At 64.2% G+C, this 88,361-nt stretch carries 77 protein-coding genes and 1 rRNA gene (1 of these 78 cut by a window edge); 25 read left to right on the top strand and 53 right to left on the bottom strand.

The window, feature by feature from the left end:
• Window positions 1-269, bottom strand: a 16S ribosomal RNA gene (locus DUGA2_RS15660); the annotation flags it as partial.
• A gap of 475 nt (window positions 270-744) precedes the next feature.
• Between DUGA2_RS15660 and DUGA2_RS15655 the strand changes: the two genes are divergently transcribed.
• The 4 genes from DUGA2_RS15655 (at window position 745) to DUGA2_RS15640 (ending at window position 4,991) form a co-directional block, all read left to right on the top strand.
• Window positions 745-1,290 carry a PEP-CTERM sorting domain-containing protein gene (locus DUGA2_RS15655; RefSeq protein WP_083296339.1) on the top strand — a complete coding sequence of 182 codons (546 nt, stop codon included), beginning with the start codon at window positions 745-747 and terminating at the stop codon, window positions 1,288-1,290.
• Window positions 1,291-1,544: 254 nt separating this feature from the next.
• Window positions 1,545-2,888 (top strand): histidine kinase, encoded by a 1,344-nt coding sequence (locus tag DUGA2_RS15650; RefSeq protein WP_070270239.1) that lies wholly within the window; start codon window positions 1,545-1,547, stop codon window positions 2,886-2,888.
• A gap of 73 nt (window positions 2,889-2,961) precedes the next feature.
• Complete coding sequence (locus DUGA2_RS15645) at window positions 2,962-3,723, top strand: LytTR family DNA-binding domain-containing protein (protein ID WP_070270238.1); 762 nt, start codon at window positions 2,962-2,964, stop codon at window positions 3,721-3,723.
• Between the two features lie 98 nt (window positions 3,724-3,821).
• Entirely contained in the window at window positions 3,822-4,991 is a 1,170-nt protein-coding gene (locus DUGA2_RS15640; RefSeq protein ID WP_070270278.1) for a PAS domain-containing sensor histidine kinase, read from the top strand.
• Here the strand turns inward: DUGA2_RS15640 and DUGA2_RS15635 are convergent.
• The 3 genes from DUGA2_RS15635 to DUGA2_RS15625 all read right to left on the bottom strand — a co-directional run bounded on the left by DUGA2_RS15635 (window position 4,988) and on the right by DUGA2_RS15625 (window position 7,853).
• On the bottom strand, window positions 4,988-6,055 hold the full coding sequence (locus DUGA2_RS15635) for a porin (protein WP_070270237.1): 1,068 nt from the start codon (window positions 6,053-6,055) through the stop codon (window positions 4,988-4,990). The genes DUGA2_RS15640 and DUGA2_RS15635 overlap by 4 nt on opposite strands.
• A gap of 187 nt (window positions 6,056-6,242) precedes the next feature.
• A complete protein-coding gene (locus tag DUGA2_RS15630; protein ID WP_070270236.1) occupies window positions 6,243-6,896 on the bottom strand; it encodes a class I SAM-dependent methyltransferase in 654 nt (217 codons plus the stop codon).
• Window positions 6,897-6,911: 15 nt separating this feature from the next.
• Window positions 6,912-7,853, bottom strand: coding sequence for a CysB family HTH-type transcriptional regulator (locus DUGA2_RS15625; RefSeq protein ID WP_008446531.1), 942 nt, complete (start codon window positions 7,851-7,853; stop codon window positions 6,912-6,914).
• Window positions 7,854-8,004: 151 nt separating this feature from the next.
• Here DUGA2_RS15625 and DUGA2_RS15620 point away from each other — a divergent pair, with 151 nt between their 5' ends.
• The 8 genes from DUGA2_RS15620 to DUGA2_RS15585 are packed head-to-tail and all read left to right on the top strand — an operon-like array spanning window position 8,005 to window position 15,635.
• Window positions 8,005-9,696, top strand: a complete 1,692-nt coding sequence (locus tag DUGA2_RS15620; RefSeq protein ID WP_070270235.1) for a nitrite/sulfite reductase — start codon at window positions 8,005-8,007, stop codon at window positions 9,694-9,696.
• Window positions 9,689-10,282, top strand: a complete 594-nt coding sequence (locus DUGA2_RS15615) for a DUF934 domain-containing protein (protein WP_070270234.1) — start codon at window positions 9,689-9,691, stop codon at window positions 10,280-10,282. The genes DUGA2_RS15620 and DUGA2_RS15615 overlap by 8 nt, the downstream gene beginning before the upstream one ends.
• A gap of 11 nt (window positions 10,283-10,293) precedes the next feature.
• Window positions 10,294-11,013: a phosphoadenylyl-sulfate reductase gene (locus DUGA2_RS15610; protein ID WP_070270233.1), complete on the top strand. Its 720-nt coding sequence runs from the start codon at window positions 10,294-10,296 to the stop codon at window positions 11,011-11,013.
• A 43-nt stretch (window positions 11,014-11,056) separates the two neighbouring features.
• Entirely contained in the window at window positions 11,057-11,989 is a 933-nt protein-coding gene (cysD, locus tag DUGA2_RS15605) for a sulfate adenylyltransferase subunit CysD (protein ID WP_008446524.1), read from the top strand.
• Window positions 11,989-13,305, top strand: a complete 1,317-nt coding sequence (locus DUGA2_RS15600; protein WP_070270232.1) for a sulfate adenylyltransferase subunit 1 — start codon at window positions 11,989-11,991, stop codon at window positions 13,303-13,305. The genes cysD and DUGA2_RS15600 overlap by 1 nt, the downstream gene beginning before the upstream one ends.
• Before the next feature lie 12 nt (window positions 13,306-13,317).
• Window positions 13,318-14,079, top strand: a complete 762-nt coding sequence (cobA, locus tag DUGA2_RS15595) for a uroporphyrinogen-III C-methyltransferase (RefSeq protein ID WP_070270230.1) — start codon at window positions 13,318-13,320, stop codon at window positions 14,077-14,079.
• 39 nt (window positions 14,080-14,118) lie between these two features.
• Complete coding sequence (locus DUGA2_RS15590; RefSeq protein ID WP_070270229.1) at window positions 14,119-14,862, top strand: hypothetical protein; 744 nt, start codon at window positions 14,119-14,121, stop codon at window positions 14,860-14,862.
• Window positions 14,862-15,635, top strand: a complete 774-nt coding sequence (locus DUGA2_RS15585; RefSeq protein ID WP_070270227.1) for a glutaminyl-peptide cyclotransferase — start codon at window positions 14,862-14,864, stop codon at window positions 15,633-15,635. The genes DUGA2_RS15590 and DUGA2_RS15585 overlap by 1 nt, the downstream gene beginning before the upstream one ends.
• On the opposite strand, the gene DUGA2_RS15580 is transcribed toward DUGA2_RS15585, so the two are convergent.
• Complete coding sequence (locus tag DUGA2_RS15580; RefSeq protein ID WP_070270225.1) at window positions 15,613-16,479, bottom strand: LysR family transcriptional regulator; 867 nt, start codon at window positions 16,477-16,479, stop codon at window positions 15,613-15,615. The two genes, DUGA2_RS15585 and DUGA2_RS15580, sit on opposite strands and share 23 nt — an antisense overlap.
• A 94-nt stretch (window positions 16,480-16,573) precedes the next feature.
• Between DUGA2_RS15580 and DUGA2_RS15575 the strand changes: the two genes are divergently transcribed.
• Window positions 16,574-17,071: a lipocalin-like domain-containing protein gene (locus DUGA2_RS15575; RefSeq protein WP_070270224.1), complete on the top strand. Its 498-nt coding sequence runs from the start codon at window positions 16,574-16,576 to the stop codon at window positions 17,069-17,071.
• Here DUGA2_RS15575 and DUGA2_RS15570 read toward each other — a convergent pair.
• The 3 genes from DUGA2_RS15570 to lptF are packed head-to-tail and all read right to left on the bottom strand — an operon-like array spanning window position 17,048 to window position 19,712.
• Entirely contained in the window at window positions 17,048-17,437 is a 390-nt protein-coding gene (locus DUGA2_RS15570; RefSeq protein WP_070270222.1) for a sirohydrochlorin chelatase, read from the bottom strand. The genes DUGA2_RS15575 and DUGA2_RS15570 overlap by 24 nt on opposite strands.
• Before the next feature lie 2 nt (window positions 17,438-17,439).
• Entirely contained in the window at window positions 17,440-18,609 is a 1,170-nt protein-coding gene (gene lptG / locus DUGA2_RS15565) for an LPS export ABC transporter permease LptG (protein WP_070270221.1), read from the bottom strand.
• On the bottom strand, window positions 18,606-19,712 hold the full coding sequence (gene lptF / locus DUGA2_RS15560; protein ID WP_229214695.1) for an LPS export ABC transporter permease LptF: 1,107 nt from the start codon (window positions 19,710-19,712) through the stop codon (window positions 18,606-18,608). The genes lptG and lptF overlap by 4 nt, the downstream gene beginning before the upstream one ends.
• Window positions 19,713-19,843: 131 nt before the next feature.
• Between lptF and DUGA2_RS15555 the strand changes: the two genes are divergently transcribed.
• Complete coding sequence (locus tag DUGA2_RS15555) at window positions 19,844-21,337, top strand: leucyl aminopeptidase (RefSeq protein ID WP_070270219.1); 1,494 nt, start codon at window positions 19,844-19,846, stop codon at window positions 21,335-21,337.
• Here the strand turns inward: DUGA2_RS15555 and DUGA2_RS15550 are convergent, their stop codons facing one another.
• From DUGA2_RS15550 to DUGA2_RS15540, 3 genes are all read right to left on the bottom strand, one after another.
• On the bottom strand, window positions 21,338-21,748 hold the full coding sequence (locus tag DUGA2_RS15550) for a hypothetical protein (RefSeq protein WP_229212238.1): 411 nt from the start codon (window positions 21,746-21,748) through the stop codon (window positions 21,338-21,340).
• 114 nt (window positions 21,749-21,862) lie between these two features.
• A complete protein-coding gene (locus DUGA2_RS15545; protein WP_070270217.1) occupies window positions 21,863-22,051 on the bottom strand; it encodes a DUF1653 domain-containing protein in 189 nt (62 codons plus the stop codon).
• 6 nt (window positions 22,052-22,057) lie between these two features.
• Window positions 22,058-22,465 (bottom strand): hypothetical protein, encoded by a 408-nt coding sequence (locus tag DUGA2_RS15540; protein WP_008446505.1) that lies wholly within the window; start codon window positions 22,463-22,465, stop codon window positions 22,058-22,060.
• 417 nt (window positions 22,466-22,882) lie between these two features.
• On the opposite strand from DUGA2_RS15540, the gene xth reads away from it, so the two are divergent.
• Window positions 22,883-23,647, top strand: coding sequence for an exodeoxyribonuclease III (xth, locus tag DUGA2_RS15535; protein WP_070270215.1), 765 nt, complete (start codon window positions 22,883-22,885; stop codon window positions 23,645-23,647).
• Here the strand turns inward: xth and DUGA2_RS15530 are convergent, their stop codons facing one another.
• The 8 genes from DUGA2_RS15530 to prpB all read right to left on the bottom strand — a co-directional run bounded on the left by DUGA2_RS15530 (window position 23,648) and on the right by prpB (window position 37,267).
• A complete protein-coding gene (locus DUGA2_RS15530) occupies window positions 23,648-27,283 on the bottom strand; it encodes a bifunctional diguanylate cyclase/phosphodiesterase (protein WP_070270275.1) in 3,636 nt (1,211 codons plus the stop codon).
• 178 nt (window positions 27,284-27,461) lie between these two features.
• Window positions 27,462-29,129 (bottom strand): cation acetate symporter, encoded by a 1,668-nt coding sequence (locus tag DUGA2_RS15525; RefSeq protein ID WP_070270212.1) that lies wholly within the window; start codon window positions 29,127-29,129, stop codon window positions 27,462-27,464.
• The gene (locus DUGA2_RS15520; protein ID WP_070270210.1) at window positions 29,126-29,434 is read right to left on the bottom strand and encodes a DUF485 domain-containing protein; all 309 of its coding nucleotides are present in this window, start codon (window positions 29,432-29,434) and stop codon (window positions 29,126-29,128) included. Before DUGA2_RS15520 ends, DUGA2_RS15525 begins: the two co-directional genes overlap by 4 nt.
• A 66-nt stretch (window positions 29,435-29,500) precedes the next feature.
• The gene (locus DUGA2_RS15515; protein WP_070270208.1) at window positions 29,501-31,402 is read right to left on the bottom strand and encodes a propionate--CoA ligase; all 1,902 of its coding nucleotides are present in this window, start codon (window positions 31,400-31,402) and stop codon (window positions 29,501-29,503) included.
• A 25-nt stretch (window positions 31,403-31,427) separates the two neighbouring features.
• Entirely contained in the window at window positions 31,428-32,618 is a 1,191-nt protein-coding gene (gene prpF, locus DUGA2_RS15510; protein ID WP_070270206.1) for a 2-methylaconitate cis-trans isomerase PrpF, read from the bottom strand.
• Between the two features lie 2 nt (window positions 32,619-32,620).
• Entirely contained in the window at window positions 32,621-35,218 is a 2,598-nt protein-coding gene (gene acnD, locus DUGA2_RS15505) for a Fe/S-dependent 2-methylisocitrate dehydratase AcnD (protein WP_070270203.1), read from the bottom strand.
• Window positions 35,218-36,363 carry a 2-methylcitrate synthase gene (gene prpC, locus DUGA2_RS15500; RefSeq protein WP_070270201.1) on the bottom strand — a complete coding sequence of 382 codons (1,146 nt, stop codon included), beginning with the start codon at window positions 36,361-36,363 and terminating at the stop codon, window positions 35,218-35,220. The genes acnD and prpC overlap by 1 nt, the downstream gene beginning before the upstream one ends.
• Window positions 36,364-36,379: 16 nt before the next feature.
• On the bottom strand, window positions 36,380-37,267 hold the full coding sequence (gene prpB, locus DUGA2_RS15495; protein WP_008446489.1) for a methylisocitrate lyase: 888 nt from the start codon (window positions 37,265-37,267) through the stop codon (window positions 36,380-36,382).
• A 153-nt stretch (window positions 37,268-37,420) separates the two neighbouring features.
• Between prpB and prpR the strand changes: the two genes are divergently transcribed.
• The 4 genes from prpR (at window position 37,421) to DUGA2_RS15475 (ending at window position 41,885) form a co-directional block, all read left to right on the top strand.
• Window positions 37,421-39,079: a propionate catabolism operon regulatory protein PrpR gene (prpR, locus tag DUGA2_RS15490; RefSeq protein WP_070270198.1), complete on the top strand. Its 1,659-nt coding sequence runs from the start codon at window positions 37,421-37,423 to the stop codon at window positions 39,077-39,079.
• A 134-nt stretch (window positions 39,080-39,213) separates the two neighbouring features.
• Window positions 39,214-40,110: an alpha/beta fold hydrolase gene (locus DUGA2_RS15485; protein ID WP_070270195.1), complete on the top strand. Its 897-nt coding sequence runs from the start codon at window positions 39,214-39,216 to the stop codon at window positions 40,108-40,110.
• 6 nt (window positions 40,111-40,116) lie between these two features.
• Window positions 40,117-41,157 (top strand): sensor histidine kinase, encoded by a 1,041-nt coding sequence (locus DUGA2_RS15480; RefSeq protein ID WP_070270193.1) that lies wholly within the window; start codon window positions 40,117-40,119, stop codon window positions 41,155-41,157.
• Window positions 41,157-41,885 (top strand): LytTR family DNA-binding domain-containing protein, encoded by a 729-nt coding sequence (locus DUGA2_RS15475; RefSeq protein ID WP_070270191.1) that lies wholly within the window; start codon window positions 41,157-41,159, stop codon window positions 41,883-41,885. Before DUGA2_RS15480 ends, DUGA2_RS15475 begins: the two co-directional genes overlap by 1 nt.
• Before the next feature lie 96 nt (window positions 41,886-41,981).
• On the opposite strand, the gene DUGA2_RS15470 is transcribed toward DUGA2_RS15475, so the two are convergent.
• From DUGA2_RS15470 to clpS, 5 genes are all read right to left on the bottom strand, one after another.
• Complete coding sequence (locus DUGA2_RS15470; protein WP_070270190.1) at window positions 41,982-44,423, bottom strand: FtsX-like permease family protein; 2,442 nt, start codon at window positions 44,421-44,423, stop codon at window positions 41,982-41,984.
• A 130-nt stretch (window positions 44,424-44,553) separates the two neighbouring features.
• Entirely contained in the window at window positions 44,554-47,862 is a 3,309-nt protein-coding gene (locus tag DUGA2_RS15465; RefSeq protein ID WP_070270189.1) for a S41 family peptidase, read from the bottom strand.
• A 9-nt stretch (window positions 47,863-47,871) separates the two neighbouring features.
• Window positions 47,872-51,216: a S41 family peptidase gene (locus tag DUGA2_RS15460; RefSeq protein WP_083296338.1), complete on the bottom strand. Its 3,345-nt coding sequence runs from the start codon at window positions 51,214-51,216 to the stop codon at window positions 47,872-47,874.
• A 115-nt stretch (window positions 51,217-51,331) separates the two neighbouring features.
• The gene (gene clpA, locus DUGA2_RS15455; protein ID WP_008446472.1) at window positions 51,332-53,638 is read right to left on the bottom strand and encodes an ATP-dependent Clp protease ATP-binding subunit ClpA; all 2,307 of its coding nucleotides are present in this window, start codon (window positions 53,636-53,638) and stop codon (window positions 51,332-51,334) included.
• Window positions 53,635-53,937 (bottom strand): ATP-dependent Clp protease adapter ClpS, encoded by a 303-nt coding sequence (gene clpS / locus DUGA2_RS15450; protein ID WP_008446470.1) that lies wholly within the window; start codon window positions 53,935-53,937, stop codon window positions 53,635-53,637. Before clpS ends, clpA begins: the two co-directional genes overlap by 4 nt.
• Before the next feature lie 324 nt (window positions 53,938-54,261).
• On the opposite strand from clpS, the gene DUGA2_RS32695 reads away from it, so the two are divergent.
• The 3 genes from DUGA2_RS32695 (at window position 54,262) to DUGA2_RS15440 (ending at window position 55,363) form a co-directional block, all read left to right on the top strand.
• Window positions 54,262-54,465 carry a cold-shock protein gene (locus DUGA2_RS32695; RefSeq protein WP_008446468.1) on the top strand — a complete coding sequence of 68 codons (204 nt, stop codon included), beginning with the start codon at window positions 54,262-54,264 and terminating at the stop codon, window positions 54,463-54,465.
• Window positions 54,466-54,677: 212 nt separating this feature from the next.
• Window positions 54,678-55,085: a glutaredoxin family protein gene (locus tag DUGA2_RS15445; protein ID WP_083296337.1), complete on the top strand. Its 408-nt coding sequence runs from the start codon at window positions 54,678-54,680 to the stop codon at window positions 55,083-55,085.
• Between the two features lie 83 nt (window positions 55,086-55,168).
• Entirely contained in the window at window positions 55,169-55,363 is a 195-nt protein-coding gene (locus DUGA2_RS15440; protein WP_070270187.1) for a hypothetical protein, read from the top strand.
• A 13-nt stretch (window positions 55,364-55,376) separates the two neighbouring features.
• On the opposite strand, the gene chrA is transcribed toward DUGA2_RS15440, so the two are convergent.
• Both chrA and icd read right to left on the bottom strand, forming a co-directional pair.
• Window positions 55,377-56,720: a chromate efflux transporter gene (gene chrA / locus DUGA2_RS15435; protein WP_070270270.1), complete on the bottom strand. Its 1,344-nt coding sequence runs from the start codon at window positions 56,718-56,720 to the stop codon at window positions 55,377-55,379.
• Between the two features lie 79 nt (window positions 56,721-56,799).
• Window positions 56,800-58,053: an NADP-dependent isocitrate dehydrogenase gene (gene icd, locus DUGA2_RS15430; RefSeq protein ID WP_070270186.1), complete on the bottom strand. Its 1,254-nt coding sequence runs from the start codon at window positions 58,051-58,053 to the stop codon at window positions 56,800-56,802.
• A 198-nt stretch (window positions 58,054-58,251) separates the two neighbouring features.
• Here icd and DUGA2_RS15425 point away from each other — a divergent pair, with 198 nt between their 5' ends.
• Complete coding sequence (locus tag DUGA2_RS15425) at window positions 58,252-58,815, top strand: pseudouridine synthase (RefSeq protein WP_070270184.1); 564 nt, start codon at window positions 58,252-58,254, stop codon at window positions 58,813-58,815.
• Between the two features lie 102 nt (window positions 58,816-58,917).
• Here the strand turns inward: DUGA2_RS15425 and DUGA2_RS34215 are convergent, their stop codons facing one another.
• Entirely contained in the window at window positions 58,918-59,172 is a 255-nt protein-coding gene (locus DUGA2_RS34215) for a hypothetical protein (protein WP_070270182.1), read from the bottom strand.
• Window positions 59,173-59,316: 144 nt separating this feature from the next.
• Window positions 59,317-59,583, bottom strand: a complete 267-nt coding sequence (gene rpsT, locus DUGA2_RS32685; RefSeq protein ID WP_008446456.1) for a 30S ribosomal protein S20 — start codon at window positions 59,581-59,583, stop codon at window positions 59,317-59,319.
• A gap of 191 nt (window positions 59,584-59,774) precedes the next feature.
• Between rpsT and murJ the strand changes: the two genes are divergently transcribed.
• Window positions 59,775-61,325, top strand: a complete 1,551-nt coding sequence (murJ, locus tag DUGA2_RS15415; protein ID WP_070270180.1) for a murein biosynthesis integral membrane protein MurJ — start codon at window positions 59,775-59,777, stop codon at window positions 61,323-61,325.
• Window positions 61,326-61,416: 91 nt separating this feature from the next.
• On the opposite strand, the gene DUGA2_RS15410 is transcribed toward murJ, so the two are convergent.
• The 16 genes from DUGA2_RS15410 to DUGA2_RS15335 all read right to left on the bottom strand — a co-directional run bounded on the left by DUGA2_RS15410 (window position 61,417) and on the right by DUGA2_RS15335 (window position 77,090).
• Window positions 61,417-61,926 (bottom strand): FxDxF family PEP-CTERM protein, encoded by a 510-nt coding sequence (locus tag DUGA2_RS15410; RefSeq protein ID WP_070270177.1) that lies wholly within the window; start codon window positions 61,924-61,926, stop codon window positions 61,417-61,419.
• A 228-nt stretch (window positions 61,927-62,154) separates the two neighbouring features.
• Window positions 62,155-62,829: a type II secretion system pseudopilin PulG gene (locus DUGA2_RS15405; RefSeq protein WP_070270174.1), complete on the bottom strand. Its 675-nt coding sequence runs from the start codon at window positions 62,827-62,829 to the stop codon at window positions 62,155-62,157.
• A complete protein-coding gene (locus DUGA2_RS15400) occupies window positions 62,829-63,209 on the bottom strand; it encodes a type II secretion system protein (protein WP_070270171.1) in 381 nt (126 codons plus the stop codon). The genes DUGA2_RS15405 and DUGA2_RS15400 overlap by 1 nt, the downstream gene beginning before the upstream one ends.
• Window positions 63,203-63,679, bottom strand: coding sequence for a type II secretion system protein (locus tag DUGA2_RS15395; RefSeq protein WP_070270169.1), 477 nt, complete (start codon window positions 63,677-63,679; stop codon window positions 63,203-63,205). The genes DUGA2_RS15400 and DUGA2_RS15395 overlap by 7 nt, the downstream gene beginning before the upstream one ends.
• Window positions 63,680-63,683: 4 nt before the next feature.
• Window positions 63,684-65,669, bottom strand: a complete 1,986-nt coding sequence (locus DUGA2_RS15390; protein ID WP_070270166.1) for a secretin N-terminal domain-containing protein — start codon at window positions 65,667-65,669, stop codon at window positions 63,684-63,686.
• On the bottom strand, window positions 65,669-66,235 hold the full coding sequence (locus DUGA2_RS15385) for a hypothetical protein (RefSeq protein WP_070270164.1): 567 nt from the start codon (window positions 66,233-66,235) through the stop codon (window positions 65,669-65,671). Before DUGA2_RS15385 ends, DUGA2_RS15390 begins: the two co-directional genes overlap by 1 nt.
• Window positions 66,232-66,807 carry a hypothetical protein gene (locus DUGA2_RS15380; RefSeq protein WP_070270162.1) on the bottom strand — a complete coding sequence of 192 codons (576 nt, stop codon included), beginning with the start codon at window positions 66,805-66,807 and terminating at the stop codon, window positions 66,232-66,234. The genes DUGA2_RS15385 and DUGA2_RS15380 overlap by 4 nt, the downstream gene beginning before the upstream one ends.
• Window positions 66,792-67,337 (bottom strand): PilN domain-containing protein, encoded by a 546-nt coding sequence (locus DUGA2_RS15375; RefSeq protein WP_070270160.1) that lies wholly within the window; start codon window positions 67,335-67,337, stop codon window positions 66,792-66,794. The genes DUGA2_RS15380 and DUGA2_RS15375 overlap by 16 nt, the downstream gene beginning before the upstream one ends.
• Entirely contained in the window at window positions 67,334-68,188 is an 855-nt protein-coding gene (locus DUGA2_RS15370; RefSeq protein WP_070270159.1) for a hypothetical protein, read from the bottom strand. The genes DUGA2_RS15375 and DUGA2_RS15370 overlap by 4 nt, the downstream gene beginning before the upstream one ends.
• The gene (locus tag DUGA2_RS15365; protein ID WP_008446435.1) at window positions 68,181-69,902 is read right to left on the bottom strand and encodes a GspE/PulE family protein; all 1,722 of its coding nucleotides are present in this window, start codon (window positions 69,900-69,902) and stop codon (window positions 68,181-68,183) included. Before DUGA2_RS15365 ends, DUGA2_RS15370 begins: the two co-directional genes overlap by 8 nt.
• Window positions 69,899-71,095, bottom strand: coding sequence for a type II secretion system F family protein (locus tag DUGA2_RS15360; RefSeq protein ID WP_070270158.1), 1,197 nt, complete (start codon window positions 71,093-71,095; stop codon window positions 69,899-69,901). The genes DUGA2_RS15365 and DUGA2_RS15360 overlap by 4 nt, the downstream gene beginning before the upstream one ends.
• 25 nt (window positions 71,096-71,120) lie before the next feature.
• Window positions 71,121-71,564 carry a type II secretion system major pseudopilin GspG gene (gene gspG / locus DUGA2_RS15355; RefSeq protein ID WP_070270156.1) on the bottom strand — a complete coding sequence of 148 codons (444 nt, stop codon included), beginning with the start codon at window positions 71,562-71,564 and terminating at the stop codon, window positions 71,121-71,123.
• 117 nt (window positions 71,565-71,681) lie between these two features.
• Window positions 71,682-72,482: an XrtB/PEP-CTERM-associated transcriptional regulator EpsA gene (gene epsA / locus DUGA2_RS15350; protein WP_070270154.1), complete on the bottom strand. Its 801-nt coding sequence runs from the start codon at window positions 72,480-72,482 to the stop codon at window positions 71,682-71,684.
• A gap of 2 nt (window positions 72,483-72,484) precedes the next feature.
• The gene (locus DUGA2_RS15345) at window positions 72,485-73,222 is read right to left on the bottom strand and encodes a winged helix-turn-helix domain-containing protein (protein ID WP_070270152.1); all 738 of its coding nucleotides are present in this window, start codon (window positions 73,220-73,222) and stop codon (window positions 72,485-72,487) included.
• Window positions 73,223-73,426: 204 nt separating this feature from the next.
• A complete protein-coding gene (locus DUGA2_RS15340) occupies window positions 73,427-74,053 on the bottom strand; it encodes an NF038129 family PEP-CTERM protein (protein ID WP_070270268.1) in 627 nt (208 codons plus the stop codon).
• A gap of 10 nt (window positions 74,054-74,063) precedes the next feature.
• Complete coding sequence (locus tag DUGA2_RS15335; RefSeq protein ID WP_070270150.1) at window positions 74,064-77,090, bottom strand: ExeM/NucH family extracellular endonuclease; 3,027 nt, start codon at window positions 77,088-77,090, stop codon at window positions 74,064-74,066.
• Window positions 77,091-77,412: 322 nt separating this feature from the next.
• On the opposite strand from DUGA2_RS15335, the gene DUGA2_RS15330 reads away from it, so the two are divergent.
• Window positions 77,413-78,027: a PEP-CTERM sorting domain-containing protein gene (locus DUGA2_RS15330; protein WP_141753287.1), complete on the top strand. Its 615-nt coding sequence runs from the start codon at window positions 77,413-77,415 to the stop codon at window positions 78,025-78,027.
• On the opposite strand, the gene DUGA2_RS15325 is transcribed toward DUGA2_RS15330, so the two are convergent.
• From DUGA2_RS15325 to DUGA2_RS15285, 9 genes are all read right to left on the bottom strand, one after another.
• Window positions 77,990-79,021: a TIGR03790 family protein gene (locus DUGA2_RS15325; protein WP_229214694.1), complete on the bottom strand. Its 1,032-nt coding sequence runs from the start codon at window positions 79,019-79,021 to the stop codon at window positions 77,990-77,992. The two genes, DUGA2_RS15330 and DUGA2_RS15325, sit on opposite strands and share 38 nt — an antisense overlap.
• A 52-nt stretch (window positions 79,022-79,073) precedes the next feature.
• The gene (locus DUGA2_RS15320; protein ID WP_070270143.1) at window positions 79,074-79,613 is read right to left on the bottom strand and encodes an FxDxF family PEP-CTERM protein; all 540 of its coding nucleotides are present in this window, start codon (window positions 79,611-79,613) and stop codon (window positions 79,074-79,076) included.
• A gap of 274 nt (window positions 79,614-79,887) precedes the next feature.
• Window positions 79,888-81,303: a mannose-1-phosphate guanylyltransferase/mannose-6-phosphate isomerase gene (locus tag DUGA2_RS15315; RefSeq protein ID WP_070270141.1), complete on the bottom strand. Its 1,416-nt coding sequence runs from the start codon at window positions 81,301-81,303 to the stop codon at window positions 79,888-79,890.
• Complete coding sequence (locus DUGA2_RS15310; protein ID WP_070270139.1) at window positions 81,300-82,460, bottom strand: sugar phosphate nucleotidyltransferase; 1,161 nt, start codon at window positions 82,458-82,460, stop codon at window positions 81,300-81,302. The genes DUGA2_RS15315 and DUGA2_RS15310 overlap by 4 nt, the downstream gene beginning before the upstream one ends.
• A 9-nt stretch (window positions 82,461-82,469) precedes the next feature.
• Window positions 82,470-83,471, bottom strand: a complete 1,002-nt coding sequence (gene galE / locus DUGA2_RS15305) for a UDP-glucose 4-epimerase GalE (RefSeq protein ID WP_070270137.1) — start codon at window positions 83,469-83,471, stop codon at window positions 82,470-82,472.
• On the bottom strand, window positions 83,468-84,715 hold the full coding sequence (locus DUGA2_RS15300) for a glycosyltransferase family 4 protein (RefSeq protein WP_070270135.1): 1,248 nt from the start codon (window positions 84,713-84,715) through the stop codon (window positions 83,468-83,470). Before DUGA2_RS15300 ends, galE begins: the two co-directional genes overlap by 4 nt.
• On the bottom strand, window positions 84,699-86,009 hold the full coding sequence (locus tag DUGA2_RS15295; protein WP_008446413.1) for a nucleotide sugar dehydrogenase: 1,311 nt from the start codon (window positions 86,007-86,009) through the stop codon (window positions 84,699-84,701). Before DUGA2_RS15295 ends, DUGA2_RS15300 begins: the two co-directional genes overlap by 17 nt.
• Window positions 86,010-86,042: 33 nt before the next feature.
• Window positions 86,043-88,055 carry an alginate lyase family protein gene (locus tag DUGA2_RS15290; RefSeq protein WP_070270133.1) on the bottom strand — a complete coding sequence of 671 codons (2,013 nt, stop codon included), beginning with the start codon at window positions 88,053-88,055 and terminating at the stop codon, window positions 86,043-86,045.
• On the bottom strand, window positions 88,052-88,361 hold the final stretch of the coding sequence (locus DUGA2_RS15285) for a glycosyltransferase family 4 protein (RefSeq protein ID WP_070270131.1). 752 nt of this gene lie beyond the right edge of the window; only the last 310 of its 1,062 coding nucleotides appear in the window; its start codon lies off the right edge, out of view; its stop codon occupies window positions 88,052-88,054. Before DUGA2_RS15285 ends, DUGA2_RS15290 begins: the two co-directional genes overlap by 4 nt.

Raw genomic sequence — 88,361 nt, 5'->3', positions numbered from 1 at the left:
GCCTTGGTAGGCTTTTACCCTACCAACTAGCTAATCAGATATCGGCCGCTCCAGGAGCATGAGGTCTTGCGATCCCCCACTTTCATCCTTAGATCGTATGCGGTATTAGCGTAACTTTCGCTACGTTATCCCCCACTCCAGGGTACGTTCCGATATATTACTCACCCGTTCGCCACTCGCCGCCAGGTTGCCCCGCGCTGCCGTTCGACTTGCATGTGTAAGGCATGCCGCCAGCGTTCAATCTGAGCCAGGATCAAACTCTTCAGTTTAATCTCTGTTTATTTGGCATTTCTGCCACCGTCATTGCTGACGGGTCGCTCACTCAAAATACTGACAGGCCACTATTTTCATAGCGCCTATTTCATTACTTCTTGTGAACATTTGATATTTTAAGTATCAGCAGGACTAGCCTGCTGTGCACTTTCATCAAACGTCCACACTTATCGACTGTTAATTTTTAAAGAACTTTATTCGGTACTGCTTGCTGCGGAGCGTTGTGTCCGTCAGCGAAGAAGAAAGAGTATGAAGCGTTTAGATCGTTTCGTCAACCCCTTCTTTTTTCTCGCTTCACTCAGCATTTACATGCGCCGTTCTGCGAGGGGGCGAATCATAACAAACAGGGTTGAAATTCGCAAGTGCTGCGAGGGGCAATAAATTTTGAATGGTGACGATTCGATAGGATTGACAAAAAAATACTGCTTATAATGCAACCATACGTCTCACAACCCACCACGGAACTGAACCATGTTAAAAAAATTACTCGTCATCGCCTGTGTAGCAGCAACTTGCGCATCAGCAACGGCAGCTCCCGTCGCCTATAACTTCAGCTACACCGGCGCATTGCGTAACTACGCCTTTCCCGGAGCCGACACATGGATTAGCGACTATCGTATCGCCGGAAGTTTTACTGGGGAAGACAAAGACCACAACGGTGTCATCAGCGAAACCGAAGTGAGTTCGCTCAAGATAGAAGGCACCGATATAGACAATACCGAATACATTCAACAGGGCAATTGCAATTGCCGCATGGATCAATTCTCCTTTAAGCTGAAAGAACAAAGCTTGTATTTTGCTGCGAGCTATACCGACTGGCGGGATACTTACTCATGGATTACCAATACCGGGGTTTTCATTCCACTTGAGCACGGCCAGTATTACTTAAGCTACTACTTTACGCCGGACACGGTATATACGTTGACCGCCGTCCCGGAGCCATCGACCTACGCCATGATGGGCGCGGGCCTGCTGGGCCTCGCAGCAATTCAGCGCCGCCGTAAGAAATCCACGTAATGCATTTTTAACACAACGTTCCCCTGCCGTTCGACGCGCTGACCTGGTCAGTCGGCGCGCCCTCCCTCCCCTCTCTTTGCCTCCCATCCCCGCTTTTCTGCAGCCTGTCGCACGCCCTTGGCATCCGCGCCGCCCATCCCTTACAGTTGCATCGTCCCAATAGCATTGTCATTCCGGGCAATATGGAAGCTCTCAACAGTTGATCGTTAAGCTACACTTGCCGCTTGCATGACAATACAGAACGAAAGCCTCACATGTTTCCGATGCCTAAAACGCAAGACACCCTGAAAACCGCCGGCGCCTGGCTGCATCGCGGTTTCGATGCGACCGCCACGTGGGTAACGCAGCTGTCGTGGTGGAAGTTCCTGGTGTTTGCAGTGCTGACGCTGATTGCCGGCTCCATCCTGCAAGACGAGCTGTTCTCCTCCAGCCCGGACGAAGAAGTCGTGATCAAGAACGACAAGCATTCGAAACGCAAAAACGGCGACACCAATATCCTGATCGACGACAGCGGCATCCACTTCAACCCGCGCGGCAAGATACGCAACAAGGATGCCGACAAGACCGACAAGAGCGACTCCTCCGACGCCAGCAGCGACGACAACAAGGGCGTCCCCGTCGCGCCGCCTGCCACGCCGGCCGAGCCGGCTCAGCCGGCACAGCCCGCCGAACCGGCCGCCCCCGCAGGCAAACCCTCCAAGCCGTCCGCCGCATCCGTTCCCGCCCTGCCCACCCTGCCCGGCGAAGAAGTCCATATCGACCTGCCGCCGCAGATCGGCGAAGAGTTGTCGAACGCGATTGAAGAAGCCGTCGACGACGCCGCCGAGCAAAAAGTCACCCGCTACCACCGTCAGGCCTCGACCTGGTTCAAGAGCTTCGTCTCGCTGCTGGTGCTCGCCCTGTTCGGCACCAAGGCACTGATGGGCGGCAAAAAACGCGCCGAAGCCGAAACCCTGACCGCCAACGCCGCCGTCGAACGCGAATCCATGCAGCGCCAGCTCAGCGAAGCCAAGATGCAGATGATGCAGGCCCAAGTCGAGCCGCACTTCCTGTTCAACACCCTGGCCTCGGTCGAGCACCTGATCGAAACCGACCCGCCGCGCGCCTCCGCCATGCAGCGCAGCCTGATCAAATACCTGCGCGCCGTGCTGCCGCAAATGCGCGACAACGCGCTGATCACCAACCTCGGCCGCGAAGCCGACATGGTGGTGGCCTATCTGAACCTGCTGAAAATGCGCATGGAAGAGCGCCTGACCGTCGACTTCGACATCCCCGACGGCCTGCGCACCGCCGCCTTCCCGCCGATGATGCTGCAATCGATGGTGGAAAACGCCATCAAACACGGCCTGGAAGCCAAACCCGAGGGCGGCACGCTGAAAGTGCGCGCCGACGTCGCCCACAACAAGCTGCGCGTGATCGTCACCGACGACGGTCTCGGCTTCGGCGCCGTGCCCAGCGACGGCACCGGCCTGGGCCTGATGACCATCCGCGAGCGCCTGAAACTGCTGCACGGCGACCAGGGCCAGCTGCTGATCGCCGCCAACAGCCCGAGCGGCGTCATCGCCACGATCGAAGTGCCGTACCAGCTCTCAAAATAAGATCGATTGATTATTACGGCGATTCGTTGAATAATTAATTGTTTAAATAATTAACATTGCAGAACACACCCACATGCCTACAGCAATCATTGCCGACGACGAACGTTTGATGCGCGACCAACTGCGCATGCGCCTGGGCCAGGTCTGGCCCGAGCTGGAGATCATTGGCGAAGCCAAGAATGGCGACGAAGCGATCGAACTGGTCGACCAGCTCAAGCCGGACTTCACCTTCCTCGACATCCGCATGCCCGGCAAGACCGGCATGGAAGCGGCCACGGTCATCGGCAACAAGAGCAACATCGTGTTCGTGACCGCCTACGACGCCTACGCGGTCGAAGCCTTCGAGCGCGGCGCGGTCGACTACGTGCTGAAACCGCCTGAACAGGAACGCCTGCAGATCACCGTCGACCGCCTCAAGACCCGCATGAACAAGCCGGCCGCCGATGTCAACGCCAGCGTGACGGCGATGCTGTCGCAACTGGCGGAAAAGATCGCGACGCCGAAACCGGCCTACCTGCAATGGATACAGGCCAGCATCGGCCAGGACCTGCGCATGATACCGGTCGAGGAAATCCTGTTCTTCCGCTCCGACGAAAAATACACCTGCGTGCAGACCGAGCGCTACGAAGCGCTGATCCGCAAGCCGGTGCGCGACCTGGCGGAAGAGCTCGACCCCGCGCTGTTCTGGCAAATCCACCGCGCCACGCTGGTCAACGTCAACGCCATCGAAGGCGTGACGCGCGACATCCGTGGCCGCCATCTGGTCATGATCAAGGGCAAGCCGGACAAGCTGGAAGTCAGCCGCAGCTTCCTGCACCTGTTCAAGCAGATGTAATTCCCGCAGACGCCGAGCGCGTCTGCGTCAAATCAATCCCCTGCCCCGCACTTGCTTTAGTGTGGACCCACGCGGCCGCCGGCCGCATGGAGACGCGCATGGGTCGCACCCGATCATTGCTACTGCTTGCGGGCGCGGTCGCGCTGGCCAGCCGACTGTCCTGGCGCATGGGCTGGCAATGCGCGCGCACGGCCGCCGCCCACAAGCGCAGCCGCGGCATCATCCAGCACGCCAGCGACGCCATCATCTCCACCGACGAGCGCCAGCACATCCTGCAGGCCAATCCCTCCGCCGCCGCCATGTTCGGCACCACGGTGCAGGCGATGGAAGGCTCGCCGCTGCACCGCTTCATCCCGCGCGACCAGCGCCAGAACAACGAACCCACGACCACCCGCTATTTCGGCGACACCGGCATCCGCCTGCGCATGAAGGGCCGCCGCGCCAGCGACTACGCGGTGACGGGGCTCAAGGCCGGCGGCCAGCACTTCCCGCTGGAGGGCTCGATCTCGTCGCTGGCGGAAAACGGCCACCGCATCTACACCATCATTTTGCGCGACATCACCGAGCGCAAGCAGGTGCAGGAGCAGCTGGAACAGTCGTACTCGCAGTTGCGCGAGCTGTCGGCCGCGCTGCAAACGATACGGGAGGAAGAACGCAAGCACATCGCCCGCGAGCTGCACGACGACCTCGGCCAGCTGCTGGCGACGTTGCGGGTGGACCTGGCGCTGTTGCAACAGCAGCACAGCAACGACGCGGTGGCCCGCAAGCTGCAGGCCGGCATGGACGAGCTGCTGATGTCCGCAATCACCTCGCTGCGGCGCATCGCCAGCAATCTGCGGCCGCGCGCGCTCGACGAGGGCGGTTTGTATTTTGCGCTGGAGAGCTTGCGCCAGGAATTCGTTGCCCGCTACGGCATCGCCTGCACGCTGGATGCGAATGAAGAGGATTTGATACTCGATGACGCCTACAGCACAGCCATCTTCCGCATTGCGCAGGAAGCGCTGACCAACATCACCCGCCACGCCGAGGCGCGCAAGGTCATGCTGTCGCTGTACCGCACCGATTCAATGCTGCAAATCACGATACACGACGACGGCCGCGGCATCGCCGAAAAGGACATGGACAAAGCGTCGTCCTTCGGCCTGATCGGGATGCGCGAACGCGTCTGGGCACTGCATGGCGACATTTCCATCGTCAGCGACGGCGGCACCCGGATCATGATCCGGCTGCCGCTGCCCCCTCAGGAAAACCCCGCCGATCCTGCTTAGAAGGCGTGACGGATGCCGACGTTGAAGGCCTTGTCGCCGCTACCAGCTTCGTTGTTGTTACCAACGGTGTAGCCGGCGCCGTTCTTGTTCTTGATCTTGGCGTAGGCGACATACATGCCGGTACGCTTCGACAGCGAGTGCAGGTAGCCCAGGGCCCACTGGTCGGCGTCCTGGTTGTTGACGGTCTTGTCGTTCTTGCGGATGTACGAAGCCATGATGGTGCCGCTAGGAGCGACTGGCACTTGCACGCCGATCAACAGGTCGTTGCTGTCTACGCTGGCTTTTGGCGCCACGGCGTAACCGTAGGCGTTGGCCACTGGCAGGGCTGCGCTGTTCACGCCTTTGTCTGCGCCGTAGGCGAAGTAGGCTTTGACAACCTGGAAGTCGTAGTTGATCGCGAACAGGGTGTTGCGGCCGCTGTCTTGCAGCTTGGCTGGGGTGGCGCCGGAAGCGGCGGTGTCGTTGTTGCGGTTGTTGTACACCAGACGCGCGTTCAGCGGGCCGTTGGCGTAGTTCAGGCCGAAGCCGAACTGACGGCCGGCGGTCGAGCTGCCAGCCTGCTCGCCCAGCGAGTACAGGCCTTCGGCGCTGAAGCCTTCAACGCTAGGCGATGCGTAGACCAGCGCGTTGCTGGTGCGGGTGTTGGCGCCAGCAGCTGGGAACAAGTTCTTGATGCTGCCTGCGTAGCCGGCGCCGAATGGGTCGGCGACCTGGCTCATGGCGTTGTACAGCATGGTGTACTGACGACCGATGGTCAGGGTGCCGGCTTCCTTGCTTTTCAGGCCGACGAACGATTGACGGTTGAACAGGGCGCTGTTGGCGTTGTCCAGCGCGCCATCATCCACTTTCACGCCGGTTTCCAGGGTGAAGATGGCCGACAGGCCGCCGCCCAGATCTTCCGTACCGCGGAAGCCCAGACGCGACTGGCCGCCGATACCGCTGGTGACTTTGGTCACGCTGCCAGCAGCGCCGCCGCGCTCGCCGACCAGGCCGGCATCGACCAAGCCATAGATCGTGACATTCGATTGCGCTTGTGCTTGGGCTGCGAAACCGCCGATGATCATTGCTACCAGAGTAAGTTTTTTCACTTGATGTTCTCTACTGAAGGTTGAAAGAAGTAACTGCATGTAATGAATCTACGGGGCGAATCATGCCTATCAATTACTTCAACAATGTGACAACGACCATTTGTTGTAATTCGACATCAATAAAAAAAAGCCGCTAAAAGCGGCTTTTCGGGGCGAAACAGTCTTATTTCAGGCGGCAGCTGAGCAGGTAGTAATACTCCATGCGCTCGATGCGGAGCTGGCGCGCCGACGTCGCGAAACGTTTGCGCAGCGTGCTGTCGGTCAGGTAATTCTTCATCACTTCGTAACGCTGGCCGTCGTCGGCCGTCAGGATCTGGAAGGTATTGCCTTCCAGGTCGGTGCGGGCGAAGACCATGCTGTTGCCATCGACATAAGTTTCATCGAGCAAGACCAGCAGCACATCCTTGCCCAGCTTGCTGCGCAGCGTCTTCAGGTATTTTTCCTGGTCTTCACGCTTGACGTGCGCCCACAGGCCGGCAGCGAACACCGCCGTGTACTTGCCTTCCAGGCCGTCCGGCAGGTTGAAGGCGTCCATCACGCCGAAGGTCACGACGTCCTGGTCCAGGCCGCGGGTTTCGGCCAGCGCGATCATTTCCGGCAGCAGGTCGGTGGCGTGCACCGATTCCGCCACTTCGGCGATCAGGTCGGTCCAGTATGCGGTGCCGCAGGCCAGTTCCAGCACCTTGTGGCCCTGGAACAGCTCGGCAACCATTTCCTGCAGGTCATCCAGATCGTCGAAGCGCTCTTCCTGCGCATAGACCTGGTCATAGTTATCGGCGTTGACGGCATAAAATTGTGCCAACTGGTTGGTAATCATGTCTTACTTTCTAATTTACAGTTCGTAGTGCTCTTTTTCACCGCTCATGGCTTGCTCGATCAACTTGCGGTTGAGCGTAGGCGCCAGCAGTTCAATAAAGGTGTAGATATAGCTGCGCAGATAAGCCCCCTGCTTGACCGCCACCCGCGACACATTCATGCCGAACAGGTGACCCACGGGGATGGCGCGCAGGTTCTTGTCGCGCTCGGCGTCGAAGGCCATGCCCGCTATGATACCAATCCCCATGCCCAATTCCACATAAGTCTTGATCACGTCGGCGTCGATGGCTTCCAGCAGCACGTCCAGCTTCAGCCCGCGCAGGGAGAAGGCATGGTCGATCTTGCTGCGGCCGGCAAAGGCGCCATCGTAAGTGATAATCGGGAAAGCGGCAATTTCTTCCAGCGTTACCTGCTTGGATTTCAGCAAAGGATGGTCCGGCGCCACCACCACCACGTGTTCCCATTGATAGCATGGCAATGTTATCAATCCAGTCACGCCGGCGATGGACTCGGTGGCGATCGCCAGGTCGGCCTGGTCGCGCTGGACCATTTCGGCGATCTGTTGCGGATTCCCTTGCAACAAAGACAATCGCACCTTGGGAAACTTCAGCATAAAGGCCTGCACCACTTTCGGCAGCGTGTAGCGCGCCTGCGTGTGTGTGGTGGCAATGGTAAAACTGCCGCTGTCCTGGGCCGCATATTCCTTGCCGATGCGCTTCAGGCTGTCGATCTCCTGCATAATTAACTCCACCGATTCCAGCACCAGCCGCCCCGGTTCGGTCAGGCCGCGGATACGCTTGCCGTGCCGGGTGAAGATATCGACGCCCAACTCCTCCTCCAGCTCGATAATCGCCTTGGACACGCCCGGCTGCGACGTAAACAGCGCCTTGGCGGCGTCGGTCAGGTTGTAGTTCTGGCGTACAGCTTCGCGCACGAAGCGCAGTTGGTGAAGGTTCATTGCAGATCCAGGCCCATCATAAATTGAACGTCCATGCTTATACCCATTACGTATATAAGCAAATAAAGACTAAGTCGTATGGAATAAAGACGAAGTTTATTACTATTAGCGCTAGTTTGGGGGTTCTAGCAAGCGACTATCTAGGAAGAATATGTATCAATACGACCAATATGACCATCTCATCGTGCGTGAACGCATCGCCCAGTACCGCGATCAGGTGCGCCGCCGCCTGTCCGATGAGCTGACCGAAGCCGAATTCCTGCCGCTGCGCCTGCAAAACGGCCTGTACATGCAGCGTCACGCCTACATGCTGCGCATCGCCGTGCCATACGGCCTGCTGGCATCCAAGCAAATGCGCATGTTTGCGCACATCGCCCGCAAGTACGACCGCGGCTATGGCCACTTCACCACCCGCCAGAACATCCAGTTCAACTGGATCGAGCTGGAACAGACCCCGGACATCCTGAGCGACCTGGCCTCGGTGGAAATGCACGCCATCCAGACCTCGGGCAACTGCATCCGCAACACCACCTCCGATCCGTACGCCGGCGTAGCCGCCGACGAGATCATCGATCCGCGTCCGTACGCCGAGGTGCTGCGCCAGTGGTCCACCTTCCACCCTGAATTCATCGCCCTGCCGCGCAAATTCAAGGTCGCCATCAACGGCGCCGTCGAAGACCGCGCCGCCATCGCCGTGCACGACATCGGCCTGACCGTGGTGCGCAATGACGCCGGCGAGATCGGCTTCAAGTTCATGGCCGGCGGCGGCATGGGCCGCACCCCTATCCTGGGCAGCGTGATCCGCGACTTCCTGCCATGGCAGCACTTGCTGACCTACACCGAAGCCGTGATGCGCGTGTATAACCAGTACGGCCGCCGCGACAACAAGTACAAGGCCCGCATCAAGATCCTGCTGAAAGCCATCGGCGTCGAGGAATTCACCCGCCAGGTCGAAGCCGAATGGACCGACCTCAAAGACGGCCCGGAAACGCTGACCGTCGAAGAGATGCAGCGCGTGATCGACTACTTCGAGCCGCCAGCCTACAAGCAGCTGGACGACAGCGACGTCGTCGCGGCACAAGCCGGCAACAAGGCCTTCGCCAACTGGGTCAACCGCAACGTCAAGCCGCACAAGCAGCCTGGCTACGCCGCCGTGGTGCTGTCACTGAAGAAGACCGGCGTGCCGCCGGGCGACGCCACCGCCGAACAGATGGACTTCATGGCCGACTTGGCCGATCGCTACAGCTTCGGCGAACTGCGCGTCACGCACGAACAGAACGTCGTGCTGGCCGACGTCGAGCAGTCGCAGTTGTTCACCTTGTGGGAACAGGTCAGGGCCAAGGGCCTGGCCACGCCGAACATCGGCCTGCTGACCGACATGATCTGCTGCCCCGGCGGCGACTTCTGCTCGCTGGCCAACGCCAAATCGCTGCCGATCGCCGCCGCCATCGCGGAACGCTTCGACAACATCGACTTCCAGCACGACATCGGCGAGATCGAACTGAATATCTCCGGCTGCATCAACGCCTGCGGCCACCACCACGTCGGCAGCATCGGCGTGCTGGGCGTCGACAAGGACGGCAGCGAATGGTACCAGGTGTCGATCGGCGGCTCGCAGGGCAACAACGCCGCCATCGGCAAGATCATCGGACCATCGTTCTCCGCGCTGCAAATGCCGGAAGTGATCGGCCGCCTGCTGCAGGTCTATGTGCGCGATCGCTACGAAGACGAATCGTTCGCCGACTGTGCGCAGCGCCTCGGCATCGCACCGTTCAAGGAATTTGTGTACGCCACGCCGATCGTCGAAGCCGGTCGCCGGGTTGGAGAGGATGAATATGTCTGAAGTTAAAAACCTGATCATCAAAGGCCGCGAAGTGGTCGAAGACAGCTGGCACGTGCTGCGCGCGCCGGAAGCGGCCGACGGCGGCGTCGCCCCCGAAGCCGACGCCATCGCCGCCCTGCCCGTCCCGGCGGGCAAGGTGATCGTGCCGGTCGCCGTCTGGAACGCCCAGCGCGAATCGCTGCTGGCGCGCGCCGCCGCCGGCGAGATCGGTGTCTGGATCGCCAGCGACGAACGCCCGGAAGCGTTGAAGGACGACCTGTCCAAGTTCGCCGTGATCGCCGTCGACTTCCCTAAATTCACCGATGGCCGCGGCTACTCGATCGCCTATAACCTGCGCACACGCCTGGGCTGGACCGGCGAACTGCGCGCCATCGGCGACGTGCTGCGCGACCAGCTGTTCTCGATGCAGCGCGTCGGCTTCGACGCCTACGCCACGCGTCCCGACCGCAGCATCCATGACGCGCTCAAAGGCCTGTCCGATTTCTCGGAGACCTACCAGGCGTCGGTGGACCAGAAAGTGCCGCTGTTCCGCCGCCATGCGCGCAACGTCGGCGTCAAAGACGGCGATGCCGGCTACGGTATCTGAACGGAGCGAACATGAGTGACCTGAGCAAGCTGATTGCGGACACCAGCGCCACGCTGAACCGCATCGCCAGCGAACATAGCCCGGCGGTCTTCGCCTCCAGCCTGGCGGCCGAAGACATGGTGCTGACCGATTTGATCCTGAAGGCCAAGCTGAATATCGGCATCTTCTCGCTGGAGACCGGACGCCTGCATCCCGAAACGCTGGCCATGCTGGACCGCGTGAAAGAGCACTACGACGGCTACGAGATCGCGCTGTACAAGCCTGAGACGGAAGCCATCGACGCCTACGTCGCGCAGAATGGCCTGAACGCCTTCTACGACAGCGTCGAGATGCGCCGCGAATGCTGCCGCATCCGCAAGGTGGAGCCGCTGGGCCGCGCACTGGCCGGCAACAAGGCCTGGGTCACGGGCCAGCGCCGCGCGCAGTCGGCCACCCGCACCTCGCTGATGGTGGAAGAAGACGATCCGGCGCACTTCATGACCAAGTTCAATCCGCTGGCCGACTGGTCGGAGGAAGACGTCTGGAACTACATCCGCGACAACAACGTGCCGTACAACGCGCTGCACGACCAGGGTTATCCATCGATAGGCTGCGCACCGTGCACGCGCGCCATCGAACCGGGCGAAGACGTCCGCGCCGGCCGCTGGTGGTGGGAGAATCCGGAATCGAAGGAGTGCGGCCTGCACATGGTCGACGGCAAACTGATACGCATTAAGTCCGTGGCGGCGTAAGCCCGCCACACCAAAAGCACACCAAAACAATAGGCATAGTCCCATGAACGCTATAGTTGAAAACCACGCCGCGCATGTCAATGCACGCCACCTCGACGCCCTGGAATCCGAAGCGATCCACATCATGCGCGAAGTGGCGGCCGAGTGCAGCAACCCTGCCCTGCTGTTCTCGGGCGGGAAAGACTCGGTGGTCCTGCTGCGCATCGCGGAGAAGGCTTTCCGCCCCGGCAAATTCCCGTTCCCGCTGGTGCACGTCGACACCGGCCATAACTTCGCCGAAGTGATCACCTTCCGCGACAAGCGCGTGGCCGAACTGGGCGAGCGCCTGATCGTCGGCTCGGTCGAGGAATCGATCAAAAAAGGCACGGTGCGCCTGCGTAATCCGCTGACCGATTCGCGCAACGCCGCGCAGGCGGTCACGCTGCTGGAGACCATCGCCGAACACGGCTTCGACGCCTGCATCGGCGGCGCCCGCCGCGACGAAGAGAAGGCCCGCGCCAAGGAGCGCATCTTCTCCTTCCGCGACGAATTCGGCCAATGGGATCCGAAGTCGCAGCGCCCGGAACTGTGGGACTTGTATAACACCCGCGTTCATCCAGGCGAAAACATGCGCGTGTTCCCGATCTCGAATTGGACCGAACTCGATGTGTGGCAGTACATCGCCCGCGAAAAGCTGGAACTGCCGCCGATCTACTTCGCCCACGAACGCCAGGTCATTCCGCGCAACGGCCTGCTGGTGCCGCTGACCGACCTGACGCCTGCCCGCGAAGGCGAGACCGTCGAAACGCAGGTGGTGCGCTTCCGCACCGTCGGCGACATCTCCTGCACCTGCCCGGTGTCGTCGGATGCGGCCACGGTGGAGCAGATCATCGCCGAAACCGCAGTCACGCAGATCACCGAACGCGGCGCCACCCGGATGGACGACCAGACCTCCGAAGCGTCGATGGAAAAACGTAAGAAAGCAGGATACTTCTGATGAACGCTCGCACCGACAACCACGAACAAAAAACCGAACGCGGACTGCTGCGCTTCATCACCGCCGGCTCCGTCGACGACGGCAAGTCCACCCTGATCGGCCGCCTGCTGTTCGACAGCAAAGGCATCTTCGCCGACCAGCTGGACGCCATGTCGCGCTCCAAGCACAAGCGCACCGTCGGCGACGCCGTCGACCTGTCGCTGCTGACCGACGGCCTGGAAGCCGAACGCGAACAGGGCATCACCATCGACGTGGCCTACCGCTACTTCGCCACGCCGAAGCGCAAGTTCATCATCGCCGACACGCCGGGCCACGAGCAGTACACCCGCAACATGGTGACGGGCGCCTCGACCGCCGATGCAGTCATCATCCTGATCGACGTCTCGAAGGTGAAGCTGCATGACGACGGCAGTGTCGACCTGCTGATCCAGACCAAGCGCCACTCGACCATCGCCCACCTGCTGCAAATCGAGCACGTGGTGGTCGCGGTCAACAAGATGGACCTGGTGAACTACGACCAGGCGATCTACGACCGCATCGTCAAGGCCTACCGCGAGTTCGCCGAGACGCTGGGCCTGAAGGACATCACGCCGATTCCGCTGTCCGCCCTGACCGGCGACAACGTCGTCGACGCCAGCGAAAAACTGAGCTGGTACAAGGGCCCGACGCTGATCGAGCTGCTGGAATCGCTGTCGGTGTACGACGAATCGCACCACGCACCGTTCCGCTTCCCGGTACAGCTGGTGGCGCGCCACAACGGCCACGAAGCCAACGACTTCCGCGGCTACATGGGCCGCATCGAAGCGGGCAAGGTATCGGTCGGCGACAAGCTGGTGGTGCAGCCGTCCGGCCAGACCGCCACGGTCAAGGACATCCTGACGCTGGAAGGTTCGCATCAATCGGCGGTGGTGGGCCAATCGATCACGCTGCTGCTGAACGAATACCTGGATATCTCGCGCGGCGACCTGCTGGCCGGCGCCGAACAGCCTGCGACCCTGCTCAAACAGCTGAAGGCGGACGTGTGCTGGATGTCCGACGAGCCGCTGGACCAGCGCCGCAAGTACTGGATCAAGCACGGCACCAAGCAGACCTCGGCCAAGATCACCGGCATCGAGTCGCTGTTGGACATCAACACCCAGCAGCGCCACGGCGCCGAAGGCCTGAAGCTGAACGACATCGCCCGCATCGGCCTGACCGTGCAGCAGCCGCTGGCGGCCGACGCCTATGCCGACATCCGCGCGACCGGCGCCTTCATCCTGATCGACGAAGTCACGCACCAGACCGTCGCAGCGGGCATGATCCGTCTCGGCGAGTAAGAGCTGACAGCCATGGCAGCTCTCGGAAAAGTCTACCTGATCGGCGCCGGCCCCGGCGCCCAGGACTTGATCACCCTGCGCGGCGCGCGCCTGCTGGCGCAAGCCGACGTCGTGCTGCACGACGCGCTGGTGACGGCCGAGATGCTGGAGCTGTGCCCTCAAGCGGAGAAAATCCTGGTCGGCAAACGCTACGGCCAGCTGTCGACCGCGCAGCAGTTCATCAACAAGCAGATGGTCGACAACGCCAGGAAGTTCCCGCTGGTGGTGCGCCTCAAAGGCGGCGATCCGATGATGTTCGGCCGCGCCGACGAGGAATTGCGCGCGCTGGAGGAAGCCGGCGTCGACGTCGAAGTCGTCCCCGGCATCACCACCGCGCTGGCCGCAGCCGCCGCCAGCAAGCAGCCGCTGACCAAGCGCGGCGTGGCGCGCAGCGTCGCCTTCTTCACCTCCTCCACCGCGCCCGAACACGCGGCCCACGACGCCATGCCCGACACCGACACGCTGGTGCAGTACATGGGCGGGCGCGAAGCCATCGCTACGGCCGAACGCCTGCTGGCGCAGGGCCGCCATCCCGACACCCCGGTGGTCGTCATCGAAAACTGCAGCCGGCCGGACCAGCATATCCGCCGCATGACCATCGCCTCGCTGGCGCAAGGCCTGGGTGCGGCCCACGGCCCGGTGCTGGTGATGCTGGGCGACGCGATGCAAAGCCGCCCCCACCAGGCCAGCGACGAGACGCCACTCCCTTCAGCAGTACAGCAACTGCGCGCCTGATCCGTAATAGAATGTCCATTCATACCAAACGAGGTGGCAATGGACACTGTACAAGAAGTACTGGAACGCGCATGGACCTCCCACTCGGCCGGCGGTTTCGATAACGCGCTCAAGGACTACATCTGGCTGTTCGACGCCAGCGCAGCCGATGCGGAAACCGCGCCGCTACGACTGTCCTATGTGCTGAGCGCCTGGGCCAAGCTTGCGGAAGAATACCTGCCGGCCCGCCACGCGCTGGTCGAGCTGCGCGACCGCGACAGCAAACGCCTGCTGGCCGGCGCAGACGCCGACAGCGAAGCCGCCACCGCCCTGTTCAACGACATCCGCGCCATCAACGACAAGCTGGGCGACTTGCAGAACACCTACCACCTGTTCCAGCAGCTGCCCGAAGCGCTGGCGCAGCGGTGCGCCCGCTCGGCGCTGCCCTCGCTGATGGCCTGCGGCGACTACGCGCTGGCCCGCCAGCACCTGCCGCAACCCTTGCAGCATCTGGCGCAGGCGGCGGCAGTGCTCAACCAACGCCGCGCCGGCATGAACGTGCTGACCACCGCCGGCGTGGCCGACCTGCTGGCCGAGGTGTACAACTACATCGTCGAACTGGCGCTGGTACTGGACTTGCTGGACGGCTGCGGCGATACTGCTGCGGCGGAAGCGGCGCGCGAGCAGGCGGTAACGCTGGTGCAGTCGCCGGAAGCGCGCGCCTGCGTGCAGGCGGAACTCGACGCCCCCGGCACAACGCTGGACGCCATGATCGAACTGCAAAACTCTTCAGCGACCGAATAGTGAAAACGAACTACGCCCAAGCCCTTCTCCTCCTCGCACTGCTGCCGGTGGCCGCCCATGCTCCCGCCGCCATCCCGACCTACGATTTCAAGGTCGTCCGCGCCTATCCGCACGACCCGCAGGCCTTCACCGAAGGGCTGCTGTACCGCGACGGCTTCCTCTACGAGAGCACCGGCCTGAATGGCAAATCGTCGATCCGCAAGGTGGAGCTGGAGACCGGCAAGGTCGTCAAGAGCAAGGACATCCCGCCGCAGTACTTCGGCGAAGGCCTGACGGCATGGCAGGACACGCTGGTCGGCCTGACCTGGCAGACCCACACCGGCTTCGTGTTCGACCTCGCCACCTTCGAGATGCGCAGCCAGTTCGCCTACCCAGGCGAAGGCTGGGGCCTGGCGCAGAACGGCAAGGAGCTGATCATGAGCGACGGCACGGCCACGCTGCGCTTCCTCGATCCCAAGACCTTCCTCGAAGTGCGCCGCGTGAAGGTGACTGCGGACGGCATTCCGGTCGACCAGGTCAACGAGCTGGAAGTGGTGGGCGACGAGATCTTCGCCAACCTGTGGCACACCAACACCATCGCGCGCATCGATCCGGCCAACGGCAAGATCATCGGCTGGATCGACCTGGGCAAACTGTATCCCGACGCCGGCAAGGGGCCGAACGGCGAGAACGTCATGAACGGCATCGCCTGGGACGCGGAGAAGAAGCGCCTGTTCGTGACCGGCAAGCTGTGGCCCAAGCTCTACGAGATCAAGATCGTCCCTCGGAAGTAAACAGCGCGATCAGCTCATCGGCCACCGCGCGCACCTGCGCGGCACGCCGCACATCCTCGTGCATGACGATCCACAGCTTGCGCCTGACCGGGCAGGCCGGCGTGTCGATGGCGGCCAGGCCGCCGCGCCGCTGGTCGAACAGATATTCCGGCAACACCGCAACGCCGCAGCCGCCCAGAGCCGCCTGGTACAAGGTGCCCAGGTCATTGGAGCGCAGGCAGTAGCGGCGCCCGCCGCGTACTTTCTCCAGCCATTGCTGCTGCGGCGTCTCCTGCATCAGCTCATCGTAGCCGACAAACTCCCACTGCTCCGGCGCGCGCGCCGCCAGATAGTCCGGGCTGGCATACAGGCCGTAGGCTATCGTCGTCAGCGCCCGCACCGCCAGCCCCGGCGCGCCGGGACGATTGAAGCGCAGCGCGATATCCGACTCGCGCCGCATCAGGTCCGTCTCGCGCGCCTCGCCGCGCAAATCCAGTTCGATGCCGGGCAGCCGGAACAGCGCGGCCTTCAGGTGCGGCGCCAGCAAATAGGCCGACAGCGCGGGCGGCGCCGACACCCTCACCTTGCCGCTCAGCGCAGCGCTGCCGCTGGCCGCCCGCATCAGGCCGTGCAGGTTCTCTTCCATCTTGCGCGCGTGCGGCACCAGCGCCTTGCCGGCCGCCGTCAGCGACCAGCCTTTCGGAAAGCGGTCGAACAGCTTGACCGCCAGTGCAGCCTCCAGCGCATCGATGCGCCGCGCCACGGTGGTGTGTTCGACCCCGGCCGCCCGCGCGGCGCCGCTCAGCGTGCCGGCATCGTGCAGGGCCAGGAAGTATCGCAGGTGGTCCCAGTCTGGTTGGTTCATTGTGCAATTATGCACATATATCGGGCGAATTTCGCTAATTTCGTTCAGATCGGTTTAGCGCTATCGTGGCCCCACCACCATCACGGAGATCGCCATGAAACTGTTGAACCGATTATTCTGCCTCGTCATGTGGGTGCCCGCCACGCAAGCGGCCGGCGCCACCGCCGCACCGGACTTTCCGCTGGCCGGTACCTGGACGCTGGTCGCCGCCGACCAGTTGCTCCCGGACGGCACGCGCATCCACGACTATGGCGAAGCGCCCGCCGGCCTGATGATGATCGACAAACAAGGCCGCTACAGCGTGCAGATCTACCGTACCGGGCGTCCGCGTTTTGCCGGCGGCGACAAGAAGAACGGCACGCCGGCGGAGTTCGAGGCTGCCGTCCTGGGTGCGAGCACGCACTTCGGCACCGTCGCCGTCGACAGCGAAGCGCGCACGCTGACCTTCAGCATCGCCAGCGCGGCGTTTTCAAACTGGGAGGGCACGCAGCAGAAGCGCGCCTATGAATTGAACGGGGATGAGCTGAGCTACCGCGTGCCGGCCAGGCCGGACGGGCATATTCCGCTATCAGTCTGGCGTCGCGTGCGCTGACAAGGAGGCGACGCAGTAGTCGGACAGCGCATTGAGCACGGCCGCGTTCTCTCCGGCCGCTTCGACCACCGCGATCGACGTTTGCGGATGGTCGATGCGCAGCTGCTCGACCATCAGCGGCAGGTCGCGCAGCACGTGGCCGCCCTGCCCCAGGAACACCGGCACCACGGTGATGTGCGCTACGCCGTCGGCCACCAGTTCGGCCGCCAGCTCGGGCAGGCCCGGCGTCATCAACTCCAGGAAGGCCAGCGATACGCGCACGTCCGGCGTGCGCGCCTGCGTCAGCTCGCGCAGCCGTTCGAACGGCGCCGCCCACGATGCGGCGCGCGCGCCGTGCGCAAATAAAACCAATGCTTGTTTACTCATGACTAATGCCTCTCCACCCACCACAAGGCACCCAATGCGAGCGCCAGGAACAGCATGCTGGGCGCGAGCGCCGTGACGAATGCCGGGAAGGCGCTCAACATGCCCAGATGCGAGAACAGCGAGTTCACCAACTGGAAGCTCACACCGATCATAATACCAACAAAGATCTTCAGGCTCACGCCGCCGCTGCGGGTGTGCAGGTAGCCGAACGGCAGCGCCAGCGCCATCAGCACGAAGATCGCCAGCGGGTCGAACAGCTTCTTCCAGAACGCGATCTTGAAGCGCTCGGTCTCCTGCTTGTTTTCCTGCAGGTGGCGGGTGTAGACGGCCAGCTCGTTGGCCGACATGCGTTCGGGGTCGGAGCCTGCCACCGACAGGATCTTCGGCGTCACCTCGGACAGCAGGTTCTTGCTGGCGCTGTGGCGGGTTTCGATCAGGCTGGAATCCTGGGCGAAGTTGTTGGCCAGGTTGGCCTCGCTGCCCGGCTTCAGCAGCGCCGGATTGGTGAAGATATTCTCCGTCACATCCGACAGCTGCCAGTTGTTGTCGCCCTTGAAGGTGCCGGTCTTGGCCAGCGTGATCGAGCGCAGGCGGAAGCTGGTGTCGAATTCGTACAGCTTGACGTCGAACAGCGTGCCGTCCGGGCCGACCTGGCGCGCATTGAAGAAGCGCGTGCCGGTGACGGTGCCGCGCATGCCGTCGGACTTGACGATATCCTTGGTCCACAGGCCGGAGCGGAACTCCGACGAGATCGCGGCGCCACGGGCGCTCAGCTTGATCTTCTCGGCCAGCGGCGCGGTGCGCGGCGCCACCAGTTCGCCGAAGATGAAGGTGATCACCACCAGCACCAGGCCTACCTTGGCCAGCATCCCCGCCACCATGCCGGTCGACATGCTGGCCGCGCGCATGATGGTGAACTCGGACGTGGCCGCGAACTGCGCCATCGTGTAGATGGTGCCGATCAGCGCCGCCAGCGGCATCACCTCGTACACGTGGGCCGGCAGGCGCACCAGCACATACAGGAAGGCATATTGAATGGTGTAGCCGTTCTGGCCAACCGACGGCAGTTCGCCCGTCAAGTCCATGAAGGCCTGCAGCGCCAGCAAGGCGACCAGCAGGAAAGCCACCGCCTGCAAAATGGTGACGGCGAAATAGCGTTGCAGGATCTTCATGGCGATACGGCTTTCTTGTCAGCGGCGCGCGAGCGCTTCAGCGCCGCCAGCAATGCCAGCGGATGGTAACGATGGTTCAGGTTCAAGCGCCAGGCGAACAGCCCGAACACCAGCAGCGCCACGACCAGGTGCAGCGGCCACCACGACAACGCGAACATCGATTTGCCCTGCTTGACGTTGGCCTCCACCAGCTTGACCAGATTGCTGTAGCTGAAGAAGATCAGCAGCGAGATGATCAGATTGGCCGAACTGCCGGCGCGCGGATTGACGAAGCCCAGCGGAATCGCCAGCAATATCAGCAGCAGGCAGGTGACGGGCGACGAAATCCGCCACAACAGCTCCGCGCGGCCGACCGGCGTGGTGTCGTACAGCAGATCCATGATGGGCACGGCGGCGATATTGCGTTCCGCCTCCAGGTCCTGGTTATGGTTGGTCACGCGCATGCTGTAGCTTTCGAACTCCATGGTCTGGAAGTCCGACTGGCCCGGCATGCCCTGGTAGCGGCGGCCGTTCTTCAGCACCAGATAGCGCTCGCCTTTGGGGCCGGTACTGACCACGCCTTCGCGCGCGACGATGACGGCGGTGCCGTGTTCATCGACCGTGTTGACGAACACGTTCTGCACCACCGAGGTCTTGCCCTCCACGCCTTCGACGAAGAAGATGCGGTTGGCCGACGTCGATTCCTTGAACTGGCCCGGCGAGACCTTCTGCAAATCCTCGCGCTTCTGGAAGCGCTCCACGTATTCCAGGCTTTTCAGCTTGGCCCATGGCGTGGCGACGAAGCTCAGGCCCGCCGTCACCAGTATCAGGGGCAGGCCGAACACCAGCACCGGCGCGATCCAGCGGGTCAGACTCAGGCCGGAAGCGAACCACACCACCATCTCGGAATCGCGATAGGTGCGGGTGACGACCATCAGCACTGAAATAAAGCTGGTGAGGATCACAATAGTTGGCAGATAATTCAAGGCTGCGAAGGCGATCAGCGCGACGACATCGCCGGAGGCCACCTTGCCGCCGGCGGCCATGCCGAGTACCGTAATCAGGGTCCAGGTAACGCAGATGCTGAACAGCACAGTGAAGGTGGCCCCGGCGGTACTTGCCATTTCACGTCGTAGGGCGCGTTGAAAGATCATTCGAAAGTTATAATTCGGTAGTTAAGGGCCTCACAGGGCCACAAGTTTAAATAACAGCCTGATAAACAGGCTGGCAATTCGTACACGACACGGAGAATCAAATGGACTTTAGCATAAAAGCATTCGACACAAAAAACACCATCGCATCGGCCAAGGCCGGCGTTGTCGCCGTCGCGGTCTTTGAGAACAAGAAGCTGTCGCAAGCCGCCAAGGCGTTGGACGGCTCCGGTGAAATCACGGCTGCGCTGAAGTCCGGCGACATCTCCGGCAAGGCCGGCACCACCCTGCTGCTGCGCGGCGTGAAGGGCGCGAGCGCCGACCGCGTACTGCTGGTCGGCCTGGGCAGCGACGATGCCGTCAGCGAGAAGAGCTTCGCCAGCGGCGTGTCCGCAGCGCTGAAGGCATTCTCCTCGCTGGGTACGAGCGACGCTATTATCGCACTGCCGATGGCTGAAGTGAAAGAGCGCGACCTCAATTGGGCGATCCGCTGCGTGGTGCAAAGCGCGCACGAAAGCGTGTTCCGCACCGACGGCCAGAAGAGCAAGAAGGATCCGGCGCCGACCGGCGTGAAGAAAATCGCGCTGGCCGTGCCGAACACCGCCGCCACCAAGCTGGCGCTGGCCCAGGCCGTGGCGATCGCCAACGGCATGGACCTGACCAAGGAACTGGGCAACCTGTCGGCCAACGTCTGCACCCCGACCTACCTGGCCAACACCGCCAAGAAGCTGGGCAAGGACTACAAGTTCGACATCGAAGTCCTGGACCGCAAACAGCTGGAAGCGCTGAAGATGAACAGCTTCCTGTCCGTGACCAACGGCAGCGAACAGCCGCCGAAGTTCATCATCCTCAAACACATGGGCGGCAAGCCTAAGGATGCGCCGGTGGTGCTGGTCGGTAAAGGCATCACCTTCGACACCGGCGGTATTTCGCTGAAGGCCGGTCCTGGCATGGACGAGATGAAGTACGATATGGGTGGGGCGGCGTCTGTCCTGGGTACCTTCCGCGCCATCGGCGAGATGAACCTGAAGCTGAACGTGATCGGCGTGATCGCCGCCTGCGAGAACATGCCTTCCGGCCGCGCCACCAAGCCGGGCGACATCGTCACCTCGATGAACGGCCTGACCATCGAGATCCTGAACACCGACGCCGAAGGCCGCCTGGTGCTGTGCGATGCGCTGGCCTACGCCGAGCGCTTCAACCCGGCCGCCGTGATCGACATCGCCACGCTGACCGGCGCCTGCATCGTCGCACTGGGCCACCACAAGAGCGGCCTGTTCACGCGCGACGACGAAGTGCACAACAAGCTGGCCGACGAGATCATGGCAGCGGGCAAAGCCGCCGGCGACACCGCATGGCGCCTGCCGATCGGCGAGGAATACAACGAACAGCTGAAGTCCAACTTCGCCGACCTGGCCAACATCGGCACCCCTGGCGGCGCTTCGTGCACGGCGGCGGCGTTCCTGGAGAACTTCACCCGCAAATACACCTGGGCGCACCTGGACATCGCCGGCACCGCATGGAAATCGGGCGGCGCAAAAGGCGCGACCGGCCGTCCGGTACCGCTGCTGTCGAACTTCCTGATTGGCCGCGCTTAATCAGTACAAGGTAACACCCGCAGCCGGCGGCGGCAGCGCATCGCGCTCCACCGCCGGGTGCATCACCACCGTCAGCGTGGCTGGATAGTCGTAGCCCGCGCCCGTATTCTTGTCGATGAAGTAGCCGACACCGGCCGTCAGCGCCAGATTCCCCCACAGATTGCCGTCCACTTTGGAATCGACCTTTTCGTAGGCCCACCCCGCGCCCTCCTTGCGGCAGTCGATGCGCAGCGGACCCGCGCTCTTGCGCAGCGTGATGCGTTCCGGCGTGGTGACGAACCACTTGCCGACGTCGTTGTACAGCACGCAGCCGACGCCCGCGATCTCGCGATGATCGAGCACGGTTTGCACCAGCACGTTTTGTTGGGTGGATTCTGTCAGGGAGGCGCAGCCGGCGATCAATGCCGGCAACGCCGCGGCAGCGAATGCGAATTTACACGCAGCTGCAACGGGGCGGAAATACATGGTCTGCCTCAGGGTTAGTGGGTCAGACCAGTGTAGCAGCCCGGGGGCTATTCCATATGCTCAATCAAGCGGCGTAAAGCGTTGCACTTTTACGCCATCGACTTCGACAATTTCAAAAAACACGTCTTTCGGCCGGGCCCAGATGGACCCGTTGGCGGCGCGATAAACGATCATGGTGCTGAGATCGGATTCCAGGGTGGCCTCGCATACCAGCTCGTAAAGCCCCCCTTTGTAGTGCTTGAAGCGCATACCGGGTCAGGCGTTGTGCCGTACCGGTTCGGCAGCCACAGCGCGCTCTTCCGCCTGCTCCTGCTGCTTCTTCTTCAAGCCCTGCACCACTTTCAGGATGTCGTCCATGCCGCGTTCGCCGCCCAGGGTGGAGAACGCATCCAGAACTTCGTTCAGCACCTGGTTGCGCACCGCAGCCTCGTCGGAGTTGATGACCGGCGGGCGTTGAACGGCAGCCTTGGCCTTTTCCAGCGCGGCGGCTTCCTTTTGCGCGGCGGTCTTGCGGCCGCCCGGCGTTTTGCCGTGCTCTAACGCTGCCTGCCAGATGACCCAGCGGCGTTGCGTTTCAAAAACCAGATACTCTTCTGGTTTGTCTTCCCGGCGTCGGACGATGTGACCGTCTTTTTGCGCCCACGTCTCAAATGCAGCTCGCATTTTTATTCCTTTGCAAATGCGCTACGCGCAATTCACTGTTAAAACCACAAGTAATTTCCGTATAGTACCATTTATTGTTAAGCCACAACATAAAAATGTACCCGGTACCCTGCTATTTTTGATTGCCCCACGGAAACACAAGTTTTCCACTTAATTTGTATCAGTATATTTCTCTTTTGCTTATTTTGTCTTTATTTACCGTTCTATTTTGACAACAAGGAGACACTCCTAGCAATTTTTTTTTGATTTCACACATTTTGCAACATTTTAGGGCCTCGTAGTGCGCGCACGAAAGGCTTTTTCATGTTTTTTTATAAAAATCGTCAAATTAACAATCTCATGTGTTAAATCAAGATGCTGTAAGATTCATCCCTGTAAGCTAGCAGCCCCCGCCAACCCGCATGGACACAGACTCAGATGAAAATAGCCACATGGAATGTTAACTCACTCAACGTTCGGCTGACGCACGTCTTGAAATGGCTAGAGGAGAATCCCATCGATGTCCTCTGTATTCAAGAAACAAAATTAACGGACGACAAGTTTCCGGTGGCCGCCATCGAGGCCGCCGGCTACCACGTCGCCTTCAGCGGCCAGAAGACGTACAACGGCGTCGCCATCCTGTCCAAGCTGCCGCTTGCCGACGTGGTCAAGAACAACCCGCGCTACGAAGACGCGCAGCAGCGCATCCTGGCCGCCACCATCGACGGCGTGCGCATCGTGTGCGCCTACGTGCCCAACGGCCAGAGCGTCGACTCCGACAAGTACGAGTACAAGCTGGGCTGGTTGTCCGCCTTCCACGACTGGATCAAGGAGGAAGCCGCCGTCCATCCGCAGCTGGCGGTGCTGGGCGATTACAACATCGCGCCGGAAGACCGCGACGTCCACGACCCTGCCGCCTGGGAAGGCCAGGTGCTGGTGTCCGACAAGGAGCGCGCCGCCCTCACCCGCCTGCTCGACATCGGCCTGACCGATTCCTACCGCCTGTTCGAACAGCCGGAAAAATCGTTCAGCTGGTGGGATTACCGCGCCTTGGGCTTCCGCCTCAACAAGGGACTGCGCATCGACCACATCCTGCTGTCGCCGGCACTGGTGGCCCGCTGCAGCGCCTGCGTGATCGACCGCGCGCCACGCAAATGGGAACAGCCGTCCGACCACGCTCCCGTGATCGCCACGCTCGACTAACTAGAGACGCGGCAGCAGCAGCTGGGCCGTCTCGTGCGGCACCGGCTGCGAGAACAGATAGCCCTGCGCATACTGGCAGCCGTTGCGCTGCAGTAGCGCATACTGCCCTTCCGTCTCCACCCCCTCCGCCACCACCGACAGCTGCAGGCTGTCCGACAGCGCGATGATGGCCGCCACGATGGCGCGGTCCTCCGCGCTGTCTTCCAGATCCTTGATGAAGGCGCGGTCGATCTTGATCTTCTTGACCGGGAAGCGCTTCAGGTAGGCCAGGCTCGAATAGCCCGTGCCGAAATCGTCGATCGACAGGCGGATGCCCATGGCGTTGATCTGCCCCAGGATGTCCAGCGTCTGCTCGCCGTGCTGCATCAGCGCCGTCTCGGTGATCTCGAACTCGATCAGCGAAGGATCGATGCCGGTTTCGTCGAGGATGCCCCGGATCGACGCGATCAGCCCCCGGTGCATGAACTGGCGCGGCGACAGGTTGACCGCCAGCGGCACCGGCGCCAGGCCGGCGCGCTGCCACGCCATGCTTTGCTGGCAGGCCTGGCGTATCACCCACTCGCCGACCGGCACGATCAGGCCATTCTCTTCGATGATGGGGATGAAATGGTCCGGCAGCACCAGCGTGCCGCCGCGCCGCCAGCGCAGCAGCACTTCCATCGTATGCAGGCGGCGCGTGCCGATATCCATGATGGGCTGGAAGTGCAGCTCGAACTCGTCCTGCACCAGCGCGCTGCGCAGGCTGGACTCCAGCTCGAAGTGCTGGGCCGCCGTCTGGTTCATCGCCTCTTTGAAATACTGGTAATTGTTCCTGCCGCTGGCCTTGGCGTGGTACATGGCGGCGTCGGCGTGGCGCATCAGCGTTTCGACGTCGCCGCCGTCGTCCGGATACACGCAGATGCCGATGGACGGCGTGATGTGCAGGTTGCGCCCCTCCAGCGGGAAGCTCTCCGACAAGGCCTCGATAATCTTCTCGGCCACGTGGCTGGCCTCGTCCGCGCTGCGGATGCCGGGCACCAGCACCACGAACTCGTCGCCGCCCAGGCGCGCCACGGTATCGCTGGCGCGCACCGCGCGGCACAAGCGCCCCGCCACTTCCTTCAGCAGCTGGTCGCCGGTCATGTGGCCCAGCGAGTCGTTGATGGTCTTGAAGCGATCCAGGTCGATGAACATCACCGCCAGGCGGCGCTCGGAACGCTGGGCAGCCAGCATGGCGCGGTCCAGCCTGTCCGACAGCAGCGCGCGGTTCGGCAGGCCGGTCAGGCTGTCGTGGTAAGCCATGTGGTGCACGCGCGCCTCGGCCTGGCGACGTTCGACGATCTCGCCCTGCAGCAGCGCGTTGGCGCCGGCCAGTTCGGCGGTGCGCTCCAGCACCCGCACCTCCAGCTCGTCGCGCGCGCGGCTGACCGCTTCCGCCGCCTCGCGCCGCTCGGTGATGTCGTCCACCAGCCACACCGAACGGCCGGTGGCCTTGGCCAGGTCGAACGGCCGGCCGGACAGGCGGCCCCAGAACGTGCTGCCGTCCTTGCGCACCAGCTGGTACTCGGAGGCGTGCACGCGGCCGGCGTGGAAATCCTCCGCCGTGGCGGCGCGCGCCGCTTCCCACGCGTCCTTGTCGGCGTAGAAGGCTTGCACGCTCAGCTGGTTCATCTCGCCCGGCGCGTAGCCGAACAGCTCTTCCATCTTGGTGTTGCAGCGCAGGTTGCGGCCCTGCTCCACCACCGAGATGCCCAGCACCGCGCTGTCCAGGATGGCCTGGTTCTCCAGCAGCGCGTTGCGCAGCGATTCCTCGGCGCGCTTTTGCTCGGTGCGGTCTTCGATCACCCAGATCGTGCCCTGTGTCGGATCGTCCGGATTGACGACGTAGCCGATCAGCTGCGCCCACATCAGCGTGTCGTCGGCGCGGCGCATCTCGATCTCGGTCTGGAACGGCTTGCCGATGGAGAGGAAGGGATAGGCCTGCGCGCCCAGCCTGTCGTAGGCTTCCTGCGACGGATACAAGGCCAGTCCGGGCAAGCCCAGGCCGGCGTCGCCGGCGTAGCGGAACATCTCGGCGAAGCCGCGGTTGTAGCGCGTGATGACGCGGTTCTTGGTGAACAGGATGCTCATCGAGGCGTTGGTCATGATGGCCTCGACTTCCATCTGGGTCTGGCGCGTGGCGGTCACGTCCTCCAGGATCCAGATGGTGCCGCCTTCGCTATGCTCGTCGTCGACCGCCTTGGCGCGCACGCGGCACCAGAACAGGCTGCCGTCGCGGCGCTTGAATTCGTATTCCTTTTTCTCGAACGGCTGGCCGGTGCCCAGCAACGGCGCCGCCTCGCGGCCGAATTCCTCGTACTGCGCCTGCGACGGGAACACCATCGCCGACGGCTGGCCTATCATCTCGTCGATGCCGTAGCCGAACATCTCCGCCATGCGCGGATTACAGCTCAACATGACCTGCGCCTTGCTGAACAGGATGCCGACCGAGGCGTTGTCCAGGATGGCCTTCTGCTCCAGCAGCAGCTGCCGCGTGGCTTCCTCGTGCTGCTTCTGCGCGCTGCGGTCGTCGAAGATCCAGATCGTGTCCTGCTGCGTGCGGCCCGGATTGATCACATAGCCGAAGGCGTGGGCCCAGAAGGTGGAGCCGTCCTGGCGCCGCATCTCCATCTCGGCCTGGTATGGCTTGCCGCGCGCCAGCAGCGGCCGCGCCTTCTTCACCACCGCGTCGAACGCTTGCTGCGACGGGTACAGCGTCGACGTCAGCTGGCCGACGCCATCGTCGTCGCTGAAGCCGAAGAATTCGGCGAAGCGGTGGTTGTAGCGCAGGATGCGGTTGTCGCGCTGGAAGCCGATCGCCAGCGGTGCGCTGTCCATGATGGCCTGCATCTCCAGCAGCGCGCGGCGCAGCTTTTCCTCGTCGATGCGGTGCTCGTTGATGTCTTCCATGATCCACACCGTGCCTTCGGCGGTGTTGATCGGATCGATGGCGCGGCCGAACACGCGCGCCCAGAACAGCGAGCCGTCCTTGCGGCGCAGCTGCGCCTCCTGCATGAAGGACAGACCCTGCGACAACGGCGGCCCGGCCTTGCGGCCCATGTCGACGAAGTCCTCCTCGCTCGGATACACCGTCACCGAGCCCACGCCTTCGAGCTCCTGGCGGCTGTAGCCCAGCATTTCGGCGCAACGGATATTGCATTCCTGGATAACGCCGTCCTTGCTGAACAGGATGCCGACTGCGGCATTCTCCAGGATGGCCTGCTGCTCCAGCAGCGTCTTGCGCAGGGAGCGCTGGTCGCGCTCGACCGCGCTGATGTCGTGGAAGACGATGGTGCCGCCCGACGCGCCGGCCGGCAGCGCCTTGGCCTTGGCCTGCACAGACAGGTATTGGCCGTTGGCGCAGGTCAGGCAGCTGTCCCAGCGCACGCCGAAGGTCCCCGACAGCATGGCCGTGTCCAGATGCTCGGCGCTGGCCGCGCGCACGTGGCGCGCAAACAGCTCGGCCGCCGGGCGGCCGCACGGATCGGCGCCCAGCAAATCGATCAGCTCCCAATTGGCGGCCACCACCACGCCGTCATCGCTGTAGGCGCACGCAGGAACGCCGATCAGCGCCAGTGCGTCCGCCACAAAGTCAGGATTAGTCGAAGCTCGATTCATGTACACCAAAGGCACCCGAAAAAAGATGCCACCTCGCCCGTTACTTCACGGCAGCATAGTTGGCAGATCATAAACCACATTGGGCTCATTAGCCATCACGCCCGCCGTGCGACGCCCCTAAAAACGACAATGCCCGGCGAGCCGGGCATTGTTGTCATCGGACCACTTGTCAATTCTATCAGTGAGCGGTCGCTCCGGCCGCGCCGATGCCAGTCTCGGAGCGCATCTCCTGCGCCTCGTAGCCGGCGCGGTCGATGCGCGCCCGCGGGCTGCGGTCCAGCATCGAGAACAGCCAGATGCTGGCGAAAGCGGCCGGCATCGAGAAGATGGCCGGCGACGCATAAGGGAACAGCGCGTCCGCATGGCCCAGCACATCGACCCACACCGATTTCGACACCACGGTCAGCACCACGGCCGTGATCAGGCCGACGAAGCCGCCGATGGTGGCGCCACGCGTGGTGCAATCCTTCCACAGCACGGACATGAACAGCACGGGGAAGTTGGCCGAGGCGGCGATGGCGAAGGCCAGCGACACCATGAAGGCGATGTTCTGCTTCTCGAACACGATGCCCAGCACCACGGCGACGATACCCAGCGCGACGGTGGTCAGGCGCGACACGTACAGCTCCTTGGCGCTGCTGGCCTTGCCCTTCTTGATGACGGTGGCGTACAGGTCGTGCGAGACGGCCGAAGCGCCGGACAGCGTCAACCCCGCCACCACCGCCAGGATGGTGGCGAAGGCCACGGCCGAGATAAAGCCGAGGAAGACGTTGCCGCCCACGGCCTTGGCCAGGTGGATCGCGGCCATATTGTTCCCGCCCAGCAGTTTGCCGGCGGCGTCCTTGAACTCGGGGTTGGTGCTCACCAAAACGATGGCGCCGAAGCCGATGATGAAGGTCAGCACGTAGAAGTAGGCGATCCAGCTGGTGGCCCAGAACACCGACTTGCGCGCTTCCTTCGCGCTTGGCACGGTGAAGAAGCGCATCAGGATGTGCGGCAGGCCGGCGGTGCCGAACATCAGCGCCATGCCGAACGAGATCGCCGACACGGGATCCTTGATGAAGGTGCCGGGGCCCATGATGGCATCCTTCTTGGCGTGCACTTCGACCGATTTGGCGAACAGCGCCTCCGGGCTGAAATTGAACTGCGCCAGCACCACGACCGCCATGAAGGTCGCGCCGCCAAGCAGCATCACGGCCTTGATGATCTGCACCCAGGTGGTGGCCGTCATGCCGCCGAACAGCACGTAGATCATCATCAGCGAACCGACCAGCACCACCGCGATCCAGTACTCAAGGCCGAACAGCAGCTTGATCAACTGCCCCGCGCCGACCATCTGCGCGATCAGGTAGAAGGCCACCACCACCAGCGTGCCGGAGGCGGAGAAGATGCGGATAGGCGCCTGCTTGAAGCGGTAGGCCGCGACATCGGCGAAGGTGAAGCGGCCCAGGTTGCGCAGGCGCTCCGCCATCAGGAAGGTGATCACCGGCCAGCCGACCAGGAAGCCGATGGCGTAGATCAATCCATCGTAACCGTTGAGGAACACGGCGGCGGAAATGCCGAGGAACGATGCCGCCGACATGTAGTCGCCGGCGATGGCCAGGCCGTTCTGGAAGCCGGTGATGCCGCCGCCGGCGGTGTAGAAGTCGGCCGCCGACTTGGTCTTGGCCGCCGCCCACTTGGTGACGAACAGCGTGAAGATGACGAACGCGCCGAACATCGAGATCGCGGTCCAGTTGACGGGCTGCTTGGTCGCCTGCCCCAGATCGGCGCCGGCCGCGAGGGCCGCGCCGCTGGCGCACAACATCACCGCGAACAAACCCAGGCTACGCTTGGCCGCGTTCATGATTGCACCCGGTCGTGGATGGCCTGGGTCAGGTCGTCGAACTGCTTGTTGGCGCGGCGTACATACAGGCCCGTCACCAGCACCGTGAACACGATTACGAACAGACCAAGCGGCATCCCCCAGGTCATCACGCCGGCGCCGGTCTTGGACGCCAGCAGTTCCTTGTCGAAGGCGATCAGCAGGATGTAGCCGTAATAGACCAGCATCATCACCGCCGTCAGCGCCCAGCCGAAGCGTGAGCGTATCCGGACTAGCTTGTGGTAGCTGGGGTCGCGCTTTATTTTTTGAACCAGATCGTCATGCATGGTGTGTCTCCTCTGTTGTTTGTCACAACAATAAACAGCGAGACTTACCGGCCCCTTACGCGCACACTATTTCGCCACACCCGCTTGCAACACCCGTTGTATCTGCTGCAGCGACGCCGGATCTTCGATGGAGGTCAGGTCACCGGGATTGCGGCCCTCGCAGATCGCCTGTATCGAACGGCGCAGCAGTTTTCCCGAACGCGTCTTCGGCAGCTGCGGCACGAAGTACACCCGCGACGGCCGCGCCACCGCGCCCAGCTGGCGATCGACCACGCCCAGGATTTCGCGTTCCAGCAATGCGCAAGCCTCGTCGCCGACGACGCGCGACGCGTCCTTGACGATGACGAAGGCCACCGCCACCTGGCCTTTGAGCTTGTCCTCCACGCCCACCACCGCCACCTCGGAAACGTTGGCGTGGCTGGAGATGGACTCCTCGATCTCGCGCGTGCCGAGGCGGTGGCCGGCGACGTTGATCACGTCGTCGGTGCGGCCAAGGATGAAGTAGTAGCCGTCGGCGTCGCGCACGCCCCAGTCGAAGGTCGAATACAGCTGCTGCCCGCCGCTGGCGGTCCAGTAGGTGTCGACGAAGCGCTGGTCGTCGCCGTACACGGTTTGCATGCAGCCCGGCGGCAGCGGCCCTTCGATCATCACCACGCCCTTCTCGTTGGCGCCGCATTCCTCGCCGGTGGATTCGTTGACCAGCTTGACCTTGTAGCCATACATCGCCACGCCGGGACTGCCCAGCCGCGTCGGCAGGTCTTCCACACCCTTGGCGATGGAGAGTATTGGCCAGCCGGTTTCGGTCTGCCAGTAGTTGTCGATGATGGGCACGCCCAGTTCGCCGGATATCCATTGCGACGTGGTTTCGTCCAGCGGCTCGCCCGCCAGGTATAGCGCGCGCAGCGACGACAGGTCGTACTTGCGCATGAACTCCGGCGGCTGCTTGCGCAGCACGCGGATCGCCGTCGGCGCGGAGAACATGCGCGTGACCTTGTACTTCTCGACGATGCTCCACCAGATACCCGCGTCCGGGCAGATCGGCGTGCCTTCATACATGATGGTCGCCATGCCGGCGATCAGCGGGCCGTAGACGATGTAGGAATGGCCGACCACCCAGCCGATATCGGAAGTGGCGAAGAAGGTCTCGCCGGCCTTGCTGCAGAAGTTGTACTTCATCGATGACGCCAGCGCCACCGCGTAGCCGCCGACGTCGCGCTGCACACCCTTAGGTTTTCCGGTGGTGCCGGAGGTGTAGAGGATGTAGGACGGCTCGTTCGACTCCAGCCACGTCACCGGCACGCGCGCATCGATGTGCGCGGCGCGCAGGCTGGCGTAGTCCTGGTCGCGGCCCGCCACCAGGTTCATGGGCGCCAGGCCGCGATCCACCAGCAGCACCTTGGCCGGCTTGGCGGCGGACAGTGCGATCGCTTCGTCCAGCAGATGCTTGTACGGGATGGCTTTGCCGCCGCGTGAACCGGCATCGGCGGAGACGATCAGCACCGGCTTGGCGTCGTCGATGCGGCTGGCCAGGCTGTTGGCGGCAAACCCGCCGAACACCACCGAGTGCACCGCGCCGATGCGGGCGCAGGCCAGCATCGCAAACGCCGCCTCGGCGATCATCGGCATGTAGATGAGCACACGGTCGCCACGGCCGACGCCCAGCGCCAGCATCACGGCAGCGCAGCGCTCCACCTCGGCCTGCAGCTCGTTGAAGCTGTAGCTGCGCTCCGTGTTGGTTTCGGTGGAGATGGCGATCAGCGCGGGCTGGTCGCCCTGCGTGGCGCACCAGCGGTCCACCGCGTTGTGGCACAGGTTCGTCTGTCCGCCGACGAACCATTTGGCGAACGGAGGATGGGAATAATCCAGCACCTGCGTGCATGGGGCGTTCCAATCGATGAGCGCTGCTTCGTCGTGCCAGAATTGTTCAGGCGTGACGATAGAGCACTGATAGAAATCAGCGTAATTCATGTCTCCTCCGTTGTATGTGGCTTACTTAGAACGTATCGCCGGGAACCCGTACCCAACCTTCCATCAGCACGCGGGCGCTGCGGCTCATGACCGCTTTTGTAACGCTCCACTCGCCGTTCTGCTGCGTCGCCTGCGCGCCCACCCGCAGCGTGCCGGATGGATGGCCGAAGCGCACCGCATCACGGGCGCCGCCGCCTGCCGCCAGGTTGACCAGCGTGCCAGGTATCGCCGCCGCCGTGCCGATGGCGACAGCTGCTGTGCCCATCATCGCGTGGTGCAGCTTACCCATGGACATGGCGCGTACCAGCAGGTCCACATCGGTAGCGGCTACCTGCTTGCCGCTGGACGATACGTATGGAGCCGGCTTGGCGACGAAGGCCACCTTGGGCGTGTGCTGGCGCGTGGCCGCATCGTCGATATGCTTGATGAGGCCCATGCGCAGCGCGCCATGTGCGCGTATCAGTTCGAACCGCGCCAGCGCTTTAGGATCGCTGTTGATCGCGTCCTGCAGCTCGGTGCCGAGGTAGCCGATGTCTTCGGCATTGACGAAGATGGTCGGGATGCCGGCGTTGATCATGGTCGCCTTCATCGTGCCGACGCCTGGTACTTCCAGCTCGTCGACCAATTGGCCGGTGGGGAACATCGAGCCGCCGCCACCCTCTTCTTCCGCCGCCGGGTCCATGAACTCCAGTTGGACTTCAGCCGCCGGGAAGGTGACGCCGTCGAGTTCAAAGTCGCCGGTTTCCTGCACTTCGCCGTTAGTCATCGGTACGTGGGCGATGATGGTCTTGCCGATGTTGGCCTGCCATACGCGCACCACGGCCATGCCGTCTTGCGGGATGCGGGCCGGGTCCACCAGGCCGCCGCTGATGGCGAACGCGCCGACGGCGGCGGACAGGTTGCCGCAGTTGCCGCTCCAGTCGACGAAGGCCTTGTCGATGGAGACCTGGCCGAACAAGTAGTCGACATCGTGGTCAGGCTTGCTGCTTTTCGCCAGAATCACCGACTTGCTGGTGCTGGAGGTAGCGCCGCCCATGCCGTCGATCTGCTTGCCGTACGGGTCGGGGCTGCCGATCACGCGCAGCAGCAAGGCATCGCGCGCGGAGCCCGGCTGTTGCGCGGCTTCCGGCAAATCCTGCAACCGGAAGAACACGCCCTTGCTGGTGCCGCCACGCATATACGTGGCGGGGATTTTGATTTGCGGTTTATGCGCCATGGTCAAGCCGCCTTCACGGATTCGAGGAAGTCCTGCGCGAAGCGTTGCAGAACGCCGCCCGCTTCGTAGATCGATACTTCTTCCGCCGTATCCAGGCGGCAGATCACCGGCACTTCCACACGCTCGCCATTGCGGCGATTGACCACCAGCGTCAGCGTCGAACGCGGCGTACGCTCGCCGATCACGTCATAGCTTTCGGTGCCGTCCAGCGCCAGCGTCAGGCGGTTCACGCCAGGCTGGAACTCCAGCGGCAGCACGCCCATGCCGACCAGATTGGTGCGGTGGATGCGCTCGAAGCCCTCGGCCACAATCGCCTCCACACCGGCCAGGCGCACGCCCTTGGCAGCCCAGTCGCGCGACGAGCCCTGGCCGTAGTCGGCGCCGGCGATCACGATCAGCGACTGCTTGCGTTCCATGTACGTCTCGATGGCTTCCCACATGCGGGTGACTTTGCCTTCCGGCTCCACGCGGGCCAGCGAACCGGCTTTAACCTTGCCGTCCGCATCGCGCACCATTTCGTTCTTCAGTGTCGGATTGGCGAAGGTGGCGCGTTGCGCAGTCAGGTGGTCGCCGCGGTGGGTGGCGTAGGAGTTGAAGTCCTCTTCCGGCAGCCCCATTTTCGCCAGGTATTCGCCGGCCGCGCTGTTCAGCATGATGGCGTTGGATGGCGACAGGTGGTCGGTGGTGATGTTATCGCCCAGGACCGCCAGCGGCAGCATGCCTTTCAGCGGACGCGCACCGGCCAGCGCGCCTTCCCAGTACGGCGGACGGCGGATGTAGGTGGTCTGCGGACGCCAGTCGTACAGCGGCTTCACTTTGACGCCATCGTCCTCCTGCTTGGCGAACATCGGGATGTAGACCTTGTTGTACTGCGCCGGCTTGACGCTGGACGCGACCAGCGCATCGATCTCTTCGTCGGTCGGCCAGATATCCTTCAGCGTGACCGGCTGGCCGTTGGCGTCGATGCCCAGGACGTCCTTCTCGATATCGAAGCGGATCGTGCCGGCGATGGCGTAGGCCACCACCAGCGGCGGCGAAGCCAGGAAAGCCTGCTTGGCGTAAGGGTGGATGCGGCCATCGAAGTTGCGGTTGCCCGACAATACGGCGGTCGCGTACAGGTCGCGGGCTATCACTTCCTTCTGGATCACCGGATCGAGCGCACCGGACATTCCGTTGCAGGTGGTGCAGGCGTATGCGACCACGCCAAAGCCCAGCTGCTCCAGTTCAGGCATCAGCCCCGCTTCTTCCAGGTACAGCGTCACGGTCTTGGAGCCCGGCGCCAGCGAGCTTTTCACCCACGGCTTGCGGGTCAGGCCGCGCGCGTTGGCGTTACGGGCCAGCAGGCCTGCTGCGACCATGTTGCGCGGGTTGTTGGTGTTGGTGCAGCTGGTGATGGCGGCGATGATGACGGCGCCGTCAGGCATCAGGCCCGGTTCGTTCTCCACCACGCCGCTGATGCCGCGTGCGGCCAGCTCGGAGGTCGGCACGCGGTTGTGCGGGTTCGACGGGCCGGCGATGGTGCGCACGACGGACGACAGGTCGAACTTCAGCACGCGCTCGTATTCTGCGGTCTTCAGGGCTTCGCCCCACAGGCCCGTCTCTTTCGCGTAGGTCTCCACCAGCTTGACCAGTTCGTCGTCGCGGCCGGTCAGCTTGAGGTACTTGATGGTTTGCTCGTCGATGTAGAACATCGCGGCGGTGGAGCCATATTCCGGCGCCATGTTGGAAATCGTTGCGCGGTCGCCCAGCGTCAGGTGCGAAGCGCCTTCGCCGAAGAACTCCAGGTAGGACGATACGACCTTCTGCTTGCGCAGGAATTCGGTCAGCGCCAGCACGGTGTCGGTGGCGGTGATGCCGGCTTGCGGCTTGCCCGTCAGTTCGACGCCGATGATGTCCGGCAGGCGCATCCACGATGCGCGGCCCAGCATCACACTCTCCGCTTCCAGGCCGCCAACGCCGATGGCGATCACACCCAGCGCATCGACCATCGGCGTGTGCGAATCGGTGCCGACCAGCGTATCCGGGAAGGCCACGCCGTCCACCGCCTGGATCACCGGCGACATGCGTTCCAGGTTGATCTGGTGCAGGATGCCGTTACCTGGCGGGATCACGTCGACGTTCTTGAACGCCTTCTTGGTCCAGTTGATGAAGTCGAAGCGGTCCTCATTGCGGAGGTCTTCGATGGCGCGGTTCTTGTCGAAGGCATCCGGATCGAAGCCGCCGCATTCGACGGCCAGCGAGTGGTCGACCACCAACTGGGTCGGCACCACCGGATTGACCAGCGCAGGATCGCCGCCTTGCAGCGCGATGGCGTCGCGCAGGCCGGCCAGGTCGACCAGCGCGGTCTGGCCGAGAATGTCGTGGCACACCACGCGTGCCGGGAACCATGGGAAGTCCAGGTCGCGCTTGCGCTCGATCAGCTGCGACAGCGAGGCATTCAGCGTCGCCGGATCGCAGCGGCGCACCAGGTTTTCCGCCAGCACGCGCGAGGTGTACGGCAGCTTGGCCCAGGCGCCTGGCTGGATCGCATCGACAGCGGCGCGCGCGTCGAAGTAATCGAGCTTGGTGCCCGGCAGGGGTTTGCGGAATTGGGTGTTCATTATTTGCGGTCCTTGATCGGGACGAACTTCAGGTCTTCAGGACCGACGTAGTTCGCGCTTGGACGAATGATCTTGTTGTCGATGCGCTGCTCGATGATGTGCGCGGCCCAGCCGGACGTGCGCGAGATGACGAACAGCGGCGTGAACATCGCGGTCGGCACACCCATCATGTGGTACGACACGGCCGAGAACCAGTCCAGGTTCGGGAACATCTTCTTGATGTCCCACATGACGGTTTCCAGGCGCTCGGCGATGTCGAACATCTTCATCGAGCCGGCTTCCTGCGACAGCTTGCGCGCCACTTCCTTGATGACGACGTTGCGCGGGTCGGAGATGGTGTACACAGGGTGGCCGAAGCCGATCACGACTTCCTTGTTGGCGACGCGGTTGCGGATGTCCGCTTCCGCTTCGTCGGCGTTTTCGTAGCGCTTCTGGATCTCGAAGGCGAATTCGTTGGCGCCGCCGTGTTTAGGGCCGCGCAGCGCGCCGATCGCGCCGGTGATGGCCGAGTGGATGTCCGAACCCGTGCCGGCGATGACGCGGCTGGTGAAGGTGGAGGCGTTGAACTCGTGTTCCGCGTACAGGATCAGCGAGGTGTGCATCGCCTGCACCCAGCTCTCGGACGGCTTGTGGCCGTGCAGCAGGTGCAGGAAGTGGCCGCCGATGGAGTCGTCGTCGGTTTCGACGTCGATGCGTTTGCCGTTGTGGCTGAAGTGGTACCAGTACAGCAGCATCGAGCCGAAGGATGCCATCAGACGGTCGGCGATGTCGCGCGCGCCTGGTACGTTGTGGTCGTCCTTTTCCGGCAGCGTGCAGCCGAGCACCGATACGCCGGTGCGCATCACGTCCATCGGGTGCGCCGATGCAGGCAGTGCTTCCAGCGCGGACTTCAGCGCTTGCGGCAGGCCGCGCAGCGAGCGCAGTTTGGCTTTGTAGCCTTTCAGCTCGGCGGCGGTCGGCAGCTTGCCGTGCACCAGCAGGTAGGCGATTTCTTCGAACTCGCAGGTGTTGGCGACATCGAGGATGTCGTAGCCACGGTAGTGCAGGTCATTGCCGGTTTTGCCGACGGAGCACAGTGCGGTGTTACCAGCGGTGACGCCGGACAGGGCGACGGATTTTTTTGGTTTGAAAGTGGCTTCGGTCATTTTATAGGTCTCCTGATTATTTCTTCTGTGCGGCGAACAGTGCGTCCAGCTTCTGCTCGAAGCTGTGGTAGTTGATGCGTTCATACAGTTCGGCGCGGGTCTGCATGGTGTCGAGTACATTCTGCTGCGTGCCGTCGCGGCGGATCGCGCCGTAGACGTTTTCCGCAGCCTTGTTCATGGCGCGGAAGGCCGACAGCGGATACAGCACCAGGCCCACATCGGCGCTGCGCAGCTCATCCACGGTGAACAGCGGCGTCGAGCCGAATTCGGTGATGTTGGCCAGCACCGGCACCTTGACGGCGGCGGCGAACTTTTTATACATATCGAGACTAATCATCGCTTCCGGGAAGATCATGTCGGCGCCCGCTTCCACGCAGGCGACGGCGCGCTCGATGGCGGCGTCCAGGCCTTCGACGGCCAGCGCATCGGTGCGGGCCATGATGACGAAGTTCTCATCGGTGCGCGCATCGACGGCGGCACTGATGCGGTCGACCATCTCCTGCTTGGTGACGATCTCCTTGCCCGGACGATGGCCGCAGCGCTTGGCGCCGACCTGGTCTTCGATGTGCATGGCGGCGGCGCCGAACTTGATCATGGACTTGACGGTGCGCGCCACGTTGAAGGCGGAGGCGCCGAAGCCGGTATCGACATCGACCAGCAGCGGCAGGTCGCAGACGTCGGTGATGCGGCGCACGTCGGTCAGCACGTCGTCCAGGTTGGAGATGCCCAGGTCCGGCAGGCCGAGCGAACCCGCGGCCACGCCGCCGCCCGACAGGTAGATCGCCTTGAAGCCGGCACGCTTGGCCAGCAGGGCGTGGTTGGCGTTGATCGCGCCGACCACCTGCAATGGGGATTCTTCCTGGACGGCTTTGCGGAACGCGGCGCCTGCGGAGTATTGAGTCATGTCGTTACCTTTCAATGTTGCGATGAAGTTGCGGGAGTTATTGCAAGGGGCGTGCCAGATAATCACCCTATACAAATCAACAACTTACGACAATGCGACGTTTCACGTACGTTTCATTTTGAAACATCGAAACAGATGAACTACAATTGAAACATGCGCCATTCCACTCCCCTGCCCTTCGACGCCAACGACAAACCGGTGATCTGGACGGTTTCCGTCTCCCGCCTCTACGACCTTTTCCGCGACATCACGCTGGAATACGACGACGTCGCCACCATCGAACCGATCAACCTGGGCTTCGACGAAGCGGCTCGCCACATTCGCGAGCGCATGGCCACCGAGCGCTGCGACGCCGTCATCGCCGCCGGTTCCAACGCCGCGTATCTGAAGGGGCGCCTGTCGGTGCCGGTGGTGATCGCCAAGTTCAGCGGCTTCGACGTGATGCAGGCACTGGCGCGGGCGCGGCGCGTGTCGGACCGCATCGGCATCGTCACTTATCAGGAGCGCTTGCCGGAGCTGGCCGAATTCGCCGGCACCTTCGGCTTCGACGTCGAACAGCGCACCTACGCCACCGAGGAGGATGCGCGCGCCCAGATCAACGACTTGAAAGCGGCCGGCATCAAGGCCATCGTCGGCGCCGGCCTGATTACCGACCTGGCAGAGGAAGCGGGATTGACCGGCGTCTTCGTCTATTCGGCCGCCTCGATCCGCCACGCCTTCGACGACGCGCTGGAGATGGCGCGGCTGGCGCAGCTGGAATCGAACCGCAGCCGCACGCGCGGCGCCGTGGTGGCCGATACGCTGCGCGCCAAGCATGGCATCAACGACCTGCGCGGCGATTCGGAAGCGATGGAATCGCTGCGCCAGTCCGTGCTGCTGTATGCGAAGTCCCCCGCCACCGTGCTGATACAAGGAGAGACCGGCTGCGGCAAGGAGCTGGTGGCGCAGGCCATCCATCGCGAGAGCCCGCGCACGCTGGGGCAGAACCGCCCCTTCGTCGCCGTCAATTGCGGCGCGATCGCGGAATCGCTGCTGGAGTCCGAACTGTTCGGCCATGAGGAAGGCGCTTTCACCGGTGCGCGGCGCGGCGGCCATGCGGGCTTGTTCGAGGCGGCCAATCGCGGCACGCTGTTCCTCGACGAAATCGGCGAGATGCCGTTGACGCTGCAAACCCGTCTGCTGCGCGTGCTGGAAGAGCGCGAGGTGGTGCGCGTCGGTGGCACGCGGCCGATTGCGGTCAACGTGCGCATCATCAGCGCCACGCACTGCGATCTGGAACAGCGCGTGCGTGAGGGCCGCTTCCGCGCCGACTTGTTCTACCGGCTGGCGGTGCTGCGGCTGTCGCTGCCGCCGCTGCGCGCGCGGCAGGAAGACGTGATGACGCTGGCCGAGTGGTCGCTAAAGAACGCGCTGGCATCGCTGGGCGCGCGGCCGCACCCCAACCTGCATGCAGAGATGGCGGCCTGCGCGCCGCTGCTGCAACGCTACGACTGGCCCGGCAATGTGCGCGAGCTGCGCAACCTGGCCGAGCGTCTGGCGCTGTTCCTGGCCGCCGAGCCGCTGCAGGCCTTGACGCCGGCCTTCGTCCTCAGCGTGGCGCCGGAGCTGGCGGCACGCGCGGCGCCGCTGCTCAGCGCTACCGGCGCCGCTCCCGGCGACACGGCGATGGCCCCAACTGCCCAACGTCGGTCCGCCGAAAGCATCAGCGCCGTGCTGGCCCGCTTCGGCGGCCGCCGCGACGCCGCCGCCGACTACCTCGGCATCAGCCGCACCACACTGTGGCGCAAGCTGCGCGCCGAAAACGGCGAATAAGCCTGCGGGGAAGCGCACTGGCACTGGCCGCCTACCGCTCATCCCTGCCAACAAACCGTTCATCCAGTAGTCGTCGCCGGCGCCGCGCCGCAGCGATAGCATGGCCTCACTTACTTACAACAACGGAGGTCAACATGCAACGCTCGCTCGCCCAACGTCTCGCCACCATCGCCGCCAGCCTGGCCCTGGCTTACGCCGCCGCGCCGGCCGTTGCCGCCGGCAGCGCCGCAGCCTCCGCACATCCGGCGTTCAAGGTGGAAGTCACCGGCAAGGGCGCTCCTGTGATCCTGATCCCCGGCCTGGCCTCGTCCGGCGAAGTGTGGGACGGCACCGTCGCCCGCTACTGCGGCAGCCGCCAGTGCCACGTCGTCACGCTGGCTGGATTCGCAGGCGTGCCCGCCATCGAAGGCCCGCTGCTGCCAGCGGTCGAACAGCAACTGAGCGACTACATCGCCGCCAACAAATTCGACCATCCCATCGTCATCGGCCACAGCCTGGGCGGCTTCGTCGGCATGAAGCTGGCCGCCGACCATCCTGACCAGGTAGGCCGCCTGATTATCGTCGACACGCTGCCTGCACTGGCAGCGATCCAGATGCCCAGCATTACCGCTGCGCAGATGAAGGAAATGGCCGCCGGCATGCGCGCCCGCATGGAATCCATGGATCCCGAATCCTACCGCGCCAACCAGCTCAAGACGCTGCGCAGCATGATCACCAAACAGGAAGACATCGACCGCGCCGCCGGCTGGGGCAAGCTGTCCGATCACGCCACCGTCATCAACGCCATGACCGAAATGATGAGCGAAGACCTGCGCGGAGAGGTCAGCCGCATCAAGTCGCCGACGCTGGTACTGGGCGCCTGGTACGCCTACAAGGACTTCGGCACCAAGCCGATGTTCGAGCAGATGTACAAGAGCCAGTACCAGCGGCTGCCCAACGTGAAGGTGGAGCTTGCGGACACTGCCCGCCACTTCATCATGTACGACGATCCGGCTTGGATGTATGATCGCATCGATAACTTTTTAAAATAATTCATCATGACCGACGACCGCCCACTGCTCGCCCGCCTGAACTGGTACTGGCTGTTCCAGTTGGCCGGATGGCTGTTCCTGCCGCTGCTGCTGATCGCCATGACGCCGGGCGACAGCCACACCCCGCGCATGCTCGGCATTTCGTTCTGGGGCGTGGTGGCGGGCCTGATTATCTCGGATACCTGGCACCGGCTGCTCAAGCGCCAGATCCGCAATGGCGTGCGCGTCGGCTGGAAGTCCATGATGGTGGCGATCCTGATATTGGGCGTCATCCATACGGCCGTGCAGACGGTCGGCTACATGGTCATCAAACCATTCGGCGAAGTGCACGGCGTGTACTGGGTGCCCGGCGCGCTGATGTTCTGGTGGGGAGTTTATCTGGTGTGGAACACCTTCTACATGGCGGTGCTGTCGCTGCGCCGCGCCAACCGCTTCGAGCAGGAGGCGCTGCGGCTGGAGATCAGCGCCAAGGACGCCGAGCTGCGCGCCTTGCAGGCGCAGGTCAATCCTCATTTTTTCTTTAACAGCATGAACAGCGTGCGCGCGCTGATTTATGAAGACCAGAATGCCGCCGCGCAGATGATCGATCAACTGGCCAGCGTGATGCGCTATGCGCTGCAATCGGGCCAGAACGATACGGTGCCGCTGGCGGCGGAGATCGAAGCCGTGCAGGCCTATTTGGCGATCGAGAAGATCCGTTTCGAAGAGCGCATGCGGGTCAGCGTGGAGATTGGGCTGGGCCTGGACCAGGTGCGCATCCCGCCGATGGCCTTGCAGACGCTGGTGGAAAACGCCGTCAAATATGGCGTCGAGACCAGCCCCACCGGCAGCGAGATCCGCATCCGCGCGCAGCGCATGGACGACGGCAAGATCCATATCGAGATCGCCAACCTCGGCGCGATTCTGCCGTTTGCCAATTCCACCAAGGTCGGCCTGGTCAACACCCGCAAGCGCCTGGCGCTGGCGCTGGGTTCCAACGCCAGCCTGGATCTGACTGAAAACAGTGGCTGGGTACGCGCTACGATGACTTTACCGGAGGCCGCGTAATGCGCGCACTGCTGATCGACGACGAACGCCTGGCGCGCGCAGAGCTGCGCCGTTTGCTGGCGGCCCACCCGGAAGTAGAAATCGTCGGCGAGGCCGTCAACGCGGCAGATGGCATCCAGCAGATCACCGCGCTCAAGCCGGACCTGGTATTCCTCGACGTGCAGATGCCGGGCGGTAGCGGCTTCGACATGCTGGCCGCGCTGGAGGAAGCGCCGGAGGTGATCTTCACCACCGCGTTCGACCAGTACGCGTTGCAGGCCTTCGAAGTGAATGCGCTGGACTATCTGCAAAAGCCGATCCAGGCGGCGCGCATGGCGGCGGCCTTGCAGCGCTGCGCCTTGCGCCACAGCCGCGCGCTGGCGTATGCGGCAGCCGGCGTACCGGCGGTGGCGCCGACGGCCGCAAAAAAACTGTTCATCAAGGATGGCGAGCGATGCTGGTTCGTCGGCCTGCAGGACGTGCGGCTGTTCGAATCGGACGGCAACTACACGCGGGTCTACTTCGACCATCACAAGCCGCTGATGCTGCGTTCCCTGAACCAGCTGGAGGACAGGCTGGACCCGCAACGCTTCTTCCGCGCCAGCCGCCGCCACATCGTCAACCTGGACTACATCGAGCAGGTCACGCCGAACGAAGCCGGAGGCCTGGACCTGCTGCTGCGCGACGACCTCGAAGTAGAAGTCTCCCGCCGCCGCGCCGCGCAATTCAAGAGCCTGGCCAGCCTCTAAAAATTGGGGTCAAGTCTGACATTTGGACACGAGGTCATCCCTAGCGGTAACTAAGGTTGAGCTCGTGTCCAAATGTCAGACCTGACCCCGATGTTTCTACGTGCGCAGCGCCTCGGCAGGCACCATGCGCATGGCGATCCAGGTGTGGCGGGTGATGGCGATCAAGGCGACGATCAGCGTCAACGCCAGCGCGAACAGCATGGTCCAGTAGCCTATCGGCGCGTGCTCGGTGAAGGAAGCCAGGTAGCGGTTGATCGCCAGCCCCGCCAGCGGCAAGGCGATGGCGGCGGCGATCAGCGTCAGCGCACCAATCTCACGCACCACCAGCAAGCCGATATCGCCCCGCTGCGCACCATGCAGCTTGCGCAGCACGATCTCCTTCGCGCGCCGCTGTACCGTGTTGGCCGCCAACACGTACGTCCCGAACGCCGCGATCACCAGCGCGATGACGGTGGCAATCGCCAGCAGCTTGGCCACGCGCGCATCCTCCGCGTAGTTGACGGCCAGGACATCGCTGGCACGGTAGGTCTTCGATACCGCATCCGGGAAGTAGCTCGGCCACAGGCGCTGCACGGCGCGCTCCACATCCGCCGGCGCCCCCTTGGTGCGCACGCTCAGCACACTACCAGCAGTCCACAATTCATACGCGGTCGCACGCGGCGCTTCCCGCAGCGAATGGAAGCGCAGCTCCGGCACCACGCCGACGATGCGCTTGGCGATGACCTTGTCGTCGAAGCCGGTGAACAGCACCGTCTCGCCAATGGCCGCCTCGTTGCTGGCGAAACCCAGCTCGCGCACGGCAACGGCGTTCAACAACACCGGCACCTTGTCGTCCTCCTTGTCCGTCGCGGCCTGGAACAAGCGCCCCGCCACCGCATTGATGCGATACGTCTCGAAGAAATTGGCGCTGACCGATTTCATCTCCATCATCGCCACCGCGCCACCCGGACGTTTCAACTCGCGCGACCAGGCCCAATCGAGCCGGCCCACCGGGTCTTCGGAAATGGCCACGCTCTCCACGCCAGGCTGCGCCGACAAGGCCGTATACAAGCCACGCGCCTGCGGCTGGTCCCTCACCCTGCCCGGCATGTCGACGATCACCAGCGGCGCCGGATCGAAGCCGGGCGATGCATGCATCGCAAAGTCGGTCTGCCAGGCCACGGCGATCGTCACGCTGGCGAACGCCATCGCGGTGGCAACCTGCACCACGGTGAGCACGCGGCGCCACTGCGTGCTGCCTCGCGACTCCGTGTCGGGACGCCCTGCCAGCACCTGCGTCGGGTGCACGCGCAACGCCACCCACGCCGGATAAATCGCCGTCACCACGCCCAGCAGCGCGCCGATGCCGAACGCCGCCAGGATGTTCGACAGAGAAAACAAACTATCCAGATGGCGGTTGACCAGTTGGGAGAACATCGGCAGCGCCAGCCACGCCAGCAGCAGCCCAAGCAGCGTCGCCGCCGTCGACACCATCAACGACTCGACCAGGAACTGCCGCATCAGCTGCCCGACGCCGGCGCCAAGCACCTTGCGCATCGCCACCTCGCGCTGGCGCCGCAGCACGCGCACGGTGGTCAGGTTCAGATAGTTGATCGCCGCCAGCGCCAGGATCAGCACCGCCACCGCCGCGATCCCGGCCACGACGACCGGATTACCCCGTTCATGCGCCTTCGACATCGGGCTGTCCGCGAGTTTGTAATCGAAATAGGCGTCGCGCAGCGGCGACAGAACCAGCTCGATGGCGCGTCGTTTGCCCAGACGCTCGCGCGTCTCCGGCGGGAAGTGCTGCACGCTCGGCGTGGTGTCGACCACCTGCTGCAGACGGTCACGTATCGCCGTCAGCGAAGCGCCGGGCCGCACGCGTATCAACAGCTTGCCCATCCAGCCATGTTCGCCAGTGAGCATCTCGTGCCGGATGTCCTGGCCCGCCACGACGGAGTTCACCCCGAACAGGACCTCGAAGGAGATCGTCGTATTCGACGGCGGCGTGCGTACCACGGCGCCCACCTGCAAGGTATTGCCCTCATTGAGCATGGTGCGGCCCAGCGCATCGCGGGTGCCGAACAGCCGCAGCGCGGCGTCTTCGGTGATGACGAACAGATTGGGCTTGTCCAGCGCCGACAGGTCGCCCTGCACCGCCTTCAAGCCCAGCGTCTGCGGGAAGCCCGGCAGCACCGTCAGGCCGCCCACCCGCAGCACCTTGCTGCCGATCCGCACGGTGAGCGGATCGATCTCCGGCCGCGCAGGAATGTAGCTGGTGGCATCGGCCACGCCGGGCACCTTCAGCGCCGCTTCGCGCAGGAACATCGGCGCCACCTCGTGCAGCGGCTCGCTCGGGTCGACGTTGTAGTACTGCTTGACGACGTAGATGCGGTCGACCTCCGGGATGTGCGCGTTGTACTCCATCGAATACCGCACGAATCCAAGCAGCAGCAGGCTCGCCGCCAGACCGACACCCAGGCCGAGCACCACCGCCAATGTGTACGCCGGTTCCTGGATCAGGGTGCGCCAGCCGATACGAAAATCTCCAAGCTTCATGTGTTTAGTCCGTTGAGGAAAATACCCCAGTGTTGCAACATCCATGCCACGCACTTTCGGATGCCCGGACGGACAAAATCGATACAGGATGTTCGGAAGCGAACGTTATCGCTGTTCACTTCCGAACACTTTACTTCGCCTTGATCGGGAAGGCCGGACGCACAGGGCGTACCGGCGGGTTCTTCGCCAGTTCGGCCTTGATGACCTCAATCGCTTTTTCCAGTTGCGGATCGCGGCCGGCGATCACGTCGGCCGGATTCTGGTCGACTTCGATATCCGGCGCCACGCCTTCGTTCTCCACGCCCCAGCCGCCGTCGCGGGTCCAGAAGGCCAGGTTGGGCGCGGTGATACCGCCGCCATCCATCAACGTCGGGAAGCCGAGGATGCCCACCAGGCCACCCCAGGTGCGCTTGCCGATCAGCGGGCCCATTTGGTTTTTGCGGAACATCCACGGCAGCAGGTCGCCGCCCGAGCCGGCCGTTTCGTCGATCAGCATCGCGCGCGGTCCCTGGATCGAGGCCGATGGCGTTTTCATGTCGGCGCCGTAGCGCATGGTCCACCAGGCGATTTCCTTCTTCTGCAAAATCTCCAGGTAGTAGTCGGCCACGCTGCCGCCGCCGTTGAAGCGTTCATCGATGATGACGGCGTCCTTGTCGGCCTGCGGGAAGAAGTAGCGCTTGAAGAAGGTATGGCCCAGCGTCGCGGTGTTCGGCACGTAGACGTAGGCGACCTTGCCGCCGGTGGCCGCATTCACCTTGCGGATATTCCCCTCGATCCAGTCGCGGTTGCGCAGCGCATCCTCGTTAGGCACAGGCACCACGGTGATGGTGCGCGATTTGCTGCCGTCCGCGTTCGGGCCGACGGTGATGTCGATGGCCTTGTTGGCGGTGTTCTCAAAGGCGCTGTACAAATTCGTCGGCGCCAGCAGCGGACGGCCTTCGACCGCCAGCAGGTACTCGCCGGCCTTGACGTTGAGGCCAGGCTCGGTCAGCGGCGCGCGCAGCGCCGGGTTCCAGTTCAAGCCGCCGTACACCTTCTTGAAGCGATAGTGGCCGTCGCTCACTTCGTAGTCGGCGCCCAGCAGGCCGCCCGGCACAGGCTTGGCGTCGGTGAAGAAATCGCCGCCGCCGCCGCGATGGTGGCCCACGCCCAACTCGCTGCACAACCACTGGATCAGGCGATTCAAATCGGCGCGGCTGGACAGCTCAGGCAGGAACTGCGCGTACTTTGCGCGCATCTTGTTCCAGTCGGCGCCGTGCATGCCAGGGTCGTAGAAGAAGTCGCGGTTGATGCGCCAGGCTTCGTTGAAGATCTGCTCCCACTCTGCACGCGGTTCGGCGCGCACCTCGATCGCTTCGACCTTGATCTTGCCTTCGCCCGGCGCCAGCGTCTTGGCAGTGGCGCTACCCATCGCCCAGGCTTCCTTCAGGCGGTACAGGATCTTCTTGCCGTCGGCGGAGACTTCGTATTCGTCGGCTTCGGCCAGCAGCGTTTCGGCCTTGCGGTCCTTCAGGTCGAAGCGCTGGATGGCTTTCTTGCCGTCGTTCTCGCGCAGGAAGAAGATCTGCCCTGCTTCACCTGCGTTCAGATCGGACAGCGCGGCCGCAGGTACGGGCAGATCGACGATGCGGCTTTCGATGCCTTCGAAGTCGATGGAGATCGGCGCCACCGGCGCCACCGTTACCTTGGGATCGTCACGACCAGTCTTCGGATCGACCTTGGGCGGCTCCGCCTTGGCCGGCTCCTTGGCCGATGCCTGCGCTGGCGGCGTGGCCGACGCCGCGCTCTTCTCCTCGTCGCTTTCCTTGATCAGCGGCGACGGCAGGTCGCGCCGCAACACCGCCATCCAGATCGTGCGGGTGACGCGGTTATCCTCGTTCTGCTGCGAGAACCAGTTGTTGCTCGGTCCCGCGTTGGTCGAGGCGAAGAAGTACAGGTACTTGCCGCTCTTGTCGAACACCGGATCGACCACGTCGGACAAGCCATCCGTCACCGGCCACGATTTGTTCTGCTCCAGCGAGTAGATGTAGGCGCTGCGGGTATAGGTCATCGAATTGAGCGCATAGGCGATCCAGCGCGAATCCGGCGCCCATGCGGCGCGCAGCGTCTTGTTCACGCCGTACAGCGGCTCGCTGGCGATCTTCTTGATCGCTCCCGTGGCCACGTCCAGCACATACAGCGTCCACGCGTTGTCGGTGTAGGCGATCTTCTTGCTGTCTGGCGACCAGACCGGGTAGTCGTAGAAGCCTGCGCCGGTGAGCTTGAACTTGCGCGGTTCGCCCTTGCCGTCCTGGGCGCGGATGTGCAGCGCGTACTCGCCCGATTCGTCCGAGAAGTAGGCGACGGAGCGGCCGTCCGGCGACCATGCAGGCGTGCGTTCGTTCGCGGCGGGCGTATGCGTCAGGTTGCGCACATCGCCTTTATCTGCGGGGATGGTGACGATCTCGCCACGGAACTCATACGCCACGCGCGCGCCGGACGGCGAGATCGAAGCGTTGCGGATGTACTTGGCGCCGCTGACCCAGCGCGGGCGCGATGCGCCCAGGTCGCTGTTGACGCCGATGGTGAGCTTGCGCGACTGCCCGCTGGCCAGGTCCAGCGCGTGTAGATAACCTGCCTGCTCGTAGACGATGCCGCCGCCGTTGGCGGCGATGTTCAGCACCGGGAAGTCGGTATGCCGCGTCAATGCGCGCACCGCCTTGCTCTTGACGTCGTAGGCGTACAGATTGAATTCGCCGTCGCGGTCGGAGCGGAAGTAGACGGTGTCGCCTATCCACACGGGATCGACATCGTTCGAATGCGTGGCGGGCTGCGGGATCTTCTGCACCGATTTGTCGGTGCGGTTGAACAGCCACAGGATGGAGTTGGTGCCGCCGCGATAGTGCTTCCACTGCATGAACGCCGGCGAGAACGGGTTGTAGGCGATCTGTTTGCCGTCCGGCGACCAGCCGGCGCGGGCGGCGTTCGGCACTTCCAGTTCGGTCTCCACGCCGCCGCCCACCGGCACGGTGAACAGCTTGCGGAAGCGGTTGTTGAAGGCCGCGCGCGGCGAGGTGAACATCACCGCCTTGCCGTCGGGCGTGAAGGCCTGCACCACGTCGGCGCCGGGATGGTAGGTCAGCCGTTTCGGTATGCCGCCTTCGACGGGCAGCAGGTAGACGTCGGTATTGCCGTCCACCTGCGCGCTGTAGGCGATCGATTTGCCGTCGGGCGAAAACACCGGGTTCGATTTATCGCCAAGGTCGGAGGTCAGGCGGCGCGGCGCTGAACCGTCGCGGTTAGCCAGCCACAGGTCGCCCGCGTAGATGAAGGCCAGGTGCTGCGCCGACAGCGCCGGTTCGGTCAGCATGCGCGTGTCGCTGGTGTTGGGCAGCGCCAGCGCGCCGTGGCTCATGGACAGCAACGCAGCGGCAACGGCTGCGGATAACAGATGCTTCATCGTCTCTCCTTATTTAAGCGCGGGGATGGCTTGCGGCTGATAGGCCTTGATCGGCTGCGCCTTCAGCTTCTTGTCCAGCAGGTCCAGCGCCACTTCCAGCTGGCGGTCCTGGCCTTGATACGTTGCGTGCGGCAGGTTGTCCACTTCCACGTCCGGCGATACGCCCACGCCTTCGATCAGCCACTGGCCGTCGGCGGTGTTGAACTGGCCGTTCTCCGCCACGCGCGCCATGCCGTTGTCGCTCAGGCGGTTGTTATCGCTGAGCCAGACGCCGGCGCCCGCAGTGCGCTTGCCGACCAGCGGCGCCAGGCCCAGGGCCTTGATGCCGGCGGCGAAGGTCTCGCCGTCCGAGTAGGTGTACTCGTCGATCAGTACCACCAGGTGGCCACGGAAGGTCTTCTGCATATTCGGCGCGGGCAGCGCGCCCGGCGACGACCAGAAGGCCCAGGCCTTGCGCAGCAGCTTTTCGATCACCCAGCTGTCGATGTTGCCGCCGTTGTTGCGGCGTACGTCGATGATCAGGCCGTCGCGGTTGACGTTGGCGTAGAAGTCGCGTGCGAACGAGGCGATATCGCGCGGGCCCATGGCGCGCAGGTGCAGGTAGCCGATGCGGCCCTGCGACGCGGCCTCCACCTGGCGCGCACGGCTCTGCTCCCAGTCGCCGTAGCGCAGGCCGGCCTGCTTGGCCATGTTGACCGGCGTGACGATCACGGAGCGGTTGCCGCCCTCTTTACGCTTCACCTGCAGCAGCATTTGCTTGTCGGCCTGGTTCAGCAGCAGGTCGGCGATGTCGCGTGCCTCCAGCACTGGCTTGCCGTTGACGGCGGTGATGACGTCGCCCTCCTTCACGTCCACGTCCGGCTGCAGCAGCGGGCCGCGTTCGGACGGCAGCTCCGGTTCGCTGCGGTAGATGTGGTCGACGCGGTAGCCGTCGGCGCTGCGCGTCAGCAGCGCACCCAGGCCGGCCGGCGAGCCTTCCGGCGATGGCCGGCGCAGTTCGCCCGGCGCGATCTGCGAGTGCAGCGCGCCCACTTCGCTGACCATCATGCCCAGCACGTCGTTGAGCTCCGCGCGGTCGGTCACACGCTCCACCAGCGGCGCGTACTTGGCGCGCACGCCGGTCCAGTTCACGCCGCGCATCTTGGCGTCGTACAGGAAGTCGCGGTGCATGCGCCAGGCGTCGTTGAACATCTGCGTCCATTCCAGGCGCGGGTTGGAGGTGAAGCTCCAGTCGTCCACCTTGACCTTGGCCTTGGATACGTCCGACGGGGCCTTGGCGCCCGCCTCCACCACCAGCATGTCGCCCGGCCCGTTGGCAGCGTGGATGCGGTAGTACAGATGCTTCTTGTCGGTCGCGAGGTCGTATTCGCGCACGCCGCTGACGAAGACTTCCGGCTGCGGGCCGTTGGCGGCGATCGCCAGCGTTTTCAGGTTGGCCTTGCCCTCATTGCCGTCGGCATCGAGGAAGTACAGGCGCTTGTCGTCGATTTGCAGGTTGCGGTAATTGCCGGCAGCGAGCGGCACTTCGTACAGACGATCCGCCAGGCCGGCGTAGGCAATGGCCGGCAGCGACTTGCCAGCCTTCTTCTCCGGCGTGGTCTTGGCGACGGCTTTTTCGACAGCCTTCTCGGCGGCCTGCTCGGCGGCTTTTTCGGCCGCGCCTTCGGCCGGCTTGTCGCCCGGCTTGTTCAGCTCATCGTCGGGCTTGAACGGGAAGCGGTTGCCCGGCTGGAGCGCCAGCGCATAGACGCCGGTGCGCTTGTCGAACACCGGTCCCATGTTGCGGTCGCCCCACGGCGAACCGTTCGCCAGCTGGAAGTTGCGGGCCGAGAGGAAGTACAGCCACTTGCCATCCGGCGAAAACGCCGGCGAGCGCGAGTTGTAGCGGTCGCCGGTGACGAAGGCCAGCTGCTTCGACTCGACGTTGTACAGGCCGATCTGCTCGCGCTGTTCGGTGCTGGCGGCGCGCACCAGCGCCAGGTTCTTGCTGTCGCCGGACCACAGGATTTCATCGTGCCGGTCCGAGCCCACCTTGCTGCCATCGTCGACGACGGTATTGGCCTTGGTGGCCAGGTCCAGCATCCACAGGCGGCCTTTCTTGTCGGTGTGGGCCAGCCAGCGGCCGTCCGGCGACGGGTACAGCTGCCAGCGGTGATGATTGCCATCCCTGGTCAGCTGCTCGCCCTTGCCGGAACCGTCGGCGGCGAATTTCCAGATTTCGTTTTCGCCGGTGCTGTCGACGATGGCGTAGACCCATTTATCGTCGTGGCTGAACACCGCCTCGCGGGCGCGCGCGCCCTCCGGTACGGCGATCTCCACGCGGCGCTGCGAGCCGGTGCCGGCCACGCTGACGCGGCCGCGCGCGGTCAGCACCAGGCGCTCGTCCTTGCCGGAAAGCTGGACGTTGGTCAGGTTGTCCAGCGGCGAGCGGATCTGGCGCGCGCGCTGCTGGTCGAAGTCGGAGACCAGGCTGATGGCCAGTTGCTCGTCCTTGGCGGCGGCCAGGTCCAGCACGTGCAGGTCGGCGCCCAGCTGGTAGACGATGCGGCCGTCGCCCAGCGCGGCGTTGCGCACGTCCCAGTCGGCGTGGTTGGTCAGCTGGCGCGGATCGCTGCCGTCGGCCGCCATCGACCACAGATTGTCGGAGCCGCCACGGTCGCTGATGAAGTAGACGCGGCCCTGCCACCACATGGGCCGCTTGTTGTTGCCGGCGTCGCCGGGCAGCAGCGGCGTGGCTTCGGCGGTGCCGGCCAGGTCGTAGCGCCACAACTGCGCGTGGGCGCCGCCGCGATAGCGCTTGACGTTGTCGTTGGTCAGCGCCAGGCCGTTGCGGGTGAAGTACAGCGTCTTGCCGGCGTCGTCGAGCACGGCGTCGTTGGCCTCGGCCACGGGGAACACGCGGCGTTGCAGGTCGCCCGGCTTGACGGCCGCGATGACGTTGTTGCGCGACGGTCCCTTGCTGTCGAGCGTCGTCACCAGCACTTCGCCCTGGGCGGTCCAGCCCAGCACGGAGACGGCGCCGTTCTCGAAGGTGATGCGCTTGGGCAGGCCGCCGGCCAGCGGCATCACGTAGGCTTCCTGGCCGCCCTCGTAGGAGGCCGAGAAGGCGATCCACTTGCCGTCGTGCGAGATGGCGGCGTTGGTTTCGGCGGCCGGGTGGGTGGTCAGGCGCTGCGCGGCGCCGCCGTGGGCGCCGGTCTTCCACAGGTCGCCCTCGGCGGTGAAGACCACGGCGTCGGATCGGATGGCGGGGAAACGGTAGTAGGCGTCGGCGGCGGAGGCGGCGCCGGACAACAGGCCGGCGGACAGGAACATCAGGACGAGAGGACGGAGGCGCAGAGAAGTCGGGATCATGGGACAGTTTCAATGTTTGTCAAATGGAACGACAATTCTGGCACAGCTTCAGGCTTAAAAGAAAAAAAACCCGCGCCACTTTCGTGGGCGGGCTCTTTATGAGGCCTTAACGGGCTTATTCGACTTCGACGGTTTCCGGTGGAATCGTCGGCGCGGCGTCCGGCGGTTCCGGGAACTCCAGCTTGACCTGGTCTTTCTCGTCCAGGTCGACCGTCACGCGGCCGCCAGTGACCAGGCGGCCGAACAGCAGCTCGTCGGCCAGCGCCTTGCGGATCATGTCCTGGATCAGACGCGCCATCGGGCGCGCGCCCATCAGCGGATCGAAACCTTTCTTCGCCAGGAACTTGCGCAGTTTCTCGCTGAAGATGGCTTCGACTTTCTTCTCGTGCAGCTGCTCTTCCAGCTGCATCAGGAACTTGTCGACCACGCGCAGGATGATTTCCTCGTCCAGCGCACGGAAGCTGATGGTGGCGTCGATACGGTTGCGGAACTCCGGCGTGAACATGCGCTTGATGTCGGCCATCTCGTCGCCGGCCTGCTTGGAATTCGTGAAGCCGATCGAGGTCTTCTGCAAGCTCTCGGCGCCCGCGTTCGTCGTCATGATGATGATCACGTTGCGGAAGTCGGCCTTGCGTCCGTTGTTGTCGGTCAGCGTGCCGTGGTCCATCACCTGCAGCAGGATGTTGAAAATGTCCGGATGGGCTTTTTCAATCTCGTCGAGCAGCAGCACCGCGTGCGGTTTCTTGGTGATGGCTTCGGTCAGCAGGCCGCCCTGGTCGAAACCGACGTAGCCCGGCGGCGCGCCGATCAGGCGCGACACGGCGTGGCGCTCCATGTACTCCGACATGTCGAAGCGGATCAGTTCGATGCCCAGGATGAAGGCCAGCTGCTTGGCCACCTCGGTCTTGCCGACGCCGGTGGGACCGGAGAACAGGAAGGAGCCGATCGGCTTGTCGGTCTTGCCCAGGCCGGCGCGCGCCATCTTGATCGCCGAAGCCAGCGCTTCGATCGCGGGATCCTGGCCGAATACCACGTTGCGCAGGTCGCGGTCGATGGTTTGCAGCTTGCTGCGGTCGTCCTGGTTGACGGTCTGCGGCGGGATGCGCGCGATCTTGGCGATGATGTCCTCGATCTCGGTCTTGCCGATGGTTTTCTTCTGCTTCGATTTCGGCAGGATGCGTTGTGCCGCACCGGCTTCGTCGATGACGTCGATGGCCTTGTCCGGCAGGTGGCGGTCGTTGATGAAGCGGGCCGCCAGCTCGGCCGCCGTCGACAGCGCCGACGACGAGTACTTGACGCCGTGGTGCTCTTCGAAGCGCGACTTCAGGCCGCGCAGGATCTGCACGGTCTGCTCGACGGTCGGTTCGTTGACGTCCACTTTCTGGAAGCGGCGGCTCAGCGCGTGGTCTTTTTCAAACACGCCGCGGAACTCGGTGTACGTGGTCGCGCCGACACACTTCAGCTGGCCATTGGCCAGGGCCGGTTTCAGCAGGTTGGACGCGTCCAGCGTGCCGCCCGAGGCCGAGCCGGCGCCGATGATGGTGTGGATCTCGTCGATGAACAGGATGCCGTTCGGGTTGTCCTTCAATTGCTTGAGGACGGCCTTCAGGCGCTGCTCGAAGTCGCCGCGATACTTGGTGCCTGCCAGCAGCGCGCCCATGTCCAGCGAATACACGACGGCATTCGACAGGATTTCCGGCACGTCGTTCTGGGTGATGCGGTAGGCCAGGCCCTCGGCGATGGCGGTCTTGCCCACGCCTGCCTCGCCCACCAGCAGCGGATTGTTCTTGCGGCGACGGCACAGGATCTGGATCACGCGGTCGACTTCGTCCTCGCGGCCGATCAGCGGATCGATCTTGCCTTCGGCGGCGGCCTTGTTCAGGTTTTGCGTGAACTGGTCGAGCGGGCTTTCCTTGGTCTGGCCTTCGCCGCCCGGTGCGCCCTCTTCCACGCCTTCCGACGCCTTGGCGGCATCGGCCTGCTGGTCCTTGCGCACGCCGTGCGAGATGAAGTTGACCACGTCCAGGCGGGTCACGCCCTGCTGGTGCAGGTAGTAGACCGCGTGCGAGTCCTTCTCGCCGAAGATCGCCACCAGCACGTTGGCGCCGGTGACTTCCTTCTTGCCGTTGGAGGCCGACTGCACGTGCATGATCGCGCGCTGGATCACGCGCTGGAAGCCCAGCGTAGGCTGGGTGTCCACTTCGCCCGTGCCGGGCACGGTCGGCGTGTTGTCGCCGATGAAGTTGGTCAGCGTTTTACGCAGGTCTTCAATGTTGACGGCGCAAGCGCGCAACACTTCGGCAGCCGAAGGATTGTCAAGCAAGGCCAGCAGCAAGTGCTCCACCGTGATGAATTCGTGCCGTGCCTGCCGAGCTTCGACAAACGCCATGTGCAAACTTACTTCTAATTCCTGCGCAATCATACTTCCTCCATCACGCATTGCAGGGGGTGCCCCGCCTTGCGCGCATGCGTTAAAACGAACTCCACTTTGGTACAGGCTATATCTTTTGAGAACACGCCGCACACTCCCTTGCCGTAGCGATGAACACTGAGCATTATCTGCGTGGCCGTTTCACGGTCTTTGTTGAAATACTCCTGAATGATGGCGACCACGAATTCCATCGGGGTATAGTCATCATTGAGCAACGCCACCTGGTACAGAGGTGGCGGCTTCAGCGTTTGCCGCTCCAAGAGGGTTTCGGTATCATGCTTGGTTGCCATACGCTTATATTCTAATGCTTTCGGGGTTGATGCAATGGGCATTTCACTATGCACATCCAATTGTTTTCCATCTTACGCGTTTTCTGAACTTGACGCAGATGGCGACCCATCCGCCAAAATCAAGAGTTGCTTTTTCGCCAATTGAGTTAAAAGTAGCAAAATGCATACAAATCTGCTTGACTTTGGAATTTGATCCGCTAACAATGCGTTATCGGCTGCGTGCAGAAATGTACATGTTGATAAGAAGTGAGGCGTGAGGAGGGGGCAAGAAGCTTCTTGCTTTTATGGCTCGTGTGATCCGTTTTAATTTTGAAAGTTCTTTTTATGGCAACAGGTACAGTTAAGTGGTTCAATGATTCCAAAGGTTTTGGCTTCATCACTCCAGATGACGGCGGCGAGGATTTGTTCGCTCACTTCTCCGCAATCAACATGAACGGTTTCAAGACCCTCAAAGAAGGTCAAAAAGTTCAATTCGAAGTCACGCAAGGCCCTAAAGGCAAGCAAGCTTCCAACATCCAATCCGCTTAATTTTTTAAGCAGCAGATGTGAAAAACCTCGCACCGCGGGGTTTTTTTTCGTCCCTACCCCGCCGCCAAGTGTTGCAGAACTCCTACAATCACGCCCCGCCGTGACAATTCAATAGAATCGCCAAAGTTGAAAAATGCATAATCTTATGCATTAAGCCAATGATGCCTATAAGGCATCGTCAAAGCCGCCATTCGTCTCTTACCAGGGGCCATATGAATAGCATGCACATCAAGAAGGTCAAAACCATCCTGGTCTACGCCGCGATACTGGGATTGGGCCTGGGAATCGGCCGCCTCGCGACCAAAGTGCCGCAGTGGCTGGCGCCGGCCTACGTCGAAGGCAACTTCCAGTCCTACTATCCCGACGCCGCCACCAAGGTGGTGTTGTACGGCACCAAGACCTGCCCCTACTGCCAGCTGACCCGCGACTACCTGAGCGAGCACAACATCCCCTACGCCGATGTCGACGTCAGCCACGCCGGCAAGGGCCAGCAGGATTACCGCAGCTTCGGCGAGACCGCCGTGCCGGTGATCCTGATCGGCAACCGCCGCATCACCGGCTTCAAGCTGCCGGTCATCGAAGCCGCGCTCGACCAGCTGAAGCCGACGGCACGCCGCTGAGCGCCACCCCGGTTTGGGGGCCGTGTACATGGACGGCACGGTCGCAGGCATGGTCTACGTCCAGTCACTTTGGAGGAGTCTTGATGAATAAGAAACTGAAACTGTTTGTGTTCGCCATCGGCGTCGGTGCCGCATCGGCATCGGCCTGGGCCGGCAGCTGCTACCACACCTGCCTCGTCGAGTACCGGATGTGCATACGGTCCGGCCAACCGACCGAGACCTGCGAGGTCAACCTCTACTCGTGCCAGGACAGCTGCGAAGGCAGCGTCGGCGGCTAAGGCAGGCCTTCCATCACAGCGCGGCAGCCAGCTGCTTGAACGCCAGGCCCGCCACGGCGCACGCCGCAATCACCTGCGGCACCTTCTGCCGGTAGCGCAACAAAGCAACGGCGGCCGCCAGCGCGATCGCGGCCGCCGCCCAGTCGGGCCGCCCATCGAAACCGGCCGGCCAGACCACGTGCCAGGCGAAGAACAGCGCCAGGTTGAGGATGACGCCGACCACGGCCGCCGTGATGCCGGTCAGCGGCGCGGTGAAGTGCAGATCGTCGCGCGTGGCCTCGACCAGCGGGCCGCCGGCCAGGATGAACACGAACGACGGCAGGAAGGTGAACCACGTCACCAGCGTGGCCGCCACGGCGCCCGCCAGCGGCGCAGCCAGCCCGCCCGACGGCGCCAGCCCGTAGCCGCCGACGAATCCGACGAACGCCACCACCATGATCAGCGGGCCGGGCGTGGTCTCGCCCAGCGCCAGGCCGTCCATCATCTGCGGCGGCGTCAGCCAGCCGTAGTGCGCCACCGCGCCCTGGTACACATAGGGCAGCACCGCATAGGCGCCGCCGAACGTCAGCAAGGCGGCCTTGGTGAAGAACCAGGCCATCTGCGTGTAGGTGTGCTGCCAGCCCAACGTCGACATCAGCAGCGCCATCGGCGCCAGCCACAGCAGCGCGCCGCCGACGGCAACCAGCGCCAGCCGCCTCCAGCGGAATTGCGCATGCGGTGGCGGCGGCGTCTCGTCGTCGATCACAGCGGCTCCATACGAGGCCTTGGCGGCGCCATGGCCGCCGCCGATCTTGAAGGCCTGCGGCAGGTAGCGGCCGCCGAGGTAGCCGGCCAGCGCGGCGCCTGCCACGATCAGCGGGAACGGCAGCTGCAAGGCGAACACCGCCACGAAGGCGGCGCCGGCAATGGCCCACAGCCAGCCGTTGCGCAAGGCGCGCGTGCCGATGCGGTGCGCGGCCTGCAGCACGATGGCGGTGACGGCCGGCTTGATGCCATAGAACAGCCCCGCCAGCAGCGGCTGCTGGCCGTAGGCGATGTACAGCCACGATAGCAACACCAGCAACAGCAGAGACGGCAGCACGAACAGCGCGCCGGCGATGATGCCGCCGCGCGTGCGGTGCAGCAGCCAGCCGATGTAAGTGGCCAGCTGCTGCGCCTCGGGGCCGGGCAGCAGCATGCAGTAGTTCAGCGCGTGCAGGAAGCGGCGCTCGGAAATCCAGCGCCGGCGTTCGACCAGCTCCTGGTGCATGATGGCGATCTGTCCCGCCGGCCCGCCAAAGCTGATGCAGCCCAGCTTGAGCCAGAAACGGAAGGCTTGCCACAGCGTGGGCGCCGCCGGCGCCGAAGAAGACGTCATCATCGCTCCATCAAAAAAAAGCCCCGCTCCATCGCGGAAGCGGGGCTGTTGTGCGCTGGCGAAGGCCGGCGCATCTGGCTTACATCTGCTCGATCATCACGTCGCCGAAGCCGGAGCACGACACCTGGGTCGCGCCTTCCATCAGGCGGGCGAAGTCGTAGGTCACGCGCTTCGAATCGATGGCTTTCTCCATCGCCTTGATGATCAGGTCGGCCGCTTCGATCCAGCCCATGTGGCGCAGCATCATTTCAGCGGACAGGATCAGCGAGCCCGGGTTCACGTAGTCCTTGCCGGCGTACTTGGGCGCGGTGCCGTGGGTGGCTTCGAACATCGCGACCGAGTCCGACAGGTTGGCGCCCGGCGCGATGCCGATGCCGCCCACCTGGGCCGCCAGCGCGTCCGAGATGTAGTCGCCGTTCAGGTTCAGGGTGGCGATCACGCTGTACTCGGCCGGACGCAGCAGGATCTGCTGCAGGAAGGCGTCGGCGATCGAATCCTTGATCGTGATGTCGCGGCCGGTCTTCGGATTCTTGAACTTGCACCATGGGCCGCCGTCGATCAGCTGCGCGCCGAATTCCTTCTGCGCCAGTTCGTAGGCCCAGTCGCGGAAGCCGCCTTCGGTGTACTTCATGATGTTGCCCTTGTGGACAATGGTCACGGACGGCTTGTCGTTGTCGATCGCGTACTGGATCGCCTTGCGCACCAGGCGCTGCGTGCCTTCGATCGACACCGGCTTGATGCCCAGGCCCGAGGTTTCCGGGAAGCGGATCTTGGTGACGCCCATTTCCTTGACCAGGAAGTCGATCAGTTTCTTCGCGCCTTCCGAACCCTGCTGGTATTCGATGCCGGCGTAGATGTCTTCCGAGTTCTCGCGGAAGATCACCATGTCGGTCTTCTCAGGCTCTTTGACCGGCGATGGCACGCCGGTGAAGTAGCGCACCGGGCGCAGGCAGACGTACAGGTCCAGCTGCTGGCGCAGCGCCACGTTCAGCGAGCGGATGCCGCCGCCGACCGGCGTGGTCAGCGGGCCCTTGATCGAGACCACGTAGTCCTTCAGCACGGCCAGGGTTTCTTCCGGCAGCCACACGTCCGGGCCGTACACGGTGGTCGATTTTTCGCCGGCAAAGATTTCCATCCAGCGGATCGCGCGCTTGCCGCCGTAGGCCTTGGCGACCGCCGCATCGATCACCTTGATCATGACCGGGCTGATATCGACGCCGGTGCCATCGCCCTCGATGTACGGGATGATAGGGTTATCTGGTACATTCAGGGAAAAATCGGCGTTGACGGTGATTTTTTGGCCGTCGGCAGGTACTTTGATATGCTGATACATCGTGTTCTCCGAAGTGGGCGCTCGGCAAGCAGCTGGCTGCTCACGGAGCATGAATTTGTTGCCAGTTTAACACATTAGTCTCAAGTCTTCTATAAGACATAAGACAGGCGTTACCCATTATGCACCAGTATTTTAGTAGGCGCCACGGTTTTCCATGGCAGGCCGACAAGCCTACACCAAAATCAACTTAAGTGAAGTATGTCCCTCATTCTATTTAATAAACCTTTCCAGGTGCTGTGCCAGTTCTCCCCGCAGGACGGCCGCGCCACGTTGGCCGACCATCTGAAGATCCCGAACATCTACCCCGCCGGCCGCCTCGACGCCGACAGCGAAGGCTTGATGCTGCTGACCGACGACGGCAAGCTGCAGCACACCATCGCCCACCCCGACCACAAGGAAGCCAAGGTCTACCTGGTGCAGGTGGACGGCGTGCCGGACGCCGACAGCCTGGCCCGGCTGCAGGCGCCGCTGGACCTGGGCGACTTCGTCACCAAGCCGTGCAAGGCGGTGCGGATCGCCGAACCGGAATGGCTGTGGCCGCGTAATCCGCCCATCCGCAGCCGCGCCGAGCAGCCGACCAGCTGGCTGGCGATCACGCTACAGGAAGGCAAGAACCGCCAGGTGCGGCGCATGACGGCGGCCGTCGGCCTGCCGACGCTGCGGCTGGTGCGCAGCGCCATCGGCGCGATCTCGCTGGCCACGCATCCGCTGATGCCGGGGGAATGGATGGAAGTGTCGGCCAAGGATGTGGCCGGTCGATGATGCGTCGCAGCAAATAAAATTCCGGAAAACTGCGCATTTTGTGTCAACTGGAAATTTTCGGGCGGCGTTAATGAGCTAGATTCATATGAATCTGCGTTTTTTTTAGCTGGTTAAATCACTGCCAAAGGAAATCATCATGTCCAAGATCATCGCTGCCCTGGTTGCTTCCCTGTTTGCCGCCTCCGCTTTCGCCGCAGCTCCATCGGCATCCGCTTCCGCCGCCGCATCGGCCCCGATGGCTTCGGCTCCGATGGCTTCGGCTTCCGCATCGGCCGCTGCTTCCGCTCCAAAAGCCAAGAAAGCCAAAGCCAAGAAAGCAGCCGCTTCGGCTGAAGCTTCGGCCTCGATGCCAGCCAAGTAATCGCTGCCATTCCAGCAAGCCGGCCTTGGGCCGGCTTTTTTTTTCGTCCCGCGCGGCCGGCGGCTTTCCGTTCGCCCAAGCGAAAAAACCCGCGCTGGCCAGAGGCCAGGCGGGTTCTTGCTTTAAATCCCGGAAGGGAATTAAGCGGACAGTGCTTTCAGAGCAGCTGCCAGACGGCTCTTATGGCGAGCTGCCTTGTTTTTGTGAATGATCTTCTTGTCGGCGATGCTGTCGATGGTCGACACGGACGATTGGAAGATTGCGGTCGCAGCAGCTTTGTCGCCGCCCTGGATCGCTTTGCGAACTGCTTTGATAGCGGTGCGCAGGGTCGAACGCTGGGACGAGTTGTGAGCGTTTTGCTTAACTGCTTGACGAGCGCGCTTACGCGCTTGTGCGGTATTTGCCATGGAATTTCCTAAAACAGGGTAAAGGTGCGTTTGCAAACATTATTGTTTGCCAAACAGGTGCGTTCAGTGCGTCTGCCGAACCATGTGAGTCAAACTACTGCCTGCCAAACATTAGTGTCTGCGTAACAGAATTCTGTACAGCCTGCGATTATAGCGATGTTTTCTGTCAGGAGCAACTATAATCATCCCCCATGAACTTGCTTAAAACTCTAGCCGCCATCTCCAGCATGACCATGCTGTCCCGCGTTACCGGATTATTGCGTGAAACCTTGTTTGCCCGGGCCTTCGGCGCCGGCGCCTACACGGACGCTTTCATCGTCGCGTTCCGCATCCCCAACCTGCTGCGCCGCCTGTTTGCCGAGGGCGCATTCTCCCAGGCCTTCGTGCCGATATTGTCGGAATATAAAAACCAGCACGGCCAGGAAGCCAGCAAGACGCTGGCCGACCATGTGGCCAACACACTGGTGTGGTCCACCCTGTTCGTCAGCGCGCTCGGCATCATCGGCGCACCGTTGTTTGTTTACCTCATCGCCACCGGCCTGGACAAGCAGCCCGGCGCCTTCGACGCCGCCGTCTGGATGACGCGGCTGATGTTCCCTTATATTAGCTTCATGGCTTTCGTCGCGCTGGCCGGCGGCGTGCTCAACACTTGGCGCCAGTTCAAGATCCCGGCCTTCACGCCGGTGCTGCTGAACCTGTCCTTCATCTGCGCCTCGCTGTTCCTGCAGTCGCACATGGAGCAGCCGATCTACGCCATGGCGATCGCCGTGTTCGTCGGCGGCATCCTGCAGGTGGCGATCCAGATCCCGGCGCTGATCAAGATCGGCATGTTGCCGACGCTGTCGTGGAACCCGGCGGCCGGCCTCGGCGATCCGGGCGTGCGCCGCGTGCTGAAAAAGATGGGTCCGGCCGTGTTTGCCGTGTCGGCGGCCCAGATCAGCCTGATGATCAACACCAGCATCGCCTCGCGTCTGGCCGAGGGCAGCATTTCCTGGCTGTCCTACGCCGACCGCCTGATGGAGTTCCCGACTGCGCTGCTGGGCGTGGCGCTGGGCACGATACTGCTGCCCAGCCTGTCGAAAGCGCAGTCCGACGGCGACCCGCAGGAATACTCCGATCTGCTGGACTGGGGCCTGCGCCTGACCTTCCTGCTGGCGCTGCCGGCGGCGGTGGGTATGGCCGCGCTGGCCAAGCCGTTGATCGCCACCCTCTTCCACTACGGTAAATTCACCGACGAGGCGGCCACGCAGTCGTCCTATCCGCTGATCGCCTACAGCGCCGGCCTGCTGGGCATCATCCTGGTCAAGACGCTGGCGCCGGCGTTTTACGCGCGCCAGGATATCCGCACCCCGGTCAAGATCGCCACCGGCGTGCTGATCGCCACGCAATTGATGAACTGGCTGTTCGTGCCTTACCTGAAAGTATCGGGCCTGGCGCTGTCGATCGGCCTGGGCGCGTGCATCAACGCCAGCTTCCTGTACGCCGGCCTGCGCAAGCGCGGCATTTACACGCCCAAGGCGGGCTGGCCGCTGTTCTGCGCCAAGTTGGCGGTGGCCTGCGTGCTGATGGGCGCCGCCGCCTGGTTTGGCGGCCAGCAAGTGGATTGGCTGGGCATGCAGCACCAGACGCTGCTGCGGGTGGGCGCGCTGATGCTGTTGATCGGCCTGTGCGGCGCGGTGTACTTCGGGGCGCTGTTTGCGATGGGCTTCCGCTTGCGGGACATCAAGCGCACGGCACGCTGACCGGAAACGCTGAAACAAAAAAAACCCCACCTGCACTGAACGCGATCTTGAGCGCGTTCAGGCTGGTGGGGTTTTTATTGCGCGCTAAAACTTAAGCTGCTTGTTTTGCTTTGCGACGGGCAACAACACCAACCAGTGCCAGGCCACCCAGCAGCATGCCGTAGGTTTCTGGTTCTGGTACGGCGGTCACAGAGACCGAACCGTTGAAGAAGGCTTGGGTGTATGCACCATCGGTTTTACCGGATACCGACAGCAACAGCGGAGCCAGGCCGTCATAGACCAGATTGCCCGACTTCAGTTTGCCATTGATAACCGCCAGATCAAACTTATGACCGTCCAATACCACGCCATCTACGTCGAAGAACAGGCGGGTTGCGCTGATCGATGCGTCGATGTTGTAGGTGCCAGCAGCCAGGCCATCGAACAGCACGAACTGGGTGAAGTGGGTACCGGAGACGTCAGCCGGGGTGAAAGCATCGCTGTGGAACGAAGCGAAACCATTAGCATCGAACGATGCGGTAGCTGCGCTAGCGAATTGGGAAGCAAAACTAGCAGTAGCGAACAGCGCCGCAGCCAGGACAGACTTGGTATTCAGTTTCATAGAATCTCACCAAAGAAAGGATGCCGTGCTGGCATCGATGGGTTGAAAGGAGTACTTCGGGAAGAATCATAACATAAGAATATTGATTCCCATTGTAATTTTTCCACTTTTAATTCCCTTTGAGCAACTTTTACCACCTTGTGAAAACAACAGGGGAAATGTCGCACTATTAATTAAAAATTGTGACAATTTGAGAGACAAACTTCCAGAAGTGTGGCTTCCAAGCCGTTATTCTTGCGGGATCGGGGGTGGTTCGGGCGCAACAGGCTCTTCCGGAGTCGGGGGAGCATCCGGTTCCTGTGGTGGCGTCGCTGGCACCTCCACCGGTGGGGGTGGCGCGGCTGGCGTAGGAGGCGGGGCGGCGGGCTGTAGTCCGGCTACAGGCGCAGTGACGCGCGGAGCCGGCCCGGTCATTTCGGACGGCGCCGCACCGGCCAGCGCCATCGAAAACTTCCAGTCGGAAATATGACTCTTGCCTTCAAACCCGGTATAGCGGGACGGAAAGTTTCCAATTTTCACAGGCTTGGCGTCGGACAGGCTGTAGACCGCCAGCACGCCGACCTTTTCGCCCAGATACTGGATGCCCCACTCCGCCTTGCCGGTGATCGGGTCGACAAAAATCTTGCGCAAGTGGCGGCGGGTGCCGGGGAAGCGCGGATCCTTGAGCAACTCCTTCAGCGACGGCGGCTGCGGCGGCTGGCCGGCCGGCGTGGCGTCGGCATAACTCTTCAAGGCGTCGCTGAAGGCGGCGCCGATATCGAGCAATTCATTCTCCGCCCTGCTGCGCTGTATCACCGAACCCAGCTTCAGCGCCGACGCCGTCACCAGCCCGATGATCGCCAGCAGGATGATCAGGCTCAGATAGGTAAAGCCGCCGCTGCGGCCGTGGCGCGGAGCACGCATCACCAGTCGGAATAAGGTTTGCCGCTGCGGTCGGTGCCGGGGGCGCCGCTCTTGATGTTGTAGATCCCGCCCTTGGCGACATCCTCCGGCGGCACGATGATCCACGTGCTATCGCTGTCGGTGATCGGATCGACCGGCATCGCGCGCAGATACTTCTTCTCGACCAGCTGCTCCAGCGTGTCCGGATAGCGGCCGGTGTCGCCATAGTACTGGTCCAGCACCTGCCGCACATTGCGCAGATTATCGGCCAGCACGATCTCCTTGGACTTGTCGACGCTGGGGAAATAGCGCGGCACGGCCAGGGTCAACAGCAAGGCGATGATGCCCAGCACCACCAGCAGCTCGATCAGCGTGAATCCTTTGGTTTTCATCGTCACCATTTTCTATACGGCACACCGTTCAGGCCGGACTTGTCGCTCAGGCTGTAGACATCGTAGACATCCTCGCCCTCCCGGGGCTGGTCGGCATCGCTGGCGTAGCTGCGCTTGCCCCAGGTTTGCGATTCGCCCAGCGACGCGTCCGGGTTGAACGGGTCGCGCGGCACCCGGCGCAAAAAATACATCTTGGTGTGCTTGGGATTCTGCAAATCCGGCACGCCCTCCACCAGCAGCTCCAGCGTCTTCGGATAGCCGGTGGACGCCAGCGTCTTGGCGATCCGGCCCTGGTCGTAGGCCAGCTTGTAGGCGTCCAGCGCGTGGCGGATCTGGTGCAGTCCCTCGCGCAACTCCTGCTCCTGCCGGCGCTGCACCACCACATGCGCGGTCGGCACCACCAGCGCGCTGAGCAGGCCGAGGATGGCCAGCGTCACCAGCAGCTCGATCAGCGTGAACCCGCGGACGCGCTTCATCATGTGCTTACTGCTGCACCGGCTGGGTCGGTGCGGGCTCCGGTTCGGGCGGCGGCAGCACCGGCTGCGGCTGTTGTCCCTGCGACGGCGGCAACGGCGCCGGCTGGCCCTGCGACAAGGGCATCGCCTGCACCGGCGACGACGGGCGCAACGGCGCCGTCTGCACGCCGGCGGGCGGCGGCAAGGCGCCCGGCGGCGACGGCATGGCCACGGCGGGCCGCGCACTCAGGTCGGGACGGCGGCGGAAGCTGGCCTCGGTGCCGGCCGAGAACTCCGACGCCGACGCCTCCGGACGCTGCACATTGCGGATCAGGTGCGGCGTGATCGACAGCACGATCTCGGTCTTCTGGTTGTCGTCGCGCTTGCTGCCGAACAGGCGGCCGACGATGGGCAGGTCGCCTGCGCCCGGCACGTGGTTGGCGGTGCCGCGCTCCTCGTTGTTGATCAGGCCGGCCAGCACCTGGTTTTCGCCATCCTTCAGCTGCAGCATGGTGGTGGCCTGGCGCGTGCCGATCTGGTAGGCGGTGCCGCCGGTCTTGGTGGTGAGCGTGCCGGTCAGGTTGCTCACTTCCAGCTGCACGCGGATCGCCACCTCGTCGTTCAGGTAGATGGTGGGCTCGACGTTCAGCGTCAGGCCCACATCGACGTAGGTCACGTTGTCGCTGGCGAAGCCGCCGATGCCCGAGGACACCGTGGTGGTAATCACCGGCAGCTTGTCGCCGATGACGATCTTGGCCTTTTCCTTGTTGCGCACGCGGATGCGCGGGTTGGCCAGCAGGTTCGAATCCGTATCGTTCTTGTTGGCGTTGACGCCGAGCGCGATGCCGGTCACGCCGATGGTGCGCTGATTCAGGTTGTTCAAGTCGCGGATGGTGATGCCGGTGCCGCCCGACGTCGACAGCGGCGTCAGGCCGACACCGGTCGGCCACACTACGCCCAGGTCCATCACGCTGCCCTTCTTGACCTCCAGGATCTCCACCTCCAGCATCACCTCCGCTTCCGGCGTGTCCTGCAGCGCCACCAGCTTCTCGGCCAGGCGGATCGCCTCCGGGCTGTCGCGCACGATCAGCAGGTTGAGCTTTTCATCGACCACCACGTCGCGCGACTTCAGGATGGTCTTGAGCGTATTGGCCACCAGCTTGGCCTCGGCGTTCGCCAGGAAGAAGGTCTTGACCGTCATCTCCTGGTATTCCTTCAGCTTGGCCGCCACGTTCGGGTAGATCAGGATGGTGTTCGCATCCATCACCTGCTGCTCCAGCTGGTTGGTCAGCAGCAGATAGTAGATCGCCGATTCGACGGTGCTGTTCTTCAGCAGCACGGTGGTGCGCTGGTCGGTCTTGACGTCCTTGTCGAACACGAAGTTCAGGCCGGAGCGGCGCGAGATCACTTCGAACACCTGCTTCAGCGGCGCATCGCGGAACTCGATCGAGATCGGCTGCTTGTAGGTTTTCGCCAGGCCGGGCTCCGCCGCCGCAGGCGCCAGCTTCTCCGTCACCTCGCGCAGCATCTGGCGGGCCTTGTCGTTGGCCGGGTTCTCGGTCAGCATCGCGTTCAGCTTCTGCTTCGCCAGCTCGTACTCGCCCTTGTTGGCGTGCGCGCCGGCGGCCGCCAGCAGTTTGGCCTGGCGGTCGTCGCGCTCCAGCGCGCGCATGCCGGCGCGGGCGCGTTCGTTGAGCGGATCCAGCGCCTGCACGCGGCGGAACAGCTGCGCCGCCTGATCCAGCTTGCCCTCGTCCTGCAGGCGCTCGGCCTGGTCGAGGAAGCGCTGCGCCGCGCGGTCGCGCTCCATCAGGAAGGCCTGGCGGTACTGGGCGTTGCCCGGCTCCGCCCTCACCGCCTCCTGGTACTTGAGCAGGCCGGCTTCGATCTGGTCATGGGCGATCAGGTCGCGGCCATCGCGGTAGGCCATTTGTCCGGCGCAGCCGCCCAGGGCGACGGCCAACAAGGCAGGCAGCGCGGCGCGGCGGCCCAAATTCTTCAGATGACTAGCCATCAGTCGAGGACTCCAATATTGATCTGTTGTACCTGATTCAAAGGCAGATAGGTCACGGACATCAGCGGCGGCGCGATCTTCTCGACGCGGTAGGTGCCGTCAATGACGGTGTGATTGCGCACCACATAGGTCTTGTCGCCATGCGCAAGATAGACTTCCCAGGCGCCGTCGGCGACGCCCTTGCCAAGCACCGTGAACGGCATCGGCGGCGCCACCGGGGCGGGCGGCGGTTCCTTCGATGGCGGCGGCGGCGGTGGCGGCGGCGGGTTCCAGTTCTGTCCCAGGAACACGCCTTCGCCCGAGGCGAAGGTGGCATCGCCGGATGCGCCCACCAGCATTGCGCGCGGCGTCAGGCGCAGGATCGCCACGTCGGCCTGCGGCTTGTTGTCCCTGCCGGCGCGCGGCGCGGGCGCCGTGGCCGATGCAGCGGTTGATGCGGCGGTTGATGCGGCGGCGCTGCGCGCCACCGGCTCGGCGATGTCGCCCGACGGCGTGTTATCGCCGAACAGCGCCAGCCCGGCCGCCCCGGCCAACGCCACGCCCATCACGATCTGGTAGGGTTTCATGGCTCGCCGTCCTTCAGGTACAGGGTAAAGCGCAGGCGCGCTTCCACCGTGGATTCGGCGATGGACTCGCGGCGGAAGCCGATGTCGTCCAGCGACGCAAACGGCATCTCGCGCAAGCCCTGCATGGCGAACTGCCAGATGGACTGGTATGGCCCCTTCACCGGCAGGATGATCTGGTAGGTGCTGACGCGGCTGGCCTTGTCGTAGCCGGCCTTGTACTCGCCAAGGCTGAGCGTCAGGTTGTTCTTGGCCGCCAGGTCGAACAGCACCTTGACCTGCTGCTCGGCGTAGCGGTTCTCGCCCAGCACCTCGTAGAAGCCGGCCAGATTCTGGTTGGCCGACGGCGGCGGCGGCGCCGTCACCAGCGACGTGGGCGTCGGCAAGGGCTGCGCCATCAGCCGCGCCTGCGCCGCGCGTTGCGGCAGCAGCCAGCCCCACGCCGCCGCGCCGGCCAGGCACAGCGCCAGCGCGATGCAGACAGGGGCGCCCAGGCGCGCCAGCAGCAGCCGCGCGCGCAGCGCGAACGTGGCGACGTTCACCTTGATGTCCGCAGCGCTCATCGGCTTACCCATGCGGCCTCCAGCTGGAAGCGCAAGGGCCGGTTGGGATCCTGCTCGTTGATTTCATGGCGCGTCAGCGTCACGCCGCTGAACAGCTCCTGCTGCTTCAGCTCCGCCACGTAGGCCACCATGTCGTCGCTGGTTTTGGTTTCGGCGGTGATCTTCAGCACCTGCTTGCGCGAGTCCGGCTCCATCGCCACCAGCGCCACGCTGCGCGGCGTGGCCGCGGCCACCGCGTCCTGCAGGTCGCGCCACGGCAGGTTCAGTTGCAGGATGGCGCCGTTGACGAAGGCCGCCTGCCCTTCCGGTATCGCCACCCGCGCCACCTCCACCGGCCGCGCCGAGATGGCCGCCGCGCGCTCCTGGATGTGGCGCAGCTGATGCTCGCGCAAGCGCTGCTGCTCGACCAGCTTCCAGCCGCCGAAGCCGGCGGCCGCGCACAGCAGCAGCCCGGCGCCGCCCAGCGCCAGCAGCGCGGGATGCGCGTGGAACAAGCTGCGGCGCAGGCTGCGCGGTGCGAAATCGATGTTCATCTGTCTCATGCCCTGCTCCCGCCGCGCGCCAGCAAGGCCATCGGGGACAGCTTGCCGCTGGAGGCCTGCTGCGCCTGGTCCAGCAGCACGCAGGCGATATGCTCCGGATGCTCGCCGGCCTTGCTCCATGCGGCCGGCGCCGCGCCGCATACCTGCAGCAGCTCCGGCGCGTCCATATCGAGCAGCAGCGCTTCGCGCTTCAGCGTCTGGCCCAGCCAGTACTGGTCGGCGCCGTGCCCGGCCGGCATCGGCAGCGCGCGGATGGCGCGCATGCCCTTGCCGTCCGCCTCGATGGCGGCCAGCGTCAGCAGGTTGTCGTGCACCAGGCCGAACCACGCACCCGTCTTCAGGCTGCGCCGCCAGCGGTTGTAGGCCGTGATGAAATGCGGCTCGATGCCGACGACGTGCAGCTTGAACTCCTGCGCCACCAGCCGCAGCACGGCCAGCAAGGCGCGCGGCACGGCGGCGGCGAAGAACGGCTGCGCGGCGTCCCAGTCGCCGGCGATCTGCCAGGCCGCGGGCGCCTCGCCGTACAGCGACTGGAAACGGAAGCCGGCCGCCGCTTCGATGTCGGCCAGCCGCGCCGCGCCAGGCGGCGGCGCCACGCGCCACATCCGCGTCAGGTCGTCGGCCAGCACGATGCTGACCGGCCAGCCGGCCACGCTTTTATCGCCGAGCTGTTCGCCCAGCAGCGCGCGCAGCGCGTTGGCGATGGCGTCGAACGGATGCTCGCCCGACGGCGCGAACGCATGCTCGGCCAGCACCGTGACCGGCTCGCCGCGCCAGCGGCTGATGCGCAGCAGGCTGACCGCATGGGCGGAGACGCCGATGCGCAAGGATTGTCCAATGGTTCTACGCATGCAAGGTCACTCGTTTGATTTCAGACAGCGTGGTGCCGCCCCGTTTGACCAGCTCCAGCGCGGCCTGCCGCAGGCTGCGCGTGCCGTTCTCGTAAGCGGCCTGCTTGATCTGGCGGATCGGCCGCTTGTCGACGATCAGCTCGCGGATCTCGTCGTTCAGCGTCAGGATCTCGGCGATCGAGCGGCGGCCCTTGTAGCCGGTGCCGCGGCAATCGCCGCAGCCCTTGCCCTGCATGAAGCGGTAATCGTAGACGTCGGCGCGCGCCAGGCCGACGCTGGCCAGCTCGTGGTCGTCCGGCGTGTACTGCGCCGCGCAGTGCGGGCAGTTGATGCGCACCAGGCGCTGCGCCCAGATGCCGTTCAGCGCCGACACAAAGGCATACGGATCGATGCCCATGTGCGTGAAGCGGCCGAACACGTCGAACACGTTGTTGGCGTGGACGGTGGTCAGCACCAGGTGGCCCGTCAGCGCGGACTGCACGGCGATTTCCGCCGTCTCGCGGTCGCGGATCTCGCCGACCATGATCTTGTCCGGGTCGTGGCGCAGGATGGAGCGCAAGCCCTTGGCGAAGGTCAGGCCCTTCTTCTCGTTGACCGGGATTTGCAGGATGCCGGGCAGCTGGTACTCGACCGGATCCTCGATGGTGATGATCTTCTCGCGGCCGTTGTGGATCTCGGTCAGCGCCGCGTACAGCGTGGTGGTCTTGCCGGAACCGGTGGGCCCCGTCACCAGCAGCATGCCGTAGGCTTCCTGCGCCAGCACGCGCAGCGTGGCCAGCGACGGCGCGTCGAAGCCCAGCGCTTCCAGCGTCAGCGAGCCGTAGGCTTCGATCATGGCGCGCTTGTCGAGAATACGGATCACCGCGTCCTCGCCGTGGATGCTCGGCATGATGGAGACGCGCAGGTCGATCTCACGCGCGTTGGCTTCGACGCGGAAGCTGCCGTCCTGCGGCACGCGGCGCTCGGCGATGTCCAGCTCCGCCAGCACCTTCAGGCGCGAGATGATCTGCTCGGCGACGTCGATGCCGTTGACCGAGGTGGCGTGATCGAGCACGCCGTCGACGCGGTACTTGACCGCCAGGCCGCCGGCCGTGCTTTCCAGGTGGATGTCGGAGGCGCCGGCTTTCAGCGCGTCGTACAGCGTCGAGTTGACCAGGCGGACGGCCGGGCTGGCCGCTTCCGACACCGAGGCGAACGACAGCACGGCGGCGGTCTTGCCGTCGCGCCGGCCCTCGCTGGCGCCGGGCAGCAGCGTGTCGGTGGCGCGCGCCGATTCCTCCTGCTTCGACAGATAGGCCTGGATGTCGGCCTGCAGCGCCAGCCGCGTGTGCAGCGGCGCGTGCGGCGTGGCGCGCGCCTGCGTGCCCAGCCAGGTTTGCAGATCGAGGTCGAAGGGATCGGCGATCACGCCGACCACCGTGCCGTCGTGCGCGCGCAGCAGCACGCAGTGACGCGCCAAGGCCTGCGACAGCGGCAGCAAATCGAAGGCCGGCGTGTAGGCCAGCATGTCGATGGTCTCCAGCACCGCCATGCCGAACGGCTGCGCCAGCGCCTGCACCACCAGGCGCGCTTCCAGGCCGCTCAGCGCGACCAGTTCTTCGACCAGCGTGCGCTTGGATTGCTGGCGCAGGTGGCGCGCGCGCGCGACCAGTGCGGTATCGAGCGCGGGAACAGGCGCCGCGCCGGCGATGATGGGGGTGGCGTGGGCCGTCATGACATGTCTCCGGCCAGATCGAAAATCGGCATATACAGCAGCACCACGATGGCGCCGACCACCAGGCCGATGGCGGCCATCAGCAGCGGCTCGAAGGTTCGTGTGAAGCGTTCTATCCAGCGGCTGATTTCGCCGTCGTAGAAAGCCGCGGATTGGGTCAGCATCGGTCCCATGTCGCCGGTGCGCTCGCCCACGCGCAGCATGCGCAGCGAGATCGGCGTGGTCAGCTGGTTGGCCTCGAAGGCGGTCGACAGCGGCAGGCCCGATTCGATGGCGGCGCGCGCCGCCTGCAGGTTCTGGCGGATGCCGGCCGACACCATGCCCTGCACGGTTTCGATCGCGTGCACGATGGTGATGCCGCCCTCGCTGAGCATGCCCAGCGTCAGGTACAGCCGCGACAGTTCGTAGATGCGCACCCGCTCGCCGATGCCGGGCAGGCGTCCCAGCAGGCGCAGCATGCCGCCGCTACCCATCAGCTGGCGCACGCCCAGCGCCAGCGCGGCCAGCACGGCGGCGATGCCGCCCAGCAGCAGCGTGGTGTGGGCGCCGGCGAACTGGCCCCAGTTCAGCATCTGCTGCGACAGCCACGGGAGGTTGCGGCCGGCGCCCTGGTAGACCTCGGCGAAGCGCGGCACGACGTAGCCGATCAGGAACAGGCTGACGCCGCCGCCGACCAGCAGCAAAATACAGGGATAGATCGCGGCCGACACCAGCTTGCCGCGCACCAGGTCGATGCGCTGCTGGTAGTCGATGAAGCGGGACAGCGAACGCGGCAGGTCCGACGTACCCTCGGCCGCCTTGACGATGCCGATGTACAGCGGCGGGAACAGTTCGGGCTGCTCGGCCAGCACGGCGGAGAAGCGCTGGCCTTCGCGCAGGCCGGCCAGCAGGCGCTCCAGCACGCTGCGCGTGACGGGGCTGGTTTCCTTTTCCAGCAGCGCCTCCAGGCCCTCGACGATGCCGAGGCCGGCGGTCAGCAGCGCCAGCAGTTCCTGGCTGAACAGCACCAGCGAGAGGCCCTTGCCGCGCGCCTTGCCGCCGCGCAGGCCGAGGCTGCCGCGTACCGGGGCGATGGCGCTGACGTACAGGCCGCGCGCCTCCACCTGGCGGCGCGCATCGGCCTCGTCCCGGCCGTCGATCACCAGATGCGAGATGGCCATATCGGCCGACAAGGTGCGGACATCGAACTGCATGGACGGCTTTCCTGGACGGCGAGACTTATTGGGAAGTGATGTCGGCGTCTTCGCCGGTGCCGCCGGCCTTGCCGTCGCGGCCGAGCGAAGTGATGTCGAACTCGGCCTTGGCGCCCGGCGCCTTGTAGACGTAGTCATGGCCCCATGGGTCGCGCGGCACGCCCTTCTTCAGGTAGGGGCCGTTCCACTTGGCGCCCGCCGTGGGCGGCGCCACCAGCAATGCGGCCAGGCCTTCCTCGGTGGTCGGGTAGCGGCCCACGTCCAGGCGGTAGGTGTCCAGCGATTTTTCAAACGCCTCGATCTGCGCCTTGGCGATGGTCACTTCCGACTTGCCCAGCTGGGCAAAATACTTGGGACCGACGTACGCCGCCAGCAAACCGATGATCACGATAACGACCAGCAATTCCAGCAGGGTAAAGCCGCCAGCCTTGTGAGCTGCGGTCTGACGGTGATTCTTTGCAACTTCCATCCGAACGACTCCTTAATGCACCACACGCCTACTGGCAAGAAGTCAGAGGCTACCATGCGGTTTGCATAGCAGACAACCTTTTCTTGCAAGCGTGCCGGGAGACTGCGACGGTTTCGCTCAGGCGGCCCTGGCCAGCGGCGTCCACGGCTGGTCGAGCAGGTGCAGCGCCATGCCGCGCGCGATGGCGTGGGCGCGGTTGGACACGCCCAGCAGGCGGTACAGCCGCTGCAGATGGTTCTTCACTGTCAGGCCGCTGATGCCGAGGATCAGGCCGATTTCCTCGTTGCTCTTGCCCTCGCGCACCCAGTGCAGGATTTCCAGTTCGCGCGCGCTGGCCGGCCGTGCCAGCGCGCCGGCGCGGGCCTGGCGCTGCTGCTGGCCGACGCGCTGCAGCGTCAGGTGCAGATACGGCAGCAGCAGTTCGAGGAAGTAGGCGTGGCGCGGGCGCGGACGATGCGGCAGGCCGAACAGCACGAAGAAGGTGGCGCCGCCCGGCAGGCGCTCGGTGCCGTGGATCAGCAGATTGTCCAGGCCCAGCTCGCGCAGCTCGTCGATGAAGGGCGCCAGCGGCTGGCGCGCGCCGCCGTCCTGCCCGGCGGAGCTGGCGTCCAGCATGGCCGGCAGCCGCTGGCCGTCGCGGCAGTGGCGGGCCAGGCGCAGCGCCAGGCCGTCGGTCTTGCCGCCCAGCCGCGCCAGCAGGCCGGCGTCGAGCACCGTGCTGTGCATGCATTCGACGTGCTGCAGCTCGTCCTGCGGGCCGAACTGCAGGCACACCATGATGCGGTGCGGCAGCAGCGCCTGGAACTGGCCCTGGGTCCACAGGCAGAACTGGCGGGCCTGGCGCAGCGGCAGCACCGCTTCGATGGCGTGCAGCAGGTATTCCTGCTCCATCTTGCTGAGGATGATCAATGGCTCCATCGTCAGGCCCGGGCCGCCTCACGGATGGCCCGGGCGCCCTGCTCCCAGGCGACGAAGCGGTAGCCGCTGCCGCGCACGGTTTCGATATGCTCCTGGTGGCCGCTGGGCTGGAGCGCGCTGCGCAGGCGGCCGACGTGGGCGTCCACGGTGCGCTCGTCGAGGTAGACGGCGTTGCCCCACACCTGGTCGAGCAGCTGGGCGCGGGTGTGGACCCGCTCCGGGTGGTTCATCAGGAAGTTGAGCAGCTTGAATTCGACCCGGCCCATGGCCAGTTCGCGGGCGCCGGCCGTCACCCGCAGCGTGTGCGGATCGAGCCGCAGGCCGGCCATCTGCACCGCGTCGGCCGGCTGCGGCGCGGCCGGCGCCTGCAGGCGGCGCAGCAGCGCGTGCACGCGGGCCACCATCTCGCGCGGGCTGAAGGGCTTGGTCATGTAGTCGTCGGCGCCGCTTTCCAGCGCCATGATCTTGTCCGGCTCGCCGCAGCGGGCCGTCACCATGATGATGGGCAGGTCGCGCGTGCGGGCGTGTCCGCGCAGGCGGCGTATCAGCGACAGGCCGGACTGGCCGGGCAGGTTCCAGTCCGTCATCAGCATCGTCGGCAGGCTGTCGTCCAGCATCAGCAGCGCGCTTTCGGCATCGCGCGCGCGGCTGACGGTGTGCCCCGCCATGCTCAGGTTCAGGGCGATGAGTTCCTGGATCGCAGGCTCGTTTTCAATGACAAGGATATGGGCGGGTCGCATGGCAAATCCGTGTAAAGGAAGCACTATGCAACAAGCAATCTGGCATTACTAATATGATTTCCATCGCGGATTTAGAGTTTCGCGATATATATCCGTTGCCTATCGAGCGCCCGCCTGCGTTAGCGGCGGTTTAGAAGCGGCGGTCTAAACGCAAAAAACGACACCCGCAGGTGTCGTTTTTTTGCAGCCTTGCGGCCGCTAAGCTCAGGCGGCGAGCTTGCGGCGACGGGCGACGCCGACCAGCATCACACCGGCGCCCAGCATGGCCCAGCTCGACGGTTCCGGTACCGCGCTGATGCTGGCGATCGTGCTGTCGGTGATCTCCGACGTCAGCACGCCGGCGCCGGCGGTCGGCGCCCAGCTGAACGACATCAGCGTGCCGTCCAGCTGCTTGTAGTTGCCCAGCGCCGTGGTGCGGTCGGCGCCATACAGCGACACCGCGAACTTGCTCTCGATGCCAGACGCCGCCGGGTCGGGCAAGCCGCCGAAGGTGACGTCGAAGCTGACCTTGCCGCCGAAGGAGACGGCCTGGAACAGGTCGTTGTAGCTGGTGGTATTGCCGAATACAAAGCCACCGCCCTGCTGCTGCACGTCACCCAGCAGCTCCACGCCGCTGAGGTCGCCGAAGCCGTTCAGATGGCTAATGGTGGCGCTGGCGAACACCACCGGCGAGTTGCCCGGATTGAATTGCAGGTCGATGAAGCCGGTGTTGGCCAGCGACGCGGTGTTGAGTTCGACGTGCAGCGTCTGGGCCGACGCCAGGCCGCAGGCGCCCAGCGCCAGCACCAGGGCCGCGTTGCGCAGGGTCAGGGAGAAGTTTGGTTTGAACATGGTCATATCCTTAGAAATTGCCGCTGAAAACTTTGGTGGTGTAGCTGATGTTGGCCGCGCCCGTCTTGCTGAAGCTCAGCGCGAAGGAGACGGTGGCGCCCGGCGCCAGCGTGGCGGCGTTGACCGTGATGTAAGGCGCGCCCGCATGGCTGCCGCTGGCGTTGGCCAGGGTGACGCCGGCCGGCAGACCGTCGAACTCGACCTGGAACGGACCGGTGAGCGCGGCGCCGCCGCTGTTGGTGATCGAGAACGTCGACGTGTACTTGCCGGTGCCGCGGTTGAACACCAGGCCGGTGGCGGCCGACTTGACGCTGGCGCTGACATCGCTGTATGGCGCCGCCAGGTTCAGGCTGATGACCACGGGATCGTGGTCGGAAGCGCGGTACGGTGCGGCGGTGTACTTGTCTTCCGGCTTGCCGTCGGTGTTGTAGTCGATCACGGTCGGCTCGTCGGCGTTGTTATGCCATTCGGCGGCGTCGGCCACCGACGGGCTCAGCGCCGGGCTGGCCAGCGCGTGGTCCAGATAGCCCGCCTCGCCGTTGAAGACGAAGGAATAAGGCATGGCGCCGCTGCCGCGTACGTAACGCTCCAGCTGGTTGACGTAGCCCTTGTCGGTGATGACCTTGATCGGGTCTTCCATGCCGTAGGAGTTGAAGTCGCCGATCATCAGCACGCGGGCGTCGCCGGCGGCGGCCGCCACTTGCGGCGCGAAGGTGTTGACCAGGCGATTGGCCTGCAGGACGCGGGTGGCGTTCCAGCAGCTCTGGCCGTCGCCCTTGTCGGCGTCGGCGCCGGAACCGCCCGGGCAGCTGCCCTTCGATTTCAGGTGGTTGACGATCAGCGAGAACTTGGCGCCGTTGGCGGCGACGAAGGTCTGCGCCATCGGCGGACGGTTGTTGACGGCGTCGGCGTCGGACAGCGCGCCGCCCACCATGGTCAGCGTGGCCGGCTTGTAGATCATCGCCACGCGGATAGCGTCGGTGCCGGTGGCGGCCGGTTTAGGCACGACCGCGTAGGTCTGGAAGCCGGTGCCCGGCGAGATCGCTTCATTGAGCGCCTTGACCAGGTAGCCCACCGTGTACTCGCCGCTGTTCTGGATTTCCATCAGGCCGAAGACGTCGGCGTCGATGGCTTTCAGTTCGCCGACGATCTTGGCGTTCTGGCGCTTGAACTCGTTCAGGTTGTCGGCGCCGCGGCAGTTGGACTTGCTGATGCTGGCGCCCAGCGAGCAACCCTGGCCGGTGCGGCCTTCGACATCTTCGCCGTTGGTGAAGGTGGTGAAGTAGTTCAGCACGTTGGCGCTGGCCACTTTGATGTTGCCTGCCGCCAGGGCCGGCGGCGCGGTACGCGGATTGTCTTGCGAGAACACCGGCGCCACGGTCGGCTGCAGCTTGAAGCCCGCGCCGCCGCCGCCCTTGGCGCCGAAGTCGACCACGCCGGTCAGGTCGGACACGGTGTCGCCGGCGCGCAGCGAGCCGTCGGCGCCCAGGTAAGGAATCGTGGCCGGGGTGACGAAGACGCCGTCGTCCAGCACGATCTGGCTTTGCGCGTTGGCGGTGGCCAGCGCCTTGGCTTCGTTCGAGCCGGCGGCGTAGTGGTTGGTCGGCGCTTCCAGGCGGCCGGCCGACAGCGTCACTTCGCCGCGGTCGCCGAGGAATTCCAGCTGCGACACGGTCAGCGCGTTGGTGAAGCGCACCAGCATGCCTTCGACCTGGCCCAGGTTGGCGTACGGCAGCTGGATGTTGGTCGGCGTGACGGCGATGCCGCTGCCGGTCTTGACGATGGCGGTGATGTTCTGCAGCTCGGTGTAGGCGTGGCCGCCGGCGACCGGCGCGTAGTCGGTCACGCTGCCGGTGATGCGCACCTGGTCGCCCACCTTGACGGTGCCGGTGTTGGCGGCGGTGGTGTAGACGAAGATGCCGTCCGAGGTCTGCGGATTGCCGTCGCCGGCCGCGTCCTGGATGAAGAAGCCGGAGCCGACCTTGGCCGTGACCACGCCTTCGGTGGTTTGCACGGTGCCGGCGTAGGGGCTGGTCTCGCCCGCGCCCTGGATTTGCGGAATGCTGTGGGTGACGCCGGCCGGCGCGGCAACGGTGACGCCGATGGTGCAGCTGGCTTGCTGCGACTGGTCGTTGTCGAAGCGCACGACGACCGGGTAGCTGCCCTGCGGCACGCTGGGGGCCACGTTCAGGCTGGCGGTGGCGGTGCCGCCGGCGGCGCTCGCGGCCAGGAAGTTGACCAGGCTGATGCCCGGCACCGGGGTCGAGGTGATGACGGCGTTGTTGACGGTGCCGTCGGCGTCGGTGGCGCTCAGGTCGGCGCTGCCGGCGGAGCCGACCGCCATGGCCAGGTTGGCCGGGCAGCTGGCGACGATAGGCGGCGCGGTCGGAACGCTGCACAGGTGCACCGGCGTGGAGGTGTTGCGCGGATTCGGCGCGCCGGTGGCGAAGTCGCTGCCGTTGTTGTCGGTGTCGGTGCAGCCGCCGTTGGCGCGCAGCGCGGCGGTGGTGTTGGTCAGGCCGGGGCCGTTCGTGCCTTCGAAGTAGCCGGCGTTAAAGCCCAGCAGGTCGACCAGCGTGGCGCCGCTTGGCGCGGCGCCGGCCAGGGCGTTGCCGTCGTTGACCAGCGCGACCTTGCCGGCCGTGCCGCTCATCGGGATGGTGCCGGTGGTGTCCGGGACCAGCGCGCTGCCGGGGCCGGTGCCGGCCGCTTCCTGGACCAGGTAGTACTGGCCGGGCTGCAGCACCGGGTTGCCGCTGATCTTGGTCACTTGCCACGAGGAGCCGGCGGCGCTGGCGTACTGCACGCTCCAGCCGCTCAGGCTGACCGGCACGTCGCCGCGGTTGAACAGTTCGATGAAGTCATTCTTGATGGTGGCGCCGGAGTTGCCGCCGCCGCCGTACACCTGGCTGATCACAACCGGCGATGCGCCGAAGGCCGGCGCCGACAGGCCCGCCATCAGGGCGGCAGCGATGATGGTGCGCCGGCCCGGCGTAGCGGCAGCCTGGGCTTGGGGCGTGTGGGTAGTTTTTTTCATGTGTGGGTCCTGGGATGGAAAAGGTCGGCGCGGCAGTCTTAACAAAATGTTTGCAAACATTGCCTTTTGCATATTAAGGCGCGGGATTGACGCCTTGATGACACAGCGTTAGTCCGTTCGGACTAAGGCATGGTTCCATGCCGGCGCCCGCTTTTTCTGGCCTATCGGCCCACTGCGTGCTATTATTACTTAAACGCAATTCAAATTACCTTATTGTAATTTTTTGACGCATCATTCTTCTGGCCCGCGCCCCTCCCCCGCGCCCGGCCGGCTTGAAAATCCGGGCCCCGCATCGCCCGACTGCCGCCATGGAGCGAGCATCATGAGTACCTTACGCACCATCCTGCTCATTTGCGCCCTGTTCAGTCCCTGGATGGCGCGCGCCGCCGCGCCACAGAACGGCGCCTGCATGCTGGCGCTGAAGGCGCCGCCCGAGGTCCGCCCCGCCGGCCCGCCAGCACCGGCACCGGCCGTCAAGCCGGCCGAAACCAGGCAGGGCAAAAAAAAGATCAATATCGATTTTCTCTACGACCCATGCAGCATGACCGACGCCGAGCGCGACAACGAGCAGACCGAGAAGCCGATGCTGTCGCGCGATCAGCTGCTGCAGGAGTACGAGAATTGGATGGAATGGAATCGTCGCCAGCCAGGCGGTACGCAGGCCGGGATGTGGTGGTTCGGCACGCTGCAGGCGCCGCACGCCTACCCGGCGACAGGAACGGGGCAAGCGCTCGACTGGTTGTCAGGCCAGCCGGTGCTGCTGTCCATGGTGACGCGCCAGGGCGGCGAGCCGTGGCTGGAACAGGTGGAAACCCTGCCCGCCGTGCCGGAGCCGCAAGGCTATGCGCTGTGGCTGGCGGGCCTGGCATGGGTGGCGCTGGCGGTCCGGCGCCGCCGGCTTAGCGGCGGTAGGGCGCGGCCAGCGGCTCGCCGATGAACACGCCCTGGGCCGGCCAGGCCACGCTCTTCCAGTAGGCTTCGATCGCGCTGCCGCCGCGCAGGTACTGGCCCAGCAGCACCGTCGAATTGGGGAACTTCTGCCAATGATTGCACGGTTCGCTGACCGTGCCGTAGCTGGCCGTCGCGCCCGCATCCAGCCAGCGCAGGCTGCTCATCTGCGCATCCGCCAGCAACTCCCCGCCCTGCGACGTCAGATGGTCGGCCAGCGCGCCCGGCAGGAACTTCAGCGTGTCCAGCTTGGGCACGTGGGTCAGGCCGGTCTGGTAGACCATGATGTCGCTGACCTGCTCGATGCTGTCGGCCTGCAGGTTCTTGATGGTCAGCTTCTTGGACGGCACGCTCATCGAACGCGGGAAGAAGCGCGCCCGGCTGCTGCGCGCGGCGTCGCTGGTGGTGAGGAAATAGGCGGTGCCGGTCGGCATGGCGAAACCGGCCAGCACGCCGCGGTCGATCAGCGCCTTGGACGCCTCCACCGATTCGATCGGCAGCAGCATGGACAAACGCATCCGGAAATCGGTGTAGGGCCGGGCCGACGGCGAGTTGTAGTAGCTGCTGGGCTTGCTCGGGGCGCAGCTCTTGGCGCACAGGCTGCTGTCCAGGCCCAGCGTGTAGGCCGAGGTCAGCGAATTGCATTCGACCGCGTACGGCGCGGTCCACACCATCAGCACGGCCTGGATCTCCGGGCCCAGCTTGGCGTCGATCTGCGCCTTCAGCGCCTCGAACTGCTCGGCGTCGAGCTTGCGGGGCCGGTGCGGGATGCGCACGTGCACCATGTTGGCGGCCGGGATGCCGCGCGCCTTGCGGTAGTACTCGCCGATTTCGACGCTGTTGGGCTCGTCATCGTTGATGACCACCGCCAATTGGGCGGCGCCAAGGCCGGAGGCCGGCACGTGCTGCGCGCGGGCCGCGCCGGAAAACGCCAGCATGGCGGCCAGGAAAAGGAAGAAGTGTCGCAAGTGGTTCGATCGCATGGATTAAAAAAAAACGGAAGCGGCAGCTTCCGTTTGAATTATAGCGCCATTGTCAGGCTTTGCGACGCCGCGCCAGCCAGCCCAGCACGCCCACGCCGCCGAGCAGCATCGCGGCCGACGAGGGTTCCGGCACCGGACTGACCGCGACCGCCCCCACGTAGTTGCCGGCGGCGCCGTTGCGCACGGTGCCGTTGACCAGCAGGTAGTAGCTGTCGGCGATCAGGTGCGGGGTGCTCACGGCCCAGACTTCGACCGCCGCGTCCGGCGCCGACTGCTTGGTGCCGTCGAGCGAAAAGCCGGCCGAGTTATAGATCTCGAAACTGTCGAAGGACGCGCCGCCCAGGTTCAGGTCGGCGAGGTTCAGGCTGGAGACAAACGCCCCCAGCGACTGCCCCGTGCTGGCCGTGAAATCGTAGCGGTCGTGGAATGTGTTGCCGGCGTTGCCGGCGCTGAACTCGTGCTTGAGTACGGCACTGCCGCTGCTCAGATCCAGGGTTTGCACGCCCTGGCTGATGTCGGCAGCCTGCGCCCATGGCAGGCCGGCGGCCGCGGCCAATAGCATCGCCGCCATGACGGTTTGTGTACGCTTCATACATCACCTCCTTAAAAAAAAGGCGGCCACGGCATGCGCTGCCGCCGGTTGTCCCGATACTGCCAATCGATCCTAGCATGGCTGAAATGCCAGTGTTAAGCGAACCGCAATCGCGCGTGGCCGCGCCCGCCAGGCGCGCGCGCGGGCCCGCTACGGGCGCCGAGAGGGAAAAACAGGGGAAGGCGGAGGTGTTGCAGGCGGCGTAGGAAGCGGCCTACGCCAAGACGGGAAAACGGCGGCCGCGCTGTTCAGCAGGGGCCGCCGCGATAGCGCATCAGGCGCGCTGGTAGACGTCTTCCAGGCGGACGATGTCGTCCTCGCCCAGGTAGCTGCCGGACTGGACTTCAATCAGGTGCAGCGGCAGCTTGCCCGGATTTTCCAGGCGGTGCGTGGTGCCGATCGGGATATAGGTCGATTCGTTCTCGGTCAGCAGCGTCACCTGGTCGCCGCAGGTCACGCGGGCCGTGCCGCTGACGACGATCCAGTGTTCGGCGCGGTGATGGTGCATCTGCAGCGACAGCTTGCCGCCCGGGTTGACCGTGATGCGCTTGACCTGGAAGCGCTCGCCGATGTCGATGCCCTCGTAGCAGCCCCATGGACGGTAGACCTTGGTGTGGTGCAGGTGCTCGGTGCGCTGCTTGGTCTTCAGGTGCTCGACGATGTTCTTGACGCGCTGCACCTGGTCCTTGTGGCAGACCAGCACGGCGTCGTTGGTTTCCACCACGACCACGTCCTTGACGCCGACCACGGCCACGATGCGGCTCTCGGCGCGCACCAGCGAACCGCTGACGTCGTCCAGGTAGACGTCGCCGCGGGTGGCGTTGCCCTGGGCGTCCTGCGGCTGCACTTCCCACAGCGCCGACCACGAGCCGACGTCGTTCCAGCCGATGTCGGCCGGCACCACGATGGCGTGGCGGGTGTGCTCCATCACCGCGTAGTCGATCGAGTCGGACGGGCAGGAGGTGAACGAGGCTTCGTCCAGGCGGCAGAAGTCGAGGTCGCGGTAATCCTTGTTGACGGCCGACTCGGTGGCGCTGGCGATGGCCGGCGCGTATTCCTGCAATTCCTTCAGGTAGCTGTCGGCGCGGAACAGGAACATGCCGCTGTTCCAGTAGTAGTTGCCGGCGGCGACGAAGCCTTCGGCGGTGGCGCGGTCCGGCTTCTCGACGAAGCGGTCGACGCTGTAGCACTGCGCGGCGGCGGCCGGCTTGCCGCTCTGGATGTAGCCGTAGCCGGTTTCCGGCGCGGTCGGCACGATGCCGAAGGTGGCCAGCGCGCCGCCGTCCACCATGGCGCAAGCGTGTTCGATGGCGGCGTAGAAGGCGTCGACGTTGTCAATCACGTGGTCGGCCGGCAGCACCAGCATGACCGCGTCGGCGTCGATCGCGCGCAGGTAGTGGGCGGCGGCGGCCACGGCCGGCGCGGTGTTGCGGCCTATCGGTTCCAGCAGGATGCCCAGCGGAGAGATGCCGATCTCGCGCATCTGCTCGGCGACCAGGAAGCGGTGCTCGTTGCCGCACACCACCAGCGGCGCCATCATCTGCGGCCGGCCGTTCAGGCGCAGCGCGGTGTCCTGCAACATGGTGCGGTCCGACACCAGCGGCAGCAGCTGCTTGGGCAGCACGGCGCGCGACAGCGGCCACAAACGGGTGCCGGAACCGCCCGACAGGATCACTGGGTAAATTTTCATGCTCTGATTCTCTTATCTGTTAGTTCATTGCTCTGTTCGGTGCGGCGCTTGCTGCGGCGGTCGCGGGCATTGGCCCACGAATCGGGATCGGTCTCGGAGACGTGCTTCATCTCGCCGGCGCGGTCGACACTATAGTCCTTAAACACGATCATTTCATTTAACGAAACATTCGGTAACACGCGAGTGTACTCGAACAGCACGCTGCGCACGACCTTGGCACCGGCGCAGATGTGGCTGCCGTGGCCGATCCAGGTCGGGCCGACGATGTGCACGCCGGCCTCGACGCGGGTGCCGGAACCGATGTAGACCGGGCCCTCGATGGTCGTACCCTCCCAGTCGATGCTGGTGTTCAGGCCGACCCACAGGCCGTCGTTGATCTGGATGCCGGGCATGTGCAGGTGGGCCACTTCGCCCATCAGCACGCTCTGGCAGGTTTCCCAGTAATCGGTGACGCTGCCGATGTCGATCCAGTTGTAGTTGCGGGTCTGGGCGTAGAACGGCATGCCCTTCTCGGCCAGCAGCGGGAACAGCTGGGAGCCGATGTCGAAGGTCTGGCCCGACGGGATCAGGTCGATCACCTCCGGTTCGAAGATGTAGATGCCGGTGCTGACGAAATTGGACTTGGCTTCCTGCTGGCTGGGCTTTTCCTGGAACTCGGTGATGCGGCCGTCGGCGTCCGTGACCACCACGCCGTAGCTGGAGACCTTATCCCACGGCACTTCCTTGGTGATGACCGAGGCCAGCGCGCCCTTGCGGCGGTGCTCGAACAGCGCCGACTTGATGTCGAGGTCGATTAGCGCGTCGCCGCACAGCACGATGGTGGTGTCGTCGAAGAAGCCGCCGAACTCCTGGATCTTCTTCATGCCGCCGGCCGAGCCCAAAGGCTGCGGCACGACCTCGCCGTCGTCGGTGGTATAGCCCTCGAAGGAGTAGCCGATCTGGACGTCGTACTGGTGGCCCTCGCCGAAATACTCTTCTATCTTCTCATGCAAATAGCTGACGTTGACCATGATCTCCGTCACGCCATACTTGTGCAGATGCTCGATCAGATAGGCCATCACCGGCTTGCCCAGGATAGGGATCATGGGCTTGGGCAAATCGTAAGTCAGGGGGCGCACGCGCGTGCCCTTGCCTGCTGCAAGTATCATTGCTTTCATGGGAAGTTCCTATTCAGTAGGCGTGGTTTGCCAGCGCCAGGAATCGGCGCACATCTGTTCGACATTGCGCTGCGCCTTCCAGCCCAGCTCGCGTTCGGCCAGGCTGGCGTCCGCATAGCAGGCGGCGATGTCGCCGGGACGGCGCGCCACCAACTGGTAGGGCACGGGACGTCCGCTGGCGGCTTCGAAGGCGCGCACCATTTCCAGCACGCTGTTACCGCGGCCGGTTCCCAGATTGTAGGTAAAAATGCCGCTGCCCGTCGCCAGCTTGGACAACGTGGCCAAATGGCCCAGCGCCAGGTCGACCACGTGGATGTAGTCGCGCAGGCCGGTGCCGTCCGGCGTCGGATAATCGCTGCCGTACACCGACAGGCGCTCGCGGCTGCCGTCGGCCACCTGGGCGATGTAAGGCACCAGGTTGTTGGGGATGCCGTTCGGCTCTTCGCCGATCAGGCCGCTGGCGTGCGCGCCGACCGGGTTGAAGTAGCGCAGCAGCGCGATGCTCCAGCTCGGGTCGGCCTTGTACAGGTCGCGCAACATCTCTTCGATCATCAGCTTGCTGCGGCCGTAGGGATTGGTGGCCGACAGCGGGAAGTGTTCGAGGATGGGCACCGAGGCCGGGTCGCCGTACACCGTGGCCGAGGAGCTGAACACCAGCGACTTGACGCCGGCCTTGGCCATGCACTCGAACAGCACCAGGCTGCCGGTGACGTTGTTGTCGTAGTAGCGCAGCGGCTGCTCGACCGATTCGCCGACCGCCTTCAGGCCGGCGAAATGGATCACCGAATCGAGGCGGTGGGCGGCGAACACCGCCTCCACCGCGGCGCGGTCGCGCACGTCGGCGTCGACAAAGGTGAACGATTTGCCGGCGATGCGCTCGACGCGCTGCTGCACCGAGGCCTTGGCGTTGGACAGGTTGTCCAGCGCCACCACCTCGTGGCCGGCCGCCAGCAATTCCACCACGGTATGCGAGCCGATGTAGCCCATACCGCCAGTCACTAGTATCTTCATTTGCCCTCTTTCCGTAACGACGAGACCGCGCCAGGCAGCGGCGCATGGGCCGAGTACAGGCGCTCGTAGGCGGCCAGCAGTTTCGGCGCTTCGTATTCCCATTCCAGCTCGTTGACCACGCGGTGGCGGCCGTAGGCGCCCATGCGTTCGCGCTGCGCCGGATCGTCCAGCAGCTCGACGATCTTGCGCGCCATGTCGACCGGGTCGTTCTTCAGCGCGTACAGCGAGGCCTCCTGCGCCGACACCTTGCCTTCGACCAGGTCGAACTGCACGATCGGTTTGCCCAGCGCCATGTACTCCATGATCTTGTTCATGGTCGACTTGTCGTTCATGTCGTTGGCCACGTCCGGGTTGACGCAGACGTCGGCGGTGTTGAGCATTTCCAGCAGCTGCTGGTCCGGCACGCGGCCGGTGAAGGTGACGTAGTCGGCGATGCCCATGTCGGCCGCCATCTGCTTCATCTGCTCCAGCGACGTGCCGCCGCCGACCAGGCCGAACTGCACATCGGTGCGGCCCATGGTCTGGATCAGGTATTGCGCGGCCTGCAGCAGCAGGTCGATGCCTTCCTGCGCGCCCATCACGCCGACGTAGCCGACCAGGAACTGGCGGCCGCGCTTGAGCTCGGGCACCGGCGGCAGCACGCGCAGGCGGTCCAGCTTGGGTCCGCTGCGCACCACGTAGCATTTGTCGGCCGGCATGCCGCCGCGCTCGATGGCGATTTTCTTGTACGACTCGTTGGTGGCGATCGAGACGTCGGCGGTCTTGAACGACCAGCGCTCGAACAGCACCATCAGCTTGTAGAAGAAATCGCGGCGGCCGAACTTGGCCTCGTACAGCTCCGGGTTGATGTCGTGGTGGTCGAACAGGAACTTCTTGCCCATCGTCAGCTTGAAGAAGCCGCCGATCAGGAACAGCAGATCGGGCGGATTGCAGGCGTGGATGACGTCGAAGCCGCGCGCGAAATGCACCTTCCACGCCAGGCGGAAGGTGTGGAACAGCGCCAGCGAGTATTCGACCAGATAGCCCTTCGCACCCTCCGCCTCCAGCGGCAGGCTGTAGCGGTGGATGTGGATGCCGTCGATTTCCTCGTAGCGGCTTTCATAGCCCTTGCCGGTCGGGCAGATGATGGACACCAGGTAGCCGTTGGCGTGCAGCGTGGTGGCCTCCTGCCAGACCCGCCGGTCGAACGGCGACGGCAGGTTCTCGACCAGGATCAGGACGCGGCGCTTACCAGCAGATGCCATCGTACTGCCCCCCGCTTTGCTCGGCGCTGATGCGCACCAGGTCGACCAGGTTCTGGCCCGGCTTCAGCTGGCCCGGCACGGTCTTGAACTCGGCCGCGCCGTTGCCGATGACGATGGTGTCGGCGAAGGCCAGCACTTCGTCCATCGAATCGACCATCAGCTTGGAGATGTGCGGAATGTGGTTGAGGATGTAGTCCTGGTTGGCGCCGGTCAGCGCGGCCAGGTTGACGTTCTTGTCGTACAGCTTCAGTTCGTAGCCCTTGCCCAGCAGGTGCTCGATGACGTCGACCAGCGGCGATTCGCGCAGGTCGTCGGTGCCGGCCTTGAACGAGAAGCCGAGGATGCCGACCTTGCGCGCGCCCTTGTCCATGATCATCTTCAAGCCTTTTTCGACCTGCTTCTGGTTCGATGGCAGCACCGAGTTCAGCAGTGGCAAGTCCAGGTCCAGGCTGCGCGCCTTGTAGGTCAGCGCGCGCACATCTTTCGGCAGGCAGGAGCCGCCGAAGGCGAAGCCCGGCTTCATGTAGTAGGACGACAGGTTGAGCTTGGTGTCCTGGCAGAAGATCTCCATCACCTTGTGGCCGTCGATGCCGACCGCCTTGCAGATGTTGCCGATCTCGTTGGCGAACGCCACCTTGACGGCGTGCCAGGTGTTGTCGGTGTACTTGACCATCTCGGCCGTCTCGACGTTGGTACGCACCAGCGGGGCGTCCATTTTCTCGTACAGCTGGACCAGCATGGCGCCGGCCTTCTCGTCGCTCTCGCCGATCACGGTCTTCGGCGGATGGTAGTAATCGTAGACGGCCGTGCCTTCGCGCAGGAATTCAGGGTTGTTGCAGACGCCGAAATCGACGCCGGCTTTCTTGCCGGAAGCCGCTTCCAGCGTCGGGATGACCACGCTGCTCATCGAGCCCGGCAGCATGGTGCTGCGCGCGACGACGACGTGGAAGCTGGTCTTTTCCTTGATCGCGGCGCCGATCTGCTCGCACACCTTGCGCACATGGCTCAGGTCGAGGTTGCCGTTCAGCTGCGACGGCGTGCCGACGCAGATCAGCGACATGTCGGTGTTCATCACGGCGTCGTGCACGTCGACCGTGGCGCGCAGGTGGCCGGACTTGACGGTGGCGGCGATCATTTCGCCGATGTCTTTTTCGATGATGGGAGTCGTGCCCTGGTTGATCAGGTCGACCTTGGTGCGGTTGGGATCGACGCCGACCACTTCATGACCGTCGGTGGCGAGACAACCGGCGGATACTGCGCCCACATAGCCCAGGCCAAAGATACTGATTTTCAAAATACACTCCTCAATGAATTGTCGATGCCACCATTAATTTACTACCTGAACCGCGTCCGGCGTGGAATTTACCAGCAGCCGCAGCTCAGTCACTATTTCTGTCGTACCGTCTACGGTACCTTGCCATCGCAGCGTGTCGATAGCGGTTTTTTCGTCGAAGCGGCGCGAGATCCAGCCGCCGATCGGCTTGTCGCTGCCCCGCAACACTTCGGCGCCGCCGCCGAAGCCGCAACGCAGCTGCAACTCGCTGCGCCGGCCCAGCACCCGCACCACGCCGTCGTTTAATTCAGTACGGCAACCTTCCGCCAGTTGCCAGTGCAGTGCAACATGATGCGAACCCCGACATTGTAATATGTCTTTGACAACGAGGGTATTTCTGTTCGTATCGAACTCGACCACCCGGCGGTGCGTGACCGGATCGGCCAGGCACTGATAGCCATCGTGCTCGCCCTCGAAGCGCTGCAGCGCGCCGTCCGGCTGGTGCGCGATCAGGCGCGCGTTGGCCTTGCGCAGCCACATGAAATTGCCGCCGATTTCGGACTGGTCGCGGTGATCGACGCACACGGTATTGTGCGCCGCAGTACTGCGGAAGTAATCGCGCCAGGATTTTTGCGTGTGGTAGGCGTAGGTGCCGGGATCGATCAGGAATTCCTCGCCGCCCAGCGACAGCGTGAACGCCAGCGCGTCGGCGTGGCCGTGGGCGGCGATCGACAGATAGCCGAGCGGCGCGCAGTCGGCCACCAGGCGCACCTCGTCGGCGCCGCCGAAGCGCTGGCCCAGCAGGTAGTAGCCGCCTTCGGGGAAGGCCATGACCGGCTGCTCGGCGCCGGCCGGTGTCAGGCTGTCCCAGCGCTGCTGGCCGGCGTCGCCGAACAGCCAGCGGGTCTTGCCGTCCAGCGCGCCGGCCTTGCGCTTGAAGTCGGCGCGGCCGAACAGCAGCGCGCAGCTGGCCAGCAGCGAGCGGTACGGCGACCAGCCGGCCTCGTGCGCCAGCCGCACCATCTGGGCGTCGTCGGCGTCGCCGGTCATCGGCATGTGGCCGCCGGCGTCCAGCAGCGCGGCCAGGAAGTCGGCCAGTTTTTCCAGCCGCTGCAGGTAGGCCGGCGCGAACGCCACGCCGTGCGCCTGCCCCACCAGGTGGCACAGCAGCATCATGTCCATCACTTCGTGCTGGTAGTACACCGCCTGTTCCTTGTTGACGCCGTCGGCGGTGTTCTGCTTGAGCGCCTCCACTTCCAGGCCGCGCTTGGACAGCGCCAGCCAGCGCGCCGAGTCCGGCCAGCACGGCCACACCAGGCTGGCGACGAACAAGCCCATGTACTCGCCGAACAGGTGGTTGTTGGCCGACGAGTGGCGCGAGAAATAGCCCTGGATGAAATGGCAGTGCTGGTAGACGCTGTCGAGCCACTGGCGCTGGAAGCGCTGGCCGTCGGCGCCGGCGAACAGCGGCGAGGCCGCGCCGCCCAGCAGTTCCCAGGCGAAGGCCCAGTTCAGCAGGCGCACCGCCAGTTCAAGCGAACTGGTCCAGTGCACGCCCTGCGGATACGGGCATTGGTCGAACCACGATTGCAGCAGCGCGCGGGCGCCGTCGGCGTAGCGCTGCTCGCCGCTGGCGCGCCAGGCTTGCGCCAGCGTCACCAGTTCCAGGTGGCGGCTCGGTTCCCACAGGTATTTGATGTCGCCCACCACGCGCTCGCTGCGGTAGTCGATGGCCTTGCCCAGGCCCATCGGCGCCTGCGTGCCGGTCTTGGGGTCGACGTTCCATTGCGGCGGGAAGCCCAGCGCCGCGCCGCGCAGGGCGAACACATTCCAGCGGCCGGCCAGGATGGCGTCGGCCGCGGCCAGCAGCGCGGCGGCGTCGCCGCCCTGGGCGCCGTCCGGCAGGAAGCGCGGCAGCGAACCCGGCAGCGCAGGCAGCGGCGGCCGGGCCGCCAGGCCGAGGCCGAACTTGCTGGCCTTCTTGCGCGCCATCTGCTCGACGCGCCAGACGATCTCGCCCACCGACATCAGTTTCAAACGATTGATTTTCCAGCCTAAAGTGCTCATGCGCGCGCGAATCCCAGTTCTTGGTACAGTTGTTCGATGCGCGGCAGGACCGCGCCGCTGGCGAAGGTGGTTTCCACCTTGCGCCGCGCGGCCGCGCCCATGCGCTGCGCCAGCGCCGGATCGGCCAGCAGCTGGTCCAGGCGCGCGCTCAGCGCGTCGATGTCGCCGGCCTGCACCAGGAAGCCTTCGACGCCGTCGCTGACCGCTTCCGGAATGCCGCCGACCGTGGTGCTGAGCACCGGCATGCCGGCCGCCATCGCTTCCAGCAAGCTCATCGGCAAGCCTTCGTTATAGGACGGCAGCACG

Source organism: Duganella sp. HH101, assembly GCF_001758795.1.
GTDB lineage: Bacteria > Pseudomonadota > Gammaproteobacteria > Burkholderiales > Burkholderiaceae_D > Rugamonas > Rugamonas rivuli.
The sequence above is the reverse complement of the archived record's forward strand: the minus strand, read 5'-3'. Positions and strand labels throughout refer to the sequence as shown.

Coding starts and splice junctions, on each gene's coding strand:
- DUGA2_RS15325 (WP_229214694.1), bottom strand. CDS start 79,021: ATGCGATCGAACCACTTGCGACACTTCTTCCTTTTCCTGGCCGCCATG.
- DUGA2_RS15375 (WP_070270160.1), bottom strand. CDS start 67,337: ATGAGACAGATGAACATCGATTTCGCACCGCGCAGCCTGCGCCGCAGC.
- DUGA2_RS15615 (WP_070270234.1), top strand. CDS start 9,689: ATGTCTGAAGTTAAAAACCTGATCATCAAAGGCCGCGAAGTGGTCGAA.
- DUGA2_RS15330 (WP_141753287.1), top strand. CDS start 77,413: ATGAGTACCTTACGCACCATCCTGCTCATTTGCGCCCTGTTCAGTCCC.
- DUGA2_RS15300 (WP_070270135.1), bottom strand. CDS start 84,715: ATGGCATCTGCTGGTAAGCGCCGCGTCCTGATCCTGGTCGAGAACCTG.
- DUGA2_RS15655 (WP_083296339.1), top strand. CDS start 745: ATGTTAAAAAAATTACTCGTCATCGCCTGTGTAGCAGCAACTTGCGCA.
- DUGA2_RS15410 (WP_070270177.1), bottom strand. CDS start 61,926: ATGAAACTGAATACCAAGTCTGTCCTGGCTGCGGCGCTGTTCGCTACT.
- DUGA2_RS15470 (WP_070270190.1), bottom strand. CDS start 44,423: ATGAAGCTTGGAGATTTTCGTATCGGCTGGCGCACCCTGATCCAGGAA.
- DUGA2_RS15390 (WP_070270166.1), bottom strand. CDS start 65,669: ATGGCTAGTCATCTGAAGAATTTGGGCCGCCGCGCCGCGCTGCCTGCC.
- murJ (WP_070270180.1), top strand. CDS start 59,775: ATGAACTTGCTTAAAACTCTAGCCGCCATCTCCAGCATGACCATGCTG.
- DUGA2_RS15630 (WP_070270236.1), bottom strand. CDS start 6,896: ATGATTACCAACCAGTTGGCACAATTTTATGCCGTCAACGCCGATAAC.
- DUGA2_RS15290 (WP_070270133.1), bottom strand. CDS start 88,055: ATGAGCACTTTAGGCTGGAAAATCAATCGTTTGAAACTGATGTCGGTG.
- DUGA2_RS15345 (WP_070270152.1), bottom strand. CDS start 73,222: ATGCGACCCGCCCATATCCTTGTCATTGAAAACGAGCCTGCGATCCAG.
- DUGA2_RS15310 (WP_070270139.1), bottom strand. CDS start 82,460: ATGAAAGCAATGATACTTGCAGCAGGCAAGGGCACGCGCGTGCGCCCC.
- DUGA2_RS15530 (WP_070270275.1), bottom strand. CDS start 27,283: ATGAATCGAGCTTCGACTAATCCTGACTTTGTGGCGGACGCACTGGCG.
- gspG (WP_070270156.1), bottom strand. CDS start 71,564: ATGGAAGTTGCAAAGAATCACCGTCAGACCGCAGCTCACAAGGCTGGC.
- DUGA2_RS15340 (WP_070270268.1), bottom strand. CDS start 74,053: ATGTTCAAACCAAACTTCTCCCTGACCCTGCGCAACGCGGCCCTGGTG.
- epsA (WP_070270154.1), bottom strand. CDS start 72,482: ATGGAGCCATTGATCATCCTCAGCAAGATGGAGCAGGAATACCTGCTG.
- prpF (WP_070270206.1), bottom strand. CDS start 32,618: ATGGCGCATAAACCGCAAATCAAAATCCCCGCCACGTATATGCGTGGC.
- DUGA2_RS15460 (WP_083296338.1), bottom strand. CDS start 51,216: ATGATCCCGACTTCTCTGCGCCTCCGTCCTCTCGTCCTGATGTTCCTG.
- DUGA2_RS15315 (WP_070270141.1), bottom strand. CDS start 81,303: ATGAAAATTTACCCAGTGATCCTGTCGGGCGGTTCCGGCACCCGTTTG.
- DUGA2_RS15525 (WP_070270212.1), bottom strand. CDS start 29,129: ATGAACGCGGCCAAGCGTAGCCTGGGTTTGTTCGCGGTGATGTTGTGC.
- chrA (WP_070270270.1), bottom strand. CDS start 56,720: ATGACGTCTTCTTCGGCGCCGGCGGCGCCCACGCTGTGGCAAGCCTTC.
- DUGA2_RS15545 (WP_070270217.1), bottom strand. CDS start 22,051: ATGCGCTTCAAGCACTACAAAGGGGGGCTTTACGAGCTGGTATGCGAG.
- DUGA2_RS15520 (WP_070270210.1), bottom strand. CDS start 29,434: ATGCATGACGATCTGGTTCAAAAAATAAAGCGCGACCCCAGCTACCAC.
- DUGA2_RS15370 (WP_070270159.1), bottom strand. CDS start 68,188: ATGCGTAGAACCATTGGACAATCCTTGCGCATCGGCGTCTCCGCCCAT.
- DUGA2_RS15365 (WP_008446435.1), bottom strand. CDS start 69,902: ATGACGGCCCACGCCACCCCCATCATCGCCGGCGCGGCGCCTGTTCCC.
- DUGA2_RS15445 (WP_083296337.1), top strand. CDS start 54,678: ATGAATAGCATGCACATCAAGAAGGTCAAAACCATCCTGGTCTACGCC.
- DUGA2_RS15610 (WP_070270233.1), top strand. CDS start 10,294: ATGAGTGACCTGAGCAAGCTGATTGCGGACACCAGCGCCACGCTGAAC.
- lptG (WP_070270221.1), bottom strand. CDS start 18,609: ATGAAGATCCTGCAACGCTATTTCGCCGTCACCATTTTGCAGGCGGTG.
- prpC (WP_070270201.1), bottom strand. CDS start 36,363: ATGACCGAAGCCACTTTCAAACCAAAAAAATCCGTCGCCCTGTCCGGC.
- DUGA2_RS15515 (WP_070270208.1), bottom strand. CDS start 31,402: ATGAATTACGCTGATTTCTATCAGTGCTCTATCGTCACGCCTGAACAA.
- DUGA2_RS15590 (WP_070270229.1), top strand. CDS start 14,119: ATGGACACTGTACAAGAAGTACTGGAACGCGCATGGACCTCCCACTCG.
- DUGA2_RS15555 (WP_070270219.1), top strand. CDS start 19,844: ATGGACTTTAGCATAAAAGCATTCGACACAAAAAACACCATCGCATCG.
- DUGA2_RS15640 (WP_070270278.1), top strand. CDS start 3,822: ATGGGTCGCACCCGATCATTGCTACTGCTTGCGGGCGCGGTCGCGCTG.
- DUGA2_RS15395 (WP_070270169.1), bottom strand. CDS start 63,679: ATGATGAAGCGCGTCCGCGGGTTCACGCTGATCGAGCTGCTGGTGACG.
- DUGA2_RS15570 (WP_070270222.1), bottom strand. CDS start 17,437: ATGAGTAAACAAGCATTGGTTTTATTTGCGCACGGCGCGCGCGCCGCA.
- DUGA2_RS15580 (WP_070270225.1), bottom strand. CDS start 16,479: ATGAACCAACCAGACTGGGACCACCTGCGATACTTCCTGGCCCTGCAC.
- DUGA2_RS15600 (WP_070270232.1), top strand. CDS start 11,989: ATGAACGCTCGCACCGACAACCACGAACAAAAAACCGAACGCGGACTG.
- DUGA2_RS15625 (WP_008446531.1), bottom strand. CDS start 7,853: ATGAACCTTCACCAACTGCGCTTCGTGCGCGAAGCTGTACGCCAGAAC.
- DUGA2_RS15320 (WP_070270143.1), bottom strand. CDS start 79,613: ATGAAGCGTACACAAACCGTCATGGCGGCGATGCTATTGGCCGCGGCC.
- acnD (WP_070270203.1), bottom strand. CDS start 35,218: ATGAACACCCAATTCCGCAAACCCCTGCCGGGCACCAAGCTCGATTAC.
- DUGA2_RS15635 (WP_070270237.1), bottom strand. CDS start 6,055: ATGATCATCGGCGGTTTCGCAGCCCAAGCACAAGCGCAATCGAATGTC.
- DUGA2_RS15575 (WP_070270224.1), top strand. CDS start 16,574: ATGAAACTGTTGAACCGATTATTCTGCCTCGTCATGTGGGTGCCCGCC.
- DUGA2_RS15465 (WP_070270189.1), bottom strand. CDS start 47,862: ATGAAGCATCTGTTATCCGCAGCCGTTGCCGCTGCGTTGCTGTCCATG.
- clpS (WP_008446470.1), bottom strand. CDS start 53,937: ATGGCAACCAAGCATGATACCGAAACCCTCTTGGAGCGGCAAACGCTG.
- cobA (WP_070270230.1), top strand. CDS start 13,318: ATGGCAGCTCTCGGAAAAGTCTACCTGATCGGCGCCGGCCCCGGCGCC.
- DUGA2_RS15335 (WP_070270150.1), bottom strand. CDS start 77,090: ATGAAAAAAACTACCCACACGCCCCAAGCCCAGGCTGCCGCTACGCCG.
- DUGA2_RS15475 (WP_070270191.1), top strand. CDS start 41,157: ATGCGCGCACTGCTGATCGACGACGAACGCCTGGCGCGCGCAGAGCTG.
- lptF (WP_229214695.1), bottom strand. CDS start 19,712: ATGGCAAGTACCGCCGGGGCCACCTTCACTGTGCTGTTCAGCATCTGC.
- DUGA2_RS15360 (WP_070270158.1), bottom strand. CDS start 71,095: ATGCAGTTCGATGTCCGCACCTTGTCGGCCGATATGGCCATCTCGCAT.
- DUGA2_RS15405 (WP_070270174.1), bottom strand. CDS start 62,829: ATGCGTGCTCCGCGCCACGGCCGCAGCGGCGGCTTTACCTATCTGAGC.
- DUGA2_RS15645 (WP_070270238.1), top strand. CDS start 2,962: ATGCCTACAGCAATCATTGCCGACGACGAACGTTTGATGCGCGACCAA.
- DUGA2_RS15380 (WP_070270162.1), bottom strand. CDS start 66,807: ATGGGTAAGCCGATGAGCGCTGCGGACATCAAGGTGAACGTCGCCACG.
- rpsT (WP_008446456.1), bottom strand. CDS start 59,583: ATGGCAAATACCGCACAAGCGCGTAAGCGCGCTCGTCAAGCAGTTAAG.
- clpA (WP_008446472.1), bottom strand. CDS start 53,638: ATGATTGCGCAGGAATTAGAAGTAAGTTTGCACATGGCGTTTGTCGAA.
- DUGA2_RS15485 (WP_070270195.1), top strand. CDS start 39,214: ATGCAACGCTCGCTCGCCCAACGTCTCGCCACCATCGCCGCCAGCCTG.
- DUGA2_RS15540 (WP_008446505.1), bottom strand. CDS start 22,465: ATGCGAGCTGCATTTGAGACGTGGGCGCAAAAAGACGGTCACATCGTC.
- prpR (WP_070270198.1), top strand. CDS start 37,421: ATGCGCCATTCCACTCCCCTGCCCTTCGACGCCAACGACAAACCGGTG.
- DUGA2_RS15425 (WP_070270184.1), top strand. CDS start 58,252: ATGTCCCTCATTCTATTTAATAAACCTTTCCAGGTGCTGTGCCAGTTC.
- DUGA2_RS15400 (WP_070270171.1), bottom strand. CDS start 63,209: ATGGTGACGATGAAAACCAAAGGATTCACGCTGATCGAGCTGCTGGTG.
- DUGA2_RS15440 (WP_070270187.1), top strand. CDS start 55,169: ATGAATAAGAAACTGAAACTGTTTGTGTTCGCCATCGGCGTCGGTGCC.
- prpB (WP_008446489.1), bottom strand. CDS start 37,267: ATGACTCAATACTCCGCAGGCGCCGCGTTCCGCAAAGCCGTCCAGGAA.
- xth (WP_070270215.1), top strand. CDS start 22,883: ATGAAAATAGCCACATGGAATGTTAACTCACTCAACGTTCGGCTGACG.
- DUGA2_RS15385 (WP_070270164.1), bottom strand. CDS start 66,235: ATGAAACCCTACCAGATCGTGATGGGCGTGGCGTTGGCCGGGGCGGCC.
- galE (WP_070270137.1), bottom strand. CDS start 83,471: ATGAAGATACTAGTGACTGGCGGTATGGGCTACATCGGCTCGCATACC.
- icd (WP_070270186.1), bottom strand. CDS start 58,053: ATGTATCAGCATATCAAAGTACCTGCCGACGGCCAAAAAATCACCGTC.
- DUGA2_RS15620 (WP_070270235.1), top strand. CDS start 8,005: ATGTATCAATACGACCAATATGACCATCTCATCGTGCGTGAACGCATC.
- DUGA2_RS32695 (WP_008446468.1), top strand. CDS start 54,262: ATGGCAACAGGTACAGTTAAGTGGTTCAATGATTCCAAAGGTTTTGGC.
- cysD (WP_008446524.1), top strand. CDS start 11,057: ATGAACGCTATAGTTGAAAACCACGCCGCGCATGTCAATGCACGCCAC.
- DUGA2_RS15650 (WP_070270239.1), top strand. CDS start 1,545: ATGTTTCCGATGCCTAAAACGCAAGACACCCTGAAAACCGCCGGCGCC.
- DUGA2_RS15480 (WP_070270193.1), top strand. CDS start 40,117: ATGACCGACGACCGCCCACTGCTCGCCCGCCTGAACTGGTACTGGCTG.